At 42.3% G+C, this 97,557-nt stretch carries 91 protein-coding genes, 3 pseudogenes and 1 other annotated feature; of the genes and pseudogenes, 55 read left to right on the top strand and 39 right to left on the bottom strand.

All coding sequences use genetic code 11. From position 1 onward, the window contains the following. Both ABR397_RS25010 and hda read left to right on the top strand, forming a co-directional pair. Positions 1-70: pseudogene (locus tag ABR397_RS25010) on the top strand (RNA-guided endonuclease InsQ/TnpB family protein); the annotation flags it as partial. Between the two features lie 255 nt (positions 71-325). Further along, positions 326-1,033: a DnaA inactivator Hda gene (hda, locus tag ABR397_RS08460; protein WP_021324482.1), complete on the top strand. Its 708-nt coding sequence runs from the start codon at positions 326-328 to the stop codon at positions 1,031-1,033. Between the two features lie 48 nt (positions 1,034-1,081). On the opposite strand, the gene arsC is transcribed toward hda, so the two are convergent. Together arsC and bepA are read right to left on the bottom strand one after the other, a co-directional pair. Continuing rightward, complete coding sequence (gene arsC, locus ABR397_RS08455) at positions 1,082-1,438, bottom strand: arsenate reductase (glutaredoxin) (protein ID WP_350305346.1); 357 nt, start codon at positions 1,436-1,438, stop codon at positions 1,082-1,084. A gap of 9 nt (positions 1,439-1,447) precedes the next feature. Continuing rightward, positions 1,448-2,911, bottom strand: coding sequence for a beta-barrel assembly-enhancing protease (gene bepA / locus ABR397_RS08450; protein WP_350305345.1), 1,464 nt, complete (start codon positions 2,909-2,911; stop codon positions 1,448-1,450). 136 nt (positions 2,912-3,047) lie between these two features. Between bepA and ABR397_RS08445 the strand changes: the two genes are divergently transcribed. After that, on the top strand, positions 3,048-4,127 hold the full coding sequence (locus ABR397_RS08445) for an AI-2E family transporter (protein WP_350305344.1): 1,080 nt from the start codon (positions 3,048-3,050) through the stop codon (positions 4,125-4,127). A gap of 157 nt (positions 4,128-4,284) precedes the next feature. On the opposite strand, the gene bcp is transcribed toward ABR397_RS08445, so the two are convergent. Further along, entirely contained in the window at positions 4,285-4,755 is a 471-nt protein-coding gene (bcp, locus tag ABR397_RS08440) for a thioredoxin-dependent thiol peroxidase (protein ID WP_350305343.1), read from the bottom strand. Positions 4,756-4,781: 26 nt separating this feature from the next. Further along, positions 4,782-5,327 (bottom strand): glycine cleavage system transcriptional repressor, encoded by a 546-nt coding sequence (locus tag ABR397_RS08435; RefSeq protein WP_350305342.1) that lies wholly within the window; start codon positions 5,325-5,327, stop codon positions 4,782-4,784. 256 nt (positions 5,328-5,583) lie between these two features. Here ABR397_RS08435 and dapA point away from each other — a divergent pair, with 256 nt between their 5' ends. The 10 genes from dapA (at position 5,584) to ABR397_RS08385 (ending at position 17,462) form a co-directional block, all read left to right on the top strand. Further along, positions 5,584-6,483, top strand: coding sequence for a 4-hydroxy-tetrahydrodipicolinate synthase (gene dapA / locus ABR397_RS08430; protein ID WP_350305341.1), 900 nt, complete (start codon positions 5,584-5,586; stop codon positions 6,481-6,483). 16 nt (positions 6,484-6,499) lie between these two features. Beyond that, positions 6,500-7,549 carry an outer membrane protein assembly factor BamC gene (bamC, locus tag ABR397_RS08425; protein WP_350305340.1) on the top strand — a complete coding sequence of 350 codons (1,050 nt, stop codon included), beginning with the start codon at positions 6,500-6,502 and terminating at the stop codon, positions 7,547-7,549. A 312-nt stretch (positions 7,550-7,861) separates the two neighbouring features. Next, on the top strand, positions 7,862-8,305 hold the full coding sequence (locus ABR397_RS08420) for a type III secretion system chaperone (protein ID WP_350305339.1): 444 nt from the start codon (positions 7,862-7,864) through the stop codon (positions 8,303-8,305). Then, complete coding sequence (locus ABR397_RS08415) at positions 8,292-9,458, top strand: VopS family T3SS effector adenosine monophosphate-protein transferase (protein ID WP_350305338.1); 1,167 nt, start codon at positions 8,292-8,294, stop codon at positions 9,456-9,458. Before ABR397_RS08420 ends, ABR397_RS08415 begins: the two co-directional genes overlap by 14 nt. Before the next feature lie 285 nt (positions 9,459-9,743). After that, positions 9,744-10,457 carry a phosphoribosylaminoimidazolesuccinocarboxamide synthase gene (purC, locus tag ABR397_RS08410; protein ID WP_350305337.1) on the top strand — a complete coding sequence of 238 codons (714 nt, stop codon included), beginning with the start codon at positions 9,744-9,746 and terminating at the stop codon, positions 10,455-10,457. A 590-nt stretch (positions 10,458-11,047) separates the two neighbouring features. Continuing rightward, on the top strand, positions 11,048-12,763 hold the full coding sequence (locus tag ABR397_RS08405; RefSeq protein ID WP_350305336.1) for an ABC transporter ATP-binding protein: 1,716 nt from the start codon (positions 11,048-11,050) through the stop codon (positions 12,761-12,763). Continuing rightward, positions 12,760-14,412, top strand: coding sequence for an ABC transporter ATP-binding protein (locus ABR397_RS08400; protein ID WP_350305335.1), 1,653 nt, complete (start codon positions 12,760-12,762; stop codon positions 14,410-14,412). The genes ABR397_RS08405 and ABR397_RS08400 overlap by 4 nt, the downstream gene beginning before the upstream one ends. Positions 14,413-14,845: 433 nt before the next feature. Continuing rightward, positions 14,846-15,493, top strand: coding sequence for a condensation domain-containing protein (locus ABR397_RS08395; RefSeq protein ID WP_350305334.1), 648 nt, complete (start codon positions 14,846-14,848; stop codon positions 15,491-15,493). Then, positions 15,494-15,847, top strand: a complete 354-nt coding sequence (locus ABR397_RS08390) for an ATP-binding cassette domain-containing protein (RefSeq protein ID WP_350305333.1) — start codon at positions 15,494-15,496, stop codon at positions 15,845-15,847. A 406-nt stretch (positions 15,848-16,253) separates the two neighbouring features. Further along, entirely contained in the window at positions 16,254-17,462 is a 1,209-nt protein-coding gene (locus tag ABR397_RS08385; RefSeq protein WP_350305332.1) for an alpha/beta hydrolase family protein, read from the top strand. 17 nt (positions 17,463-17,479) lie between these two features. Here the strand turns inward: ABR397_RS08385 and ABR397_RS08380 are convergent, their stop codons facing one another. The 6 genes from ABR397_RS08380 to ABR397_RS08355 form a co-directional block, all read right to left on the bottom strand. Beyond that, the gene (locus tag ABR397_RS08380; RefSeq protein WP_350305331.1) at positions 17,480-17,707 is read right to left on the bottom strand and encodes a phosphopantetheine-binding protein; all 228 of its coding nucleotides are present in this window, start codon (positions 17,705-17,707) and stop codon (positions 17,480-17,482) included. Next, positions 17,704-17,922: a hypothetical protein gene (locus tag ABR397_RS08375; protein ID WP_350305330.1), complete on the bottom strand. Its 219-nt coding sequence runs from the start codon at positions 17,920-17,922 to the stop codon at positions 17,704-17,706. Before ABR397_RS08375 ends, ABR397_RS08380 begins: the two co-directional genes overlap by 4 nt. 11 nt (positions 17,923-17,933) lie before the next feature. Next, positions 17,934-22,325: a condensation domain-containing protein gene (locus ABR397_RS08370; RefSeq protein WP_350305329.1), complete on the bottom strand. Its 4,392-nt coding sequence runs from the start codon at positions 22,323-22,325 to the stop codon at positions 17,934-17,936. 17 nt (positions 22,326-22,342) lie between these two features. Continuing rightward, on the bottom strand, positions 22,343-22,837 hold the full coding sequence (locus tag ABR397_RS08365; RefSeq protein WP_350305328.1) for a hypothetical protein: 495 nt from the start codon (positions 22,835-22,837) through the stop codon (positions 22,343-22,345). Next, positions 22,834-23,844: a hypothetical protein gene (locus tag ABR397_RS08360; RefSeq protein WP_350305327.1), complete on the bottom strand. Its 1,011-nt coding sequence runs from the start codon at positions 23,842-23,844 to the stop codon at positions 22,834-22,836. Before ABR397_RS08360 ends, ABR397_RS08365 begins: the two co-directional genes overlap by 4 nt. Before the next feature lie 580 nt (positions 23,845-24,424). Further along, a complete protein-coding gene (locus tag ABR397_RS08355; RefSeq protein WP_350305326.1) occupies positions 24,425-25,489 on the bottom strand; it encodes a radical SAM protein in 1,065 nt (354 codons plus the stop codon). A gap of 549 nt (positions 25,490-26,038) precedes the next feature. Here ABR397_RS08355 and ABR397_RS08350 point away from each other — a divergent pair. Together ABR397_RS08350 and ABR397_RS08345 are read left to right on the top strand one after the other, a co-directional pair. Then, on the top strand, positions 26,039-26,491 hold the full coding sequence (locus ABR397_RS08350; protein WP_350305325.1) for a DUF441 domain-containing protein: 453 nt from the start codon (positions 26,039-26,041) through the stop codon (positions 26,489-26,491). 5 nt (positions 26,492-26,496) lie between these two features. Further along, positions 26,497-28,548, top strand: a complete 2,052-nt coding sequence (locus tag ABR397_RS08345; RefSeq protein WP_350305350.1) for a tRNA(Met) cytidine acetyltransferase TmcA — start codon at positions 26,497-26,499, stop codon at positions 28,546-28,548. Here the strand turns inward: ABR397_RS08345 and ABR397_RS08340 are convergent. The 5 genes from ABR397_RS08340 to ABR397_RS08320 form a co-directional block, all read right to left on the bottom strand. Further along, positions 28,499-28,687 (bottom strand): YpfN family protein, encoded by a 189-nt coding sequence (locus ABR397_RS08340; protein WP_036849379.1) that lies wholly within the window; start codon positions 28,685-28,687, stop codon positions 28,499-28,501. The two genes, ABR397_RS08345 and ABR397_RS08340, sit on opposite strands and share 50 nt — an antisense overlap. Continuing rightward, positions 28,675-29,364, bottom strand: a complete 690-nt coding sequence (locus ABR397_RS08335) for a M15 family metallopeptidase (RefSeq protein ID WP_350305324.1) — start codon at positions 29,362-29,364, stop codon at positions 28,675-28,677. The genes ABR397_RS08340 and ABR397_RS08335 overlap by 13 nt, the downstream gene beginning before the upstream one ends. Beyond that, positions 29,361-30,488, bottom strand: a complete 1,128-nt coding sequence (dapE, locus tag ABR397_RS08330) for a succinyl-diaminopimelate desuccinylase (protein WP_350305323.1) — start codon at positions 30,486-30,488, stop codon at positions 29,361-29,363. Before dapE ends, ABR397_RS08335 begins: the two co-directional genes overlap by 4 nt. A gap of 10 nt (positions 30,489-30,498) precedes the next feature. Continuing rightward, positions 30,499-30,873 (bottom strand): ArsC family reductase, encoded by a 375-nt coding sequence (locus tag ABR397_RS08325; protein ID WP_350305322.1) that lies wholly within the window; start codon positions 30,871-30,873, stop codon positions 30,499-30,501. A 190-nt stretch (positions 30,874-31,063) separates the two neighbouring features. Continuing rightward, positions 31,064-31,699: a response regulator gene (locus ABR397_RS08320; protein ID WP_015833959.1), complete on the bottom strand. Its 636-nt coding sequence runs from the start codon at positions 31,697-31,699 to the stop codon at positions 31,064-31,066. A 575-nt stretch (positions 31,700-32,274) separates the two neighbouring features. Here ABR397_RS08320 and maeB point away from each other — a divergent pair. The 5 genes from maeB to ABR397_RS08295 all read left to right on the top strand — a co-directional run bounded on the left by maeB (position 32,275) and on the right by ABR397_RS08295 (position 41,088). Further along, on the top strand, positions 32,275-34,554 hold the full coding sequence (maeB, locus tag ABR397_RS08315) for an NADP-dependent oxaloacetate-decarboxylating malate dehydrogenase (protein ID WP_350305321.1): 2,280 nt from the start codon (positions 32,275-32,277) through the stop codon (positions 34,552-34,554). Between the two features lie 112 nt (positions 34,555-34,666). Further along, positions 34,667-35,542, top strand: coding sequence for a ChaN family lipoprotein (locus ABR397_RS08310; protein ID WP_350305320.1), 876 nt, complete (start codon positions 34,667-34,669; stop codon positions 35,540-35,542). Positions 35,543-35,695: 153 nt separating this feature from the next. Continuing rightward, the gene (locus tag ABR397_RS08305) at positions 35,696-36,505 is read left to right on the top strand and encodes an energy transducer TonB (protein WP_350305319.1); all 810 of its coding nucleotides are present in this window, start codon (positions 35,696-35,698) and stop codon (positions 36,503-36,505) included. A 121-nt stretch (positions 36,506-36,626) separates the two neighbouring features. Continuing rightward, the gene (locus ABR397_RS08300) at positions 36,627-38,684 is read left to right on the top strand and encodes a S9 family peptidase (RefSeq protein WP_350305349.1); all 2,058 of its coding nucleotides are present in this window, start codon (positions 36,627-36,629) and stop codon (positions 38,682-38,684) included. A 127-nt stretch (positions 38,685-38,811) separates the two neighbouring features. Further along, positions 38,812-41,088, top strand: coding sequence for a TonB-dependent receptor domain-containing protein (locus tag ABR397_RS08295; RefSeq protein WP_350305318.1), 2,277 nt, complete (start codon positions 38,812-38,814; stop codon positions 41,086-41,088). 30 nt (positions 41,089-41,118) lie between these two features. Here the strand turns inward: ABR397_RS08295 and xseA are convergent, their stop codons facing one another. After that, positions 41,119-42,492, bottom strand: coding sequence for an exodeoxyribonuclease VII large subunit (gene xseA, locus ABR397_RS08290; RefSeq protein ID WP_350305317.1), 1,374 nt, complete (start codon positions 42,490-42,492; stop codon positions 41,119-41,121). Between the two features lie 172 nt (positions 42,493-42,664). On the opposite strand from xseA, the gene guaB reads away from it, so the two are divergent. Together guaB and guaA are read left to right on the top strand one after the other, a co-directional pair. After that, the gene (gene guaB, locus ABR397_RS08285) at positions 42,665-44,131 is read left to right on the top strand and encodes an IMP dehydrogenase (protein WP_350305316.1); all 1,467 of its coding nucleotides are present in this window, start codon (positions 42,665-42,667) and stop codon (positions 44,129-44,131) included. 79 nt (positions 44,132-44,210) lie between these two features. After that, positions 44,211-45,788, top strand: coding sequence for a glutamine-hydrolyzing GMP synthase (gene guaA / locus ABR397_RS08280; RefSeq protein WP_350305315.1), 1,578 nt, complete (start codon positions 44,211-44,213; stop codon positions 45,786-45,788). A gap of 590 nt (positions 45,789-46,378) precedes the next feature. Here guaA and ABR397_RS08275 read toward each other — a convergent pair. After that, positions 46,379-46,771, bottom strand: a complete 393-nt coding sequence (locus ABR397_RS08275; protein ID WP_350305314.1) for a DUF2335 domain-containing protein — start codon at positions 46,769-46,771, stop codon at positions 46,379-46,381. Continuing rightward, a complete protein-coding gene (locus tag ABR397_RS08270) occupies positions 46,731-46,922 on the bottom strand; it encodes a hypothetical protein (protein WP_350305313.1) in 192 nt (63 codons plus the stop codon). Before ABR397_RS08270 ends, ABR397_RS08275 begins: the two co-directional genes overlap by 41 nt. Positions 46,923-47,262: 340 nt before the next feature. Between ABR397_RS08270 and rlmA the strand changes: the two genes are divergently transcribed. After that, complete coding sequence (rlmA, locus tag ABR397_RS08265) at positions 47,263-48,081, top strand: 23S rRNA (guanine(745)-N(1))-methyltransferase (protein ID WP_350305312.1); 819 nt, start codon at positions 47,263-47,265, stop codon at positions 48,079-48,081. 57 nt (positions 48,082-48,138) lie between these two features. On the opposite strand, the gene mntP is transcribed toward rlmA, so the two are convergent. The 8 genes from mntP to pabB all read right to left on the bottom strand — a co-directional run bounded on the left by mntP (position 48,139) and on the right by pabB (position 56,290). Continuing rightward, the gene (gene mntP / locus ABR397_RS08260; RefSeq protein ID WP_350305311.1) at positions 48,139-48,720 is read right to left on the bottom strand and encodes a manganese efflux pump MntP; all 582 of its coding nucleotides are present in this window, start codon (positions 48,718-48,720) and stop codon (positions 48,139-48,141) included. Between the two features lie 355 nt (positions 48,721-49,075). Further along, positions 49,076-49,534 (bottom strand): DUF986 family protein, encoded by a 459-nt coding sequence (locus ABR397_RS08255; RefSeq protein ID WP_350305310.1) that lies wholly within the window; start codon positions 49,532-49,534, stop codon positions 49,076-49,078. Between the two features lie 70 nt (positions 49,535-49,604). Continuing rightward, on the bottom strand, positions 49,605-50,471 hold the full coding sequence (locus tag ABR397_RS08250; protein WP_350305309.1) for a PTS mannose transporter subunit IID: 867 nt from the start codon (positions 50,469-50,471) through the stop codon (positions 49,605-49,607). Between the two features lie 13 nt (positions 50,472-50,484). After that, positions 50,485-51,285, bottom strand: a complete 801-nt coding sequence (locus ABR397_RS08245) for a PTS mannose/fructose/sorbose transporter subunit IIC (protein ID WP_350305308.1) — start codon at positions 51,283-51,285, stop codon at positions 50,485-50,487. 58 nt (positions 51,286-51,343) lie between these two features. Then, complete coding sequence (gene manX, locus ABR397_RS08240; RefSeq protein WP_350305307.1) at positions 51,344-52,327, bottom strand: PTS mannose transporter subunit IIAB; 984 nt, start codon at positions 52,325-52,327, stop codon at positions 51,344-51,346. A 497-nt stretch (positions 52,328-52,824) separates the two neighbouring features. Beyond that, positions 52,825-54,189, bottom strand: a complete 1,365-nt coding sequence (locus ABR397_RS08235) for an L-serine ammonia-lyase (RefSeq protein ID WP_350305306.1) — start codon at positions 54,187-54,189, stop codon at positions 52,825-52,827. Positions 54,190-54,359: 170 nt separating this feature from the next. Beyond that, positions 54,360-54,923 (bottom strand): CoA pyrophosphatase, encoded by a 564-nt coding sequence (locus ABR397_RS08230; RefSeq protein WP_350305305.1) that lies wholly within the window; start codon positions 54,921-54,923, stop codon positions 54,360-54,362. Further along, a complete protein-coding gene (gene pabB / locus ABR397_RS08225) occupies positions 54,920-56,290 on the bottom strand; it encodes an aminodeoxychorismate synthase component 1 (protein ID WP_350305304.1) in 1,371 nt (456 codons plus the stop codon). The genes ABR397_RS08230 and pabB overlap by 4 nt, the downstream gene beginning before the upstream one ends. Before the next feature lie 142 nt (positions 56,291-56,432). Between pabB and ABR397_RS08220 the strand changes: the two genes are divergently transcribed. The 3 genes from ABR397_RS08220 to pip all read left to right on the top strand — a co-directional run bounded on the left by ABR397_RS08220 (position 56,433) and on the right by pip (position 58,121). Continuing rightward, the gene (locus tag ABR397_RS08220; RefSeq protein WP_350305303.1) at positions 56,433-56,612 is read left to right on the top strand and encodes a YoaH family protein; all 180 of its coding nucleotides are present in this window, start codon (positions 56,433-56,435) and stop codon (positions 56,610-56,612) included. A gap of 107 nt (positions 56,613-56,719) precedes the next feature. Further along, complete coding sequence (yebF, locus tag ABR397_RS08215) at positions 56,720-57,094, top strand: protein YebF (protein WP_350305302.1); 375 nt, start codon at positions 56,720-56,722, stop codon at positions 57,092-57,094. Positions 57,095-57,167: 73 nt separating this feature from the next. Beyond that, positions 57,168-58,121 carry a prolyl aminopeptidase gene (pip, locus tag ABR397_RS08210; protein WP_350305301.1) on the top strand — a complete coding sequence of 318 codons (954 nt, stop codon included), beginning with the start codon at positions 57,168-57,170 and terminating at the stop codon, positions 58,119-58,121. A 49-nt stretch (positions 58,122-58,170) separates the two neighbouring features. On the opposite strand, the gene ABR397_RS08205 is transcribed toward pip, so the two are convergent. Beyond that, entirely contained in the window at positions 58,171-58,401 is a 231-nt protein-coding gene (locus tag ABR397_RS08205) for a DNA polymerase III subunit theta (RefSeq protein WP_350305300.1), read from the bottom strand. 328 nt (positions 58,402-58,729) lie between these two features. On the opposite strand from ABR397_RS08205, the gene ftnA reads away from it, so the two are divergent. From ftnA to ABR397_RS08185, 4 genes are all read left to right on the top strand, one after another. Next, the gene (gene ftnA, locus ABR397_RS08200) at positions 58,730-59,233 is read left to right on the top strand and encodes a non-heme ferritin (protein WP_350305299.1); all 504 of its coding nucleotides are present in this window, start codon (positions 58,730-58,732) and stop codon (positions 59,231-59,233) included. A gap of 195 nt (positions 59,234-59,428) precedes the next feature. Next, on the top strand, positions 59,429-59,815 hold the full coding sequence (yobA, locus tag ABR397_RS08195) for a CopC domain-containing protein YobA (protein WP_350305298.1): 387 nt from the start codon (positions 59,429-59,431) through the stop codon (positions 59,813-59,815). Positions 59,816-59,817: 2 nt separating this feature from the next. After that, positions 59,818-60,711 (top strand): copper homeostasis membrane protein CopD, encoded by an 894-nt coding sequence (copD, locus tag ABR397_RS08190; RefSeq protein ID WP_350305297.1) that lies wholly within the window; start codon positions 59,818-59,820, stop codon positions 60,709-60,711. Between the two features lie 162 nt (positions 60,712-60,873). Continuing rightward, entirely contained in the window at positions 60,874-61,215 is a 342-nt protein-coding gene (locus ABR397_RS08185; RefSeq protein ID WP_350305348.1) for a YebY family protein, read from the top strand. 202 nt (positions 61,216-61,417) lie between these two features. Here the strand turns inward: ABR397_RS08185 and ABR397_RS08180 are convergent, their stop codons facing one another. Then, on the bottom strand, positions 61,418-61,660 hold the full coding sequence (locus ABR397_RS08180; protein WP_350305296.1) for a DUF1480 family protein: 243 nt from the start codon (positions 61,658-61,660) through the stop codon (positions 61,418-61,420). A 665-nt stretch (positions 61,661-62,325) separates the two neighbouring features. Between ABR397_RS08180 and ABR397_RS08175 the strand changes: the two genes are divergently transcribed. The 4 genes from ABR397_RS08175 to htpX all read left to right on the top strand — a co-directional run bounded on the left by ABR397_RS08175 (position 62,326) and on the right by htpX (position 66,924). Beyond that, a complete protein-coding gene (locus tag ABR397_RS08175; RefSeq protein ID WP_350305295.1) occupies positions 62,326-62,823 on the top strand; it encodes a GAF domain-containing protein in 498 nt (165 codons plus the stop codon). A 95-nt stretch (positions 62,824-62,918) separates the two neighbouring features. Beyond that, positions 62,919-63,620: an RNA chaperone ProQ gene (gene proQ, locus ABR397_RS08170; protein ID WP_350305294.1), complete on the top strand. Its 702-nt coding sequence runs from the start codon at positions 62,919-62,921 to the stop codon at positions 63,618-63,620. A gap of 19 nt (positions 63,621-63,639) precedes the next feature. Further along, complete coding sequence (gene prc / locus ABR397_RS08165) at positions 63,640-65,691, top strand: carboxy terminal-processing peptidase (RefSeq protein ID WP_350305293.1); 2,052 nt, start codon at positions 63,640-63,642, stop codon at positions 65,689-65,691. A gap of 345 nt (positions 65,692-66,036) precedes the next feature. After that, positions 66,037-66,924, top strand: coding sequence for a protease HtpX (gene htpX / locus ABR397_RS08160; RefSeq protein WP_046975986.1), 888 nt, complete (start codon positions 66,037-66,039; stop codon positions 66,922-66,924). Between the two features lie 72 nt (positions 66,925-66,996). On the opposite strand, the gene ABR397_RS08155 is transcribed toward htpX, so the two are convergent. The 3 genes from ABR397_RS08155 to hxpB all read right to left on the bottom strand — a co-directional run bounded on the left by ABR397_RS08155 (position 66,997) and on the right by hxpB (position 70,033). After that, positions 66,997-68,388, bottom strand: a complete 1,392-nt coding sequence (locus tag ABR397_RS08155) for an L-cystine transporter (protein ID WP_350305292.1) — start codon at positions 68,386-68,388, stop codon at positions 66,997-66,999. 207 nt (positions 68,389-68,595) lie between these two features. After that, the gene (locus tag ABR397_RS08150) at positions 68,596-69,144 is read right to left on the bottom strand and encodes a metal-dependent hydrolase (RefSeq protein WP_350305291.1); all 549 of its coding nucleotides are present in this window, start codon (positions 69,142-69,144) and stop codon (positions 68,596-68,598) included. A gap of 223 nt (positions 69,145-69,367) precedes the next feature. Next, the gene (gene hxpB, locus ABR397_RS08145; protein ID WP_350305290.1) at positions 69,368-70,033 is read right to left on the bottom strand and encodes a hexitol phosphatase HxpB; all 666 of its coding nucleotides are present in this window, start codon (positions 70,031-70,033) and stop codon (positions 69,368-69,370) included. A 183-nt stretch (positions 70,034-70,216) separates the two neighbouring features. Here hxpB and ABR397_RS08140 point away from each other — a divergent pair, with 183 nt between their 5' ends. Next, a complete protein-coding gene (locus tag ABR397_RS08140; RefSeq protein ID WP_350305289.1) occupies positions 70,217-70,759 on the top strand; it encodes a YniB family protein in 543 nt (180 codons plus the stop codon). A 54-nt stretch (positions 70,760-70,813) separates the two neighbouring features. Here the strand turns inward: ABR397_RS08140 and ABR397_RS08135 are convergent, their stop codons facing one another. From ABR397_RS08135 to ABR397_RS08115, 5 genes are all read right to left on the bottom strand, one after another. After that, positions 70,814-71,671, bottom strand: coding sequence for a fructosamine kinase family protein (locus ABR397_RS08135; protein ID WP_350305288.1), 858 nt, complete (start codon positions 71,669-71,671; stop codon positions 70,814-70,816). A 122-nt stretch (positions 71,672-71,793) separates the two neighbouring features. Beyond that, positions 71,794-72,678: a metal ABC transporter permease gene (locus tag ABR397_RS08130; RefSeq protein ID WP_350305287.1), complete on the bottom strand. Its 885-nt coding sequence runs from the start codon at positions 72,676-72,678 to the stop codon at positions 71,794-71,796. After that, positions 72,675-73,550, bottom strand: a complete 876-nt coding sequence (locus ABR397_RS08125) for a metal ABC transporter permease (RefSeq protein ID WP_350305286.1) — start codon at positions 73,548-73,550, stop codon at positions 72,675-72,677. The genes ABR397_RS08130 and ABR397_RS08125 overlap by 4 nt, the downstream gene beginning before the upstream one ends. Further along, on the bottom strand, positions 73,547-74,443 hold the full coding sequence (locus ABR397_RS08120; protein WP_350305285.1) for a manganese/iron ABC transporter ATP-binding protein: 897 nt from the start codon (positions 74,441-74,443) through the stop codon (positions 73,547-73,549). Before ABR397_RS08120 ends, ABR397_RS08125 begins: the two co-directional genes overlap by 4 nt. Further along, positions 74,440-75,354, bottom strand: coding sequence for a metal ABC transporter substrate-binding protein (locus ABR397_RS08115; protein ID WP_350305284.1), 915 nt, complete (start codon positions 75,352-75,354; stop codon positions 74,440-74,442). The genes ABR397_RS08120 and ABR397_RS08115 overlap by 4 nt, the downstream gene beginning before the upstream one ends. Before the next feature lie 220 nt (positions 75,355-75,574). Here ABR397_RS08115 and ABR397_RS08110 point away from each other — a divergent pair, with 220 nt between their 5' ends. The 18 genes from ABR397_RS08110 to ABR397_RS08025 all read left to right on the top strand — a co-directional run bounded on the left by ABR397_RS08110 (position 75,575) and on the right by ABR397_RS08025 (position 93,866). Then, positions 75,575-76,246 (top strand): transglycosylase SLT domain-containing protein, encoded by a 672-nt coding sequence (locus ABR397_RS08110; protein WP_350305283.1) that lies wholly within the window; start codon positions 75,575-75,577, stop codon positions 76,244-76,246. Between the two features lie 482 nt (positions 76,247-76,728). Beyond that, positions 76,729-78,657 carry a threonine--tRNA ligase gene (gene thrS / locus ABR397_RS08105; RefSeq protein ID WP_350305282.1) on the top strand — a complete coding sequence of 643 codons (1,929 nt, stop codon included), beginning with the start codon at positions 76,729-76,731 and terminating at the stop codon, positions 78,655-78,657. 3 nt (positions 78,658-78,660) lie between these two features. Beyond that, a complete protein-coding gene (infC, locus tag ABR397_RS08100) occupies positions 78,661-79,200 on the top strand; it encodes a translation initiation factor IF-3 (protein WP_071823701.1) in 540 nt (179 codons plus the stop codon). 98 nt (positions 79,201-79,298) lie between these two features. Then, entirely contained in the window at positions 79,299-79,496 is a 198-nt protein-coding gene (rpmI, locus tag ABR397_RS08095) for a 50S ribosomal protein L35 (RefSeq protein WP_006118955.1), read from the top strand. 42 nt (positions 79,497-79,538) lie between these two features. Then, entirely contained in the window at positions 79,539-79,895 is a 357-nt protein-coding gene (gene rplT, locus ABR397_RS08090) for a 50S ribosomal protein L20 (protein ID WP_021323015.1), read from the top strand. A gap of 104 nt (positions 79,896-79,999) precedes the next feature. Continuing rightward, positions 80,000-80,124 (top strand) — a sequence feature (Phe leader region). An 84-nt stretch (positions 80,125-80,208) separates the two neighbouring features. Continuing rightward, the gene (gene pheS / locus ABR397_RS08085; protein WP_350305281.1) at positions 80,209-81,192 is read left to right on the top strand and encodes a phenylalanine--tRNA ligase subunit alpha; all 984 of its coding nucleotides are present in this window, start codon (positions 80,209-80,211) and stop codon (positions 81,190-81,192) included. 14 nt (positions 81,193-81,206) lie between these two features. Further along, the gene (gene pheT / locus ABR397_RS08080; RefSeq protein WP_350305280.1) at positions 81,207-83,594 is read left to right on the top strand and encodes a phenylalanine--tRNA ligase subunit beta; all 2,388 of its coding nucleotides are present in this window, start codon (positions 81,207-81,209) and stop codon (positions 83,592-83,594) included. 4 nt (positions 83,595-83,598) lie between these two features. Next, a complete protein-coding gene (gene ihfA / locus ABR397_RS08075) occupies positions 83,599-83,895 on the top strand; it encodes an integration host factor subunit alpha (protein WP_011146885.1) in 297 nt (98 codons plus the stop codon). Positions 83,896-83,960: 65 nt separating this feature from the next. Beyond that, a complete protein-coding gene (gene btuC / locus ABR397_RS08070) occupies positions 83,961-84,968 on the top strand; it encodes a vitamin B12 ABC transporter permease BtuC (RefSeq protein ID WP_350305279.1) in 1,008 nt (335 codons plus the stop codon). Between the two features lie 34 nt (positions 84,969-85,002). Beyond that, on the top strand, positions 85,003-85,749 hold the full coding sequence (gene btuD, locus ABR397_RS08065; protein WP_350305347.1) for a vitamin B12 ABC transporter ATP-binding protein BtuD: 747 nt from the start codon (positions 85,003-85,005) through the stop codon (positions 85,747-85,749). Between the two features lie 130 nt (positions 85,750-85,879). Continuing rightward, positions 85,880-87,025, top strand: a complete 1,146-nt coding sequence (gene arnB / locus ABR397_RS08060; RefSeq protein ID WP_350305278.1) for a UDP-4-amino-4-deoxy-L-arabinose aminotransferase — start codon at positions 85,880-85,882, stop codon at positions 87,023-87,025. Further along, the gene (gene arnC / locus ABR397_RS08055) at positions 87,026-88,012 is read left to right on the top strand and encodes an undecaprenyl-phosphate 4-deoxy-4-formamido-L-arabinose transferase (RefSeq protein WP_350305277.1); all 987 of its coding nucleotides are present in this window, start codon (positions 87,026-87,028) and stop codon (positions 88,010-88,012) included. Continuing rightward, positions 88,013-89,998 carry a bifunctional UDP-4-amino-4-deoxy-L-arabinose formyltransferase/UDP-glucuronic acid oxidase ArnA gene (arnA, locus tag ABR397_RS08050; RefSeq protein ID WP_350305276.1) on the top strand — a complete coding sequence of 662 codons (1,986 nt, stop codon included), beginning with the start codon at positions 88,013-88,015 and terminating at the stop codon, positions 89,996-89,998. Next, positions 89,995-90,888, top strand: coding sequence for a 4-deoxy-4-formamido-L-arabinose-phosphoundecaprenol deformylase (gene arnD / locus ABR397_RS08045; protein ID WP_350305275.1), 894 nt, complete (start codon positions 89,995-89,997; stop codon positions 90,886-90,888). Before arnA ends, arnD begins: the two co-directional genes overlap by 4 nt. 7 nt (positions 90,889-90,895) lie before the next feature. Further along, on the top strand, positions 90,896-92,557 hold the full coding sequence (gene arnT / locus ABR397_RS08040; RefSeq protein ID WP_350305274.1) for a lipid IV(A) 4-amino-4-deoxy-L-arabinosyltransferase: 1,662 nt from the start codon (positions 90,896-90,898) through the stop codon (positions 92,555-92,557). Continuing rightward, on the top strand, positions 92,554-92,898 hold the full coding sequence (gene arnE, locus ABR397_RS08035) for a 4-amino-4-deoxy-L-arabinose-phosphoundecaprenol flippase subunit ArnE (RefSeq protein ID WP_350305273.1): 345 nt from the start codon (positions 92,554-92,556) through the stop codon (positions 92,896-92,898). The genes arnT and arnE overlap by 4 nt, the downstream gene beginning before the upstream one ends. Continuing rightward, complete coding sequence (gene arnF, locus ABR397_RS08030; protein ID WP_350305272.1) at positions 92,895-93,287, top strand: 4-amino-4-deoxy-L-arabinose-phosphoundecaprenol flippase subunit ArnF; 393 nt, start codon at positions 92,895-92,897, stop codon at positions 93,285-93,287. Before arnE ends, arnF begins: the two co-directional genes overlap by 4 nt. A gap of 93 nt (positions 93,288-93,380) precedes the next feature. Beyond that, positions 93,381-93,866, top strand: a complete 486-nt coding sequence (locus ABR397_RS08025) for a C40 family peptidase (protein ID WP_350305271.1) — start codon at positions 93,381-93,383, stop codon at positions 93,864-93,866. A 408-nt stretch (positions 93,867-94,274) separates the two neighbouring features. On the opposite strand, the gene ABR397_RS08020 is transcribed toward ABR397_RS08025, so the two are convergent. Continuing rightward, positions 94,275-94,457 (bottom strand): hypothetical protein, encoded by a 183-nt coding sequence (locus ABR397_RS08020; protein WP_350305270.1) that lies wholly within the window; start codon positions 94,455-94,457, stop codon positions 94,275-94,277. A gap of 570 nt (positions 94,458-95,027) precedes the next feature. Further along, positions 95,028-95,329 (bottom strand): annotated as a pseudogene (locus ABR397_RS08015) (transposase). Between the two features lie 57 nt (positions 95,330-95,386). Here ABR397_RS08015 and ABR397_RS08010 point away from each other — a divergent pair. Next, positions 95,387-96,020: pseudogene (locus ABR397_RS08010) on the top strand (RNA-guided endonuclease TnpB family protein). A 176-nt stretch (positions 96,021-96,196) separates the two neighbouring features. After that, positions 96,197-97,123, top strand: a complete 927-nt coding sequence (locus ABR397_RS08005; protein WP_407072870.1) for an Rpn family recombination-promoting nuclease/putative transposase — start codon at positions 96,197-96,199, stop codon at positions 97,121-97,123. A 226-nt stretch (positions 97,124-97,349) separates the two neighbouring features. Here the strand turns inward: ABR397_RS08005 and ABR397_RS08000 are convergent. Further along, on the bottom strand, positions 97,350-97,557 hold a 208-nt coding region (locus ABR397_RS08000; RefSeq protein ID WP_350305268.1), incomplete at its 5' end, for a hypothetical protein.

The raw sequence follows: 97,557 nt of genomic DNA, 5'->3' as shown, positions 1-97,557 counted from the left end.
AGCGGCGGGACTCGTCGTTTCTGCCCATGGAGGCCAGTGTAAATCCGTCACACAGACGGTTGCGGCCTAGGAAGTGGGAAGCCTCGCCCGACAGGGCGGGGAGCAGTCACAGCGTAGACCTTTCTTGTTTTCGCATGCAGAATATTTCATCAGTGCTTGCAGATTGTTCTGTATTATGAAGAAATATTGTGCATTTAAGGGGGAGGCTGAAATGGTTTAACTTATTGAATCCAAAAAATAGTTTTTTTATTATTTATCTATACAGTTCATTTACAACTATTTTCTGTGATAAACTTGTTTGCGTTTGTTACCTGCTCTGTTTGAGGTGCTTCTGAACACACCATCGCAGCTTTCATTACCTTTATATCTTCCCGATGATGAAACTTTTGCCAGTTTCTTTCCGGGGGAAAACGCCACCCTGTTAGCTGCAATCAAATTGGCCATTAATCAGCCGCATGGCAGCTATATTTATTTTTGGTCCCGCGATAGTGGGGGACGAAGTCATTTGTTGCATGCCGCATGTGCTGAATTGTCCCTGAAAGATGAAGCTGTGGGCTATGTTCCGCTGGATAAACGTGCCTATTTTATCCCGGAGGTGCTTGATGGCATGGAACACTTATCACTGGTTTGTATCGATAATATCGAATGTATTGCTGGTGATGAAGAGTGGGAAATGGCGATTTTCAATCTTTATAATCGCATTCTGGAAATCGGTCGCACTTGTTTGCTTATCAGTGGCGATCGTCCACCTCGTCAGATTGATCTTAGGTTACCTGATTTGGCTTCCCGTCTGGATTGGGGGCAAATTTATAAATTACAACCGCTTTCCGATGATGAGAAATTACAGGCTTTGCAACTGCGGGCAAAATTACGTGGGTTTGAGTTGCCGGAAGATGTGGGGCGTTTCTTACTGAAAAGATTAGATAGAGAAATGCGGACGCTGTTTATGACTTTGAATCAGTTAGATCATGCTTCGATCGTTGCCCAGCGTAAGCTGACGATTCCATTTGTGAAGGATATTCTGCATCTGTGACGATGATGGTGGTTTCACCATCATCATATCTACCGAATTACTACCGGATTAGCCAAGAATATCTTTTACTTGTTCCGGTGGGCGCCCAAGCTTGGCTTTATCACCACAAACGACAATAGGGCGCTCAATCAGTTTAGGATTGGCAACCATTACTTTCAGTAGATCGTGTTGAGTCAGTTTTTCATCGGCCAGATTCAACTCTTTGTATAGATCTTCTTTTGTTCTCATCAACTGGCGCGCATCATGAAAATCAAGCTGTTTTAACAGAACAGATAATTGCTCCACCGTGGGAGGGACCTCCAGATAGAGAATAATCTGCGGCTTAATGCCTTGCTCTTCAATAAGAGCCAACGTTTCACGGCTTTTGGAGCAGCGGGGGTTATGATAAATGATTACCTGGTGCATGAAAGTTCCTTAACGTTTGTATTGATTGTAACGCTGTTGTAGTTGGCGTAACTGGTCGATACGGGCATCATAACGTTCTTGATCATAACTGCCTAATTTTACCAGTGCGCTGGCGCTGCTGAGGTATTTAATGGCATTGCCAAACTGACCACGAAGTGCCATTTCTTCAGCATACGCCGATAATTCTTCATGGCGTTTTCCTTGTTGGGCGGCGGCTTCCCTCATCAGGTGCCAACCGTTTGGGTCATCAGGATTATTGAACGTATAACGGTAGAGCAGCTTGGTAGCCTGCTGGTATTGCTTTGCGCGAATGAGCGCGTTTGCCAGATTAATTTGTAAGACCAAATTGTCTTTTTGTTTCTGTAAGGCGTTCTGTAATCGGGTGATAGCCTGATCTGTTCGGTTCTGTTCAATATCAATATCGGTCATCGTGTCAATAAACCAGAGGTTATTTGGTTGTTTTGCTAATAATGCTTCCAGAATAACCCGTGCTTCAGCATATTTTTTATCCTGAGAAAGTAAGATTGCTTGTCCATAAGCGGCGGCAAGTTGCTCTTTAGCTGTGCCCTTACGGTAATTTTCCAAAATTTGCTCCAGATAGCCGCGTTGCTCCGTAGTATACATTCCCATAATACGGACTCTGGCGAACAGAAAATCTTGAGATTGTGGAACACGCTTGGCGGGATATTGGTTAGCACGGTTACGGGCATCAGCAAGGCGGCTGTCAGGTAATGGGTGAGTCAGCAACATCTCTGGTGGTTTAGAACTGTAACGGGTCTTATCTGCCAGGATTTGCATAAAGTCCGGCATGCCTTGGGGATCAAAACCCGCTTTGCGTAGCGTCTGCATGCCAATGCGGTCAGCTTCCTGCTCATTGGATTGAGTAAAGCTGATCATACCTTGTTGTATACCGGCAAGCGTTCCGCTGAGTGCTGCCATTCCCGCTTGTGGGTTAGCCATCATCAACAGGATAGAACCTAGCGTACTTGCCCAAGCCAGCGGCGCGGCGCGTTGTTGATCTTCCATCATTCGTGCCAGATGGCGCTGAGTAACGTGGGAAATTTCGTGAGCTATAACGGATGCAAGTTCACTTTCATTACGGCTATAACGAAAAAGGGCGGCATGGAGTACGACGTTACCACCAAAGAAAGCGTAAGCGTTGATATTCGGGTTATTGATCAGATAAAAATGAAAAGGTGTTTTAACTGAATCTGCATTAGCCGCCAACCGTTGTCCAAGAGTGTTGATATATTGCGTCAATAATGGGTCATAAATCAGCGGAGCGTTGTCACGCATCTGGCGGACGTAAAAATCGCCCATTGCCAGTTCCTGATTGATGCTCAGGGTTGAACCTGCCGTGGTACCTATATCCGGCAATGAATCTTCAATAGAGGCGCTGAGAACAGAGGGACTTACTAGCAATAATGTACTGATCAATATTGCTGTCAGGGATTGTTTAAACATTATTTTCATAAAACAAAAATGCTCTCATTTAGCCATCGTTTTAGATAATGCGTGTATGATAAACAAGGGTACCTTAAAATTAACCAATTAGTACAATTTTTAATAAAAATAGAAACATGAATATTGCTATCAAGGAGCCTGGTCAATGCTGGATATGATTATACAGTGGTATCGCCGTCGGTTTACTGATCCGCAAGTTATTGCGTTGTTTTTCATCCTCCTGGCAGGGTTTTGTATTATTTATTTTTTACATGGCATTTTGACGCCATTACTGGTGGCGATTGTTCTCGCTTATTTATTGGAATGGCCAACCGCCCAACTGGAGAAGCTGGGATGTTCGCGGACAGTGGCTGTTTGTATTGTGCTGATTATTTTTTCCGGGATCAGCTTGCTGGTTATTCTGATTGTGGCGCCAACGGCATGGCAGCAAGGAATTAATCTGTTGTCGGATATGCCTAATATGCTTAACCGGTTTAATGAATATTCCCAAACATTACCGACCCGTTATCCGGCTTTGGTTGATGCCGGAATCATTGATATGATGGCCGAAAATTTGCGCAGTAAGATTTCAACCGCTGGGGAATCTGTGGTGAAGTTTTCGGTAGCTTCATTGATTGGTTTGCTGACATTGGCTATCTATCTGATTCTTGTGCCACTAATGGCCTTTTTCCTGCTGAAAGATAAAAACCAGATGCTGCAAGCATTACAACGGGTTTTGCCACGTAACCGCATTTTGGCCGGGCAGGTATGGCGCGAGATGAATCAGCAAATCACTAACTATATTCGTGGTAAAGTGACGGAAATGGTGATTGTTGGTATCTGTACCTACGCTATATTCGCATTTCTTAGGTTAGATTATTCGTTGCTGCTTGCTGTTCTGGTTGGGCTGTCAGTTTTAATTCCTTATGTGGGAGCGGTGATTGTCACCATCCCTGTTGTATTGGTTGCTTTATTTCAATGGGGCATCGGGACAGATTTCTGGACCTTGGTTATTGCTTATTTGGTTGTTCAGGGTCTGGATGGCAATTTACTAGTGCCGATTTTGTTCTCTGAAGCGGTAAATTTGCATCCGCTGGTGATTATTCTTTCTGTGATTACTTTTGGCGGCTTATGGGGATTTTGGGGCATATTCTTTGCTATTCCGCTGGCGACGCTGATTAAAGCCGTTATTTGTGCATGGCCGGAGGAGATGGTTATAACAGAAGACGATGAAATAAAAGAATAAATCTATTTTAAATATGAAAGTGGACGTTGTATTTATCTCTGAGTTAATGTCGGTTATTCGTTATTAGGGCAAGTGCGGGATAGAAATCTTCCCTTGTACTTGCCCTTGGTATCTTGAGTTGTTGAATGAGTACGATTAATTTTTTAGCGGTTTTTTATTAAAGATGTTGTTTCAGATAATCCACCACGATCTGATGGTGATCACTGGTCTTAAATTTATCAAAAACATGCTCAATATTACCTTTGGCATCAATCAGAAAACTGATACGGTGGATACCATCATAGGTTTTCCCCATAAACTGCTTCTTACCCCAGGCGCCAAATTGCTCAGCAATTTGATGATCCTCATCGGACAACAATGTGAAGTTCAGCATTTCTTTCTCCACAAAGCGTGACAGTTTACTTGGGTTATCAGTACTGATACCCAGCACCTCAACACCTAACTCCTTTAATGTATCCATTTCATCGCGCAGACCACAGGCTTGTACAGTACAACCAGGAGTCATTGCCTTAGGGTAAAAATAAACTAAAACACGCTGACCTTCGAAATCAGACAAGTTGATTGTTTCTCCATCTTGGTCAGGAAGGCTGAATTGAGGGGCCTTATCACCGGCTTTCAATGGGCTCATCACGTATTCTCCGTTTAATCTTTCTGCTAAAGTGGTTCAAGAATACTAATACTGCCTTGTGCATTTAGATCTGTACATAGCTTATTAAACGCTTGCTTAATAATTATGCCGTCATCATCTAATAGACTGTGAGCGGTAATCTGAATTTGTAGCCGGGCAGGGATATTATCTTCTGGTGACTGTGTTTTTGATACCAGTTCAGCGATATTAAAATCCTGCGTGGTAAACAGATTGGTAAACTGCTCAACAATACCGGGTGAATCATCAACATCAACCTTAACGGAAACCGTGGAAGGAAATGTTGTATGATCATCGCATCTTGTGCGTTTCATGACGAGAAGAAGATCCAGCTCGGCCCCTTTCTGTGGCAGCGAAGATTCAATCATGGTGATAGCGTTCCAGCTACCGGAAAGCAGCATAATGAAGGTGAATTCCTCACCAAACATCGCTAAGCGGCTGTCTTCAATGTTACAACCATATTCACTCACAAGACGAGTGATCGTGTTGACGATACCAGGACGGTCAGCACCTAAAGCGGTTATAACGAGAAAATGTTGTTCTGATTGTGGCAAAGTCACTTTTCCTTCTCTGCTGTAGTTTATTTAAGGTAAACACAAAAAGGGTATACTGCCAAGGTCAATTGTATCAAAGTTGCTCTATTGTTCTCATTCCTTACCTTTGAATTTCAATAAATTACTTTGATTATCACTTCTTTTTAATGGAGGTTATCCGGTATTAACAAAATTCATTGAAATCCTGTGTTAAATAGTTTCCTTCTGTATGACTAGAAAGTACCATTGAACTCTTGTTTGTATAGGGGGGTATGTAATGTCTAGCGGGAGCTTTGAATTTACAGGCAGTATTGTTGCGCTGGTAACACCAATGGATGCGAATGGTCATGTTGATAAGACCAGTTTGAAAAAGTTAATTGATTACCATGTTGCCAGTGGTACATCAGCGATCGTTTCAGTGGGAACAACCGGAGAGTCTGCCACACTAAGTCACGATGAGCACGGTGATGTTGTTTTGACAACGTTGGAGCTGGCCGACGGACGTATTCCGGTCATCGCCGGAACAGGCGCCAATGCGACTGCTGAGGCAATATCTCTGACAAAACGTTTTGAAAACAGTGGTGTTGTTGGTTGCCTGACGGTAACGCCTTATTATAATAAGCCATCGCAGGAAGGTTTATATCAGCATTTTAAAACGATCGCTGAAAATACTGATTTGCCGCAAATTCTGTATAATGTGCCCTCCCGTACAGGGTGTGATCTGTTGCCGCCAACTGTAGCCCGTTTGGCGAAGATTAAAAATATTGTCGCAATTAAAGAAGCTACAGGGAACTTAAGTCGTGTTAGTCAAATCCAAGAGTTAGTTAATGATGATAGCTTCATCTTGTTGAGTGGTGATGATGCAAGTGGGTTGGATTTTATCCAGCTGGGTGGTAAAGGGGTAATTTCTGTTACTGCAAACATTGCGGCTGCTGAAGTGGCTGAATTTTGTAAGTTGGCGTTGAGCGGCCAGTTTGCCGAAGCGCGTAAACTGAATAACCGCCTGATGGATTTACACCATCAACTATTTATTGAACCTAACCCAATTCCAGTCAAATGGGTATGTTACAAACTGGGGCTGATTGCTGATGACACGCTGCGTCTGCCGATGACGCCATTGACAGATGCAGGAAAAGTCTCAGTTGAAAAAGCCTTGAGAACGGCCGGATTACTGTAAAATTTAGGGAATTTTAATGGCAATATTGTTGCAAAAATCAAAGGTGATGAAGGCTGCTGGCATGTCACTGGTAGTGTTATTGGCAGCGTGTTCTGGTGACCAAAGTTATAAGCGTCAGATCAATGATGATGACACGTATCTTGAAACACCTCCTCTGAAAGCGCTGAATGTTCCTGCGGGTATGATATTGCCATTACAAAATGGTGAATATGATATTCTACCAACAGTATCAAAAGGACAGGTTGGCAAAGGGCTTGATATTCGCCCGCCATCGCAGGCATTGACTCTGTTGAGTGGCACCCGTGCTGAAAATAGTGTGAAGAGCAGTAAGTTGCTGCTTGAAAACACACCTGAGAATAGCAATCTGTGGTCACAGATTAATAATGTTCTGCTGAAAAAAGGTTACCAAGTTAGCCGGCGCGATGATGCTGGTCAGACATTGACAACCGACTGGATTAAGTGGCCGCGTGCAGATGAAAACGTTCCGTATCAGATTCGCTATCGTATCAGTATTGCACACCAGAGTTATCAGATTGAATTATCAGTGACCAATGAAGGACTGAGACAAGGTGAGCAACTAATAACTGATCCTATCGAAATCCAACGTTATAACGCACTGATGCTCAATGAATTGGTCGAAGGTGTAAACCAGCAGCGTGAACGGATTAGCGATAATACGGCAGCCCGCAATTTGGGGCCATTAGATGTACAGAGCGGCGGTGATACTTCTGGGTTGCCTCAGATGATTGTTCGTGCGCCATATAATATCGTCTGGGATAGGTTGCCGGCAGCGCTGGAAAAAGCGGGTATGAAAGTGGGTAGCCGCAGCCGTTCGACAGGTTCTATCGCTGTAATTTATAAAGGTCTTAGCGCATCGGACTGGAAATCAATGGGGGTTAATGAACCTTCCATCAGCGAAGGTGATTACAAATTACAGGTTGGTGATTTGAATAACCGAAGTAGCTTGCAGTTTATTAGCGATAAAGGTAAGCCGTTGACCCAAGCACAAAATGATGAGCTGGTTGCAGCATTGAAAGCCGCTTTCAGCCAGACGACAGGATTATAGATATAAATGAAAGGGGCGAAATGAATTGCCCCTCTGTTGACAAAGTGCTGGTTTCTTAGTCAGCACTTTGATCTCATAAAAGTCCGAACAAAAAACGAGCTTGTCTGCATGCTAAGAAGAGTTCTGCCAGCGCGATTTTCCCTGAAGGGGGGCCTTTGAAGGGCAGGTTCTTAAACATCATCTGCTCTGTAAAATTGACTCGACTATCAATATGGGTTGTTTATATACAAAAGACAGACTAGATCTGACAGTCATCCTATTTCTGAAAGCTTAAAATCCTGTTATCAAAATAATTGGGTTTGCTTCTCCACTATGAACGATCATCTAACTGATATATTACTGACTGAGCTGGCAACAAAGCTGGGTATGAATAAACTCTCCTTTGATAAAGAGGGGAATTGTTTCTTACTGGTTGATGACGCTATGCCTGTTATCTTGCGCCGCCAAGAGGAAAATTTAACTATTATTGGTCAGATAAATATGGAACTTCCAGATTCAGTGGATGCTGATACTCTCCGTTATTTACTCACTACAGCCCTTAATCCATTAAATAATAAGGTTCCTGGTATTGGCTGGCATCAGGAACTTGGGGTCGTTGCGTATAGAATATTAACCGTACAGCACCTAACGGCCGATAAGTTGGAACATAAATTGTCTGAATTTATTACCTGGATAAATGAATTTCCAACATCACTATCACAGAAAAATACCTCACAGCCATCTTATGACAGGAGAATGATTTATGATCGAGTTTAAGAATCTTGCTGTATTACAAAATGCCCCATTACAAATACAAGAACAGGTTCGTAACGAAGGCAAACTGCAAATTTCTGGCCGTGAATACCATATTAATGCAGATTTACAGCAGGTTCTGCGTACTCACCCAAAAAGTGATCACTTTGCCCGTTTCTTGGAAGGGGTAAGTAAATTTTTCTCAAGTGGCAGTAGTGCCTCTGTAGCTAAAGAGGCGACTAAAACCCTCTTTTCTACAGAAGGGGCGCAACAACAGCGTCTACAGAGTACAGACTCAGTCAGTCATGCTCGTATGTTGTTTAAGGATGGTAATTTGCGGACACCGGAACAAGCACTGGAGAGATTAAAAACAGCAGATACTCATAAAATGACGGAAGCAATGTTGGCTGAACATTCTCTTTTGCTACAGCGTGCTATGTCAGAATCATTACTGAATACAGAAACGGGTAAAAAATTACAGAATTTGATGGGGAGCCAGGCAACAGCTCAACTTACCAGTAAGCTGGTTGCCCCTGAGCAGTCTTTTGTCAGCTTTGAACAATTGCGTAAGCAACCTTCGGTTTCTGATGCTGTTGCTAGCCTGGAGCCAGTTTTGATGATGGAAGAAAAGAATTTGCTGGCAGCCCAACATCATCAAGAAGTAATAAAAGGGCAAGATCTTAACCAAGGTATTTACGCTGAAACCCTTTCCGAAGATTTTTATAACCCAGGCAAGTTAACTGATGACACTGACCGGGCTGCCGCTTGGATTCTCAAGGCATCCACTTCGGGTGGTAATGAATGGAATAACTTCACAGCGCTACTGAAGGAATATACCCATAATGGAAAGGATTTAACGGATAGCCGAAATCTTAAGGAGCTTCATCATAGGTTGGTTCCAAACATAGAGCGTGATTATCGTGGTCCAGCAATTAGTGGAGGAAGCCTTCCTTCCAGTATAGGTGGTGCGGCGTTGCTGGCACGTCATCTGGAAACTTTGGATAAAGAAGATACTCAGATTGGGAAACAACTCTTTGCGGCTGTCGTTGGGTTTCACGGTTTCACTGATGGTAATGGCCGGATGGGGCGCCTTCTCTATGCGCTGACAGAATTAAGAGCAGGTCAATTTACTCCTCTTTCTGTCCCTACAGAAAACGCTTTGCATGGGATCCACTAAAAGTGCAGGCTAAAGCGCTGGCTTTTTAGTCAGCGATTTTAGCGGATAAAAACTCGTAAAAAAGCGGGCTTGCTTCCATGTTATAAAAGACTCCTCCACCATAATTTCTCCCTGGAAAGCTGCCTTTTGAAGAGCGGGTGCCCAAACATCTTTAGAATTAGTTTGTTTTGTAGACTAACCCGATAACTATAGAAAAAATCGATCTTTTGAACAGGATTTTGTTAGCAATCTGCTTTATTATTTATCTCTGACGTTTATTTAGTAGTGATATTTTGGAGTAATAAGATGCAGAAAAAAGCTGAGTTGTATCGTGGGAAGGCAAAAACGGTGTACACCACTGATGATCCTAATTTGCTGGTGTTGGAGTTCCGTAATGATACATCAGCATTGGATGGCGAACGCATTGAACAGTTTGATCGCAAGGGGATGGTGAATAACAAATTTAACCATTTCATCATGAGCAAACTGGAAGAAGCGGGTATCCCGACACAAATGGAACGTCTGTTATCAGACACCGAAGTATTAGTTAAAAATCTGGATATGGTGCCGGTTGAATGTGTTATTCGCAATCGGGCGGCGGGTTCATTGGTCAGACGCCTTGGTGTTGAGGAAGGTGTAGTATTGAATCCACCTTTGTTCGATCTGTTTCTGAAAGATGATGCTATGCACGATCCAATGGTGAATGAGTCTTACTGTGAAACTTTTGGCTGGGTTAGCAAAGAACATCTGGCTGAGATGAAAAGATTAAGCTACAAAGCTAATGAAGTATTGAGTAAATTGTTTGATGATGCCGGTTTGATTTTGGCTGATTTCAAACTGGAATTTGGTTTGTTTAAAGGGCAGGTGATTCTGGGGGATGAGTTCTCTCCTGATGGCAGCCGTTTGTGGGATAAAGAGACTTTAGACAAAATGGATAAAGATCGTTTCCGCCAAAGTCTTGGTGGGCTGATTGAAGCGTATGAAGAAGTAGCGCGCCGTATCGGTGTTATTTTGGATTAATTACGCAAACGATTACCTGGGCCGAAAGGCCCTTTTACTGGTATAAATTCATCTTGGTTATAATTCTTTCATTTGTTTTTTGTGACCAAATATTATCCGATAATATGAGTAGTGAATATGGATAATTCAATATAGAGTAAGTTACCACTTTATTATTTGTAACTCATTGAAATTATAGGAAATTAAAGATTGGTTAATATTGAATAGGAATTCATTTATATAATCGCTATATATTTGTGGAAATCATTATAATTCGTTGGGATTATTACTGGTTTTTCTCTATTTATGATCCATAACTTGGAGCCAGTTATTTATTATTCACATTGGTGATATATCTTCCAATTAGGATATTAAATAACCTAACAAAGGTATTGACATTATAGAATAAGATATAAATTTTGTTTTCTTGTGATAGTGTTTATAAAGACTTCAATCAGATAGTGATAAATGCGGATATTTTGCGATAATTGCATTTTACTAATTGTGAACAAGATCTTGCTGCTGTAATCGATCTGTTATTAATAATCCCGATGTTATGAATAACATCCCTAATTTTACTGAGGTGCCATAACCAAAAGATGGAAAAAATCATGTCAAAGAAGTTAACTGTATGGCGGATACTGCTACATAGCGCCGTACCATTTAAGGGAACGGTTGTATGTGCTTTTCTGGCTTTAGCCGTGACATTATCATGTGATCTAAGCGGTCCTTATATTATCAGGAATTATGTTGATAAGGCGACATCAGGAACGACTGCTGATCAACTTATCATGCTAGCAATTATTTATATTTTTATCGCGTCGATTGGTGTGATCGGCAGTTTGGTGACCAGTTATATGAGCACCAAGGCCGGTTGGGGTATTGCCGATACCATCAGATATAAGCTCTTTCATCATGTGATGACAGTTTTACCTGTATTGGAAATAGAACGAAGATCGCAGGGAGAGTTGCTGGAAAATATCGAAGGTAATGCTGACATTATAGGAAAAACGATTTCTAAAGCGGGTTTCAAAGCCATTGCTAATTTAGCAATGACACTGGGTACATTGATAATTATATTCAGCGTCATGCCCCAGGCAGGTATTGCTATGGCTATTGTGGTAATACTGGTGGCATATGTATTAATTCAATTAACCCGGCTTTCTGTTCGTCGCTGGCTAATTGCGCGCAATGAGAAAGCCCGAATCTTTGGTTTTATCGGTGATTCATTACATGCAATGGATGATTTACAGCCATTGTCACAGGCGCATTGGCCTGCTACTGCATTTCGTAAAATGCTGTCGATATTGCTCAAATTTGAACGCAGTGCTTATATTGGCGGCAGAGCGTTCTGGCCAATTACTCAGCTCTTCTTTGCTCTGTGTTTCGGCATAGGTTTTGGTTTTGGGCTTCAATTACTTGGTGAAAACAGCTTAAGCATCGGTACATTAACCATGATTTATCTCTACGTTGATAAACTTCGCGAGCCGGTGGAGGATATGTCATCAGAGATAGAGCTGATACAGAAATTATTTGCTGCTTTATCACTGGCGACAAAAGCGTTAAATGAAGGTGCTCCAGGTAAATCATCAGATAATTTGTTGCCTGATGGTCCTCTTTCTATCCATTTTGATAATGTTGATTTCAGTTATAACGGGGAAGAAGCACAGATTTTGCATGGTGTTAATTTTTACGTCGCTCCGGGAAGCAAGATTGGCATTATTGGCAGAACAGGTGCGGGAAAAAGTACCATTCTTAATTTGATGTGCGGGTTTGCGCGACCTGACTCAGGAAGAGTGACCATTGGTAATATTGATGTCTCAACAATTAAACCTGAAGAGTTTGCAAAAAAGGTTTCTGTTCTTAGTCAGCGTTCTCATCTGTTTTCTGCAACGCTGCGAGAAAATTTAACGCTGTTCAGCGATGAAATATCTGACAATCAAATTTGGGAGGTTCTCCAAGAGTTGGATGCGCTTGAATGGGCCAGGGCATTACCTGATGGCCTTGATACGCAGGTTGGCGCTAATGGACGGATGCTGTCGGAAGGTGAAATTCAGATGATAGCGGGCGCCAGAGTGATGTTGCAGCATTGTTCGCTGGTGATTATTGATGAAGGAACATCTCAACTTGATCCCCGGACTGAAGAGAGTTGGCTGAAATTACTTGAAAAATTAAGCAGCAATCGCACCGTAGTGATGGTCGCACACCGTCTTCACACGCTTTCAGCCGTTGATGAAATCATCATTGTTGATGATGGACGGATTCAGCAGCGAATTCCAGAAGCTGAAATCGCAACATTAACGAGCAATCATGGACTTATTGTATGACTATATCCAGTGTATCAACTAAATCCAAAATGTTACCGGCCTTGGTTGACCTCGTGAAAAGGTTTGCGCCTCTCTATTTCATCACCATGGTTGTGTGGACGCTTATGCACGGTTTTCCTCTATTGGTTGGTTACTTGATCAGCCAGTTACTGGATAGAGCGATGAATGAACCTACTGACCCTGTGGTTTGGTGGTTGCTTGCCTCTGCGATTGCAACCATGGTCTTGCGATCATTGGTCCTCTTTTTGGGATTAAGCCTGGATTTTACGCTGATCTTTAAAGTCAGTGCTTACCTGAAAGAACGGGTTTTGTGGGGGGTGAGCCATTGTTCTCACAATCAGAGACACACTTTTTCGCAAGGTGATCTTTTGAACCGCATTCGTGATGACAGTGATGAAGTTGCGGAATTTTTGAGCTGGACCTCTGATTTTCTCTACCGTGCCTTACTTTTAATTATCGCATTAGTTGTGCTTATCAACACCGACACAATAACCACGCTTGCTCTTATGCCTATGGTTGCAGGCCTTTGGATTGGGGCGATACTTAAACGCAAAGTAGGTAATTTACAGGCGAGTAAACGTCAATCCCAGGGAGATATTGCCGGCAAGATTACTGATGTTTTAACGGGTATACGCGATTTGCGTCTTGGCAACAAAATTGAGGGGCAGATTGAGCGATTGTCGCAGAAATTTGTCAGTCGCCGGGCTATTCAAGCCAGACATCAAGTATTTACTGACCTGCTTTCTGGTTTGTTTAAAAATATTGTGATACTTGGAACGTCAGCTGTTTTATTGATAGTTAGTAAACGAATCGTTGATGGCAGTTTTACCGTAGGTAACTTGGCATTATTTTTGACCTACATCGGCTGGATCAGTGAACAGATATTTTTCTTTGGTCGGGCTGTTGCCTATTACAAAAATGCTGATGTGTGTTATGGGCGAATCAAACAGCTTTTGCTAGATAAAAAAGAGACCAAAGAATATGAGCAAGATGAGAAAGGTGAGGCGCTGCATAGGCTGAGTGTTAATCATCTTGCCTGCTCAAATACTCAGCTCCCGATTTCGTTTGAGGCGACGGCTAATCAGATTATTGGCATTGTTGGTGATATTGGAGTGGGTAAAACGACCTTTTTGCGTTACTTGATTGGCTTGGAAAAATCCAGTTCCGGCAGTGTACTGTGGAATAACAGAGAAGTGTTGGGAAATGAAAACTGGTGGCGGAATCCACGTATTGGCTATGCCAGAAAGAAAGCGGGTTTTTTTGGTGGAACGGTAAGACAAAACTTAGCATTGGGTGATACGGATATTAACGATGATGTCATGGTACGGGCTTTGGAGGCGGTAGGTTTGATTCCCGGATCATATGAATTGCCGGAAGGGCTTGATACTGTCATTAATTCTGGCAATGCCGGGCAATTGTCTGGTGGTCAGCGTCAGCGTTTGGCGCTGGCCCGGATGCTATGCCGTCCTGCTGACGTTTATATCGTTGATAACTGTGATTCGTCATTAGATGCAGATACGGCCCGTCGCTTGTGGTCCACTTTACCTGAGCATTGGCCCGGGTTGTGGATTGTTGTTTCATATAATGCCGATCTCCTTGCTAAAGCTGACCATATTGTGACTGTTCAACGACAGAGGGAATTAGCATGAGGCTGGGATAGGCAGTATTTTCCTGGTTGACCAGCCATTCAGAATATTTCTAGGTGGCTGGCATATCGTAGAAGTTAAAGATTCAAAATGGTGGTTTCGCATAGTAAATGCAACATCATTACATTACACACTACGAGTCACTTTCAGAAGACGACTGCACCAATTGATAGCGCTTAGAGCCCGGTGTGCATATGACTTCTGATAAAATAATTTCAGAATGTGCACCAAAGCGGGATGTGGGTATGATGTTAGACATAGCACAAATTATCGAACATAAGACAATGTTTCTTAAAATAGGCTCAGCTATTTGTAGTGGCCTCACCACTTCAATAATTGACCCGGCAGACATATTCCAGGGGAGATAGACCGCTTCCTTTCTGCATGGAGAGAAGCACTATCAGAGATAGAGCTGGCGAATGCAGGCCATGAAAGCTTGGATGTTGTTAACGGACCAATAGCGCGAGCCCATTTATACCGGATGCCTGCCGGTGCTTTTGATCAACTTTTCTTGATCGTACACCATCTGGTTGTCGATCCCTATTCATGGGAAATACTTACGGTGGACTTTACCCATTTACTTGACTGTAAGACTCTACCCGGTGAAGCCACAACTCCTTACTTCAAGTGGGCACGCAGATTACATCAATTGGTACAGAATGATTCTGAAAGTCTGGGGTGTCAATATTGGTTATCTCAAGACTTTAACCATGTTCAACACCTTATTGAGGTCAACACTCCCTGTGAAGAAGAAAATATGGTTGAAGTCACGACGATATTTGATAGTAACTGGACAAAAGCATTCCTTCATGTAAATGGGAAAGACCAGCATCCCGCCATTCGTCTTTTAGCGTTACTCGCCAGGGTTATTGAATGGTGGCTACCTGCGGAACAGGATGACATTCTAATTGAACTGGGTGGGCATGGTCGGGAAGATATATTTGAGGATATTGAACTGGGCAATACCGTTGGATGGTTTACCTCTATGTTGACAGGCTTCGGGAGCCGATGGAGGACATGTTGTCAGAGGTGGATCAAATCCAGAAATTATTTGCTGCTTTGTCACTTGCGGCAAAAACGTTAAATGAAGGTAACTCAGGTAAATCATCAGATAATCTATTGCCTGATGGTCCCCTTTCTATTCATTTCGATAACGTTGATTTCAGTTATCACGGGGGAAGAAACACAGGTTTTGCATGGTGTTAATTTTTATGTCGCTCCGGGTAGTAAAATTGGCATTATCGGTAGAACGGGAGCGGGAAAAAGTACCATTCTTAATTTGATATGTGGATTTGCGCGACCCGTCTCAGGAAGAATAACCATTGGGAATATTGATGTCTCAACAATTAAACCTGAAGAATTTGTCGTGTGTATGCTTAAGGTGATCAACACACTGGCGTCGGCATCGGATGAGGACCCGTTAACGTACTTATCGTAATTAGGGCTTTGCTTGGGAAGTAGGAAGCTAAAGCGCCTTCTGCGAACTGTTCTTTTTATCGTTATTTTTGGGTAATGAAATGGTATATGCTTTTTCTATATCAAACGAGGAGGGGCTATGGGTAAAAAAGCTGTTTGATGCGTGAGTATTCCAGCGTCGTAAAAGCGATTTTTGCGGCTCGAATAGAACAGGTTAAGACTCGTAAGTGAACGTGATTTGGACACCTCAAGCGCTTTGGATAGCGAGGCAATATGGAGTACCTTATTGTAAGAAATCCGGATGCTGCACTCAAAATGGACGAACTGTTTGAGTCAGCAGCCGATCGATTAGCAGATTTCCCTTATATCGGTCATGCAGGAGAGATCTCTGGTACTACGGTTGTGGCCGCCGGAAACTGAGAAAAGACATGCTTGTTAAGCGTTTAATTACCACATTGGATGGGGAAATACAGGTATTAATAACTGCGTTGTTTGATGAGCAGTGGGAAAGGGCCAGGGAATTGATGAGTGAGCCATTGCGTATGGCGGCTGATGATCTGGCCTTAACTGCGCTGGCAGACAGTTTGTGTAACTCCGATATTGATATTATCTCCCGGCAGCAAGATGCTTGCCATCTGCGACTGAATACCTTGAATGGAAAACTCAATTTTTATATTGGACTGAAAGATCAGCTAATTAGTTCGCTTATGCTGGCTCCGTGCCCGCGACCTGATGCGCATGAAAAATCAGGTGTCTTCACTGAAAAAACACTAAGGGAGTTTGGTTTTGAAGATGTTCCTGACGGTCTGGTGTGCCTGCCATCCTCCCAAAATACTACAGCGCTTGTACTATTGGTTGCGGGTTCTGGTCCACATTCGATGGATTATGATGTTGGGCCTAATCCACTGTTCCGCATGCTGGCACATGAATTAAGCCAACATGGTATCGCCAGTGTGCGTTTTGACAAACGTTATTATCGCGCCTGTCAGGGGAATACTGACTCTGAGGCTATCGATCTCAACACCGAGGTGATTGATGATGCATGCAATATTTTAGCTGGTCTGATAGAACATGCTGAATTCTATAATGTGCCCGTATTCCTTGTCGGGCATAGTTTCGGCGGATATGTCAGCCCGCTAATTGCAAAGAATTTGCGGCAAAGGTCAGGTAGAAATATTATCGGCATTGCGATGCTGGCCACGCCTTTTCGTAGTTTACTTCAAGTGATTTTATCTCAGTTACAAGATGTCAATTTACCCCCAGGATGTACCACTAATCCAGATACCCGCGGGAAAAACAGCACATCCCTCGCAGATTTCCTTGCAGTACCGGATAGCTATCTCAAGCAGCTTAAGGATTACCACGCATTTACCTGCTTAACCAGCTTGCCCGCGATGCCTCTATTCTTCGCTCAAGGCGATCAGGATTTTCAGGTTCCGCATGATATTGACTTCACAATGTGGAAAACCGCATTGAAAGGCAATAAACAGGTGGCGTTCAAACTCTATACGGGATTAAATCATATTTTGTTGCCTACGACTGGATGTGCTGGTGGAGAGGATTATCTGCAACTAGGGCAGATCTCGGCGCAGGTGATTGCAGATCTTGCTGCATGGATCAGCCACCACTCATCATGAAACAGCAGGCTGCGACATTAATCTTTTGCCATCAGATTGACCCAGTCATTTATTGTCGGCCACCGGACCAAATCCGCAAATTTGACTGGATACCCTGCATATTTTAGCCGATCAACCAGCATCAGCATTTTTATCGAGTCGAAACCGATATCAAAAAGATTTTCATCTGCCGGTATTGCCTCAACGTCTGGGTGAAGAGTTATGATTTCCCGGTGTAAAATTTCATATAAAAGCTGATTTTTCATTGTGTCTCCAAAGCTGCATTAAATAGAAGTTCATAGGTGTATTGTTCTTCCTTCAGCATGGCCCGTAATTTTTCCAGCCGTGCGCGGCTTGCTTCAACTTTGGTGCGATAAAAAGTGTCATCAATGCTGGCAACCAGCTTACCTGCTTCGACAGCATCCCCATGATAGTGATAACTGCCCATTTCTTTTTTTTGACCAGCACAATCAGCATCCATTTTAGTTGTTGTTATCGTTCCGTATCGCCAGGCACTAAGTTATGCTCAACTCCTATGCAATCTAATAAATCAAGCAAAAACAGCCCCATGTCGCTGATGATATCTTCAGAGAAAATATCATCGTCGTAGAGCCACTCCAGACCCATCCCGGTTGGTGAATTTACCAGTTCGAGCGCGATATCCCCTTTAGGCTTGAGTCCCTTGATTTTCTCTTTTGTACAATGGGTTTCACCAAGATATAAACCGGTGGAGAATCCTATTTGAGAAGAGAAGTAATAAATGATTTCCGGTAACTGCATGCCGTGGTGGTGGTGAAGGTGTTGTTTCAGATACGCCAGCGAGATATTTGAATGGGTATTTGCATCCATCAGGAAATTACGGACATATTTGGATACGTTCATTAATGAGGTTTCCGCAGTAACATAGGGCAGTAGCAACGTTGTAGCAAAGCTGCCGACACCATCGAATGGCACAGGAGAAACACGATTGGCGCAAGGGATACCTAGGATCAATTCGTCTTTATTGAGTAATGATTTGATGGTCATCAGAAATGCCCCAATCACGATCTGTTCCAGAGTCACCGAGTGTTTCTTTTGCACGCAGGACAGCGTGGTAATTAATTGAGGAGACAACGGCATTGAGTAGCGTCGGCCACGAACCCGAAGATTAGCCCCTGATGTAATATCTTGCTGTTCGGCAACAGAAAGTACGTTGAGCAATTTTTCTGTCCAAAAATTTAATGTTTCGTCCGACATACGTGGATTAATTACAGTAGCTCTTGTTTCTACAGTTGCTGCAATTTTCGGTGCATTATCCGTATAAGCTGAGGATAATTGTTGCAATACATAAGCAATCGACATTCCATCACAAAATGCATGATGGAAATTTAACAAAAGGTAATGCTTATGCTCTGCTATTTTCAACAACTTAAAATATACCGGTGGACTGTCCTGCAATGACATCGGCTTGAAGGCCATATTATTTAAGATCTTGCGCAATGAAATCTCAATATTGATGCCAGTAGCATGGGTCAGATCGATATATTCGAAGGGCAGGTTTTCTTCGGTTGCAGATGAGTGGGTTAAAGAGAGTTGCCTATCCGTCATGGCGACTCTTTGGCGGAGAGCAGGGAAACATTGCATGGTATACAGCAAAGCAGAGCGCAATTTCTTTAAATCGATATTACCGGCTAGGTGATAATATAACGGGATATTATGGGCACCTGAACGATTAGCAATAGTATCAATTATCCAATAATACTGGTCATGCTGTTCTGTCAGGCAGGTGCTATTTTTGTGGGTTAGCACCGGCATCTGTCCCTGTTGAATGACAGATTGCAATAAATAACCCAATCTGGGGGACTGGTAGAAATCTTCCAGGCGGATAGAACAATCAAAACATTGCTGGATTTTATTAATGAGCAATAATGCTTTAAGCGAAGTACCGCCTGCGTCAAAGAAATTCGTATCTTCATCAACAACTCTATCGCTATCGCCAAAGACCTCGCGCCATAATGTAAAAAATATTTCGCGTTTTTCCCCTTTAATCGGTGAAACATTATCTTCTTTATTCAACTCTGTCACTGCGGTGGAATAGTTGGATAATGCTGATTCGATAATAAAAGGCACCTGTAATTTTGGATAACATCCACGCAGGAATGAGACGATTTCGTGACGTGCAATTGAATATGAATTATGAGGGATAAATATATTGATATACTGATATCCGGTTTCATTCTCTTTTATGGTTAAATGAATTTCATCAATATGAGTTGCCTCTGTAAGTATTTTCTGCATTTCTGTCAAATCGACACGTTTTCCATCAATTTTATGCTTTTTGTCCAGCCGTCCGACGAAATTTAAATTTCCATGGGCATCGTAAAATCCACGGTCTCCCGTTAAATAATAGATTTCTCCATCGTTCAACTGTAAGAATTTACGTGAGGTTGACTGATTGTCATTAATATATCCGGTACATATAGAATCCCCACGAATACATATTTCTCCACTGCTACCGCTGATGATATTATCAGTTCCATATTCCCGAATGACAATAGAACTATTTGCCAGTGCTTTACCAATAATATTACCGGGCTGGAACTCATCATCTATTTTGTGACAGCTTGCCACAACACAACATTCTGTTGGACCATAAGAGTTAATCAGAGAAATTCCGCATCCTACTTTTTCCAACCAATGGTGAATGGCTTTATCCATTGCCAGATCGCCACCGATAATTGTCATTCTGATGGTGGGTGACAACTCTTTAATAGCTGCGTGCAGGAAAAAGACAATTTGGTGCCAATAATTCGTAGGAAAGTTAACGACAGTTACCGATTGTGCATGGCAAAATGAAAACAGTGAATCAAGTTCAACGATCATATGGTCACTGGCAATTGCCAGTGTGGCTCCCTGATAAAAACAGCCAAATACCTCTTCAATATAAGCATCGAAAACCGGTGTACTGAAATTAAGAATAACGTCATCTTGTTGAATGCCATATCTATCTGTCATAGCGGCTAAATAAGCATAAAGCCCCTTGAACGTTATCGGTACTGCTTTTGGTACTCCGGTGGTGCCTGATGTAAAAAAGATATAGGCTTCATCCTCTTTGGTCGCAGGGCATTTTATGTCATTTCCCAGAGATATCTCGGAAGGAAGTGTGTTCATATCTTCGATAAAGAAAATAGGCGTATTATTAATATCATTCACTTTCTCATGATGGTGACGAGAAGTTATTAATAAAGCGATATCCAGCCCACGCAATATATTGCTGATTTCTTCTCGTCCGAATGTCATGTTGATTGGAATAAAGCATAATCCCGCAGTATGGATTGCTAATATAGACAATAAGGATTCCATTCCTCTGGGTAATAACACAGCTACCCTTCGGTTTTTTAGCGGATAGGATAATAGCAGCTGGCTGAAAGTTAATAATTTACTGTAAAGTTCATGGTAATTAAAACAATATGCGGAGTTTATTGTGGTCTGATTTCCGCAAATTACTGCTTTTTTATCCGGCGATATTGTGGCGATTTTCGCTATTCTGGTAATTATATTTTCTCTGATGGGGTGATTAACGACAATATTATCTGGCGTCTCTATGTCAGATATTATATTGTCCATGCGTTCAATTGTTTTATATTTTTCCCAATATGTTTCGATAGTTTCATTGATATTTTCTGCAATGGCGTTATAAATACGTAAATAATCATCAATCAAAGCATCGGCGGTAAAGGTACTGTACAAGCGGCTTCCTGCATCCAATTCAACTAATGCTGACTTTTCGTCAGAAGAAAACCGGATATTAACCCCATAATCATTTACTGCGCCGGAAGTCATACAGCCGCGAATCGCGCGGTTATTTTTCATAAGATCATGTTCAATCTCATGCAATAAATTGACATAAGGGACTGCGGTTAATTGATCTGCTTTATTTATCGCGCCATCATTCAAATCACTTATATCAATACGGCTATGCCTGCTATGCAGACTAATTTGCGACTGAATTTCCGTTAGGATCTGTTTTATCGTTGTTTCTGGCGATAAAGAAACCATAAGAGGTAAGGTGTTCATTGCCGGGCGATAATAACAGTATTCTCCTTTGTCACGTCGGTTAGAGAACGGTAAATTAATGATACTTGCCGATAAACGGCCCCGTTTAGTCATTTGCAGGCATAAGGCCAGTATCATCATTAATTTATCATTAAAGGTAAAACTGTCGTTGTTTGCGGTGAGTGGTCGGCTCACTTTAATGGCTTTCGAGGGAAACAGACGTTTACCTGCATAATCCTCTAATTTGGGAAGTTGGTTGAGGTAATTATCCCAATAGTTTTTGTCGTTGGTATAATGCGCGCTTGCTTTATATTTCACATCGTTAAGATAAGCCTGGTAGGTAAAAACAGGCTCTGATGTTGGGTGGAATAGTTGTTGTTCGTAGCAGGACAAAACATCGTGAATCAACTGACCTATGCCCCAATAATCTGTGGCGACATGGTGAGCGATAATTCCCCAAAAGCAGCACCCAACATCATTAAAATAAAGATAATGCCGGATCGTCACACCATTTTCCGGAGCCAGTGGTTCAGTTATTCTTTTGTCGAAATCGGCTTTTGTAACTTGTTCTACTGCCGGATTTGACAGTTTTATTGATATCACTTCGATCGGCGCGGAACACTTCTCCTGAAAAATATTTTGCTCAGAAATACGGTAACGTAAGGAAAAACCATCATTGAAGCTATGAATGGTCATAATGGCCTGCTCCAATCTTTCCAGACTAATATTGTCATTGAAGCTGACGAATTCGCCGACATTGAAGACAGACTTATCGTCAGCAACAGCATTAGCAATGGCTAAGCGGAGCTGTGTATAGTTCAACGGCCAATAATTATCGCTATATTCCATTATTTTGCTGCTCCACGTTATATTTTATCTCGTAATTCGCCCTTTATTTTTTCGAAGACAGATTCATCTATGCATAATCCAATATTACCTTCTGCAATAAAGCATATTAAAGGGCGTTTACTTACGCGTAGAAAGAAATATTTGTTTCGTTTCTTTTGGTAATATCCCGACGAGTAATGGATAATATGTATACCATTACTGCGATGAAAATCTTCCAGAGAAACGCCTTCTTCCCGCTGCAATGAAGAAATAGCCCATTCATGTGAATATACTCCGGACTTCATCAATAATTTTCCTTCCTTGATTACCGCCTTATTTGATAACAGTTGATAGCCTATAAATAAGGCAATGACCACGAAGAGAGTCGTCGTAATGCTTGCCGCCAGTTTATTTGGGTTACTGCTATTAAGCCAGTATGGTACAGGCAGAAAAACCAGGGCGATCAGGACGAACATGGCGACGTTCATTAATATGACTTTGAAGTCTGGATTCAATCCCACGATATTACTCATGCTGCTGCCATTCCTAAAGATAATTCGGTAAAAAGATGAATCACTTCTTTGCGCTCTTCGCGTGTCGCCGGCAGATTGATATAACCACATTTTTGCGCAGCAAACAGGCAAGCGGTGATTTCCCTGCGGATAGCTTCTGTGACCAGGGTGTCCACCATCTTTTGATTATTATAGAGTCTGGCAAGATGCAGAGAAGCAGTGCCGGCTGAAAGGTCACTGTGATCGATTTTGGGTAAATAATTTGCCATACATACAGTGACGGCTACTTGCACTGCCAGGCTCAAATAGGCTGCTACATTCACTGCCGCCGCTGCATTCACTGCCGCGACGACTCGGGTGCCGACAGCCACATTAACCGCAGCAACCACGTTTGCCCCTACGACAAGACGGGCAATTTCAATACTGGTATCGTCTTCACTGTTCAAAGGTTCCAGAATTTCCTTCAATCGGATAAGGGGAGGACTGTTTGTATCTTGAGGCTGGTAGGATTCGATATGCTCTTTAAAATGTGCAACAAGGCTGGCGTCTTGATTGAGATGATAGTTGATCCGGCTCCTCAGGCTTGAACCTCTTTCGTTTAAACCATAGGCCTTCAATCGGGAAAATAATTCTTCATAGTCATTGGTTTTTACTGCATTCATTAAATCCTTATCATAAGTGATGAATAACAGTAATTCCTCTGCTGAACCGGGGCTAACGATATTTTTATCTATGCCGAATTCAGCCAGGACTTTTTCTGGTGATTCCCTGTATTCTAACGCTAAGTTGGGCTGCTGTTTGATGGTTTCCCAAAATCGGTTATAGGTGATGATCTCTTCCCAAACTTCAACCGGGAGTTTCGCGTTTGACATTGACAGCCTTAACTTATTTTCTTCGACCTCTCCTGGAGAGAGCAATGAACGTGGCACGCCAAAGAGGCGATTGCTATCCGCACTGGCATTAACGGTTGGGATGACACTGCCAATAGCTGCTCCGGCTGCTACGCCAATAAATGTACGTCTTTTCATGATTCGTTCCTTTCTAAGTTGACGGAATTCTTTTTTTACTGGGTGCTATATAAGATGAGTGCTAACCTTTTCTTATTAAATATCTTCGTTGTTGAAATAATTTCATATAATAATTATCTAACTCATATTTCTTACCAACGATATTTGCCGTAAGTGTATATTGTGATTGCTGTAACAATATTTTGATATTATTTCTGATTTTCAGTGGTGAAGCACAGAATAATTCTCCCTCAGCGCTATTAAAGGGTGGACGATACTAACTATTAGCCGGATAGCTCCATTTTGCAATATATTAGTTGATTAAATTTTTATTTTGAGCGTTTAGGCTTAATATATCTTATTACAAAATCTATTTATTTAGAGTCGGCTCACAAAACAGCAGATGAAAATATTCCTAAAGGAGAATAAAGTATTTCTTTTCCTTGATTACTACCTTATTTAATAAAAATCTGAACGCCGGTAAATAGTGATCATGGTGATATTGATTAGTATGACGTTAAGGCCTGGATTCAATTCTGTAATATTATACGGCCAACAACTGTTCTCGCCACTATGCTAATAGATGTACGTTGCTGCATTATTACTCCTCCGTTAAGTTAACGGCATTTTTTTCTGCTGAATAGCAGATCAAATCCAGCCTTTCTTTGGCATTAAATTTCTTCATCACCGGAATAATTTCCTTATGATAGTTATTTAACAAATTCTGGCGTATTCCTTCGTCTTTATGCAGATGGGCGCAGGCTTGGCAGGGATGAACGATTTTTTCCAGATTAATGTTGCTATCATGCGGGCGATATTTTTGTAGAATTTTGTACGGTCCTTCTGTTCGCAACCATACTTTCATAAAGTCTTCTTCCTGTCCCTTGAAAAGCTGGGATAAGTCGCCTCCCTGTAACCGACCCAGTTTCATCTCAGGGATATGCTCTAATGTCAGCCCACAGCAGGCGGAGATTTCACCGTGTGGTGTTAGTACGATATTTTCAAAGACCTGATCGCACCCTTTTGCCAGTTGCTCATCCCGGTTTGGAACGTCTTTTCGTTCTTCACTGGTGTCATAGAATGGCATCCATGTGTTGCGTTGTAAGTTAATTTTATTTTGTTCTTTGAGGCGTTTGATGGTTGGATGCTGTGTGATTTGTGTTGCAATGGCAGAATCAGCGGTATCCTGTTCCACGGTAATCAGTGTCGTAATATTTTGCCCGGCTAATGCTTCTGCTGCTGCAACTACGCTGTCGATGGGTACCCATTCACTGTGATCTTTCCCGGTGCTGATGTTTATTTCTGTGATACCGGCATCGGTTAAATCTTGGGCGATTCTTTGTGCTTTTTCTCTGTTTTTTCCCCAGTAGCCGTTAGTCACGCAGCGAGTTAATAAGCTGTGATCTGAGGCGAAACGAATGGCTTCAATCAGATCTTTACCTAACAGGAAACACTCTCCACCACTGAAGACGACTAATTTTAGCCCTGGGAAATTGGCCTTTGAATGTGTAATAAATTGTTTAATTTCATCCAGGCTCAGACGCGCTTTCACCGAGGGATTACATTCAAAACAACATTCTTTGCAGGCAGCATTGCAAGTATATGTTGTGATCACTGTAGCAGTATTCGGATATTGTTCCCAATATCCGGTAGGAAAGCATGACATAATTTACTCTCTGTTGAATTAAAGGTCAGACGATATTTACTATTATCAGTATTAATTTATTTTGCAATGAATTGGTTAGTTGAATTTGTATTTTTGCGTGTTTAGACTAAGTATTGGTGGTTAAAAAAACACATATTTAGAGCTTGCTCACAAAATAGGAGTGTATTTCTAACGGAGGTAGAGTAAATAGTGAGTGACTATCGCGGAATGGATTGAAATAACCGATTATATCGTTGAGTTATTATATGCTATTTAAGCTGAAAGAGTTCTATATAGAAAATTACTGTGGTTGTTTTAGTCTCACAAAGTGATTTTATTGATGGCATACAAGACTATTTTTTGCAATTTTTTGGTAATAATAGTCCTTTAATTACTCAATTAATTAAAAATATCTATTTGTTGAGCGTGTTTATTTTATAAAGAAAAAATATTCCCATTATAAACTTGTTAATTGTCTGAATTAGTAGGAAAATATAAGTTATTTTTGTGACATAAGGAAAAATTGCCCTGGCCTGATGGGATATAGGCTGTTATAGGGTATTGAAGTTTATGAGCCATCTTGATCCGACTTTACTTGTGCTGCTGGTGTTAGCGGCACTGGGTATCATCAGCCACAACATGACCGTCACTCTTGCAATGTTGCTCTTGCTGGTTATCCGTATAACACCATTAAATCAATTCTTCCCTTGGGTGGAAAAATATGGGCTGACTATCGGTGTACTTATTTTGACTGTGGGGGTGATGGCGCCTATTGCCAGTGGGAAAATTACGGCACAAGCGGTTCTTCATTCATTTTTGAATTGGAAATCATTACTGGCAATAGCAATAGGTATATTAGTCTCTTGGCTAGGCAGCCGCGGAGTTTCGTTAATGTCTAACCAGCCATCCACTGTTGCGGGTTTATTGGTGGGAACAGTATTGGGAGTTGCTTTGTTTAAAGGTGTTCCGGTGGGGCCGCTGATTGCTGCCGGGATTTTGTCATTGCTGATTGGTAAATCGTAGCCGTGATGTTGCCGGAACTGAGTGCGATACAGGCGGAAATGCAGCGGCAAGGATTACGTCGATTGCTAGTGTTGAGTGGCGATCATGATTGGTGTTATCAGCAGGCTAATGAGTTACAGCAGAGATTTGCCGGTGATTGGTTATGGATCTCTTATCGTAAAGAAAAAGCAGTGTCGCCAGCAAAAGCGGTCAGTTTATTAGGTCAGGAATATCTGCACGGAATATTTGATGCGACTGAAGGTTTTAATGCGGAAGCACTGGCAATATTAGCGGGTACATTAAAGGCCGGAAGTTGGTTGGTAATGATGGTTCCATCGTGGTATCAATGGCGTTATCAACCCGATAAGGATAGCATGCGTTGGAATGAACAATCAGACGCTATCCCAACTCCGCACTTTATTCAGCATATTCAGCAGCGACTTATTCATGATCCTCAAGTTTTGCTCTGGCGGCAAAATACGTTTCTTCACCTGCCTGAATTTCCACAATACAGCGAGTGGCAATTGCCTGATGGCAATCCGACCGCTAGCCAGCATGCTATTTTAGCGCAACTTTTGCGGGCAAATCAGGGAGTATGGGTTATTACGGCGTCAAGAGGGCGCGGTAAATCGACGCTTGCAGGTATGTTAATGCAGCAATGGCAAGGGAATAATTGCTGGCTGACGGCGCCGGCAAAAGCAACGACTGCAATCATCAGAGGCTATTCGGCTGAAAAAGGGCAATTTTGGGCAGTAGATAATTTGCTGAAATATTGCAGACAAAACCGTGTGTCAGATATTGATTGGTTGCTTATCGACGAAGCCGCAGCTATTCCAACGCCTCAGTTATTTGAGTTGATCAGCTATTTTCCCCGGGTATTATTAACGACAACTGTGCAGGGATATGAAGGTACAGGGCGGGGGTTTTTACTTAAATTTTGTGCTGAAATTCCTAATTGTCATATTTTAAATCTGACAGCGCCTGTACGTTGGGCTGAGAATGATCCTCTGGAGAACTGGTTGGAAAACGCTTTATTGTTTGAGGATGCCGTCCCGGTAAATAATTCTGATCAGGCGATCCGTTATCACATATATGACCAGCAGCAATGGATTAAACAGCCTGAATTGTTGAGACAGTTTTACAGCATATTAACCAGTGCTCATTATAAAACTTCACCTTTGGATTTACGGCGTTTACTTGATGCCAAAGGAATGCAGTTTGTCGCAGCGCTTGGAGATAGGACCTTTGCAGGTGCTTTGTGGATGATTGATGAAGGTGGATTATCTCTTGAGCTGGCACATGAAGTATGGGCAGGCAGGCGTCGCCCCAGAGGGAATTTGGTCGCTCAATCGTTAGCGGCCCACAGTGGTTTACCTCAGGCGGCAGTCCTGAAATCTCAACGGATTAGCCGGGTTGCTGTACAGGCTAACAACCGCAGACAGGGTATTGCTCAGGGAATGATTGCGTTTCAGCAGGCAAGGGCAAAAGGGCAGGGGATAGATTTTATTTCTGTCAGCTTTGGTTATACCGCCGAACTGTGGGCATTATGGCAAAAATGTGGTTTCCAACTGGTCCGTATGGGAACCCATTTGGAAGCCAGTAGCGGTTGTTATACCGCAATGGCGATTTTTCCGCTGACTCAACAGGGAATGGCACTTTGTATTCAGGCACAGCAACAGCTTGCCCGTGATGCATATTGGCTGGAGTCACAGATTGGGTTCAGCTTGCCTGTGGATTACCAAATTGACCACCATCTCAATCAGAGTGATTGGCAGGAGCTTGCAGGTTTTGCGTTTGCTCACCGGCCATTTTCTGCTTCATTACCGGCTTTGCAACGATTGTTACTGAACAGTGATTTGCCGTTGCCCGCACTGAGAAATCATCTCCAGCAGGAGATGAGTATTGAGCAGTGTGTGACTGAGTTGAAATTAAGCGGGTATAAGACATTAATATTACTCTGGCGGCAAGAAACCGCACAGGCGTTGGCAAGTCTCGACAAGAAATTGGCTAGGCATTGGCAAGAATGGACTACGGCTTTTTCTGAGGCCAGTCGTCCTTATCATCCCACTTGTCATTAAAATCCCGGTGAGGAGGAAGTTCTGGTTTATTATCCAGAAATTTCTTGACGTCCAGGCGACGTAATTCTTTAATTGCATTGAGAAGAACGCCAACCAATAAAACTAAAATAATCCACCAATAATCAGCTAACCATTGCATTGGGTTATCTCCTGCGCAGGACCGAGGTAGTTCTCAAATATATAAGGCAAGTTAGCCGATAACCAGTCAATACCTGCGATATCATGCTGTTGCCATACATCCAGTAACATCTGTTTAGTCAGCAATTTTTCCAGTTGTCCGGATAGTGGCCGGTAACTAATATGCCACGGTTCATAAGCGACGCCATCACGGTTACCGACAAAAGGGCGATAAAAACCGAAATGGGCCATATTCTCTGTCAACCAATGTGTCAGTGGTTCAAAGTAACCGCCATTTTCATATTCCCAGGGTTCCAGCTGTAATTTTTGGTTTTCCGGCAGCATCGTTGGATCATAAATATCCAGTTCAGTTCCCCAATGATGGCGGCTGGCGCCGGGCAGGGCAGACCAGCGGAGAATAGCCTGACAACGTTCACCTTCTGTTAATTGGGTGATATCCATGGGTTGGCTGTTTTCATCCAATACTGGGCGTTCGCCGCGGAATTTGCCATTCCAGATAGCCTGTTGACGCTGGAAATCGCGGAATGTGCTGGCAGGTTGCAGGTTAATTCCCGCATTTGCTGCTGCTTGCTGCATGGAAAGAAAAGATTTTACTGCTTCTGGTTGTAATCGGTGATTGCCAGAGAGAGAAATCAAGTGCCCGGTAGCTAGGCCAGTTAACATATTTGCGGTTATCACTGGATGAGTTGCTCCATAACGCGCTGATAAATCCGGCTGAGTTGTTGCAGATCTGCGGCACTGACGGATTCATTAACTTTATGAATTGTTGCGTTGAGTGGCCCCAGTTCGATAATTTGAGTGCCCATCTGAGCAATAAACCGCCCATCGGATGTGCCGCCACTGGTAGATAATTCAGGTTTATAGCCACAGTAATGGTCTATTGCCTGTATGACGGCATTGACTAACTCACCTTTGGCGGTTAGGAAAGGCTGGCCGGGCAATATCCATTCAATTGTGTAATTCAATTTGTGATTTTTCAGGATAATCTCAACCCGTTCACGGATCTGGCTATCGGTCAATTCCGTACTGAAACGGAAATTGAATTGAACCTGCAAATTCCCCGGGATCACGTTATGACTGCCTGTTCCAGCATGAATATTGGCAATTTGCATACTGGTTGCCGGGAAAAACTCATTTCCTTCATCCCATCGGGTGTTGACCAGCTCTTGTAAAGCTGGCAGGGCCCGGTGGATTGGATTATCAGCCAAATGCGGATAGGCAACGTGGCCTTGAATACCCTGTACAGTCAGATTAGCCGTCAAGGAACCGCGCCGGCCATTTTTCACCATATCGCCAAGATGGTGCTGACTGGACGGTTCGCCAATCAGACAATAATCCAGCCGTTCGTTACGGGACATTAAAGCTTCAACCACTTTAACTGTGCCATGGGTGGCTTTTGCTTCCTCGTCAGAGGTAATCAGGAAGGCCAAGCGACCACTGTGGTTGGGATAATTGGCAACAAAGCGTTCAGCTGCGACAATCATGGCAGCCAGCGAGCCTTTCATATCTGCTGCGCCCCGGCCATATAGCATGCCATTACGAATAGTCGGCTCGAAAGGGGGTTGTTCCCATTGAGATTCGTCGCCCGCAGGGACAACATCCGTATGTCCGGCAAAGGCTAACGTCGGGCCTGTGCCGCGATAGGCCCAGAAATTGTTTGTGTCGCCGAAAGGCATCCGTTCAATGGTGAAGCCAATGGCGTGCAGACGGGAGATCATAATATCCTGGCAACCTTTATCATCCGGGCTGACAGAGGGGAGTTTTATCAGTTGTTGTGCAAGTTCAATTACAGGACAAGTCATTTCAGAGCGCCTAAGCAAAAAATTGCTGATATTCATCTGCCTTATAACCCAGCAGGCAGTCGCCTTTTGCAGAAATTAACAGTGGACGTTTGATAATAGCCGGTTGTTCCAGCATCAACGCTTTTGCTGCTTCAGCATTATTGATTGTCGCGCGTTGTTGATCGCTCAATTTACGCCAGGTTGTACCACGGGTATTAATTAATGGTTCCCAGCCAAGTTTGTCAATAAATGACTGCAAAAGCGCGGTGTTTAATCCGTCAACACGATAATCATGAAACAGGTAGGGGATTTCCTGTTCTTCCAGCCAACGACGGGCTTTTTTTATGGTGTCACAATTCTTGATCCCGTAGAGAGTAAAAACAGGCTGAGAAGATTTATCCGACATAATTAAGAGGTCCTTAAAAAAATTTAAACACCTAAACATAATGCTGGAAAATACCTGTTTTTTCCAGATGATATCCTGATTTTTATTATCTGAGATATCAAGAAGGGGAATGCAATCTTATCGGCTGGTTATCGTAGCGATAAGAGCCGGCCCCCGGCAATAAACCAAAGAGGGCGGCTCAGGAAAAACATTAAGCTATACCATTTTTCCTATGTTGCAGATACATAATTGTTGCAGCTAGGCGGGAACGTACGTTTAGTTTTTTTAACAAGTTTCTGATGTGTACTTTCACCGTCTCTTCAGAAATAAAGAGGACATCAGCGACTTCTTTATTGGTCATGCCACTGGAAACTTCTTTTAAGACATCTAATTCACGCTTGGTCAATTCAGATAAAGGATCAACATGTTTATGGCGATTGGCCAGATGTTGATATATTTTTTCACTAAAGACAGTTTGCCCGCGGGCTGCGTGACGAATACTGCTTAATAGCGAATCTAGGTCACTGTCTTTCAGTAAATAGCCATTGGCGCCTGCGTCAATGGCTGCGTAAACATCATTCCGGTCATCTGAAACAGATAATACCAGGACATAAGAGTTGATCCCTTTTCTACGAATAGATTTAATCGTATCCACGCCAGAAAGACCATTCATATTGAGATCTATCATAATGACATCAGGTTTCAGTTTGCATGCAATGTTTATTGCTTCTTCACCATTGTCAGCTTCTGCTGTTACGGTAAGCGCTCGATCGAGCTCTACAATCTGTTTTAAGCCATGGCGAATGAGAGGGTGGTCATCAACTATCATCACTGAATGGTTATACATTTTCCTTCTCCCTAAAAGATTAAAGCCACGAAATGCACGATTAAAGGCAGTAATGAATGGGTCTGCCCTAAATTAAATTACTATAAAAAAATTTTCTCAAAACCGATTGATTTACAGAATTGATAGCTCTGTAAGTCCAGAAGGCACATCCTGATATAAAAATATAAATAGCGCAAATTAGTTTGATAAGTAAAAAAAGAAGATGAGTAATTCTCACCAAAAACATATAACAACGGTGTGAAAAATAATATTAAAAATCAATTTGTTATAAATCTAATTATTAGATTTGTTTTCTTTTATAAAATTTATTTTAATTGAATTTATATTGAGAGTTTTTATTGGTTATAATTATCATGGTTATTATAACTCAAATAATATTATATAAATTATAATGTTTATTTATTGATGTTCCCATACTTAGTCGGTGGTATTGATGGGTAAATTTTGTCGTATTTTTTATGAGCAAAAAAGTGCTAATTTATGGGTAAAATGCTGTCAATGTTATGATTTAGCACACAGTACCCATTATACTGGTCCTGCTCTTACTCCAGATAATGTATATAAAGGATCCGACGATGGATGAAAAATTAAAACAGAGTGCATTGGATTTTCACCAGTTTCCACAACCAGGGAAAATCACGATTACTCCAACTAAACCTCTGACAACTCAGCGGGATTTGGCCTTAGCTTATTCACCGGGCGTTGCTGCGCCTTGTCTGGAAATTGCAGAAGATCCATTAGCAGCTTACAAATATACTGCGCGTGGCAATCTTGTCGCTGTGATTTCTAATGGTACTGCGGTCTTAGGGTTGGGGAATATTGGTGCGCTGGCAGGTAAGCCAGTGATGGAAGGAAAAGGCGTACTGTTTAAAAAGTTCTCAGGTATTGATGTATTTGATATCGAAGTTGATGAGTCTGATCCTGATAAATTAATTGATATTATTGCGGCGTTGGAACCGACTTTTGGGGGAATTAACCTCGAAGATATCAAAGCCCCGGAATGTTTTTATATTGAGAAAAAACTCCGGGAAAAAATGAACATTCCGGTATTCCATGATGACCAGCATGGCACCGCGATTATTTGTACCGCGGCTGTTCTGAATGGTTTGCGGATTATGAAAAAAGAGATTTCAGAAGTTCGTCTGGTGGTTTCTGGCGCAGGCGCTGCATCAATTGCCTGTATGAACTTGCTGGTTGCGCTTGGATTGAAACGTGAAAATATCGTGGTATGTGACTCTAAAGGGGTTATTTATCGTGGTCGCGATGAAAATATGGAAGAAACCAAAGCAGCCTATGCGATTGAAGACAATGGCAGCCGTACATTAGGTGATGTTATTCCTGGCGCGGATATTTTCCTCGGATGCTCCGGGCCGGGCGTATTGACTCAGGACATGGTGAAAACCATGGCGAAAGATCCCCTCATCATGGCGCTGGCAAACCCTGAGCCAGAAATTCTGCCGCCATTGGCTAAACAAGTTCGCCCTGATGCCATCATTTGTACCGGTCGTTCTGATTATCCGAATCAGGTTAATAATGTTCTCTGTTTCCCATTCATTTTCCGTGGCGCGCTGGATGTTGGTGCGACAACCATCAATGAAGAGATGAAACTGGCTTGTGTTCACGCTATTGCTGATTTGGCGATGGCAGAGCAGAGTGAAGAAGTGGCTTCTGCTTATAATGATCAGGATCTGTTTTTTGGCCCGGAATATATTATTCCCAAGCCATTTGATCCACGCCTGATTGTTAAAATCGCTCCGGCAGTGGCTAAAGCCGCAATGGATTCCGGCGTGGCAACCCGCCCAATTGAAGATTTTAGCGTGTATATAGAGAAACTGAATGAGTTTGTCTATAAAACAAATTTGTTTATGAAACCTATTTTTTCTCAGGCCAAAAAAGCGGAAAAACGGATTGTTTTGGCCGAAGGGGAAGAAGTGCGTGTATTGCATGCAACGCAAGAGCTGATCTCTCTTGGATTGGCTTATCCGATCCTGATTGGCCGCCCAAGTGTTATCGAAAAGCGTATCCAGAAACTGGGGCTGCATATTGAAGCGGGTAAAGATTTTGAGGTCGTCAATAATGAGAACGATCCGCGCTTCAAAAAATACTGGCAAGAATATTACCAGATTATGAAACGTCGTGGCGTTTCTGCGGAACAGGCGCGCCGTGCGGTCATTGGTAATCCAACCTTGATTGGGGCGATTATGGTGCTGCGTGGGGAGGCTGATGGCCTGATTTGCGGCACCGTAGGCAGTTACAGTGAACATTATGATGTGGTGAAAAATGTCTTTGGTTTCCGTGAAGGGGTTCATACTGCTGGTGCTATGAACGCATTACTCTTGCCAAGTGGTAATACTTTTATCGCTGATACCTATGTCAATAATAATCCAACACCTGAACAACTGGCTGAGATTACCCTCATGGCCGCAGAAAGTGTTCGTCGTTTTGGTATTGAACCAAAAGTTGCGTTGCTTTCTCATTCAAGTTTTGGTTCTGCGGATTGCCTCTCTGCCCAGAAAATGCGCCGGACGCTGGAATTGGTCAATGAAATGTCACCTTCACTTGAAATTGATGGTGAAATGCATGGTGATGCCGCGTTGGTTGAAAGTATCCGCCGTGACATTATGCCGGATAGCCCACTGAAGGGGGCGGCGAATCTGTTAATTATGCCTAATATGGAAGCTGCCCGTATCAGTTATAACCTGCTGCGCGTAACCAGTTCTGAAGGCGTTACTGTTGGCCCGGTGCTAATGGGCGTGGCAAAACCGGTACACATTCTGACGCCAATTGCTTCTGTACGTCGTATCGTCAATATGGTCGCTTTGGCAGCTGTTGAAGCGCAGACTCATCCATTGTAATACTCATGGGTTAAAACGGCCCCGGTTGCCTGGAGGGAACCGGGGCCGTTTATTGTAAATAATTCTTATTATCTATATGATGCGGAAAAATATTATATGGATAACGGACGTTATGACATTTATCTCTACTGTAAAATCTTTTCTGATTATCTGTGGCTTACTCATCTTATCCGGGTGTGCATCGGTACAACAAAAGTCCATACCTCAAGTGCTTTCACCCGAACTGACCCAGCAAGGGCTGATTGTCGATCTCAAAACAGGCAACGCTCTTACTCCTGATGAATTGATTAATCAATTGGCATCACATCAGCGGATCATTGTGGGTGAAAAACACGATAATCCATACCATCATCAGATTGAGCTTTGGCTGGTTCAGCAACTTCGTTTTAAAAGAGAACATGGTGCGGTTTTGCTGGAAATGATTAACCCTGACCAGCAGGAAAAAGTGAATAAAGTTAAAAGTTGGTTGCAAACTAAACCTAGCGTGCGTGAAAGCCGTATAAAAGAGTTGTTGGCATGGCGCGATGGCTGGCCGTGGCAGTTGTATGGCGGGTTGGTCATGGAGCTTATGCAACAACCTTATCCATTACTGTTTGCAAACCTGAATCGCAGTGAAGTTAAAGCTGTTTGCTGTAACCCGCCGGTTCTCCAGGGAGATATTTCCGTCTCTAAAAATGTAAAATCGCGGATTGAAGCGACGATTAAAGATGCTCACGGCGGTGAAATAACAGCACAACAATTATCTGTTATGACGACTATTCAGCAGATGCGGGATCGCCGAATGGCAGAGCAGCTACTTAAAGCCCCGGCGCCTGCCACATTGATTGCGGGTGCATACCATGCAACGAAAATAATGGGTGTTCCTTTACATATTAAGGATCTGTCGCCACTAGAAGATCTGGTGGTGTTGATTATGGCTGAAAAAGGCAATGTATTGGACAGTCAACATGCAGACTATATCTGGTATACACCAGCAAAAAAACCATAGATATTTTAAGTAAATGATGGTTTCTTTCCGGTAGTTAAAGGGCCTTGGCACATGGATGTGCGCAAGTTAACGATATATATAAAAACAATTTTCATTAGCATATGAAATTAATTATCATTACTAAATGATAATTAAAATTATGCACTGTAATCCATGTTGACGCTGACAAACCCCATCTTTCAAACAAATCCTGTTAAAAAAGGACTTGCTTTTACTGTTGCTATTGCTGCTCACCTCATTTGGGTTATGTGGATTATCTATCAGCCAGAAGAGATCCCTGGTGAACTGATGCCCCCTCCGGCAGTGATGATGGAATTTTCATTGCTGACAGAAGCAACACATCAAATACAGAAACAATCTATTGGTATTGAACAGCAACTTTCTGTTGCCAGCCGGCAGCAGGAAAGTGCGGTTAATGAGATGAAAGCACCTGAGCTGATTAAAAATGAGCAGGCTCAAATACTGGTGCATAAGCCTAAAAAACAGAAAAAGAACCCGGAAGAGCAGAAGAAAACATCGCAAGTGAAGCGACAGCAGGCAGAGGAAGAGAGTGAAAAGTCTCAGAATAGTGCTGCGAGGGTAAGCAGTACTGCTACGTCGGCTAATTTGACTTCGCGGGTCGCGGCCCCATATGACAGTGATTCAAATACTGTCGTTGATGCGGATGCTTTATGGCGGGCTGAGGTTATCGGGCATTTGAATCGTTATAAACGTTACCCCGAGGATGCAGAGAGAAGAAACCGCACTGGCCGGCCTACAGTCAGATTCACCATTAATAAACAGGGTTATGTAACTAACAGCGATTTAGTCCGTCGTTCAGGTACCCATTCTCTGGACAGGGAAGCGAGGCAAGTTCTGGCGAGAGCGCAGCCATTACCGATTCCTCCTGATAGCGTTTTAAAAGGCAGTGAAATTACGATAGAACTGCCGATTGATTTTAATTTAACTAATCGAATCTTTTAGCGACTTAAGGACAGCAGATATGTTAAAGCAGCAAGAGCGGTTTGCCCTGGGAACTAAAGGGCTGTTATTAACGTTTTTATTGAGCGGCTGGTTGAACTCCGCCGCCGCAGAGGGAGAAATTATGCCACCAAAGACCATGAAACAACCACATCAGATGACGATTCACGGTGATACCCGTACAGATGATTATTACTGGATGCGGGATGATAATCGCAAGGATCAAAAAATCATTGATTATCTGACAGCCGAAAATAAATACACCGAACAGATGCTGAAACCCGGAGAGCAATTGCGGGATACATTATATGAAGAAATGGTCGGCAGGATGAAACAGGATGATCAGTCTGTACCCTATACTTATAACGGGTATATTTATCGTACCGTCTATGAAGCTGGAAAAGATTTCCCGATTTATCAGCGTAAACCTGTTGATGATTCATCAGACTGGCAGGTTCTGGTGGATGGTAATGAAAGAGCTAAAGGTCAGGAATATTATCAACTGAGTAATTTTGCTATTTCTCTGGATAATAAACGCATTGCAATTGCTGAAGATACTCAGGGGCGCCGTAATTATCAGATCTCTTTTAAAGACATCGCTGATAGCCAGTGGAGTAATGACGTAATAAAAAATACTTCCGGCGACATTGTTTGGGCAAATGATAGCAATACACTGTTTTATGTGCGCAAGCATTCACAGACTTTATTGCCATACCAAGTATTTCGTCACCAATATGGTACAAATACCACTGAAGACCAGAAAATATATCAGGAAGAAGATGAGCGTTTTTATTTAGGCATAGCTAAAAGTTCCTCCCGTGATTATATTATGTTGTCGATAGTCAGTAATTCGACTTCTGAATATTTGCTGATTGATGCGAATAAGCCACAGGCTGAACTTCAGGTATTTTCTCCTCGTCAGGAAGGACGGGAGTATTATATTGACCATTTCCGTGACCATTTTTACATTCGCTCAAATCATGAAAGCGAAACTTATGGGCTTTATCAAACTAGTGCCATAAATACGCCGTGGAAAACAGTGATTGCTCCGCAACAGGAGACGGATCTTGAAGATTTTGCACTGTTTAATAACTGGTTGGTCGTTCAGGAGCGAACGAAAGGATTGCCGACAATTCGTCAGATTAATTGGGAAACTGATCAGGAAAAACAGATTAAGTTTGATGATCCAAGTTATATGGCATGGATTGATTACAACCCTGAACCTGATACTGATGTTATGCGTTATGGTTATTCATCCATGACAACACCAAGCTCGACATTCCAGTGGAATATGAAAACTGGTGAGCGGGAATTACTTAAACAGCAGGAAGTCAAAGGCTTTGATAAACATCATTATGAGAGTCAGCGTATTTGGGTGAAAGCCCGTGATGGCGTGGAGGTTCCTGTTTCTTTGGTTTATCGTAAGTCACTGTTCAAAAAAGGCCAGAACCCGATCCTGATATATGGTTATGGGGCTTATGGTATCAGTATGGATCCTTCATTCAGTTCACCACGATTGAGTTTATTAGATCGGGGCTTTGTTTACGCGCTGGTACATGTGCGTGGCGGCGGTGAATTGGGTAAAAAATGGTACCTGCAAGGTAAAGTCGAAAATAAAATGAATAGTTTTACTGACTTTATTGATGTGACCAAGGCACTGATTGCTCAGAAATATGGCGATAGCAAACGGGTTTATGCTATGGGAGGCAGTGCCGGTGGTTTGCTGATGGGGACGGTGATTAATCAGGCTCCGGAATTATATCGTGGCGTGGTTGCTCAGGTGCCATTTGTTGATGCGGTTACAACTATGCTCGACTCCTCTATTCCATTGACAGTCGGAGAATATGAAGAGTGGGGTAATCCGGAAAATAAAGAAGATTATCTTCGAATTAAATCATATAGCCCGTATGACAATATAAAGCATCAGCGCTATCCAAACTTATTAGTCACGAGTGGATTTCATGATTCACAGGTTCAATATTGGGAACCGACTAAATGGGTAGCAAAATTACGGGATATGAAAAAAGGTGACTCTATTTTATTATTGGAAACTAATATGAGTGCCGGGCATGGTGGTAAATCAGGCCGTTTTAACCGACTGAAAGACACTGCACTGGATTACAGTTTTATTTTGATGCTGGATGATGCTAAGAAGTATTTCCCACAATTAAAAGATAACTGAAAGAAATTATAAATATAAGTTTTTATTAAAAGCGCTGATAATTATTTATCAGTGCTAATTATTTCTATTTTTTTTGAAAATGGGCATGTAAACAAATATTTATTTGTATGCATTTTGGATGATTGAAATGAAAATAATGACAAAAATAGCAAGGATCGGGGTTGTTTTTATTGGACTTCAAGGGCTTGCGTATGGTGAGGAAAAGCAAGAGGGGAAATCAGATAAGGTGCTGAAATTCAGTAGTCTTAAGGTTTCGGGTTCACAGGATAATGCTGAAGTACGGGCAATGGAAAAACCCGGCTCTTATAGTTCTAAAGGTGAAGATACTAAACTTCAGTCAGTAGATAGTATATTGCGCAGTATGCCAGGAACTTATACTCAAATAGATCCGGGGCAGGGAACGGTGAGTGTGAATATTCGCGGACTAAGTGGCTTTGGGCGAGTTAATATGATGGTTGATGGTGTTAGCCAGAGTTTTTATGGTACATCTCCGACCAGTCCAGCCCACGGTACTACTTATAGCCAATTTGGTGCAATAATTGATCCTAATTTTATCGTGGGAATCGATGTCAACCGTGGTCAATCTGATGGTTCAGATAGCGTTAATGCATTAGTGGGTAGCGCTAATTTCCGTACAATTGGCGTAGATGATGTGATATTCGCGGGGAATTCGTTGGGAATACGCACAAAAGTAAATTATGGTAATAATGGTATTGGTCATAATGGCATGATAGCGGTTGCAGGTAAAACCTCGGCGTTCAATTCTGAAGGTTCAATAGGCGCTATGCTGGCTGTCAGCGGACATTCAATTGATGCGCATTATAAGAATGGCGACGGAGTATTAAGCGATGAGTTTGCTACAAATGAATCATTTAAGCAAAAACCTAATTCGCAATTAATTAAAATAAATATTAAACCGAGCGACTTTCATGATATGGAGCTCAGTGGACGGAATTATCATAATAAATTTACCCGTCGTCATATTGATAGCCGGGATGTTTACCTAAAATACAATTACGCACCATTCAGCGAATGGATTGATATAAAATTACTGGCCAGCACCAGTGAGGGGACTCAACGCTACGAAGGTGATTCACTTTATAAGCTGCTGAATAGCAATGCTAAAAATAGATCAGATGCAATAGATATCAGTAATATCAGCCGTTTCGGCTATGGTGATACAGATTTTGAACTGACATTCGGCAGTAAGTTGATGAAAACCGAATATAGCAGGACAACGAATAGTGTCTATTCTGGCAAAGGTCAAGATGCAGAAGAAAGGAAAAAATATGAAAAAACGGATAGTGAGGTAAAAGAAAATAATGTTTTTGCACCAAGTGGTAAACAAGATATTGCCAGTATTTATGGTGGGCTGAAAATTAGTCGTGGAATTTATCGGGCAGACATTTCGTTTAATTATATGGACTACAGTGTCAAAGGTCATAAACCGGCTTGTGATCTGCGGATCCCTTGTTTCCCTCAGTGGGAAACTGAATTGGATTTGAAACAACGTGGATTTAATCCAGGTGTTTTACTATCAGCAGAAATTATTCCTGAATTTCAGCCATTCGTCAGTTATGCCCGTTCAATGAGAGCGCCAAATATTCAGGAAATTTTCTATAGTAATGAAGGTGGTGGATCCATGAACCCATTTTTGAAAGGAGAGACATCAGACACCTATCAAATTGGCTTTAACAGTTTCCGTCCAGACTTGATTGTAAAAGGAGATACCTTCCGCCTGAAGGCTTCCTGGTATCAATCTAAAATAAAAGATTATATTCTCAGTGAAATCTGGCTTATCTGTGGCAATAGGAAAACATGTAGAGCTGATAGTTCAGTAGATTACGATACAGTCGATCCTAACATCAAAATGTATATCTATCATAATAGTCTGACACCAGTAAAAATAAGCGGGTATGAAATTTCTGCTGATTATGATGCGGGTATATTTTATAGCAAATTGGCTTATAGCTGGCAAAAAACGCGCCAGCCAACTTCCGCCGCTACAGCGCATTTTGGTGCCGATCCCGTGTCACAATTGCCTGACAGTTTTATGATTCTGGATACCGGTGTCCGTTTATTTGATGAGAAAGTCCGTGTTGGTGCGATTGTTAAATATACGGGTGATTCTCATAGGCTGGACCCAGATCAATATAATGTTGATGACGACGGGCGGGTTATATTGCAAAAGGAACCTAAAATTCCAACAATAGTCGATCTTTATAGTGATTATCAGATAAATAAAAATGTGCTGTTGAAATTTTCAGTACAGAACTTGGCAAATAAAAATTATTCTGAAGCACTTAATCGCGCAAATTCGTCGCCATTAATGATTGAACAAACTTCGTCTATGCAAACAGCCAGAGGGCGTACTTATATTGCAGGCGCAGAAATCCGTTTTTAATATAGGAAAAATAAGTGGCAAGGAATGCCACTATTTCTGACTCGCTGGTCGTTTTTTACGTTCTTTCTTAATTTTAATCACTTCACTCTCAATCCAGCCATCTTGTAACCGGGTTTTCAGAGTATCACCAACGTGCACTTGTTTGGTTTGTTTCAGTAATTTTCCATCAGGGACTTCGCTGATGCTGTAACCACGGGCCAGTGTTGCCAGTGGGCTGACGGCTTCCATTCGTGAGCAGGAAACAGCAAATTTTTCTCTGGAACGGCTGATTTGTCGTTCGATCGCTTGTTTTAGCCGAAAATCTTGTTGCTGAATCTGTTGGCTATACTGGCGGATCTGCTGACTGGGTTTTGAATACCAGAGCCGTTGTTGCAATTTCTCATAAGCCAGATCGCTTTGTCGCAGATGTCGTTGCAAGCTGTCAGTGAGTCGCTGGCGTAAACTGACCAGTAAGTTTTGCTGACGAGCTAGCCGTAAATGAGGGTGCTGTTGTTGTAAACGATGAGATAACAGGCTAAAAATCTGTTGTTTTTGGGCAAAAAAGTAATCCATTGCCATTTCCAATCGCTGCTGTTGCGACTGGATTTGACGTAACAATTCGAGCTGATTACGGCTGACTAATTCAGCGGCTGCTGATGGTGTCGGGGCCCGCAAATCTGCCACGAAATCAGCAATGGTAACATCCGTTTCATGGCCGACTGCACTGACTATCGGAATATCACTGTGAAAAATCGCTCTGGCGACGCGTTCATCATTGAAACTCCATAAATCTTCCAACGAGCCACCACCGCGGCCGACGATCAATACATCACATTCTTGCCTTGCATTAGCTAATTCAATTGCCTGAATAATCTGTAGCGGCGCTTCGGTTCCTTGAACGGCTGTTGGATAAATGACGATTGGCAATGATGGATCACGGCGTTGCAAAATATTCAGCATATCATGCAGGGCGGCGCCACTGGCTGATGTAATCACCCCAAGCTGTTGAGCAGGAGAGGGAAGGGGTTTCTTATGACTCTGATCAAATAATCCTTCGTCATTGAGTTTCTGTTTCAATAATTCAAACTGTTGCTGTAACAGCCCATCACCGGCGGGTTGCATACTTTCAACAATAAGCTGATAGTCCCCCCTGGGTTCATAAAGCGTAATTGCCGCGCGAACTAAAACCTGCTGACCGTTTTGTGGTTTGAATGTCGCCCGTTGATTACTACTGCGAAACATTGCGGCCCGCACCTGAGCGCGTTCATCTTTCAGTGTGAAATACCAGTGGCCGGAGGAGGGTTGAGAAAAATTCGATATTTCAGCACTCACCCAAATTCTGCCCATTTCCATTTCGAGCAGTTGACGGACCGTCTGATTGAGGCGGCTGATAGAAAAAATTCCAGTATTAGAAGGTAGTGACATTTGAGCCAGATCAAATTCCAAAACAAGGGCTTAATTCACCGATACTAACGTTCGTTATAAAGTAAGCAAGAAATTTTTTCACAAAATGCTGGAGGCAACCGATTACGTTCTGTATAATGCCGCGGCAATATTTTATCCCTTAAATTGCCCGCAGCCTGGTGAGATATTGCTTATGTTACGAATTAAAAAAGAAGCTTTAACCTTTGATGATGTTTTGTTAATTCCTGCCCACTCTTCTGTTCTGCCTAACACTGCTGATCTGTCTACTCGACTGACTTCCACTATTCGTCTGAATGTTCCTATGCTGTCTGCGGCTATGGATACCGTGACTGAATCCGGCCTGGCTATCGCGCTGGCTCAGGAAGGCGGAATTGGTTTTATTCATAAAAATATGTCTATTGAGCGCCAGGCGGAAGAAGTTAGCCGGGTGAAAAAACATGAGAGCGGTGTTGTGACAAATCCCGTCACGGTGGCCCCTAAAACCACGCTGCGTGAAGTTCAGGCACTGACAGAGCGTAATGGTTTTGCTGGCTATCCTGTTGTGACCGAAGGAAATGAGTTGGTTGGTATTATTACGGGTCGTGACGTACGTTTCGTTACCGATCTGGATCAGCCGGTTACTGCGGTAATGACGCCTAAAGAGCGTCTGGTAACGGTAAAAGAAGGCGAAGCCCGTGATGTTGTGTTGCAGAAAATGCACGAAAAACGGGTTGAAAAAGCGCTGGTGGTTGATGAAGACTTTCATCTGCTTGGCATGATCACGGTTAAGGATTTTCAGAAAGCGGAACGTAAACCTAATGCCTGTAAGGATGGGCATGGACGTTTACGCGTTGGGGCCGCGGTTGGCGCAGGTGCTGGTAATGAAGAACGCGTTGATGCGTTGGTTGCCGCCGGTATTGATGTTCTGCTGATTGATTCATCACACGGTCATTCTGAAGGTGTATTGCAGCGTATTCGTGAAACCCGCGCTAAATATCCGAATCTACAGATTATTGGCGGTAACGTGGCGACGGGAGAAGGTGCAAAAGCGTTGGTAGAAGCTGGTGTCAATGCGGTTAAAGTCGGTATTGGTCCTGGTTCTATCTGTACTACCCGTATTGTGACAGGTGTCGGTGTGCCGCAAATTACCGCTATTTCTGATGCGGTTGAGGCGCTGGAAGGCACAGGGATCCCGATTATTGCGGATGGTGGTATTCGTTTCTCCGGTGATATCGCTAAAGCAATTGCCGCAGGGGCTTCCTGTGTCATGGTCGGTTCCATGTTGGCAGGAACGGAAGAATCCCCAGGAGAAATTGAACTGTTCCAAGGGCGTTCATTTAAATCTTATCGTGGAATGGGTTCTCTGGGCGCGATGTCTAAAGGTTCTTCCGATCGCTATTTCCAAACTGACAATGCCGCAGATAAACTGGTACCGGAAGGCATTGAAGGCCGAGTTGCCTATAAGGGATTGCTGAAAAATATTATCCATCAGCAAATGGGAGGCCTGCGTTCCTGTATGGGGCTGACTGGCTGCGCAACTATTGATGAATTGAGAACCAAAGCTGAATTTGTTCGTATTAGTGGTGCGGGTATTCAGGAAAGCCACGTTCACGATGTAACCATTACCAAAGAGTCTCCAAACTACCGGTTAGGTCTGTAATTCATATTTATTGTGGCTCCTGTAGGAGCCACCTAACTTCTTTATTTCTTATTTACTTGTTTTTTGGAATTCGCCGCACATGACAATAAATATCCATCAGCACCGTATTCTTATCCTTGATTTTGGTTCGCAATATACTCAGTTGATTGCTCGCCGTATCCGTGAAATCGGGGTTTACTGTGAACTTTGGGCATGGGATGTAACGGAAGAACAAATCCGTGAATTCAACCCAAGCGGTATTATTCTTTCCGGTGGACCGGAGAGTACTACAGAGCAGGAAAGTCCACGTGCGCCTGAATATGTTTTTAACGCCGATATTCCTGTACTGGGTGTCTGCTATGGCATGCAAACTATGTCGATGCAACGCGGTGGCAAGGTAGAAAGTTCTACTGAACGTGAATTTGGTTATGCTCAGGTTGAAATTAAAGCGGAAAGTGCATTGCTTCGTGGTATCCAGGATTCGTTGAATGAGCAGGGTAAACCGTTACTGGATGTATGGATGAGTCATGGTGATAAAGTCACTGCAATCCCTGAGGATTTTATCACCATTGCCAGCACTGATACCTGCCCGTTTGCCATTATAGCGAATGAAGAAAAACGTTTTTATGGTGTACAGTTCCATCCGGAGGTCACCCATACCCATCAAGGGCAACGCATACTGGAACGTTTTGTATTGGATATTTGCCAATGTGCAGCTTTGTGGACTCCTGCTTCGATTATTGAAGATGCGGTTGTAAGTCTGCGTGAACAGATTGGTGACGATCACGTTATTTTGGGGTTGTCCGGTGGTGTTGATTCCTCTGTCACTGCGTTATTACTGCATCGCGCAATTGGCAAACGCCTGACCTGTGTATTTGTCGATAACGGTTTACTGCGTTTGAATGAAGCCGATCAGGTAATGGAAATGTTTGCTGGTAAATTTGGGCTGAATATCGTCCATGTTCCCGCAGAAGATCGCTTCCTTACTGCATTGTCTGGCATCAATGATCCGGAAGAAAAACGCAAAACCATTGGCCGTGTGTTTATTGAAGTGTTTGATCAAGAGGCAAGTAAACAGACTCAGGTTAAATGGTTGGCGCAAGGCACTATTTACCCGGATGTTATTGAATCAGCTGCCTCTGCGACAGGTAAAGCACACGTCATCAAATCTCACCATAACGTAGGTGGTTTGCCGGAAGAGATGAAACTGGGTCTGGTGGAACCGCTGAAAGAGTTGTTCAAAGATGAAGTTCGCAAGATTGGCCTGGAGCTGGGATTACCTTATGACATGCTGAATCGCCATCCATTCCCAGGTCCTGGACTGGGTGTTCGTGTCTTGGGTGAAGTGAAGAAAGAGTACTGTGACCTGCTGCGTCGTGCGGATGCTATCTTTATTGAAGAACTGCACAAAGCTGATTTGTACAATAAAGTAAGCCAGGCATTTACTGTATTCCTGCCTGTTCGTTCTGTGGGTGTTATGGGGGATGGACGTAAATATGACTGGGTTGTCTCTTTACGTGCAGTAGAAACAGTCGATTTCATGACCGCACATTGGGCGCATTTGCCTTATGATTTCCTTGGCCGAGTTTCTAACCGGATCATCAATGAAGTCAATGGAATCTCAAGAGTTGTGTATGACGTCAGCGGTAAACCGCCTGCGACGATTGAGTGGGAATAAGCCCACAGCGTTTATAGACATCCGCTGAAGCCTAAAAACACCAATAAAACCAAAGAGTTTTTTGGTGTTTTTATTGATGATATTTACCGAGCTTGAATTGTATCCATCCGCTGGATATAACTTAGATTGGATTGAATGAGCGTTGAGGGGTGCGCCCGCGTTCAGCATATATCTGATAGGATTTAGCTTTCTTTTCACGATGCGCGCTATGAAATAAAGCAATAATTCCAATTACATCTGATGATATTATGATCTACCGGGCTATTGTCATATTATAGCTTCAGGTGATGTTCAGATGTTTAATCATTAATTAATTTTCCATTTGTTACTCTTTTACTAATGGAACAGTGAAGTTAATGATAAAAATTTTATTGCAAGAGTATTATATTGATATTTATACATTAAAATTCCAATAGACATTAAGATAGTCGAAAGAGGCTCTTTATTATGGTGATATGCTTTAATAATTAAACAATATATAATCACCAGCAATGTATTTGTGTCTGTTTTATTTTCACCTATAAATATTAGGCAGAGTAAAGACCTATGACGATATAAAGATTAGCTTTTTTACTCTAGCCTATATTGATTTATCTTATATAAGATGGTGGATTTCTATTTAAAACATAAATAATTAAAATCGTTGTTACAGTACCGCTTCCGATAATGCCTGCTAACCAATTATGCCCATTCAATCCTAAGATTAAAGCGACAAATAGAGAGGCAAAAGTCAGTAATAACCCACAATTTTGTCCTCTTATTCTTTTTCTTATTGTCTGCTCTAAGGCAATTTTTTCCATTTCATGCCTATGCTTCTGTTGTTGTTCGATTAAGATTAAGAATCTATCCGTTGCCCCCTTTGTATATCGTTCATAAATAGTTAATATTTCCGAATCAGGAAGCTGGTAATATAATGGGTTGATATCACTTGGATAGATTTGTTTATCTATTTTTGGGTGTTTTTTGTTTATTCTCTTGGTCATATATCGTCTCTTTCCCTGTAGATAATATAATTTCATCATTGAACTGCTTCAATACAACAGCAAAATCCGCACGGACTTTATCCAGATCATCAGATAAAGTTTCAACATCACTCTTTGATGGAATAAGATCAAGGTAGTTTGTATTCGGCATAATGTCGAATCTTGGTGAAATAGATCTTAATTTATTAAAATATTGTATGAAAATGTTCATTCTATTACCTGTATTATTAGCTGTTTATGTTAGTTAAATCACTTATTAATAACTTGTGTTTTCTCGATTTTTGATTGGAAAATAATACCTGATAAATATATTTATTCCACAAAAATATTGCGAGCGGGCTCAAAAATAGTTATGAAAATAGTGGAGTGTAATTTCATTTAAAATAATGATTAATCGCTTATATAGAATTATTAAGTAGTATGATTTACGATGAAAAGTATCAGAATATGCTATAGTATCCGCTGATTTTTACTTATTTTTTGGGAATTATATGTCTTATCAATGCCCCTTATGCCATCAACCTTTATTGCTAACCCGGCAGCAATGGCGCTGTGAAAATAATCATCAGTTTGATTGTGCTAAAGAAGGGTATGTCAATCTGATGCCCGTTCAGTATAAAAGGTCCAAAGAGCCAGGAGACAGCCCGGAGATGATGCAGTCAAGAAGGGCATTTTTGGATTCAGGACATTATCAATCATTACAACAACGGGTTTTAGAACTGCTGGAAAAGTATCTGCCAGAAAATGCAGATAGTTTGCTGGATATAGGATGCGGTGAAGGTTATTACACCGCCGCGGTTGAAGAGCGGTTAAGCAAGGGGCGTAATCTTAACATTTATGGGTTAGATGTTGCTAAGATCGCTGTACGTTATGGCGCTAAACGCTATCCTTCTGTCAGTTTCTGTGTTGCGTCAAGCCATCGTTTGCCATTTGCCGATAAGTCTCTTGCTGGGGTGTTGCGAATTTATGCGCCTTGCAAAGCAGAAGAGTTGGCAAGGGTGATTAAGTCACAAGGAATTGTTCTGACAGTCACTCCTGGCCCTCGACATCTTTATCAGCTCAAGGAGTTGATTTATCAAAATATTCATCTTCATCCATTGAAAACAGAACAATTGGCAGGATTTGAATTGATAACAGATGAGTCATTATCTTATTCAATGAAATTAGATGGAATACAAGCGTGTCATTTATTACAGATGACGCCATTTGCCTGGCGGGCAACTGAAACGGTGAAAAAAGAACTGGCAAATAAGGCGCTGTTTGAATGCGAAACTGATTTTATATTGCGGGTTTATCAACGCCTTAGATAATCAGGATTTCAGCCCAAAATACAGTTCTTGAGAGATTAATATTTTGGGCTGAAGATATTATTTCGCGTACATAAACAATTCGAGATGTTCAAATAAGATATTGAAACCAATCGCAATTAGAATAAACCCACCAATAAATTCAGCGCGTTTGCCCAGCAGCGGGCCAATATAGCGGCCAATTAACATCCCCAATGTTGCCATAATCATTGTCATCATACCGATAGCTATCGCAGTATGCACGATATTGACCTGAAGAAAAGCGAGTCCGATACCGATTGCCATTGCATCCAGGCTGGTAGCAATGGCTGTTGCTATTAGTACCATTAAGTTGTGGCGACAGGGTGATTCGCACTTTTTTTCCTGATTCGCTTTAAAACTCTCTGTAATCATTCGACAGCCTAGAATAAATAACAGAGTAAAAGCAATCCAGTGATCCCATTCCATAATATATTGACTGGCATAAAGCCCCATAGACCAACCAATTAGTGGGGTACAGGCTTCTATCAGGCCAAATATCAAACCAGTACGGATTGCTTCACGAAAATGTGGTTTATGTAGTGTGGCCCCTTTACAAATTGCAGCAGCAAAGGCATCCATTGAGAGTGCTAAAGCTAAGATAAGGGTTGCGTACATATTCATTAAAATAACCTCGGTTGGGCGTTTCCATATACATATAATCCATCCCCAACCAATGATGGTGTTATATGCTATGGTCTTGCCAACCGAAATAAGGTTGCCCGCACCACGTTTTATTTTTAAACGAGCGTGTTGATACGAGCTTTTCAGAAAAATTAACTAAATCGTTTTCCTGAAACAGGCTACTCCCCATGACTTTTTAAAAGATAGCACAATAATTCAAAAAGGGAAAATAATATTGTTTTTAGGATTGAGGTATAATGTCGATAATAATTATCATTATCTATTATGTGATGGAAATAAAAGTCAGCACCCAGGCTGACTGTTTATTATTGTTTAATTTATTATTTGTTCTTATCTATCTGTTTTCGATAAGAAATTTATAAATTCTTTCTAAATCATCAAGTTGGCTTACTGATAGATATAACTTCTTATTTTCCAAGCCAATAACCAAGATGCCATCTTCAGATAAATTTATGGTTTTTATTCGATCATAGGAAATAAATGTGTTTGCATAGAAGAAACCGTTATTTTTAAATAACAATTTAGGTGAGCGTATATAGGCAATATAAATAGTCACCAGGATAGTAAATAACAATAAATATGTGGTTAAACGGCTGCCATAAGCAGTGATGTTATTATAAACAACAATAAGTATCAGGATAATAAAGATGAGAGCATCAATTTTGTGCTTTCTTTTTAGCTTTATTTGTAAGTAAGTTTTCCCTTTCAGCAGATTAACCACAAATTCATCATAGACAGCGAAAGCCAGCATTAATACGATTAAACCAACTAATACCATATCATTAAGGCTCATTCTTTAATCCCTGTGTTGCTGTAGAAAAGAAAATTCGGGGGAGGAGTTCCCCCTTCCCCGAATAGATTAACTATAGACCGAGGAAACCAAATCTGGCGCCAATAATCCCCAGAATAAAGAAGCCAATAATAATCCACAGAGCATTGACTTTATTCCGTAATAGCCACATACAGGAAAATGTCAGTAACAGTGGGACCAGGCCCGGCATCAACTGATCGAGGATATTCTGAACTGTGGTTATTGTATTTTCACCTGTTTGCTGGTTAGGAATTTCTGATACAACCAGCGGGATATTGACTTTCGTCCATTTATTAACTAATGCCCCCATGACAAACAGGCCAAGAATTGACGCCCCTTCCGTCATTTTTTGCAGGAAACCGCCACCCATATCCTGAACGATATCAATCCCTTTCTTATAACCATAAGAGATACCTGAATAGAGAACCAACAGGCGTACTAGGTTAAATAAGAAGAAGAACAGCACAGGCCCAAGCCAACTGCCACTCATGGCGAGACCCGCACCCAGAGCGGCAAACACCGGCCGAACTGTGCCCCAGAATATCGGGTCGCCAACACCAGCCAGCGGCCCCATCAAACCCACTTTGATGCCGTTGATGGCGCCATCATCAATCGGAGCGCCGTTAGCGCGCTGTTCTTCCATTGCCATTGTGACGCCCAGTACAGGCGCGACGACGTAAGGATGAGTGTTAAAGAATTCCAGGTGGCGTTTAATTGCTTGTTTCCGCTCATCGGTATTTTCCGGATACAGGCGACGAAGAGCCGGAACCATAGAGAAACAGAAACCCAGAGCCTGCATACGTTCAAAGTTCCATGAACCTTGGAATACATTAGAACGGAGAAATACACCGCGGATGTCACTTGGTGTTAGTTTCTTCTGGTCTGCTGTCTGAGCAGTAGTTTTTGTTGTATCTAACATGTTGCTCATCCTCTTAATCTAATTCGTTATCAAGGTGGTTATTGGCTTGTCCAGGGGCAGAAACCACCTGAGATTTGTTATATTTGGGGCTTAACTGGATGTACAGTACGGCCATAACAATACCAATAATACCTAATGCAACTAGGTTGAAGTTAGTGAATGCCGCTGTGACGAAACCCAGGTAGAAGAATGGCATCAGGTAGCCGGCACGCATCATATTGATGACCATCGCGTAACCAACCACCACGATCATTCCCCCTGCGATGTTCAGGCCATCTGTTACTACTTTAGGGATAGACGCGAGTAATTGCTGGACTTCATTGGTGCCAACAGATAATGCGACAATCAGGGCAGGGATGGCGATACGCATAGCCTGGAGCAGTAATGCGGATAAGTGGATAAAGCTGATAGCCCGAAGGTTACCACGTTCTGCTGCGTTGTCAGCGGCATGTTGGAAGGCAACAGTGATAGTACGTACAATGATGGTCAGCACTTGTCCTGCGGCTGCCAGAGGAATAGCCAGGGCGATACCTTCACCGATATCACGGCCGCCAGCAATGACCAGGATAGTTGAGATGATTGATGCTAAAGCCGCATCCGGGGCAATTGCAGCGCCGATATTCATCCAGCCAAGCGCGATCATTTCCAGTGTACCGCCGATAATGACGCCGGTTGTCATATCACCAAGGATGATCCCAATTAAAGTACAGGCCACGAGTGGGCGATGGAATTGAAATTCATCAAGAATGGAATCCATTCCGACTATACAAGCTACGATGAATATCAATGCAATTTGAACAACGGTAATTTCCATTGTTTGTCTCCTATAACCAAATTAAATTCGGTAAGAAATTTTTGTCATTGAGTAATAGTTAAATTGCTCTGGTTTGTTTTTCGTTTTTAACCTTCTGGAGCAGATCCATCATTTGCAGACGGCTGTCACTGGCAACTTTACGGGCTTCGAGCTCAATGCCTCGTTCATCCAGTTTTTTGAAGGCCGCAATATCGGTTTCATCAACGGATATTGCGTTGTTAATCTGAGTTTTTCCCTGACGGAATGCCATTCCACCGATGTTTATAGATGTGATATCAACACCATCTTCGACTAGACGTAAAACATCTGTTGGATTTGTAAATAGCAACATAACACGCTCATTAGCGTATTTGGGGTTGTTATAAACGCGAACACATTTGGCAACGTCAACAACGTGAGCACTGAGCCCCGGCGGAGCAACCTGTTTTAGCAAGGTGGCGCGGACGGTATCAGCAGCAACTTCATCACTGACGACAATGATCCGTTTCACATTGGTCTCTTTTGTCCAACGAGTTGCAACCTGACCATGAATAAGGCGGTCATCAATCCGGGCTAGGGCTATTTTCATATGACCACCCGCTGATGGGGTAAATGAAGGCGCAGCCGCAGGCGTTACCGGTTTAGCAGGTTCGGCTTTTTGGGGCTCTTCCGTTTTCAGGGCCCGAATGCCTTCTTTTCCTGTTTCCAGAGCAACAGAAACCAGTTCTGTCAGAGATGGGTCGTCATCCCGGCACATAAAGGTTTCAACTAGCATCGGAACGTTAACTCCGGTGATGATCTCATAATTCTCTTTATCTACAGCGATACGGTTAGCTGCGTTGAATGGACTTCCTCCCCATGTATCAACAAGGAACAGTACACCTTGTTCTGTGTTAAGCGCTGAAAGTTTACTGTTGTATTTTTCAAATAAAGTATCGGCATTTTCACCAGGAACGAAGTCAATATAAGAAACATTTTCTTGTTCCCCAATTAACATCTCTGCGGTACGAAGCAGTTGCTCAGCCGCAGCTCCATGTGTGCCAATCATAATGGCTATACTCACCTGTTTTCCCCTCTGTTAACAATATAAACGCAGGACTATTACAAAGTTACTCCAATAATTTTGATGAATCATTCCTCCAATAAAAAGCATGTTTGTACGAATAATGACCTTTTATCAATGTGATACCTGAATATTTGACTTGATTTAGACTTTATCTCTTATTGACTGAAAAAATAGGCTGCTAGATTAACATTAGAAATACCTGAGGAAAATTGCTGTCAGTCAGAAAAAATGAAATAGATGAAAATGTTAACCATAAAACAATTTAATAATCTGAATATTGTGAAATTAATTTTTAATTATCTTAATATATTCATATTTTTGGTTATTTATTCTGTTTCCGGTAACATCTCATTAATTAAAAATTAAAAATATATTCATCTTTTTCGATCGAAAAGTGATCATTGAAGGGTTTTGCTAAAAATATCCCTACCTTAAAGTAGGGATATTTAGATGGAGGAAGGATTTACTGATCAAAAAACAGATTATTTATTTGATTAATCACACTGAACTTTAATCGCCAGACCACCACGGGATGTTTCACGATATTTAGCGTTCATGTCTTTGCCTGTTTCGTACATGGTTTCAATGACTTTATCGAGAGAAACCCGCGGTTCACTTGTACGGCGCAAAGCCATACGGGAAGAGTTGATGGCTTTTACTGAAGCAATGGCATTTCGTTCAATACAGGGCACCTGTACCTGGCCTGCAACCGGGTCACAAGTAAGGCCGAGATTATGTTCCATGCCGATTTCAGCGGCAATACAGACTTGTTCAGCACTGCCGCCCAACAGTTCAGCAAGGCCGGCCGCCGCCATTGAACAGGCAACACCCACTTCCCCCTGGCAACCAACTTCAGCTCCAGATATAGAGGCATTCATTTTATACAAAATGCCGATAGCGCCGGATGCCAGGAAATAGCGGATATACAGCTCTGGTGTTACAGGCTCAATGCAATGGTTGTAATAAGCGAGTACGGCAGGAACAATGCCGCAAGCGCCATTGGTTGGCGCGGTAACAACACGTCCACCCGCAGCATTTTCTTCATTGACTGCCAAGGCGAACATGTTCACCAGATCCACGACATTCATTGGGTCATTAGACAGGTTGTTTGATGAGGTCAGCATACGATGCAATGCCGCTGCACGGCGTGGTACACGCAATGGGCCAGGCAAAACGCCTTCTGTGTTCAGACCACGTTCAATACAAGCCTGCATGGTACCCCAGACATCAGCAAAATAAGCGTTAATTTCTTCTTTACTGTGGAGATCCAGTTCGTTTTTCATCATTAAACCGGAGATAGATAGCCCGGTTTTATTACAATTCATCAGTAATTCTTTTGCTGAATTGAATGGATATGGAACAGGTTTGATATCCTGAGAGGGTTTACCAAAATGCTCTTCATCAACAATAAAACCACCACCAATTGAGTAGTAGGTTTTGCTATAAACTTTTTTGTCTCCCGCGAATGCATGAATTTGCATACCGTTTTCATGTAATGACAGGTTATCACTACGGAAAACCATGCCGCTATCATGAGGGAAATCGACTTCATGTAAGCCATTGGCCAGCTTAATACGCTGAGTTTGCTCTACATCACGAATAAAACCGGGGATTGAATCAATATCAACGGTAGCTGGCAAATTACCTGCCAGACCCATGATAATGGCTATATCCGTATGATGACCTTTGCCGGTTAATGAGAGTGAGCCGTAAACATCGACGGCTACACGCGTGATAGAAGGCATTAAGCCCTGGTTTACCAGATCGTCGACAAACTGTTTGCCGGCTTTCATCGGGCCAACCGTATGAGAACTAGATGGGCCAATACCGACCTTAAACATGTCGAAAACGCTAATCACGCCAGACTCCTTAAAAAAGATAGAGATATAGTTATATATATTGGGGTACGCTACTTTACTGTGATTTAGTAGTGTTGATAAGTGAGTTTACAGTTTTTTTTGAATTATGATAGCAACTGTGACAAAAATGGATGAAAAAAACACAGGTTGATTATTTCTCATGATTTGGATCAAACCTGAACCTGTTGAGCTAATTGATAAATGATAGCGGCGGTCAGGCCCCAGATGAGTCTCCCCTGATACCAGTGAAAATAGATGCGATGTTGCTGACCACGGCGGTTAACATCAAGATAATGATAACTTGAAAGAGAAAGCGCTTCAGATAAAGGGATTTCGAATATACTGGAAACTTCTGTCGGGTTGCTGTGGAAAGACAGCCCTGGCGGTAATAACCCGACAATGGGTGTCACAAGATAACCGCTAATGCTGTCTAAGGGCATGAGTTGCCCCAAAACTTTAACTTTCTGATGGGGGATGTTGACTTCTTCTTCTGCTTCCCGCAGTGCTGTAGCGATGATTGATTTATCTTCGGGATCAGCAACCCCACCAGGAAAGGCTACTTGACCGGCGTGTGATCGTAATGTGGTGGCGCGTTGGGTCAGTAATAGCGTTGGTTTCGGCTTGCAGATGATCGGCAATAGCACCGCGGCATGGCGGGTGTTATTTGCAAGCCGGTTAGGGAGTGATGGAGTCTGTAACTGAAATCTGTTAATGAAATCAGATAGTGGCATCATATCGATTTTATTTTTCCCAGTTGCGGTAAAATATGATTCAATTTATCAAATGATTCCTGATACTCGTTTTCAGCAATACTGTCGGCAACAATTCCGCCACCTGCCCAGCAATATATTTTTTCTTTCTCGGTCAAGAGGGTTCGAATGGTGATATTACTGTCCATCGTGCCGCAAAAGCTAATATAACCAATTGAACCACAATATCCATGTCGGCGATGAGGTTCAAGTTCTTCTATTATTTCCATTGCTCTGATTTTAGGGGCTCCGGTAATAGAACCGCCTGGAAAGCAGGCGCGCAGTAAGTCTGTGGCATGCTGTTCATTTGGTAGTACTGCGGTAATTGTGCTGACCAGATGGTGAACGGCAGGGAATTGTTCAACGACAAATAATTCAGGAACTTTAACTGATCCCGGTGTGGCTACCCGGCCAATATCATTTCGTAATAAATCGACGATCATCAGGTTTTCGGCCCGGTCTTTTTTTGATACTGTCAATTTTTCAGCTTGTAATGCATCCTTTTCTGCGTCATTTAAGCGCGGTAATGTTCCTTTAATTGGACGAGTCTGGATTTGCTTATTTTCCAGGAGCAGGAAACGTTCAGGGGAGACACTGATGACACTATTTTCTGGTAACCGAATAAAGGCAGAAAAAGGTGCGCAATTGCTCTTATTCAGTTTTATGAATGCTTGCCATTCATCTCCCCGGTAATCAGCGCAAAATCGCTGTGCCAGATTGACTTGATAACAATCGCCGTCTAATAGATAGTCATGAATACAGCTAATCTTTTCATTGTATTGCTCTGCACTCATATTTGATTGCCACTCGCTAGTCAGTGTAAAAGCTGTTTTTGGCGAAGCCTGGCGGGATGTAAGCCAGTTCAGGCGTGCATCAACATCACTGTAGCTGAATAGAGTCACCTGTTTTTTATGATGATCAACAATCAGCGCCCAGTCATAAATACCTATTGCCATATCTGGAAATGACAACTCATTTTTGGCTTGTGCCGGTAATTTTTCAATACAACGCCCAAGATCATATCCCCATAGACCCAGTGCCCCCCCCTGAAATGGCAAATCAGGATCAAAATTTGCGGTGATATTTAATTTCTCCAGCTGTTTTTTTAACAGATAAAAGGGATCTTCTTCAGTAATATAAGTATCACCACGTTCATTTATTGCAGTTGATTTCTCATGACTGAGAAGGGTTATCAATGGTTCTGCAACCAGAATATCAAACCGGTTATAGGGATGGTTTGCAGAACCCGAATGGAGCAACATTGCCCAAGGCTGGCTTGAAATCGGCGCGAAATAGTTGATAGCAGCGTCTGATTGATAAGGTAATTGTCGTTTTTGCAGTAAAGTACTCATTATGGTGTTGGTTTTAGCAGTTGTAACGCGAGAGTTGGCATTGATTTTCATCTCCAGAGATTAACATAGAAATCCACTCCTTACCTGAGATAAAAATCGCTATACTCTTCGGCGTCGATCAGTTTATTCAGAGGTTATTATCATGTTTTCAAATATGCCAATCTTATCTCACCAGGAACAGCAACTGGCAGTGGAGAAAATTCAGCAATTAATGGCTGAGGGAATGAGCAGTGGGGAAGCCATTGGGTTGGTTGCTCAAGAACTTCGTGAGCAGCATCGCACAAAAGAGCAGGTTAATGTAATGTTTGATGATGAGAAATGAGCATAATTAAATTATTTATTTAACAATAATCACACATTTATTTTACTTGGCATGTTAGGTTAGCTCCATATTTAATCTCTTAGTTTGAGATATTAACAGGAGGTAGTATGAAAGCATGTCATATCATTAATAGCGTTGGCCTATCAGGCGCCGCACTTTTGCTCACTGTCTCATTCGCAGCATCTGCTGTGTCAGAGGGCAAACGTGTTGATAAATTTGTCTCTTGCGATAATTTAACCAAGTCGCAAATTGTCGCTCAGGTAAAACGTGATTTTCTGCAAAATCGTATCAACCGTTGGTCAGAAGATAAAAAGCAGTTGGGGACATCTACACCTGTGGCGTGGGTAAATGAAGAAAATATTACTGGTGATAAAGATATATTAAAAGTTCCCCTTACTGTTCGTGGTTCTAAGCGTGACAAAGATTATCGTGTTGTTGTTGATTGTCAGCAAAATACGATTAGCTATGGTGAATTGAAATAACATTTTCTGATAGTTATCTCTACCCGTCATTAGATGGACACCAGATTTGGTGTTAGCCAGTAAAGGAAATGTTATGTCAGAATTGAAAAAATTATATCCGGCCTGTGAAGCTTACCGTTCTGGTTATTTGGACACCGGTGATGGTCATCAAATCTATTGGGAATTATGTGGTAATCCTAACGGTAAGCCTGCGGTATTTATTCATGGCGGACCGGGGGGGGGTATTGCCTGTTATCATCGTCGGCTATTTGACCTTAAAAAATATCATGTCATGTTATTTGATCAGCGTGGCTGTGGGCGTTCAAAACCTCATGCCAGCCTGGAAAATAATACTACCTGGCATTTAGTTGAAGATATTGAGTGTTTGCGTCAATTGATGGGGGTGGAAAAATGGCTGGTATTTGGGGGCTCATGGGGTTCTACCTTATCTTTAATTTATGCCCAGACTCACCCTCAGCGAGTTTCTGAATTAATTCTTCGGGGAATTTTCTTGCTAAGGCCGCAAGAGTTGCATTGGTATTATCAGGATGGCGCTTCTAATTTTTTCCCCGACAAATGGCAACGAACGATATCTATTTTGTCGGAGGAAGAGCGAAAAGATATTATCGGAGCATATAATAAGCGACTGACCAGTGATGATCGTCAAGTTCAATTAGAAGCAGCTCGTCTCTGGAGCTTGTGGGAGGGTGAGACGGTAACATTGCTTCCTCCAGATAGCGTGGAATCTTTCGCAGAAGATGAGTTTGCCTTGGCGTTTGCCCGAATTGAGAACCACTATTTTATCAATGAGGGTTTTATGAATGACGATCAGCAACTGCTGAATAACATTGATGTTATAAGGAATATTCCGGCAGTCATCATTCATGGCCGATATGATATGGCTTGCCGGGTGCAGAATGCTTGGGATCTGGCGCAAGCATGGCCGGAAGCAGAGTTACACATCATTGAAGGCGCAGGGCACTCATTTGATGAGCCGGGTATTTTACATCATCTGATTAGTGCAACGGATAAGTTTGCAGAGCAATAATTTGATATAACCACCGGTTATCCGGTGGTTATCAATTCCCAATAGATGATCAGCGGCCTTTGGGCTCGTAAGGTAAACGGGAAAATTGTTTGGATAACTGGCGATAATGCACCAAACGTTGTTGAAAATACTCCCTAAGATGCATGGGCTGTTCCTGTTCGACTGTGTCAGGAAGTACCGGCATATTGTAACGTTCTTTGAAAGCCACCCCCGATGCCGCCAAATCAACATTGACTTTATCCATACTCTCTGTAGAAAGCCCGGCCAGATTATGTCCCATAACTGTCTCGCTGAATTGAAACCCGAATTCACAAAGCGATAAAGTTAATCCAGACTCGCTTTTCTGGCAAGGGCTGAATTGATTATTTTATAAATATAAATAATATTCATTATCATTAAATATAAAAATTTCTTAGTCGATTTTATTTTGTAAATAACATTCATTTCCATTTAAATATATTAAATGAGATTTATTTCTATTTGTGTTTTTATAAAATGTATATTCATTTCAATATCATACGGGTGTTTAATTTATTTTTGCTTATTGGGTTATATTATTTTAATATAGTTGGAATAATACAGGTAAATTAATAACTGGAGTGCCTATTATGTTAAATCAAGAAATGGTTAATAAATTAAATGAGCAGATGAATCTGGAGTTCTATTCTGCGAATTTATATCTGCAAATGAGTGCATGGTGCAGTGATAAAGGGTTAGCAGGCGCTGCCGCGTTTTTTAAATCACACTCTCAGGAAGAAATGCAGCATATGCATCGCTTGTTTGATTATTTAAGCGATACTGGTGCGATGCCACGTTTGGGGCAGATTGATGCGCCTTCGGTTGATTATAAATCCATATCCCATGTACTTAAGAGAACTTATGAGCACGAGAAATTTATTACTGCTGAGATTAATAAACTTGCCCATTTGGCGATAACTGCGCAGGATTATTCTACTTTTAACTTCCTGCAATGGTATGTAGCAGAACAGCACGAAGAAGAGAAATTGTTCAAATCTATCCTTGATAAACTGGATATGGTTGGCGAGGATGGTAAGGCGCTCTTCTTCCTAGATAAGGATCTGAAAAGTTTGGCTGCTGCAAATCCTGTCTGACTAAATGGGATGAATTAACCGCAGTAGACGACAATAGCTTTAGATATTTAAGGCTAATACTGCGGTTTTCCTTTATTTTTGCGCGATAGTTCACAAGACGAAATTCTCATTGTAAGTTATCGCGGATAAAATAATCCTTTTGATATAAGATGATACCAATTTATAGAAATTCATCTGAAAATTAAGAGGTCATTTATGGCTATCAGCAAAATTCACTCTTTTTGCCGAAAGTTATCTGCTTTAGTGGTTCTTTTTGTCGGTATGTCTTGCCAACAAGCTTTGGCCCACGCGCATTTAACAGAACAAATTCCAGCAGAAGATACGACAGTAGAAAATACACCACAGATAATTACTTTGAGTTTTTCAGAAGGTATTGAGCTGAATTTCAGTAAAGTAAAAGTGACTGGCCCGGAAAATAAACCTATAAAGACGGGTAAATTGAAGCTTGATCCGGCAACCAATACAAAACTTATTCTTCCAGTCGAAGATAAGCTGATGGCGGGTAAATATGATGTTGACTGGAGCGTAGTTTCTGTTGATGGGCATAAGACTAAAGGCGTCTATAGCTTTACAGTTAAGTAATTATGTCTCTGGCCGCGCTGTATATCCTTTGTCGCTTCACTCATTTCGTGGCAGTCATGTTGATGTTTGGTCTCAGCATATTTACTGCCATGTTGGTTCCCGATCGTTTATCTGTTCTGATTGATGCCCGTCTCCGTTTGGGGGTAATTATCAGCACGATTGCGGCACTCACAACAGCAATTGGCTGGTTAGCGATGCAAGCGGGGATAATGGGGGATGGCTGGCAAGATACTTATAATTTGGAAATCTGGTTGGCAGTACTGGGAACAACTTTTGGCAGAGTTTGGCAATGGCAAATACTGGTTTCAATAGTTGCCACAGGGTTATTGTTTATCAATAACCAAAAAACCAGAAATGTTACGATGTTAATTATTTCTGCGATTTTACTGTCTTGTCATGCTCTTATCGGCCATTCGGTAATACATGATGGGATGACCGGTGTTTTTCATCAGATTAATCAGGCAATTCACTTATTGAGTGTTGGATATTGGTTTGGTGGATTATGGCCATTTTTGTTGTGCCTGCAATTTTGGCGTATACAAAATGAATTGGCTGTAGGGCTGGATAAACAGATCATGATTTCTATGATGCGTTTTTCTGCGTATGGGCATATTGCAGTAATTCTTATTATTGTTACAGGCGCCATAAGTAGCTTGATTTTACTCCCTGATTGGCCGGAATATAGCGGCAGTGAATATCAATCAATGCTATGGATAAAGATAGCGCTGGTGGCGGGTATGGTGGTACTTGCATTAATTAATCGCTATATTCTGGCGCCTAAATTGAGGCAACCCGGCCGCTATCAATTGTTAGTTATCAATAGTTGGGTTGAAATTATGCTTGGAGCGCTGGCTTTATTATGTGTTGCTGTTTTCGCGACTTACCAGCCGGTTTGATTTTCTTAATTTACCCCTGTTGCAGTAGGGGATATTGGTGCAGTCTGTTTCTGACAATAGAATATAGAGTGAATACGGACTGCGTGCAGAAATCGGAGTGTACAGGTAGTGCGTAAGAATGAATCTGTTTTTCTCGTTCTGATATCTACATTGGTAATTATTATGAAATGTTTATTTTTATTATTTCCCTTGTTTTCTCTCTCTTTTCAAAGTATTGCTGCTCCTATTGAAACGGTGAGTAAGCTACAGTTTGGTGATAAATGGGCATTTACACGGGAAGAAGTGATGTTGGATTGCAGAGCAAATCAGGCTCTGTTTGTGATTAATCCAAGTACGTTGGTGCAATACCCATTGAATGATATAGCCATAGAGATGATGAGGATAGGGAAAGTGAATGCGAAGTCTTTGGATATTATTCTATTGAATGATAGCAAAAATCCGGCTCAAAAAATGAGTATAGAGCCATTCCAGCAAGCAGCTTTAGCATTGTGTGATAAAAAATAATGCCATTGAGTTAAGCGGCAGCATGATGTTTGGCTATTTATTATCCAAAAAATTGGTAAAATGCCATATGTCAGCTACGCTTTAAACTGTAAGTTGTTTACGTCTCAATGACACTTTTAGCGCACGGCTCTTTAAGAGCCATTTTCCCTAGGCCGAGTAGAGGAGTCAACTCGGCCTTTTTTTGTTAAAAGTTTTTTGGACATCAGACCACCCTCATAACCCATGCATGCTTTTGTCTGTCATAATGTTTCCTATATAGCAGAATGTGCTTATCGTTTAGTAAGGCGGGAATACTGGTATGTTCATCCCATCCATCCAACTGCATACAAAGCTCTTGGTCAGAATTACAAGGGATGCTAATGGTCGTGTCGTCTTCTTCGGTAGGTGAAGACAGAATGGCATCATCGATTTCGTAGCTGGAAATTCTTAACTTTGTCTGATTCATGATGGCTCCTTAGCTTTTAGTTAACAGGTACGACCAGTAAGGCCATCATTTGAGAATAGAACAAATGACTGAGATTGCCAGTAATAATATTTTCCGTGCTGTATTATCGGTAGATGATATTGCTGTTATAATTATCTGTTCTAAAACTTACTCTCGTCATATTGCTTTTTTCATCTTTGCTATTCTTTGACCTTTTCTACATTTAGTAGGAAATATTTATTTGGTGTGGCCGTAGGTGCAGAAAGTGTTAACGATAAAGTGGTAGTGCAATAATTCTACGGATAAATTGTTTGGATGTTTTGTTTTCTACTTCATGAAGCGTCAACTCTAAAATGAAAGAAACTAATGATTGGTACGGTTATCAGATAATTGATCTTTATAATTGCGGAATAATTCAGTCTGATTTTTATTGCGTGAGGGCATTGAGGCGCTTACAGTGAATCATATTCATACCGGCTACGATTTTGATAATGTTTTGGTAAGCTGTGTGATATCTCACTAGCCTTTACCTATGTTCAATAAATATAATAAAGAATATCTTATTAAAGACAGTAAAAAATTTACGTCAGTGTGACAGGCTGTTAATCTTATTGTTATGGGCATTTGATATTTTTTTGATATAAAAAATAGAGATGCGTTTTGTAAATTTCATCGGATAGGTCAATATGAATAAAAATGAGTTCTATCGGGAGCTTGCAGCGGACTTAAAAGCACTGTTGTCTGGTGAGTTTGACTTAATAGCGACGTTCGCTAATGCCAGTGCATTGTTGTATGAACGCTTGCATGACGTTAACTGGGTCGGTTTTTACCTAATTGATGGTGATACGTTGGTTCTGGGACCATTTCAGGGAAAAGTCGCCTGTGTGAGAATACCTGTTGGCAAGGGGGTATGCGGAACTGCTGTATCAGAAAAGCGTATCCAGCGTGTTGATGATGTTCATGCATTCCCCGGTCATATTGCTTGTGATGCTGCTAGTAACGCTGAAATTGTGTTGCCATTAATCGTAAACGATAGAATCATTGGTGTATTGGATATTGATAGCACGCTTTTTAATAGATTCGACGAAAAAGACGAATTTGGCTTACAAGCCCTTATTGATGGGCTTTGTGCTCATTTAGAACAGTGCGTTGTGCCGAAGTATGTTGAATTGAATGTAACTTAACATATGGATAACGTGGCATTTATCAGCAACGCTATTATAATGACGCCAGTTCATGCCTATGCTGGTTGGCAAAACCGTTGTAATCAGGAAATTTCATGGAAAATCAACCTAAGTTGAATAGTAGTAAAGAAATTATTGCTTTTTTAGCTGAGCGTTTCCCGCTCTGTTTCGTAGCCGAAGGTGAAGCTCGTCCTTTAAAGATCGGTATTTTTCAGGATATCGTTGAACGTATCCGGGACGAAGAGTGTTTGAGTAAAACACAATTACGCTCTGCCTTGCGTCTGTATACATCAAGTTGGCGTTACCTGTATGGTGTTAAAGAGGGCGCGCAGCGTGTTGACCTTGATGGTAATTCATGCGGTGAACTGGAAGCGGAGCACATTGAACACGCTCTCCAGCAACTGACTGAAGCCAAAGCACGGGTTCAGGCACAGCGTGCAGAGCAAAGAGCTAAAAAACGTGAAGCTGAAAATACGGCTGTCGGTGAAACAAATGAACGGCCTGTAGCCAAAAAGCCAGCTCCTCGTCGTCGTGCCAATAATACTGAAGGGGAAAAACGGCAGTCACGCCAACAAAATCGCCCTCAGCAAGCACGTAAACCGGCGGCTAAACCTGCTCAACCTGTACCGACTCAAAGCGCCGATGTTTCATCGCTGAAAATTGGTCAGGAAATTAAAGTAAGAGTGGGTAAAAGCTCGATGGATGCTTCTGTGCTTGAAATCGCCAAAGATGGTGTACGGGTACAATTGTCTTCCGGTTTAGCGATGATTGTACGCGCAGAACATTTACAGTTCTGATACGGAGGCCAACCTGGGCATGAACACATTCGTCAGACTGGCTTTTGTCTTAGGCGTTTCAATTTTTGGTACTTGTTATGCAAATACAAACAGTCCAGCGGCTGTTCCTGTTCGTATTGAACAACTGCCTGTATTGAAGCAAGAGCCTCAGCACTCAACAGTGAGCGAGCGGGTAACATCCCGCTTCACTCGCTCTCATTATCGTCAATTTGATTTAAATGGTGATTTTTCGGCAAAAATATTTGACCGCTACCTTAATATACTGGATTACAGCCATAATATATTACTGGCGTCAGATGTAGCTCAGTATGCCGATAGGAAAAAGTCGTTAGGCAAGGAATTGGAGAGCGGGAATCTGGAAATCCCGTATGACCTGTTTAATTTGTTGCAAAAACGCCGCTTTGAGCGATATCAGTACGCTTTATCTCGTCTTGAGCAGCCAATGAATTTTGGTGGTAATGATACAATTGATGTTGATCGTTCCAAAGCCCCTTGGCCGCAGAATATCGAGGAGTTAAATAAACTCTGGGATGCTAAAGTTAAATATGATTGGCTCAATCTCAAACTCACTGGCAAAAACGATAAAGAAATTAAACAAGTGCTGACCAAGCGCTATCAGTCTGCGTTAAAACGCCTGACGCAAAGTCAGAGTGAAGATGTTTTCCAATTGATTATGACAGCGTTTGCCCGTGAAATCGATCCTCATACCAATTATCTTTCACCACGCAATACTGAACAGTTTAACTCAGAGATGAGTCTTTCCCTGGAAGGAATTGGTGCTGTTTTACAGATAGATGATGATTATACCGTCATAAATTCTATGGTTGCCGGTGGACCTGCCGCCAAAAGTAAAGCGTTAAAAGTAGGTGATAAGATTATCGGTGTCGCTCAGTCAGGGAAGTCCATGGTAGATATTATTGGCTGGCGTTTGGATGATGTGGTTGCTCTGATTAAAGGCCCTAAAGGTAGTAAAGTACGGCTTGAGGTTATTTCTGATGCCAAAGGGGCAAAACCACGTACTATCACTTTGACTCGTGAACAGATCCGTCTGGAAGATCGGGCAGTGAAGATGTCAGTCAAGACAATTGGTAAGGAAAAAGTGGGCGTTCTTGATGTTCCAGGTTTTTATGTTGGCTTGACTGATAATGTTAAAACTCAATTACAAAAATTGACTAAACAGCATGTCAGTGCCATTGTTATTGATCTGCGTAGTAATGGGGGTGGTGCATTGACAGAAGCAGTTTCTTTGTCTGGACTGTTTCTCCCAAGTGGCCCGGTTGTGCAAGTCAGGGATAATAATGGGAAAATCCGCCAGGATTCCGATACTGATGAAATGGTGTACTATAAAGGGCCTTTGGTTGTCCTGGTAGACCGGTTTAGTGCTTCCGCTTCTGAGATTTTTGCCGCGGCAATGCAGGATTATGGGCGGGCGCTGATTGTTGGTGAGCCAACGTTTGGTAAAGGTACGGTTCAGCAATATCGTTCTTTGAGTCGTATTTACGATCAAATGATGCGTCCTGATTGGCCGTCACTGGGTTCTGTTCAATATACAATTCAGAAATTCTATCGTGTGAATGGCGGTAGTACCCAGCGTAAAGGTGTTACACCTGATATTGTGATGCCAACGGGGATTGATCCGGCAGAAACAGGGGAAAGCTTTGAAGATAATGCTTTGCCTTGGGATAGCGTTCCTTCTGCCCGTTATACGGGATCTAAAGTTATTGCAGGGTTAATTCCGCAGTTGAATATGGCTCATACTACCCGCATCGCGGATGATCCAGAGTTTAAATATATCAATGAGGACATTGCGCACTATAAGGCAATGAAAGAGCATAAGAACATTGTTTCTCTTAACTATGCACAAAGAGAGAAAGAGAACAAAGAAGATGATGCTTTAAAACTGAACCGGATTAATGATCGCTTTAAGCGCGAGGGTAAAAAACTGTTAACATCACTGGATGATTTACCTAAAGATTATCAGGGTCCGGATCCCTATCTTGATGAATCAGTGAAAATTGCACTTGATTTGGCGCACCAACCTGCTGAGAAAATATTAGCTAAATCTAAGTAGAATCATTTTTAAATAGCCTGTTAACGATGTCTAATACCCGTTCACTTGAGATGTTTTGAGTGAACGGTGTATTGGGCTTTTAGTCTCCATATAAACAGCGCTTTTTGAAGTGTTCTCCTTTTTTTCAGGAAGGATGAACTGTTTCACATTTTTTCTGTGTTACCGGGTATCGGAGTATTTTGCTTAACCAATTGGTGTTAGGCTGATACCGGTTTTTTATAATTTTGTAAAGTTGTGTTGATTTTATCGCTTGAAGAGTTTAAAGCCTTGAATATAGCAAGAACGGCCTTATTTATAGATTAACTCTGAGAGTGCATTGATTATTAATAAAGGAAGCCGGTTTTTATGATGCGAATTGCTTTGTTCCTCCTCACTAACCTTGCTGTTATGTTGGTGTTCGGGATAATACTTTCTCTGACAGGAATTCAGGGAAGTAGCGTACAAGGTTTAATGATTATGGCTGGTCTGTTTGGTTTCGGTGGGTCGTTTATTTCCCTGCTAATGTCCAAATGGATGGCCTTGCGTTCTGTTGGTGGTCAGGTTATTGAACAGCCAGCAAATGAAGTTGAACATTGGTTAGTTGAAACTGTTCGCCGCCAGGCGGAACAGGTCAATATTACGATGCCGCAGGTTGCGATTTATGCTGCGCCTGACATTAATGCCTTTGCTACCGGCGCTCGTCGTAATGCTTCTCTAGTCGCTGTTAGTACTGGACTGTTGGATAATATGAGCAGGGCAGAAGCGGAAGCCGTTATTGCCCATGAGATTAGCCATATCGCTAACGGTGATATGGTGACGATGACTTTGCTGCAAGGGATAGTCAATACCTTCGTTATCTTCATTTCCCGTCTGCTGGCTCAGGTTGTATCCGGTTTTCTGTCTGGCAACAATAATGAAGAAGAGGGTAACTCTTCTGGTAACCCGATCGTTTACATGGTTGTTTCAATGGTGCTGGAAATCGTATTCGGTATTCTGGCAAGTATTATCACCATGTGGTTCTCTCGTTACCGCGAATTCCATGCAGATGCGGGATCCGCTAAGTTGGTAGGCCGTGAGAAGATGATTGCTGCTTTACAGCGTCTGAAAACCAGTTATGAGCCGCAGGAAGAGGGTAGTATGATGGCATTCTGTATTAATGGTAAATCCAAGACGTTCAGTGAGCTGTTTCTGTCTCATCCACCATTAGATAAACGTATTGAAGCTCTGCGCAGTGGGCAGTACTTGAATAAATAACATTGCGAATAAAATAAAAAAGCCGAAGAATGATGTATTCCTCGGCTTTTTTTATGATTTTTGAAATTCAAATCATAGCTGATTTAACTCAACTTCTTCTTCCTGATTGAAGGTAGTTTTATCAGTTTGTCCCATTAACTGGCTGGTAATTGTACCGGCGGTCATTGAACCACTCACATTCAGCGCGGTACGGCCCATATCAATAAGAGGCTCAACAGAAATCAACAGTGCAATTAGCGTTACAGGTAATCCCATTGCGGGTAAGACGATCAGTGCGGCAAATGTGGCGCCGCCGCCCACACCAGCAACGCCCGCGGAGCTGATAGTCACAATACCAACCAGTGTTGCAATCCATACAGGATCAAATGGGTTTATGCCTACTGTCGGCGCAACCATGACTGCCAGCATGGCAGGATAAATCCCGGCGCAACCATTCTGACCAATTGTTGAGCCGAAAGATGCTGAGAAACTGGCGATAGATTCCGGTACACCGATACGGCGTGTCTGGGTTTCAACATTCAGTGGGATACTGGCTGCACTTGAACGGCTAGTGAATGCAAAGGTCAATACCGGCCAGATTTTTTTGAAAAATTTAAGTGGATTGATACCGGTGAGAGAGAGCAGAAACCCGTGAGCAACAAACACTAGCGTCAGTGCAATATAGGATGCGATAACAAAGCTGCCTAGTTTCGCAATTTCGTGGATATTGGAGTTGGCGACAACTTTGGTCATCAGAGCCATAACACCGTATGGCGTCAGGCACATAACCAGGCGAACCAGTTTCATTGCCCATGCTTGCATAATATCGATAGCGGCTAATACACGTTCACCACGTTCGCGGTCATCTTTCAGCATTTGCAGTGCAGCAATCCCCAGGAAGGTCGCAAAAATAACAACACTGATAACAGACGTTGGATTGGCGCCAGCTAAATCGGCAAATGGGTTTTTAGGAATAAAAGATAAAATTAACTGTGGTACAGACAAATCAGAGATTTTGCCTATGTAGTTGTTTTCGATAGCCGACAGGCGTGCTGTTTCTTGCGTTCCTTGCACCAGACCTTCAGCAGTCAGGCCGAATAGATTAGTAATAATGATACCGATCAGCGCTGCGATCATCGTAGTGAACAGCAGGCTGCCGATGGTCAGAAAACTGATTTTTCCTAGAGAAGATGCTTTATGCAATCTGGCAACAGCGCTTAGAATAGAGGCAAATACCAGCGGCATAATCACCATTTGCAGAAGTTGTACATAGCCGTTGCCTACAATATTGAACCATGAAATTGATTCTTTCAGTGTGGCATTATCAGCTCCATAAGTCAGTTGTAGCGCCAGACCAAAAATAACGCCAATGGCGAGGCCGAAAAGAACCTTTTTTGACAGACTCCATTGGTGTGAGCTGGCTTTTGACAATAGCAAAAGCAGTGCTGCGAAAACGAGCACATTCAGAATTAATGGTAAGTTCATCCACAAACTCCAGATTTTAATTATTGAGGGAGTTAAGCTGTATTAATAGAGTTAAGTTATAAACTTATACCCTACAGCAAGTAATTGAGAATATGGTACCAGCTAAGGTTATCGGCTCTTATAATTAAATCGAATTTGATATAATAATCATGGCAATTAAGATTGATTTTTATGCGATTATAACATTAAAAATATTTTCAAAGGTTATTAAAAACACAGTTTTTTGATGTAATCTATATAAATAAGTATAGGGTAATCAATATGTTCTGGCAGAAAAACGGCAATGACAATTAGTAAGGCAGAAATAAATCTTTCTGCTTTCTTATTTCCTTGTTTGCCAAGTACAGGCAGGCAGAAACGTATTTTTATTGGCCATAACAGTGGTACGCCAGCGGGAGTCAGCATATCTGCTACCAAATGACTTAGATAGCCAACAATCATGGCATGGAAAAAATCGGTTGGTACAGGCCACTCTTCTGGTATTTTGAGCCAAAGTAAAGCGATACCTAATGCAAGAGCAAGTAAACTGTGAGTAAACCCTCTATGACCACATAGTTTGGCAATTGGAATGGAGATAAATCTGAATAATCTCCCTAGGGTTGAATTTGGGTGATCTATATCTGGCAACAATGCAGTAAGCAGCACGCCTGGTAGCATATGCAACCAGTCACCATTGGCTATTTCTGGTGTTATTTCAAGCTTGTGCGCCATAATAATACTGGCAACTGAAAATAAAAGATGCCCTTCCGCGGTCATAAATTCCTCTGACTGATAACTGTCTATCCATACAGTTGGTGAAGTATAGTGGGTTTTATGCGGGTAAGATAGGGGGTGAAAAGCAAAAATATCTTATTTATTAATATATAAAGTTAATATTTTATCAGATTTCCATTTGACAGAATAAGGAATAAACGCTACGGCGACTATGTGAGCAATTAGAAACTGCCATTTAAACAGATAATGGCAGCTAAAGTTATAGTCAGATGATATCTGCTACACTTAATTGTTCAAGTGAGCGTAGTTTAATATCTGCTAATGTCCAACGTAGATCATCAAAATGATGGGCTGTTGGAACAACGATTGAACGCATTCTTGCTGCTTTTGTCGCTATCATTCCATAAAATGAATCTTCCAGGGTCACACAACTTATGGGGGAAACACTCAGTTGTTCAGCAGCGAGCAAATAAACTTCGGGATGGGGCTTACTGTTGGGTAATTTGGCAGCAGAAACAACAGTATCAAAATAATGACTCAAGTTGAACATCTCAAGTACTTGTTCCAACATATATTGTGGAGAGGCTGATGCCAGCCCGATTTTCAACCCTTGCTTACGGCAAAGGTTTAAAGCATATTCCGCACCTGGGAGCAGGGGGCGGTTTTCTTTTACCTGTCTGATAACATGATCAATAATCTGTTGTTCCACTTCTGATTTTGATGCGCCTTGCCACGGAGAAGCTTGGTACCAGAGTTCCACAACATGGTCAATACGCAACCCAAGAGTATCTGGTAGTGTCTTTGCCAAAGATAAATCCAGACCTAATTCACTGAATACTTCTTTTTCTCCTTGGGTCCAATATGGTTCAGAGTCAATCAGTAAACCGTCCATATCAAAAATGACTGCTTTTATTGGTAAATGAAAAGACATGAGTATCTCCCATAGGTCAGACAATTAGAGAGAGCTGATTGTAGCAATCTCGGCGGATGAAATCTTTTTTTTGTGGGGAAGAGGGTAAGAAATGCTTAGTTAATTAAATATAAAGTTAAATTTAATCATTGATGGGCTATGATTAGCCAAAAATAAAATCTATTTACTGCTATGAGAGGTATCATGACTTACCAAAAAGCCGGATACATTGCTATTATTAAGCGAATTTTAGGTTGGATGATTTTTATTCCGGCACTCTTATCGACCATTGTTTCTGTGATCAATCTTGCCTGGTTGCATGGTATTAAAGGTAGTGGCATTAATGCTGTTTTGGATGATTTTCTGAAAATGATGGCCGAAATGGTGCGCTTTAATACGTCATTTTTGGATTTTTTCTGGAAAAATTCGCCAACTCCTGTTCGTTTGGCTGGTTTCACTGGGGAGAATATGAGCTTTCTGATTATATATTTTCTTATTTTTGTCGGCCTTGCTATGAATGCATCAGGCCAGCGTATGTATAGACAAGTAAAATTTGTACGTGAAAATATTGAAGATCAGTTGATTATTGAAAAGGCCAAAGATAATGGTGGACTGACACGAGAACAGATTGAATCAAGAATCAAACTTCCGCACCATACATTGTTTAGTCAGATTTATATTTTATATGTTTCACCGGTAATTATCGGTGCAATTTTTTATTTTCTACTGGGAATTTTAGGCTGGTAAATCTTCTGGTGGTGATGGCTGCGGAATGAAGTGTTTCCGCAGCCGGTTGTTTCTTCATTGCATAATGTCATTAATAATGTCTTGCGCTGCAATAAAATTATCACCACCAAACAGATTACAACGATTAAGCAAATAATAGAGCTGATATACTGGTTGTCGATCAATAAAATTGACAGGTAGTGGCCACACACTCTGATAACCATCAAAAATTTGCATTGGTAGATCAGGGTACAACGGTAGCATAGCAAAATCACACTCACGATCTCCCCAATAACAAGCAGGATCGAAAGCAACGGCATGATCATCCAGAGAAGCGCAATTAGCAGGCCAAAGATCGCCATGTAAGAGAGAGGGCTGTGGTTGGTGATGTTGAAGTTTGTTACTTATGACCCGAACAATATTATCAATATCACCAAATATTATGCCTTTTTCTGCTGCAATCTGTAATTGCCAACCAATTCGTTTCTCTGCATAAAACTGATGCCAACGTCGTTGCCAACCATTTGGTTGTGGTGTTGTTGCCAGCATATTGTCAAAATCAAAGCCGAATTGGGGTTGCTCACTCCATTGATGAAGTTTTGCCAGTTGTTGACCGAAACAATAAGCATTATGTGGGTTAAAAGATTTTAAAGGCAGAAATTCAAGTAACAGAAAACTGTAGTCTCGATCACAGCCAACACCGTAAACCGCTGGGACACGAATAGTTTGACTGCGTGCCAGTAGTTCAAGTTGTTCCAATTCTGCTTTGAAGACAGGGAGCATTTCCTTCAGATTTGATTTGACAAAAACTTGCCGTTCGCCATGAATGACTTGCCAAGCTTGATGAATATCGTCTCCGGTTAACGCAGTTTTATCGTGAATATCGGCAGCACCGAAATATTCATTTAGCAAACGGTTTACTGTCTGCCACATGGTTCACCTCTCTAAGTCGTCAATCACTTTTATGAACAATTATAGTCAGAGAAAATATATGAGTCGGTAAAAAAGATGATTAGCGGGGTTATATCTTAAAACAGATATAACCCTTTTTGTTATTAATTCGGTTCGTCGGAGACTTGGAGAGCAGCTTGATGGGTTTTATGTTTGAGTTTCGTTCTGGCTTGTTTTATCTGGTTGTAACTCAGTGCTAGTGTAAAGAAGATAGCTTGGACAATAACAATGCATGGTCCTGTCGCACCATCAATATGGAAACTAATCAGTGTACCAAGAACACAGGAACTGACCGACGCAACAGTAGCGACAATTAACATTCGGTCAAAACTGCGGCATAGCATAAAAGCGATAATGCCCGGCGATATTAACATGGCAATAACCAGAATCATTCCCACGGCTTGCAGGGAGGCGACAATAGTCATTGCCAGCAAACAAAGCAAACCGTAATGCAAAAGTTTAACAGGTAATCCTACTACGCGCGCTTGGTTCGGATCAAAGCAATAGAGCATGAAATCTTTACGTTTTAGCAGTACCACCACCATGGTAATACCGGCAATCCATAATGTTTGATTCAATTCATCTTTAGTGATCCCCAGCATATTACCAAATAGAATGTGAGTGAGATGTTGATCAGTATCCATTCGGGCAAAAAGAACTAAACCAAAAGCAAACATGCCGGAAAAGACGATTCCCATCACAGTATCTTCTTTTATCCGGCTGTGTTCTTTCAGATACCCTGTTGCAAAAGCGCAAAAAATACCAGAAAGAAACGCACCAATAGCCAGAGGTATCCCGGCAGCGAAAGCCAGTACAATCCCCGGTAATACGGCATGAGAGATAGCATCTCCCATTAACGACCATCCTTTAAGTACCAGGTAACAAGAGAGCATCGCGCATACTGCGCCTGTCACAATGGCTGCGAACATTGCCCGTTGCATGAATGGAAACATGAACGGCTCAGTGATTAATTGAATCAACTGATTCATAGTGATGTCTCCTTAGCCAATGTCACGGATTCTTTTCTGGCACGTATACGGGAAGCGATTAATCCGTGTTTTGGTGCAAAGAAGAACGCTAATAGGAAAATAACGGTTTGCAGCGTGACAATAACACCGCCGGTGGCGCCATTAAGGAAAAAACTTAAGTAAGCGCCAAATGCACTGGTCAGGGAACCAATAGCCACTGCAATTATCAGTAAGTGTTTAAAACGGTCAGTCAGTAAATAGGCGGTCGCTCCCGGCGTCACTACCATTGCAATGACCAGAATAGCGCCGACAGTTTGTAAGGCGGCAACGGTACATGCACTCAGTAAAGTAAAAAAAATGATTTTCATCCGTAAGGGAGATAAGCCAATAGAACGTGCATGGGTTTCGTCGAAGAATACAACCAGCAAATCTTTCCAGATAAGCATTAACACGATAAATGAAACTGCGATGATAATTTCGACCTGGAGAACATCTTCATCAGCGATACCGAGAATATTGCCGAGGATAATGGTTTGTACGTTAACGGATGTAGGATTGAGAGAAACGATCAGTAAGCCGGCAGCAAAGAAAGTAGAAAATATAAACCCGATCACCGCATCTTCACGTAAGCGAGTGATATGGCGAACGAGAGTCATTGATAGAGCTGCTAGCATGCCGGTAAAAAAAGCGCCGCCTGCGTAAGGAAGACCCAGTGCGTAAGCACCAGCCACACCAGGTACAACTGAGTGAGAGAGCGCATCTCCCATCAGTGACCAGCCTTTTAGCATTAGATAAGCGGAAAGAAAGGCACAAACGGCACCGACAATCGAACTGACCCAGATAGCTTTCACCATGTAGTTATAGTGAAAAGGTTGTAACAAAAGTTCTATCATGGTTGACGTTTCTCCTTTTGCTGGGTTTGCCTCGGTGGAACATGATGGTCCTGACCGTAAAACACCGCTGCACGTTCATCATCAGTAATAACCGTCAGGGAACGCGGATCATCATCATTATGCAACTCCGGCCCGGATAGATTAATGTGACGAAGTACTCCACCAAAAGTCATCTCCAAATTCTTCTGGGTGAACGTTGTTTCTGTTGGGCCACTTGCCAGAACAGTCCGGTTGATCAAAATAACGTGGTCACAGAATTCGGGAACACTGCCAAGGTTGTGGGTTGAGACTAAAACCAGATGACCCTCATCACGTAAATCACATAGCAGGTCAATGATGGCATTTTCTGTTTTTACATCAACACCGGTAAAAGGTTCATCAAGTAACAGAACTTTTCCTTCCTGAGCCAGCGCTCTTGCAAGAAAAACCCGTTTTTTTTGCCCGCCTGAGAGCTCTCCAATTTGCCGGTTGCGTAGAGCTGTCAAGCCAACACGTTCAAGTGCTTCATCAACAGCTTGGTGATCCTTTTTGCCTGGAATTCTCAAAAATCCCATTTTGCCGTAGCGACCCATCATAACGACATCAGAAACCAGTACTGGGAAGTTCCAGTCGACTTCTTCTGTTTGAGGGACATACGCGATGATATTTTTCTTTAACGCACTTTTGACAGGCATATCGCTCAGGGTAACTTTCCCCTGAGATGGGTTTATTAGCCCCATAATGGTCTTAAACAGTGTGGACTTACCACTGCCATTAATACCAACCAATGCACAGATAGTACCGCCGGTGATAGAAAAACTGGCGTTATAAATAGCAGTGTGACCGTTGTTATAAGTCACAGTGGCGTCATCAACCACTAAATGAGGACGTTCAAACAGCATATTGCTATTCATTGATTAAATCCTTTTGCGATTGTATCTACAGTTTTGTTCAGTAAATCAATATAAGTTGGTACAGGCCCGTCACTGCCGGAGAGTGAATCTACATAAAGAACGCCACCATAACGGGCATCGGTTTCTTTACTGACTTGTTTGGCTGGTTTATCGGAAATGGTACTTTCGCTGAACACAACCGGGATCTTATTTTCTCTTACCGTATCAATTACATGACGAACTTGTTGTGGTGAACCTTGTTCTTCCGCATTGATTGGCCATAGATAAACTTCCTTGAATTGATAATCTTTAGCCAGATAGCTAAAAGCCCCTTCACTGGTGACTAACCAACGTTGATCCTGTGGAATACGGGCAAGACGCTCTCTCAGTGGAGAATCCAGTTGGGCGATTTTTTCAGCATAGGCTTTGGCATTCCTATTATAAATCTCTGTATTTTCAGGATCATATTTCACAAATGCTTTACGGATATTTTCAATATAAACCAAAGCGTTGGTTGGTGACATCCAGGCGTGAGGGTTAGGGTTTCCGTTGTAAGGCCCTTCACGAATAGGTAATGGTGTAATGCCTTCAGTAATAACAACAGCGGGCACATCTTTGAGGTTTTCAAAGAAACGCTCAAACCAGCGTTCCAGATTCAATCCATTCCAAAGGATCAAATCAGCATGTTGAGATTTTATAATATCTTTGGGAGTAGGCTGATAATCATGGATTTCAGCACCTGGTTTAGTAATTGATTCAACAATTGCAGCATCGCCAGCTACATTTTGTGCTATATCCTGAATGATAGTAAAAGTGGTGACGACTTTGAATTTTTTTGCGGCGGATACCTGCTGGCTAAATAAGATTATGGATAAGAGAATCAATAGGATTCCTGGTATAGGGTAAGGAAGCAGAGAGAGTTTCTTTTTCATGAATTCAAACCTTTACTTGTTATAAATATGTATATGATAACGATTATCAATATCATTTAAGTAAAGTCAAGATTATAAAATTCAGAAACAGAGATTATTATAATAGTCACTTCGTATGATATGAACATGAATAGAGTTAAAAGTTAAGTAAAATATTTTTGGGTTGTGAATGAAATTGTATATGCTGCGCTGTAGTAGATTTGATCCGGAGGATTAAAGGGTGAAATTAAGACTCAGCTTTGTGGCACTGATTGTGCTATTAGTCGGTTGTGCTGGAAAAAATGCCCAGCAAACCAATATAGGAAAACAGCTAGGTCAGCAACGTATGCTCAGTGGTAGCGCCGCTAATGTAGCTGGGTTTTCTTCTTTCCCGCCGACACCGTTTGATACATTTATTCAACAGGCATCCAATCGGTACGGTGTTGATGAAACGCTTATCAGGGCGATTATTCAAGTTGAATCAGGTTTCCGTCCTGATGCCGTCAGTAAATCGAATGCAATTGGCCTTATGCAGATTAAAGCATCAACAGCAGGACGGGATGTGTATCGACAGAAGGGACGTTCTGGTCAGCCGACGACCCGCGAGTTGAAAGATCCTAAAACCAATATTGATCTTGGCACTGCTTATATTAGTCTTCTAAAAGAGCAGCATTTGGCGGGTATTGATAATCCGGAGACGCTCTACTATGCCACTGTCGTTGCTTACGTCAATGGCGCCGGCGCGCTCTTGCGTACTTTTAGTGCTGACCGCCAGTTAGCCGTTAATAAAATAAACCGGATGACACCGGATGAGTTTTATCAGCATGTCCAGGATAATCATCCAGCACCTCAGGCTCCACGCTATTTGTGGAAAGTGAAGAATGCTTACCGTTCATTGACCATGGCAGATTAAAGAGCTGACAATAATGGCTATTCCATTTCTAATGGGTTTTTCTGAAATATATATTTGATTATGATTATATTCAGTTAGAACTGGGAACTGCCATTACTGTTTACTCATGTTTCCTATAAGATTTTTTCAAGACTTGCATTGATTTCAATATCAAGCTGGCGATGCCTATTCTGCTTTGTAATAAGAGCAGGAATCGTGCTTTTTCGTCATTGCAATGATTGTATTATTGATGCAGTGGGTTATTAAGGCTGTATGCCCTTTGGTTTTCTAACTAAACATAGCCGTGACCTGAATGTTTGTTGGTGGTATATTTTCGCGATGTTTCGGTATCAAAGGCAGTCACTTTTTACATTGTGTACCAATTTTAGTACCAAACTCTAAATGGATTGACTAGATAATAATTTAAGCCGTTATTTTAGTTGAATATCAAACTCCTTCAAGTGACCTTTCGTGCGGGTCACCACTGTCGATAAGGATTTTAAATGCCTGTTATTACTCTTCCTGACGGTAGCCAACGTCAGTTTGATTGTGCCGTTTCTGTAATGGATGTTGCCTGTGATATTGGTCCAGGTTTAGCGAAAGCATGTATTGCTGGCCGCATAGATGGTGAGCTGGTGGATGCCTGTGAATTAATCGATTCTGATGCAAAACTGGCAATTATTACAAGTAAAGATGAGGAAGGGTTGGAAATTATCCGCCATTCATGCGCACATCTGTTGGGCCATGCGATTAAGCAATTATGGCCAGATACTAAAATGGCCATCGGACCCGTTATTGATAATGGTTTCTACTATGATGTTGATCTTGGCCGTGCCCTGACGCAGGAAGATATTGAGCTGCTTGAAAAACGCATGTTGGAGCTTGCCAAAAAAGACTATGACGTCATCAAGAAAAAAGTGAGTTGGCAAGAAGCTCGTGATACGTTCGTCGCCCGTGGTGAGGATTACAAAGTACAGATTTTGGATGACAACATTGGTCGTGATGATCACCCTGGTCTATATAATCACGAAGAATATGTTGACATGTGCCGTGGTCCACATGTGCCAAATATGCGTTTCTGTCATCATTTTAAATTGCAGAAAGTGGCAGGGGCATACTGGCGTGGGGACAGCGACAATAAAATGTTGCAACGGATATACGGTACTGCGTGGGCTGATAAGAAACAGCTCAACACTTACCTGCAACGCTTGGAAGAAGCTGCTAAACGTGACCATCGTAAAATTGGTAAACAGCTGGATTTGTACCATATGCAGGAAGAGGCGCCGGGTATGGCATTCTGGCATAACGATGGCTGGACTATTTTCCGTGAGCTGGAAACTTTCGTACGTACTAAACTGAAAGAATATCAATATCAGGAAGTTAAAGGTCCATTTATGATGGACCGTGTGATGTGGGAAAGAACCGGCCACTGGGAAAACTATGGTGAGCATATGTTTACCACCTCCTCAGAGAACCGTGAATATTGCGTTAAACCAATGAACTGTCCAGGGCACATTCAGATTTTTAACCAAGGTTTAAAATCTTATCGTGATTTGCCTTTACGTATGGCTGAGTTCGGTAGCTGTCACCGTAATGAACCGTCAGGTGCATTACATGGCTTGATGCGTGTTCGTGGTTTTACTCAGGATGATGCCCATATCTTCTGTACAGAAGAGCAAATTCACCGGGAAGTGAGCAGCTGTATTAAGATGGTGTACGACGTTTACAGCACTTTTGGTTTTGAAAAAATCGTTGTTAAGCTGTCAACCCGTCCGGAAAAACGCATTGGTACTGAAGAACAGTGGAGTCAGGCCGAGGAAGCTTTGGCGGCAGCGCTGCAAGAAAACGGTGTTCAGTTTGAGTATCAGCCAGGTGAAGGTGCTTTTTACGGACCAAAAATTGAATTTACTTTGCATGATTGTTTGGATCGTGCGTGGCAATGTGGTACTGTGCAGCTTGACTTTTCACTACCGGGCCGTTTGAGTGCGTCCTACGTAGGCGAAAACAACGAACGTAAGGTTCCTGTAATGATTCACCGTGCGGTTCTGGGTTCACTAGAACGGTTTATCGGCATCCTGACTGAGGAATATGCGGGTTTCTTCCCGACATGGATTGCTCCACAGCAGGTCGTTTTGATGAATATCACAGATAGCCAGGCTGATTATGTACAGGAATTAGCAAAAAAACTTCAAGATGCCGGCATTCGTGCAAAAGCAGACTTGAGAAACGAGAAGATTGGTTTTAAAATCCGTGAACACACTCTACGTCGTGTTCCTTACATGCTTGTTTGTGGTGAAAAAGAGGTCGAATCAGGAAAAATTTCTGTTCGGACCCGCCGCGGTAAGGATTTAGGTAGCATTGATGTTAACGAGTTCATCGAAAAACTGCTGGTAGAAATACGCAGTCGTAATCTTCATCAATTGGAGGAATAAGGTATTAAAGGCGGAAAAAGAATTCAAACGGCGCGTCCTAATCGCATTAATGGAGAGATTCGCGCTTCTGAAGTTCGTTTAACAGGTTTAGATGGCGAACAGATTGGCATCGTCAGTCTGAGAGAAGCTCTTGAAAAAGCTGAGGAAGTGGGTGTTGATTTAGTTGAAATCAGCCCGAATGCCGAGCCGCCGGTTTGCCGCATCATGGATTACGGCAAGTTCCTCTATGAGAAGAGTAAGTCAATCAAAGAACAGAAGAAAAAACAAAAGGTTATTCAGGTTAAGGAAATTAAATTCCGTCCTGGTACAGATGAAGGCGACTATCAGGTCAAACTACGCAACCTGGTTCGTTTTCTGGAAGATGGCGATAAAGCCAAAATCACCCTGCGTTTTCGTGGGCGTGAGATGGCGCACCAACAGATTGGTGTCGAAATGCTTAACCGTATTCGCGACGATCTGGATGAACTGGCAGTGGTCGAATCCTTCCCATCGAAGATTGAAGGCCGTCAGATGATAATGGTGCTCGCTCCTAAGAAGAAATAGTCGGGCAATCAAGTAATAAGCTCCCAGTCGGTTCGTCTGGTTGGGGCTTATTCGCCTTACTGATTCGTTGTAATTAACAATGCGAAGTGGAAATTAAAATGCCAAAGATTAAAACAGTACGCGGTGCCGCTAAACGTTTTAAAAAAACCGCAAGTGGTGGTTTTAAGCGTAAGCACGCTAACCTTCGTCACATTCTGACTAAGAAATCAACCAAGCGTAAACGTCATTTACGTCCAAAAGGCATGGTCTCCAAAGGTGATCTGGGCTTGGTTGTTGCTTGTCTGCCGTACGCATAAGCAATTTTTAGATTAGAATTCAGAGACGAATAGGAGAAGTATATGGCTCGCGTAAAACGTGGTGTTGTCGCCCGTGCACGTCACAAGAAAATTTTAAAGCAAGCGAAAGGTTACTATGGTGCCCGTTCGCGCGTTTACCGTGTTGCCTTCCAGGCAGTTATCAAAGCAGGGCAGTACGCTTACCGTGACCGTCGTCAGCGTAAACGTCAGTTCCGTCAACTGTGGATTGCACGTATCAACGCTGCTGCACGTCAGAATGGTTTGTCCTACAGCCGTTTCATTGATGGCCTGAAAAAGGCTTCTGTTGAAATCGACCGTAAGATCCTGGCTGACATCGCTGTGTTTGACAAAGTGGCATTTGCTGCTTTGGTTGAAAAAGCGAAGAGCGCTCTGGCATAAGTTAGAGTCGTTAAGAGGGGGAGCATGCTCCCTCTTTTACTTTGTTTGAAAATGTGGCTTACTAACGCGTCGTTGCCAGAAAAAATATTTTTTCCGAGAGAACCCATATTATGCTTTTAGTTTTTTTTCGCTTCTTTTTTTACTTTAGCGCCTGAACTCAGGGGGCTTTGCGCGTAAGAAAAGAAACGAAAAGTAGCGCCTGAGCCTCCGTTGTGGAGGCTTTTTTGTTTTTATTACATAAAACAGAAGCAGGTTTATAGAGTCATTAACGATCATTATTAGCAGGCCGTTAGGCCGAAGGAAGAGGAAAACGATGCCACATCTCGCTGAATTGGTTGCAAATGCAAAAGCAGCCATAGAAGATGCCCAGGATGTTGCTGCGTTGGATTTGGTGCGTGTTGAATATTTAGGCAAAAAAGGCCATTTAACTCTCCAAATGTCATCGCTGCGTGATCTACCGGTCGAAGAACGTCCAGCCGCCGGGGCTGTTATAAATCAGGCGAAGCAAGAAGTCCAGGAAGCTTTGAATACCCGTAAAGAAAAACTGGAGACAGCTCTTCTGAACTTCCGTTTAGCCGCAGAGAAGATTGATGTATCTCTGCCTGGTCGCCGTATGGAAAATGGTGGATTACATCCGGTAAACCGTACAATAGAGCGGATTGAAACTTTCTTTGGTGAATTAGGTTTTTCTGTGGAATCAGGTCCCGAAATTGAAGATGATTATCACAATTTCGATGCATTGAATATTCCTGCCCACCATCCTGCACGCGCTGATCATGATACTTTCTGGTTTGATGCCAAACGTCTGTTGCGTACTCAGACTTCCGGTGTTCAGGTCCGGACTATGCATAACCAACAGCCGCCAATTCGAGTCATTGCACCTGGCCGTGTATATCGTAATGATTACGATCAGACACATACGCCCATGTTCCATCAAGTGGAGGGTTTGATTATTGATCGTGGCATCAGTTTTACTAACCTGAAAGGGACATTGCACGATTTCCTGACTAATTTCTTTGAAGAAGACTTACAGGTTCGTTTCCGTCCTTCTTACTTTCCATTTACAGAACCTTCGGCGGAAGTTGACGTAATGGGTAAAAACGGCAAATGGCTGGAAGTGTTGGGTTGCGGTATGGTTCATCCTAATGTGCTGAATAATGTTGGCCTTGATCCTGAAATTTACTCTGGTTTTGCTTTTGGCATGGGGGTGGAGCGCCTGACAATGTTACGTTACGGCGTAACTGACTTGCGTGCATTCTTCGAAAATGATTTGCGTTTTCTCAAACAGTTTAAATAAGGCGGGAATATCTCATGAAATTCAGTGAATTCTGGTTGCGCGAGTGGGTAAACCCAGCCATTGACAGTGAAGAATTGTCTGATCAAATCACTATGGTTGGTCTGGAAGTTGATGGTATTGAAGCTGTTGCTGGTCAATTCCATGGTGTGGTTATCGGTGAAGTAGTTGAATGTGGCCAGCATCCAAATGCGGATAAATTGCGGGTTACAAAAGTGAATGTCGGTGGTGAGCGCTTATTGGATATCGTTTGTGGCGCACCGAACTGCCGCTTGGGGTTGAAAGTTGCAGTAGCTACAGTGGGTGCTGTGCTGCCGGGTGATTTCAAAATCAAAGCGGCTAAACTCCGTGGAGAGCCTTCTGAAGGAATGCTGTGTTCTTTCTCAGAACTGGGTATTTCTGAAGATCACGACGGTATTATCGAATTACCCATTGATGCGCCCTTGGGTGTTGATCTGCGTGAATATCTGAAGTTGGATGATAGCGTCATTGAGATCAGCATTACACCTAACCGTGCTGATTGCCTGAGTATTATGGGGGTTGCGCGTGATGTGGCAGTCGCTAATAAAATGCCATTATCTGCGCCGCAAATTGAGGCAGTAAAGCCAACAACAGATGCTGTTTTTCCTATTCATGTTGAAGCAACACAAGCTTGCCCTCGTTACTTGGGGCGGGTAATCGAAAAAATCAATGTGAAAGCGACAACGCCATTGTGGATGCGTGAAAAACTGCGTCGTGGTGGCATCCGCTCTATCGATCCGATTGTCGATGTGACTAACTATGTGTTGCTTGAATTAGGTCAGCCATTGCATGCGTTCGATTTAGAACGCTTAAAGGGTTCAATCATTGTGCGTATGGCGAAACCGGATGAAAAACTGATTTTGCTGGATGGCACAGAAGCCAAGCTTTCTGCTGATACTCTTGTTATTTCTGATGAAAAACAAGCTATTGCAATGGCGGGTATTTTTGGTGGCGAACATTCAGGTGTGAATGAAGAAACGCAAAATATTTTACTTGAGTGCGCGTTTTTCGCACCTTTGGCGATTGCTGGTCGTGCTCGTCGTTATGGTTTACATACTGACGCTTCTCACCGCTATGAGCGCGGTGTTGATCCTCAGTTACAACACTATGCAATGGAGAGAGCGACCCAACTGCTGATTGATATTTGTGGTGGTGAAGCAGGCCCGATCATTGATATTACTGATGAATCTCAATTACCAAAACCTGCGACAATCACACTGCGCCGTGAAAAATTGGATCGTTTGATTGGTCACTGTGTGCCTGATGAGCAGGTTGGTGATATCCTGGCCCGTTTAGGTTGTAAAGTCACTGTTCAGGAAAACTGCTGGCAGGCGATTGCTCCAAGTTGGCGTTTTGACATGGAGATTGAAGAAGATCTGGTGGAAGAAGTTGCCCGTATTTACGGTTACAACAATATTCCAGATGTACCGATGCGCGCAGATCTCATCATGAAAAAACACCGCGAAGCGGATCTTTCCCTGAAACGTGTTAAAACGATGCTGGTTGACAGAGGTTATCAGGAAGCGATTACCTACAGCTTTGTTGATCCTAAAGTTCAGGCATTGTTGCATCCACAACAACAGGCATTGATGCTGCCTAACCCAATTTCAGCGGATATGTCAGCAATGCGTTTATCATTGCTGACGGGTTTGCTGACAACCGTGGTGTATAACCAGAATCGTCAGCAAAACCGTGTACGTCTGTTTGAAACCGGCTTGCGTTTTGTGCCTGATGAAAATGTGGAGCAGGGTATTCGCCAGGAGCTGATGTTAGGTGGTGTCATTACCGGCAATCGTTTTGAAGAGCATTGGTCACTGGAAAAACAATCTATCGATTTTTTCGATATGAAAGGCGATTTGGAAGCTGTGTTGGAATTAACTGGAAAATTATCTAAGATTTCTTTTAGAGCAGATGTAAATCCGGCGTTGCACCCAGGGCAAAGTGCCGGGATTTATCTGGAAAATGAATACATCGGATACATTGGTGTTGTCCATCCGGAATTAGAGCGTAAACTTGACTTAAATGGTCGTACCGTAGTATTTGAAATACTCTGGAGCAAGCTGTCAGGCCGCGTGGTTCCTGACGCGAAAGAGATTTCACGTTTTCCGTCAAACCGTCGTGATATCGCCATTGTGGTGCCTGAAAACGTTGCTGTAGAAGATGTTTTGGCAGAATGCAAGAAAGTTGGCGTAAATCATATAGTTGGCATAAACTTGTTTGACGTGTATTGTGGTAAAGGTGTAGCAGAGGGTCACAAGAGCCTTGCTATAAGTTTTATCTTGCAGGATACCGCACGTACACTGGAAGAAGAAGAGATTGCTGCAACTGTTAATAGATGTGTTGCAGTACTGAAACAGCGATTCCAAGCATCCTTGAGGGACTGAACCTATGGCGCTTACTAAAGCTGAAATGTCAGAAAATCTGTTTGAGAAACTGGGAATTAGCAAGCGTGATGCTAAAGATCTGGTTGAATTATTCTTTGAAGAAGTGCGTCGTTCTTTAGAGAATGGTGAGCAGGTAAAATTGTCTGGATTTGGCAACTTTGATTTACGGGATAAAAACCAACGTCCGGGACGTAATCCTAAGACGGGTGAAGATATTCCGATTACTGCTCGCCGAGTAGTGACATTCCGTCCTGGTCAGAAGTTAAAAAGCAGGGTTGAGAAAGCCACACCTAAGGAATAATCAAAAAGGCCGCATTAATAGCGGCCTTTTTCTTATAAAGATCCTCTCTCATGAGCTGATTTCCAATGCAACCCACCTATTCCATTGCTGAATTAGTGATACGTCAGAAAAGGCGTGATTATCGCTTTTTGACAATTCTAACTTGTTTATTTTTATTTGTTTTTTTTCTCTCACTTTGTGCTGGGGAAAATTGGATCTGGCCTGATAAATGGTTTTCTGAAACGGGTCAATTGTTTGTGTGGCAGCTGCGTTTTCCTCGTGTTCTGGCTGTCGTTGCGGTAGGCGCAAGCCTGACTGTGGCGGGTGCGGTGATGCAGGCTCTGTTTGAAAACCCGCTGGCTGAACCGGGATTATTGGGGATCAGTAATGGCGCCAGCGTGGTGGTTGTATTTTTGGTGCTGATGTTTCACGGTATTACGCCATTCTGGTTGTTGAGCATTGGCGCTGTGATAGGCGCGCTCACTGTCACCATGATATTACTGACCTTTTCAAGAAAGCGTCATCTAAATAATGCTCGTTTGTTATTGGTGGGTGTCGCTTTTGGTGTTGTCTCTGGTGCATTGATGACATGGATGGTTTATTTTAGCACCAGTCTGGACTTGCGCCAGCTAATGTACTGGATGATGGGCAGTTTCAGCGGGATAGACTGGCGACAGCAATGGTTGGTTGTTGCTTTGTTTCCTTTAATCATTTGGTTGAGCAGTCAAGGGAAAGTACTTAATTTTCTTTCACTGGGAGAAACAACATCTCAGCAGTTAGGTATTTCACTTTATCGCTGGCGTAATCTATTTGTATGCGCGATTGGATTGCTGGTGGGGCTAAGTGTTGCACTTGCCGGAACAATCAGCTTTATTGGTTTGGTGATTCCACATATTTTGCGTTTGTGTGGTTTGACAGATTATAAAACATTATTGCCTGCATGTGTTCTGGCAGGCGGCTATGGATTATTGCTGGCTGATTTATTTTCCCGCCTTAGCCTGACGAATGCAGAAGTACCGATTGGCGTTGTGACGGCAACATTAGGCGCACCGGTATTCATCTGGTTATTGTTAAAAGTCAGAAACTGGAGTTAAGAAAGTGAATGATGTGCAAATCACCAGCCAGTTGATGACTCTCCGGCAAATTTCAGTACAAAATCGATTAATGCTGCTGACAGCCTCAATACAACAAGGTGAACAAATTCATCTCATTGGGCCGAATGGTTCAGGGAAAAGTACGTTATTAGCCTGTATGGCAGGTATTTTGCCGTATAGTGGTGAAATTGATTTGCAACAAAAATGCCTGAGTCAATATAGTCACGGTGAATTAGCACGGCACAGAGCATGGCTCAGTCAGCAAATTTCTTCTGTACCCATAATGCCGGTTTTTCAATATCTGCAACTGCACTTGATGCACCACCGGGTTAATTGTGACGATGTGCTGTCAGAACTCTGCGCTTATTTTAAATTGGGAATGCTGCTGGAGACACCGGTAGGAAATTTATCTGGTGGTGAATGGCAAAGGGTGCGGTTAACCGGGGTTTTTTTACAGGTTTGGCCATCAGTTAATTCGAAAGGTAAATTATTACTCCTGGATGAACCTGCAAATAACCTTGATATCACTCAGGTGGCAGCACTTGATCTGTTGGTAAAGAAATTCTGTGCACTCGGTGGAACCGTTATCATGAGTGGTCATGATCTTAATCACAGTTATGATAAAGCTGATCGGATCTGGCTGCTTGCCAATGGCCTATTGATTGCGGATGGAAAACCGGATGAGATAATGGAAGAAAATACGCTCTCCAGCGTTTTTGAGGCTGATATCAGATGCGTGTCAGAGAAGAGGCATAAATATTGGCGAGTTTTTTTGCCTTGATCATAGTTCAGTCAGGGTAAACCTATTGTAATTTTCACTTAATTTACTAAATCATACCTGCGTTGATGATTCGTTAAAATACAGTCATCTAATATGTCATTATACTATGAATGAATTGGACTGTTTTTTTATGGATCGTTTTCTGCCATTTTCCCGTCCTGCCATAGGTGATGAAGAAATTCAGGCGGTAGAGAAAGTTCTTCGTTCGGGCTGGATTACAACAGGCCCGCAAAATCATCAATTGGAACAGAACTTCTGCCGTATGTTTGGTTGTAAACATGCGGTTGCCTTAGCTTCTGCAACGGCAGGTATGCATTTGACATTAATGGCGTTGGGTATTGGCCCCGGTGACGAAGTTATTACGCCGTCTCAAACTTGGGTTTCCACAATAAATATGATTTGTCTGCTTGGTGCCGAGCCGGTCATGATTGATGTCGATCGCAATACCTTAATGATCGAAGCAGAAACCGTAAAAGAAGCAATTACTTCCAGAACCAAAGCGATTATTCCTGTTCATTATGCTGGGGCTCCCTGTGATTTGGATGCACTGCGTGTCATTGCTCAGGATGCCGGTATTCCGTTGATTGAAGATGCGGCTCATGCAATAGGGACTCGTTATAAAAATGAGTGGGTTGGTGAGCATGGTACGGCTATTTTTTCTTTTCATGCCATAAAAAATGTCACCTGTGCGGAAGGTGGTTTAATTGTTACTGATAATAATGAACTTGCTGAACGAATCCGGTGTCTAAAGTTTCATGGATTGGGTGTTGATGCTTTTGATCGTCAAATTCAGGGCAGGAGACCGCAGGCGGAAGTTGTAGAACCGGGTTACAAATATAATTTATCTGATATTCATGCTGCGATTGCTGTTGTGCAATTAAGTAAATTGGAATCAATGAATGCTCGCCGTCGGCAAATTGTAGCCCGTTATTCAGCAGCATTAAAAAATTTGCCATTGCAGATGCTAAGTGTACCCGATTATGAACATTTACATGCACATCATCTGTTTATGGTGCGGATTAATAAGGAAATCTGTGGTATTGACCGCGACACATTAATGGAACGTCTAAAAGAAAAAAATATCGGCACAGGTTTGCATTTCAGAGCCGCACATACGCAAAAATATTATCGGGAACGTTACCCGCAATTGTCGCTGCCTGAATCAGAATGGAATTCAGCAACGCTTTGTTCATTACCACTTTTCCCTGATATGAGTGATGACGATGTGGATTGTGTAATTGATGCTTTACAAGAAATTATTTCGGAGTGCAGATAAGTGTCCTTTGAACAAATTAAGAAAGTTTCTGTTGTTATTCCAGTTTATAACGAAGAAGAAAGTTTACCTCTTTTACTGGAAAGAACTTTGGCAGCTTGTAAACAATTGACTCAGGAATATGAGCTTATTCTCGTTGATGATGGCAGTAGTGATAAATCTGCTGAAATTCTGATTCAGGCAGCGGAACAACCTGAAAATAATATTATTGCAATTCTGCTTAATCGTAATTACGGCCAGCATTCAGCAATCATGGCGGGTTTTAATCAGGTCAATGGCGATCTGGTTATTACGCTTGATGCAGATTTACAGAATCCGCCAGAAGAGATCCCTCGTCTGGTTAAAACCGCAGAACAGGGTTATGACGTTGTGGGTACCCGCCGGGCTAACCGGCAGGATTCCCTGTTTCGTAAAACAGCTTCAAAAATCATCAACGCGATGATTACTAAGGCGACAGGCCGTTCTATGGGGGATTATGGTTGTATGCTTCGCGCTTATCGCCGTCACATTATTGAAGCTATGTTGCAGTGCCATGAGCGCAGCACCTTCATTCCTATTCTGGCAAACACCTTCGCCCGTAAAACGATAGAGATTGATGTCGCCCATGCAGAGCGTGAATTTGGTGACTCCAAATACAACTTCATGAAGCTGATTAACCTGATGTATGACCTGCTTACCTGCTTGACAACGGCGCCACTGCGTTTGTTGAGCGTAGTCGGGAGTGTCATTGCAGTTTCAGGTTTTTTACTGGCGGTATTGCTGATGACTTTACGTCTGATTTTCGGTTCTATTTGGGCAGCAGAAGGGGTGTTTACCCTGTTTGCCATCCTTTTTATGTTTATTGGCGCACAGTTCGTCGCAATGGGCTTATTAGGTGAATACATAGGCCGTATTTATAACGATGTCCGTGCGCGTCCACGTTATTTTATTCAAAAAGTGGTCGGAAATAAAAAGACCAACGACAACTCAGAAAACCAGGAAGAATACTAAATGAAAGCAATTATCTTTGCCTATCATGATATCGGCTGTGTCGGGATCAATGCCTTAACTAAAGCTGGCTTTGATATTCAGGCGGTATTTACCCATACTGATAATCCTACTGAAAACCATTTTTTCTCTTCTGTTGCCCGTTTGAGTGCAGATTTGGCGCTTCCGGTTTTTGCACCAGAGAACGTTAACCATCCACTTTGGATTGAGCGTATCCGGGAAATGAAGCCAGACGTGATCTTCTCTTTTTATTACCGGGACATGTTGAGCGAGGATATCTTATCGCTGGCGAGCGCAGGCGCATTTAATCTGCATGGTTCTCTGTTGCCAAAATACCGTGGCCGTGCTCCTATTAATTGGGCGATTTTGCATGGTGAAACAGAAACGGGTGTTACCCTACATAAAATGGTATTGAAACCTGATGCCGGAGATATTGTCGCTCAACATAAAGTCGCTATTGCAGAAACAGATACTTCGCTGATTTTGCACGGTAAAATGCGTGAAGCGGCGGAAAAACTGCTTGATCAAGTATTACCGCAGATCAAAGCGGGAACTTACACTGCAACACCGCAGGATGGGAAGCAGGCAACTTACTTTGGTCGCCGTACTGCCGCTGATGGCGAAATTGATTGGAGTAAATCAGCCACTGAAATCAACAACCTGATAAAGGCTGTAACAGAACCTTATCCTGGAGCATTTACTTTCCTGGGTGATCGCAAGATGACTATTTGGCAGGCTTCCGTGCTGAATAAAACGCATAACAAACAGCCAGGTACTATATTATCTGTGGCTCCTCTGATTATTGCTTGTGGTCAAGGCGCGCTTGAAATTATGAGTGGGCAGAATGAATCCGGTCTGTATGTTCGGGGGACACGTCTGGCGGAGGATATGAGCATTGTGACTGATATCCGTGTCGGTCCAAAGGCAACCTCTCAAATTAGCCACCGTAAGCGTGTCTTAATTCTGGGTGTGAACGGTTTTATCGGTAATCATCTGACAGAGCGCCTGTTGCGTGATGGCAACTATGATATCTACGGTATGGATATCGGTTCTGCTGCTATTGAACGTTTTATCGGTAATCCGCGTTTTCACTTCATTGAAGGTGATGTCAGCATCCATACTGAGTGGATCGAGTATCACATCAAGAAATGTGATGTGGTTCTGCCGCTGGTGGCTATTGCAACCCCAATTGAATATACCCGCAATCCACTGCGCGTATTTGAACTGGATTTCGAAGAGAATCTAAAGATTGTTCGTTATTGTGTTAAATACAATAAACGGATTATTTTCCCGTCCACATCAGAAGTTTACGGAATGTGTGATGATAAAGAGTTTGATGAAGATGATTCTCGTCTGATTGTTGGCCCGATTAACAAACAGCGCTGGATCTATTCTGTATCCAAACAATTATTGGATCGTGTTATCTGGGCATATGGTGAGAAAGAAGGACTTAAATTCACGCTGTTTCGTCCATTTAATTGGATGGGGCCACGTTTGGATAACCTGAACTCTGCGCGTATTGGCAGTTCCAGAGCAATTACACAATTAATATTGAACTTAGTTGAAGGCTCACCGATCAAACTGGTAGATGGTGGTGAACAGAAACGCTGCTTTACCGATATTAATGATGGTATTGAAGCGTTATTCCGGATTATTGAAAACCGTGGTGGGTTGTGTGACGGTCAAATTGTTAATATTGGTAATCCAACTAACGAAGCCAGTATTCGCCAGTTAGCAGAAATGTTACTTGATAGCTTTGAGAATCATGAGTTGAGAGGCCATTTTCCGCCGTTTGCCGGATTCAAAAAGATTGAAAGCGGAAGTTACTACGGTAAAGGCTATCAGGATGTTGAACACCGTAAGCCCAGCATTAAAAATGCGGAACGGTTGCTGGGTTGGAAGCCAACTATTGAGATGAAACAGACGATCAATGAAACATTGGATTTCTTCCTGCGTGGTGAAGTGGAAGAATTAGGGAAAAGTGCATGAAACAAGTTGGCTTGAGAATTGATGTGGACACCTATCGGGGAACCGTTGAAGGGGTACCGCAGTTGCTTAAAATCTTGGCGAAGCATCAGATTCAGGCCAGTTTTTTCTTCAGTGTCGGGCCGGATAATATGGGACGCCATTTATGGCGTCTTTTACGGCCTAAATTCTTATGGAAAATGTTGAGATCAAATGCGGCATCTTTGTATGGTCTTGATATCTTACTGGCGGGTACTGCATGGCCGGGTAAGAAGATAGCCAGGGATTTAGGTTATCTGATGAAGCAAACGCTGGATGCAGGCCATGAAGTTGGCTTGCATGCATGGGATCATCAGGGTTGGCAGTCGAAAGTTGGCCGCTGGTCTGAAGCTCAGTTAACCGAGCAGGTTAAACTGGGCGTGGAGGCATTGGTACAGGCAACGGGTCAACGGGTAACATGTTCCGCTGTTGCGGGCTGGCGGGCGGATGAACGCGTACTTGCAGTAAAGCAGCGGTTTGGTTTTGATTACAACAGTGATTGCCGGGGGACCCATCCATTCAGGCCCATTTTACCGGATGGTACTATTGGCGCTGTGCAAATTCCGGTGACGTTGCCAACTTATGATGAAGTGATAGGAATTCAGGTTAAAGATGAAGATTTTAACCGGTTTATCCTTGATGAAATAAAAAACAATCAGGGAGTTCCGGTATATACTATCCATACGGAAGTGGAAGGGATGTCCAAATCCACAGAATTTGAAGCTTTGCTGGAAATGGCTCACCGGGAAAACATACAATTTTGTGCATTAAGTCACCTGCTGCCTGAAAATATACAACGAGTTCCTGTGGGAAGAATCGTTCGTTCTGAATTTCCTGGCAGAGAAGGGTGGTTAGGATGCCAACAAGAGGTTTGACTTATCTATGTTAAATAACCGGGCGTGTAAAGTAGGGGCCTTTTTGATGGCTCTTTTTTTTGTCCTTACCTATTTATTACCCCTTAATGGTCGTCTGTTATGGCAACCAGATGAAACCCGTTATGCAGAAATTAGTCGTGAAATGCTGCAACGGGGAGATTGGATTGTTCCGTATTTACTGGATATTCGTTATTTTGAAAAGCCGGTAGCGGGTTATTGGATTAATAATATCAGCCAATGGATTTTTGGTGATAATAACTTTGCTGTCCGTTTTGGATCAGTTTTCTGTATTTTCATCAGTGCAATTTTGTTATATCGGCTTGCTATGATGATGTGGCAGGACCGGCATATTGCTTTTGCTACCAGTCTGATTTATATCTCAACGTTTCTGGTCTTGGCGATTGGCACTTATAGCGTGCTTGATCCGATGTTCTCTTTGTGGGTGACTGCGGCCATGGTGTGCAGCTTCTGGGCATTAAAAGCAGATTGTACCCGACAGCGGGTTATAGCATATCTGGTGCTTGGTTTGTGTTGTGGTATGGGCTTTATGACGAAAGGGTTTTTGGCCCTAGCCGTCCCGGTGATTGCTCTGTTGCCGGTTGTCATTTATCAGAAACGGGTCCGGCAAATAATATGCTTTGGTCCGCTTGCCATTATTTCCGCGATAGCAATCAGTTCGCCATGGGTTATTGCGGTTGCCCTGCGTGAGCCTGATTATTGGCACTATTTCTTCTGGATTGAACATATTAAGCGTTTTTCAGCCGATGATGCCCAACATATAGCACCATTCTGGTATTACATCCCGATTCTGATTCTTGGTGTGATTCCATGGCTTGGATTATTGCCTGGGGCTGTGATTAAAGGCTGGAAAGAGAGAAAATCTCATCCTGAAATGTTTTTCCTGCTTTGCTGGTTTGCGGTGCCATTATTGTTTTTCAGTATTGCAAAAGGAAAACTGCCGACTTACATCTTGCCCTGTATGGCGCCATTGGCAATGATGATGGCTAAATTTGGCGTAGATTGTGTAAAAAATGGCAAGATGAAGTTATTGAAGATCAATGGAATGGTTAACGTATTCATTGGTCTATTGGCGGTAATAGCTTTGTTTGCTATGGAAGCCGTGACAAAACATGCTTTATACCAGCCATCAGAATGGCCTAAATGGGTTCTAGCTATTGTTGCCTTTGGGATCTGGGCAATTATTGGCTATTTGTGTTTCATGCTGAATGGGAAATACTGGTTGTGGGCGGCATTTTGCTCTATTGTTGTCAGTCTGACGATTGGTAATGCTTTGCCTGAAAATATCATTAACTCCAAATTGCCTCAGAGTTTTATCAACCTACATCGTCAGGAGCTTGCAGACAGTCGGTATATTGTATCGGAAAGTGTTGGCCTTGCGACCAGTGCTGCATGGGAGATGAAACGCAGTGATATTTATATGCTTGAGCGTTTTGGTGAACTGGAATATGGTTTGAATTATCCGGATAGCCGATACCGGCATATTAGTGATAAAGATTTTCCGCAATGGCTGGAAAAAGCCCGTAAAGAAGGCCGGGTATCAGTACTTTTTCATTTGTATAAAAATGAAGAATTACCTGATTTACCAAAAGCGGATCAAGTCAGCCGTAATTACCGCTTCGTTATTATGGTCTATGAGAAACGTCCATGATAAGTTTTGCTTTGCTGTTGCTGGTCAGCCTGATGACATGTGCTGGTCAGCTATGTCAGAAACAGGCTGTGATATACTGGCAGAATGATGTTGATAATAAGAAAGCATTAGCGCTGAAATGGTTGGCAGGGGCCGTGATTCTGTTAGCTGTCGGGATGTTATTTTGGCTGCGTGTGTTGCAGATATTGCCGTTGGGAATAGCTTATCCCATGTTGAGTATCAATTTTATTATGGTTACTTTAGCGGGGAAATTTCTTTATCAGGAAAAAGTAGACAGAAAGCATTGGAGTGGGGTTGCTTGTATTATGTTGGGAATTTTGTTGATGAGCCTGAATGAATGAAAGGTTATATTTGGGGATTAGCCAGCGTATTATTGGTGACAATAGCACAGCTATTACTGAAATGGGGCGTTGTTAATTTGCCGGCATTGAACCTTGGCTTGCATTGGTTTGATATTGAGTGGCTATGGGATAATCGCAATTCTCTCGTGACGATCATGGCTGGTCTAGCTGGGTATCTGTTATCTATGCTATGTTGGTTATTTGCACTGAAATATTTACCATTAAATAAAGCTTATCCGTTAATAAGCCTGAGTTATGTATTTGTTTATTTCATGGCGACCTTATTGCCTTGGTTTAATGAAACAGTCACCTTGTTGAAAACAGCAGGTGTAATTTTCATTTTATTTGGTGTCTGGTTGATTAGCCGTCCAGAACGGATAACAAAATAAATACTTAGCTCTTCTGCTTGTAAGACAGCCTTGTTTTTTGATGGGGGTCTGGATAAAGTTAGCGTATTTTGCGGGTTCTGTGAGGTGGGGTTGATGACAATAAGAATAAAAGAGCTGTTGTTGTTACTCAGCCTGTTACTCATTGGTTGTTCCAGCCATACCCCCAGAACTCAGGCTCCTGCGTTAAAAACGGCGCTTTCTGATCCCATCATGGTGATTGCTCAACTTAAAGAGCAGCTTAATCAATGGTACGGCACACCCTATCATTATGGTGGGATGGATCGTAGGGGAGTCGATTGCTCTGGTTTTGTTTACCGTACATTCAGTGACCGGTTTGATATTCAATTACCTCGTACTACCCGTGGGCAAATAGTGTTAGGAACCCGCATTGATAAGGATGATTTAATGCCGGGTGATTTAGTTTTTTTCAAAACAGGCAGTGGTGAACATGGGTTACATGTTGGTATTTATGATGCCAACAATGAATTTATTCATGCATCAACTCATAAAGGTGTAACCCGTTCATCTATGAATAATGTTTACTGGAGAAAAGCTTTTTGGCAAGCCCGTAGGATTTAACGAAAAAACAGGTAAAAACTTTAATCAATAAAGGTAAAATAGTGATTAAGGATTTTTTAAGTGAGTAAAAAAATCAATGTTATATTGATATATGAGATTATGTTAAAACATTTAATAGGGTTAACCGTTATTTACACCAGCAGGTTTACCAACAATCAGTTTTCAAGTGTGATTTTATTGCTCAAAGCACAATTTTAAATAAAAGGTTTTTAACTTTTTAAAAATAGATTTATTTTACGTTTGATATTTTTTTAATGGTTTAATGGTTTAATGGTTTAATGGTTTAATGGTTTAATGGTTTAATGGTTTAATGGTTTAGGAGTAGTGACCGGGTAGCCCGGAGGAACCTCCCCTCAAGGCTCTCACAGAACCTCACGTGAACCTCTCGATTCATACGGCTCTTATTGTTCAGCCCTGAGCCAGAATATACCAGTGTGCGAAAAGTCTCTGATTTTGCAGTTGCAATCTCTTTAGAAACAACGCCTCTATTGATATGTTATCGACACCATAGGCTCCCCCATTGGATTTGATGCGTTTCCACGCCTCCCATACCAATCTTTTCGAAATATCAAATGGCTTTGTGTTTGTCATTGGTTCTTCCCATCGGTGGTTGACCAATAAATTACACTGAACAATACAACCCCTTCGCTCCCACGCCATTACAGCCTGTTCATCACTACTACGGGTTGTTCCGCCCCTGTACCCGACATTGGTACTCTGACTCTTGCAGGTCTTCTGCTTGAACGGCTTCGAGGGGCCTTCCCTCATCTAACGTACAGTTCCACTCCATAAGAAGTGTTCGTGACACACTGATAACCGCCAACTTTTTCGCCCGCCATATGAAATATCAGCTTACCTTGTTGCGTGAAAGAGTCCGATAAACCGTTGGTCATGATACCGAAAATAGTTCAACGGAATAGTTGATTGAATGCTGTCCAGTTTCATTCATATTGTCATTTCCAAAAGACGATTGCACATTCTGTCAGAACTCGTCTGCACTTGATTGCTGGAGTTGGGGGCTCCTGCTGTAAACCCGGGTGGATGGCTATTTGCTGGCTAAGTCTGATCTGATTAAGCGGTGTGAATAAGTCAATGAATACGATGACTTATTAGCAATTGCCCCGTAAACCGTCGCCCAATCGGGCGGCGATATAAGGGGAGCTAACCCGGGGTTTCCTGCGATCTGACATAGGTTTTCAACGTTTCAATCGTTGCGCCGCCTGCACTACATGCAAAATAAGATCGTGACCATAGTGCACTGGTTTTTGACTGACGAGATAAATGCGTATTTAAAATTCTGACATGGCGGCTGCGGATAAAAAAGCCTCTCGGATTTGTTGGATCATCGTTCCATCAAGGAGCTGACGACGATATTTTGTTGTAAAGATTAAATGGACAACTAACCTGCTGACACTGTGTCGCCGGCGTCGATAATTTTTTCATTCATCATTGTGCGCACTCATTTGAAATGCGCTCTGAAAATCCCTAAAATGATAGAATGTTATCAATGAGCGGTTATCATGAAAAGAGCTATTAAAGTCCGCCTCTATCCCACTGTTGAACAGGCTGAATTTCTGAATGCCCAGTTCGGTGCAGTGCGTTGCGTCTTTAACAAAGCTCTCCATATCAGCCGCCACATGTACCAGCGCCATGGAGTATCGTTAAATCCGAAACCCCGAAAGAAAAAAGGAAGCGCTAACCGGGCGAAAGCGCGGTTACAGGTAGCCAGGTGCCATGAACACGTAGCCAACGCCAGAGCCGATTTTCAGCATAAGCTTTCCCGTACACTGATTAACGAAAACCAAGCGACCATTGTGGAGATGCTGAAAACGGCAAACATGATGAAAAATCACAGACTTGCCCGTGCCATCGGGGATGCAGGCTGGCATAGTTTCATCAGCAGGCTGGAATACAAAGCGGAACAAAAAGGCGTTTATGTGGTGAAACTCGATCAGTGGTACGCCAGTTTCAGAAGGTGTCATTGTTGTGGTTGCAAGATGTCGGAAATGCCCTGAATGCGCGGTAGAACATGACCGCGACATCAATGCGGCTCAACATCCGGCAAAAGGGATAGTTGAATGACAGGCGGCGGGACACGTCGTCTCTGCTCATGGAGGCCTGCGTAAATCCGTTGCACCAACGGTTGCGGCCTGAGAAGTGGGAAGCCTCGCCGTTTTTTACGGTGGGGAGCAGTCACGATGATAAATTATGCGATTAGAAAACAATCAGAAATCAAGCGAAAAAATGAATGAACATGACATATCATAAATTTTTAGTAGTGCCAGATGAGTAACCTCTGATATGGTAACTCTTTTTGATGGGCGAGTATGATGAATAAAAAGACCACATCCACACCCCATGATGCGGCTTTCAAAGGGTTCATGACTCAGGTTGAAAACGCCAAAGATTTTTTTGACATTCATCTACCAGAAAAAATCAAGCAATTGTGTGATCTTAGCACATTGATGCTAACCAACTCTTCATTCATCGACCGACAGTTACGTTCGAGAATGTCAGATGTCCTCTATTCGGTAAAAACTCAACAAGGGGATGGTTATATCTATGTTCTTGTTGAACACCAGTCCACTCCAGATAAAATGATGGCGTGGCGAATGATGTATTATACGTTTATGGCGATGAATCAACATCTGCAACAGGGAAATAAGGAACTGCCTCTGGTTGTGCCCATGTTGTTTTACCACGGTGATAGTAGCCCTTATCCTTTCCAGCAGACTTGGACGCAGTGCTTTTCGTTGCCAAAATTGGCAGAAGAGATGTACTTTAACCCGTTTCCGTTAGTCGATGTGACCGTGATTGATGATAACGAACTGGTGAATCATCGCAAAATCGCCGTAATGGAATTAGCGATGAAGCATAAAAATTTGCGGGAGGGGTTTAAAATCGTGACTACACTATTGGCACAGGCCCTTAAGCACAACTATAATAGTGACAACGATGTGGTTACTATCCTTAATTATCTGTTTATCACGATGGATTCACCGCATTTTGAACAGGTGATCCAGCAACTGATTGAACAGGCAGATAGTCATCAGGAGGTGATTATGAGTATTGCTCAACGATTACAGGAAAAAGGCATTCAACAAGGCATTCAACAAGGTATTCAACAAGGTAGAGAAGAAGGTCAACGTGAGGCGCGGTTAGAAATGGTGCGTAGCCTGTTAAAAAACGGTGCTAGTATCGAACTGGTTATGAAAAGTACCGGCCTTAGCCGTAGCGAACTGCTTTCCCTGCAATAACCCTCACCTTTATTTCTCTTTGTGTTTTCTTACCCGCATTTTTTGGCGGGTAAGAGCTCGAACCTTACTAATAGGCAAACCTTGCTTCATAACCTGTCTTTCATACACAAATCCCCTGATAAAAAATCGATGAATTCTTTTGAATTTTCCCCATCTTGCTGATCTCAATAATAAATATTTCATTGAGGTACGGTAAAATGTTTCAAACCAACGCAGTCCAATGGGCTTATGAGACTTTCTTTCGAGCAAACCCAGGCGACAATATATTAAATGCTAGAAAATAGCGATAAGGCTGGAGGCATGCTTTATCAATAAGTTTTGATAATTTTAGCGAAAAACGCCGTAAACCCTCGCCCAGTGCGGGCGGGGATATAAGGCGAAAAGCCCGCAGGGCTTTAAAGATCAATCTGGCGTTGACTGACTCTGAACGTAGG

Source organism: Photorhabdus viridis, assembly GCF_040256935.1.
Lineage (GTDB): Bacteria > Pseudomonadota > Gammaproteobacteria > Enterobacterales > Enterobacteriaceae > Photorhabdus > Photorhabdus viridis.
This window is presented reverse-complemented; position numbering and strand designations above follow the sequence as displayed.

What these genes read in the sequence shown, in the direction of transcription:
- arsC (WP_350305346.1), bottom strand. Translation starts at nt 1,438, where the DNA reads ATGCACCAGGTAATCATTTATCATAACCCCCGCTGCTCCAAAAGCCGT.
- bepA (WP_350305345.1), bottom strand. Translation starts at nt 2,911, where the DNA reads ATGAAAATAATGTTTAAACAATCCCTGACAGCAATATTGATCAGTACA.
- ABR397_RS08445 (WP_350305344.1), top strand. Translation starts at nt 3,048, where the DNA reads ATGCTGGATATGATTATACAGTGGTATCGCCGTCGGTTTACTGATCCG.
- bcp (WP_350305343.1), bottom strand. Translation starts at nt 4,755, where the DNA reads ATGAGCCCATTGAAAGCCGGTGATAAGGCCCCTCAATTCAGCCTTCCT.
- dapA (WP_350305341.1), top strand. Translation starts at nt 5,584, where the DNA reads ATGTCTAGCGGGAGCTTTGAATTTACAGGCAGTATTGTTGCGCTGGTA.
- bamC (WP_350305340.1), top strand. Translation starts at nt 6,500, where the DNA reads ATGGCAATATTGTTGCAAAAATCAAAGGTGATGAAGGCTGCTGGCATG.
- ABR397_RS08420 (WP_350305339.1), top strand. Translation starts at nt 7,862, where the DNA reads ATGAACGATCATCTAACTGATATATTACTGACTGAGCTGGCAACAAAG.
- ABR397_RS08415 (WP_350305338.1), top strand. Translation starts at nt 8,292, where the DNA reads ATGATCGAGTTTAAGAATCTTGCTGTATTACAAAATGCCCCATTACAA.
- purC (WP_350305337.1), top strand. Translation starts at nt 9,744, where the DNA reads ATGCAGAAAAAAGCTGAGTTGTATCGTGGGAAGGCAAAAACGGTGTAC.
- ABR397_RS08405 (WP_350305336.1), top strand. Translation starts at nt 11,048, where the DNA reads ATGTCAAAGAAGTTAACTGTATGGCGGATACTGCTACATAGCGCCGTA.
- ABR397_RS08400 (WP_350305335.1), top strand. Translation starts at nt 12,760, where the DNA reads ATGACTATATCCAGTGTATCAACTAAATCCAAAATGTTACCGGCCTTG.
- ABR397_RS08390 (WP_350305333.1), top strand. Translation starts at nt 15,494, where the DNA reads ATGAAGGTAACTCAGGTAAATCATCAGATAATCTATTGCCTGATGGTC.
- ABR397_RS08385 (WP_350305332.1), top strand. Translation starts at nt 16,254, where the DNA reads ATGCTTGTTAAGCGTTTAATTACCACATTGGATGGGGAAATACAGGTA.
- ABR397_RS08380 (WP_350305331.1), bottom strand. Translation starts at nt 17,707, where the DNA reads ATGAAAAATCAGCTTTTATATGAAATTTTACACCGGGAAATCATAACT.
- ABR397_RS08375 (WP_350305330.1), bottom strand. Translation starts at nt 17,922, where the DNA reads ATGGATGCTGATTGTGCTGGTCAAAAAAAAGAAATGGGCAGTTATCAC.
- ABR397_RS08370 (WP_350305329.1), bottom strand. Translation starts at nt 22,325, where the DNA reads ATGGAATATAGCGATAATTATTGGCCGTTGAACTATACACAGCTCCGC.
- ABR397_RS08365 (WP_350305328.1), bottom strand. Translation starts at nt 22,837, where the DNA reads ATGAGTAATATCGTGGGATTGAATCCAGACTTCAAAGTCATATTAATG.
- ABR397_RS08360 (WP_350305327.1), bottom strand. Translation starts at nt 23,844, where the DNA reads ATGAAAAGACGTACATTTATTGGCGTAGCAGCCGGAGCAGCTATTGGC.
- ABR397_RS08355 (WP_350305326.1), bottom strand. Translation starts at nt 25,489, where the DNA reads ATGTCATGCTTTCCTACCGGATATTGGGAACAATATCCGAATACTGCT.
- ABR397_RS08350 (WP_350305325.1), top strand. Translation starts at nt 26,039, where the DNA reads ATGAGCCATCTTGATCCGACTTTACTTGTGCTGCTGGTGTTAGCGGCA.
- ABR397_RS08345 (WP_350305350.1), top strand. Translation starts at nt 26,497, where the DNA reads ATGTTGCCGGAACTGAGTGCGATACAGGCGGAAATGCAGCGGCAAGGA.
- ABR397_RS08340 (WP_036849379.1), bottom strand. Translation starts at nt 28,687, where the DNA reads ATGCAATGGTTAGCTGATTATTGGTGGATTATTTTAGTTTTATTGGTT.
- dapE (WP_350305323.1), bottom strand. Translation starts at nt 30,488, where the DNA reads ATGACTTGTCCTGTAATTGAACTTGCACAACAACTGATAAAACTCCCC.
- ABR397_RS08325 (WP_350305322.1), bottom strand. Translation starts at nt 30,873, where the DNA reads ATGTCGGATAAATCTTCTCAGCCTGTTTTTACTCTCTACGGGATCAAG.
- ABR397_RS08320 (WP_015833959.1), bottom strand. Translation starts at nt 31,699, where the DNA reads ATGTATAACCATTCAGTGATGATAGTTGATGACCACCCTCTCATTCGC.
- maeB (WP_350305321.1), top strand. Translation starts at nt 32,275, where the DNA reads ATGGATGAAAAATTAAAACAGAGTGCATTGGATTTTCACCAGTTTCCA.
- ABR397_RS08310 (WP_350305320.1), top strand. Translation starts at nt 34,667, where the DNA reads ATGACATTTATCTCTACTGTAAAATCTTTTCTGATTATCTGTGGCTTA.
- ABR397_RS08305 (WP_350305319.1), top strand. Translation starts at nt 35,696, where the DNA reads ATGTTGACGCTGACAAACCCCATCTTTCAAACAAATCCTGTTAAAAAA.
- ABR397_RS08300 (WP_350305349.1), top strand. Translation starts at nt 36,627, where the DNA reads ATGCCACCAAAGACCATGAAACAACCACATCAGATGACGATTCACGGT.
- ABR397_RS08295 (WP_350305318.1), top strand. Translation starts at nt 38,812, where the DNA reads ATGAAAATAATGACAAAAATAGCAAGGATCGGGGTTGTTTTTATTGGA.
- xseA (WP_350305317.1), bottom strand. Translation starts at nt 42,492, where the DNA reads ATGTCACTACCTTCTAATACTGGAATTTTTTCTATCAGCCGCCTCAAT.
- guaB (WP_350305316.1), top strand. Translation starts at nt 42,665, where the DNA reads ATGTTACGAATTAAAAAAGAAGCTTTAACCTTTGATGATGTTTTGTTA.
- guaA (WP_350305315.1), top strand. Translation starts at nt 44,211, where the DNA reads ATGACAATAAATATCCATCAGCACCGTATTCTTATCCTTGATTTTGGT.
- ABR397_RS08275 (WP_350305314.1), bottom strand. Translation starts at nt 46,771, where the DNA reads ATGACCAAGAGAATAAACAAAAAACACCCAAAAATAGATAAACAAATC.
- ABR397_RS08270 (WP_350305313.1), bottom strand. Translation starts at nt 46,922, where the DNA reads ATGCCGAATACAAACTACCTTGATCTTATTCCATCAAAGAGTGATGTT.
- rlmA (WP_350305312.1), top strand. Translation starts at nt 47,263, where the DNA reads ATGTCTTATCAATGCCCCTTATGCCATCAACCTTTATTGCTAACCCGG.
- mntP (WP_350305311.1), bottom strand. Translation starts at nt 48,720, where the DNA reads ATGAATATGTACGCAACCCTTATCTTAGCTTTAGCACTCTCAATGGAT.
- ABR397_RS08255 (WP_350305310.1), bottom strand. Translation starts at nt 49,534, where the DNA reads ATGAGCCTTAATGATATGGTATTAGTTGGTTTAATCGTATTAATGCTG.
- ABR397_RS08250 (WP_350305309.1), bottom strand. Translation starts at nt 50,471, where the DNA reads ATGTTAGATACAACAAAAACTACTGCTCAGACAGCAGACCAGAAGAAA.
- ABR397_RS08245 (WP_350305308.1), bottom strand. Translation starts at nt 51,285, where the DNA reads ATGGAAATTACCGTTGTTCAAATTGCATTGATATTCATCGTAGCTTGT.
- ABR397_RS08230 (WP_350305305.1), bottom strand. Translation starts at nt 54,923, where the DNA reads ATGATGCCACTATCTGATTTCATTAACAGATTTCAGTTACAGACTCCA.
- pabB (WP_350305304.1), bottom strand. Translation starts at nt 56,290, where the DNA reads ATGAGTACTTTACTGCAAAAACGACAATTACCTTATCAATCAGACGCT.
- ABR397_RS08220 (WP_350305303.1), top strand. Translation starts at nt 56,433, where the DNA reads ATGTTTTCAAATATGCCAATCTTATCTCACCAGGAACAGCAACTGGCA.
- yebF (WP_350305302.1), top strand. Translation starts at nt 56,720, where the DNA reads ATGAAAGCATGTCATATCATTAATAGCGTTGGCCTATCAGGCGCCGCA.
- pip (WP_350305301.1), top strand. Translation starts at nt 57,168, where the DNA reads ATGTCAGAATTGAAAAAATTATATCCGGCCTGTGAAGCTTACCGTTCT.
- ABR397_RS08205 (WP_350305300.1), bottom strand. Translation starts at nt 58,401, where the DNA reads ATGGGACATAATCTGGCCGGGCTTTCTACAGAGAGTATGGATAAAGTC.
- ftnA (WP_350305299.1), top strand. Translation starts at nt 58,730, where the DNA reads ATGTTAAATCAAGAAATGGTTAATAAATTAAATGAGCAGATGAATCTG.
- yobA (WP_350305298.1), top strand. Translation starts at nt 59,429, where the DNA reads ATGGCTATCAGCAAAATTCACTCTTTTTGCCGAAAGTTATCTGCTTTA.
- copD (WP_350305297.1), top strand. Translation starts at nt 59,818, where the DNA reads ATGTCTCTGGCCGCGCTGTATATCCTTTGTCGCTTCACTCATTTCGTG.
- ABR397_RS08185 (WP_350305348.1), top strand. Translation starts at nt 60,874, where the DNA reads ATGAAATGTTTATTTTTATTATTTCCCTTGTTTTCTCTCTCTTTTCAA.
- ABR397_RS08180 (WP_350305296.1), bottom strand. Translation starts at nt 61,660, where the DNA reads ATGAATCAGACAAAGTTAAGAATTTCCAGCTACGAAATCGATGATGCC.
- ABR397_RS08175 (WP_350305295.1), top strand. Translation starts at nt 62,326, where the DNA reads ATGAATAAAAATGAGTTCTATCGGGAGCTTGCAGCGGACTTAAAAGCA.
- proQ (WP_350305294.1), top strand. Translation starts at nt 62,919, where the DNA reads ATGGAAAATCAACCTAAGTTGAATAGTAGTAAAGAAATTATTGCTTTT.
- prc (WP_350305293.1), top strand. Translation starts at nt 63,640, where the DNA reads ATGAACACATTCGTCAGACTGGCTTTTGTCTTAGGCGTTTCAATTTTT.
- htpX (WP_046975986.1), top strand. Translation starts at nt 66,037, where the DNA reads ATGATGCGAATTGCTTTGTTCCTCCTCACTAACCTTGCTGTTATGTTG.
- ABR397_RS08155 (WP_350305292.1), bottom strand. Translation starts at nt 68,388, where the DNA reads ATGAACTTACCATTAATTCTGAATGTGCTCGTTTTCGCAGCACTGCTT.
- ABR397_RS08150 (WP_350305291.1), bottom strand. Translation starts at nt 69,144, where the DNA reads ATGACCGCGGAAGGGCATCTTTTATTTTCAGTTGCCAGTATTATTATG.
- hxpB (WP_350305290.1), bottom strand. Translation starts at nt 70,033, where the DNA reads ATGTCTTTTCATTTACCAATAAAAGCAGTCATTTTTGATATGGACGGT.
- ABR397_RS08140 (WP_350305289.1), top strand. Translation starts at nt 70,217, where the DNA reads ATGACTTACCAAAAAGCCGGATACATTGCTATTATTAAGCGAATTTTA.
- ABR397_RS08135 (WP_350305288.1), bottom strand. Translation starts at nt 71,671, where the DNA reads ATGTGGCAGACAGTAAACCGTTTGCTAAATGAATATTTCGGTGCTGCC.
- ABR397_RS08130 (WP_350305287.1), bottom strand. Translation starts at nt 72,678, where the DNA reads ATGAATCAGTTGATTCAATTAATCACTGAGCCGTTCATGTTTCCATTC.
- ABR397_RS08125 (WP_350305286.1), bottom strand. Translation starts at nt 73,550, where the DNA reads ATGATAGAACTTTTGTTACAACCTTTTCACTATAACTACATGGTGAAA.
- ABR397_RS08120 (WP_350305285.1), bottom strand. Translation starts at nt 74,443, where the DNA reads ATGAATAGCAATATGCTGTTTGAACGTCCTCATTTAGTGGTTGATGAC.
- ABR397_RS08115 (WP_350305284.1), bottom strand. Translation starts at nt 75,354, where the DNA reads ATGAAAAAGAAACTCTCTCTGCTTCCTTACCCTATACCAGGAATCCTA.
- thrS (WP_350305282.1), top strand. Translation starts at nt 76,729, where the DNA reads ATGCCTGTTATTACTCTTCCTGACGGTAGCCAACGTCAGTTTGATTGT.
- rpmI (WP_006118955.1), top strand. Translation starts at nt 79,299, where the DNA reads ATGCCAAAGATTAAAACAGTACGCGGTGCCGCTAAACGTTTTAAAAAA.
- rplT (WP_021323015.1), top strand. Translation starts at nt 79,539, where the DNA reads ATGGCTCGCGTAAAACGTGGTGTTGTCGCCCGTGCACGTCACAAGAAA.
- pheS (WP_350305281.1), top strand. Translation starts at nt 80,209, where the DNA reads ATGCCACATCTCGCTGAATTGGTTGCAAATGCAAAAGCAGCCATAGAA.
- pheT (WP_350305280.1), top strand. Translation starts at nt 81,207, where the DNA reads ATGAAATTCAGTGAATTCTGGTTGCGCGAGTGGGTAAACCCAGCCATT.
- ihfA (WP_011146885.1), top strand. Translation starts at nt 83,599, where the DNA reads ATGGCGCTTACTAAAGCTGAAATGTCAGAAAATCTGTTTGAGAAACTG.
- btuC (WP_350305279.1), top strand. Translation starts at nt 83,961, where the DNA reads ATGCAACCCACCTATTCCATTGCTGAATTAGTGATACGTCAGAAAAGG.
- btuD (WP_350305347.1), top strand. Translation starts at nt 85,003, where the DNA reads ATGACTCTCCGGCAAATTTCAGTACAAAATCGATTAATGCTGCTGACA.
- arnB (WP_350305278.1), top strand. Translation starts at nt 85,880, where the DNA reads ATGGATCGTTTTCTGCCATTTTCCCGTCCTGCCATAGGTGATGAAGAA.
- arnA (WP_350305276.1), top strand. Translation starts at nt 88,013, where the DNA reads ATGAAAGCAATTATCTTTGCCTATCATGATATCGGCTGTGTCGGGATC.
- arnD (WP_350305275.1), top strand. Translation starts at nt 89,995, where the DNA reads ATGAAACAAGTTGGCTTGAGAATTGATGTGGACACCTATCGGGGAACC.
- arnT (WP_350305274.1), top strand. Translation starts at nt 90,896, where the DNA reads ATGTTAAATAACCGGGCGTGTAAAGTAGGGGCCTTTTTGATGGCTCTT.
- arnE (WP_350305273.1), top strand. Translation starts at nt 92,554, where the DNA reads ATGATAAGTTTTGCTTTGCTGTTGCTGGTCAGCCTGATGACATGTGCT.
- arnF (WP_350305272.1), top strand. Translation starts at nt 92,895, where the DNA reads ATGAAAGGTTATATTTGGGGATTAGCCAGCGTATTATTGGTGACAATA.
- ABR397_RS08025 (WP_350305271.1), top strand. Translation starts at nt 93,381, where the DNA reads ATGACAATAAGAATAAAAGAGCTGTTGTTGTTACTCAGCCTGTTACTC.
- ABR397_RS08020 (WP_350305270.1), bottom strand. Translation starts at nt 94,457, where the DNA reads ATGACAAACACAAAGCCATTTGATATTTCGAAAAGATTGGTATGGGAG.
- ABR397_RS08005 (WP_407072870.1), top strand. Translation starts at nt 96,197, where the DNA reads ATGAATAAAAAGACCACATCCACACCCCATGATGCGGCTTTCAAAGGG.